General features: G+C 70.7%; 104 protein-coding genes (1 of these 104 running past the window's edge). 39 read left to right on the top strand and 65 right to left on the bottom strand.

Annotated elements, in window-relative coordinates; all coding sequences use genetic code 11:
• The 3 genes in view from ACFW16_RS00575 to ACFW16_RS00565 are tightly spaced (at most 2 nt apart) and all read right to left on the bottom strand, a layout consistent with a single transcriptional unit that may run on beyond the window.
• A protein-coding gene (locus ACFW16_RS00575) for a hypothetical protein (RefSeq protein ID WP_380300777.1) crosses the window boundary here: on the bottom strand, positions 1-253 show its 5' portion. It extends 401 nt beyond the left edge of the window; 253 of the gene's 654 nt are visible here — the first part of the coding sequence; its start codon is at positions 251-253; the stop codon falls past the left edge of the window.
• 2 nt (positions 254-255) lie between these two features.
• Positions 256-2,403, bottom strand: a complete 2,148-nt coding sequence (locus ACFW16_RS00570; RefSeq protein WP_380300775.1) for a molybdopterin cofactor-binding domain-containing protein — start codon at positions 2,401-2,403, stop codon at positions 256-258.
• A 1-nt stretch (position 2,404) separates the two neighbouring features.
• The gene (locus ACFW16_RS00565) at positions 2,405-2,881 is read right to left on the bottom strand and encodes a (2Fe-2S)-binding protein (RefSeq protein WP_380300773.1); all 477 of its coding nucleotides are present in this window, start codon (positions 2,879-2,881) and stop codon (positions 2,405-2,407) included.
• A gap of 366 nt (positions 2,882-3,247) precedes the next feature.
• Between ACFW16_RS00565 and ACFW16_RS00560 the strand changes: the two genes are divergently transcribed.
• Complete coding sequence (locus ACFW16_RS00560) at positions 3,248-4,090, top strand: helix-turn-helix domain-containing protein (RefSeq protein WP_380300771.1); 843 nt, start codon at positions 3,248-3,250, stop codon at positions 4,088-4,090.
• Positions 4,091-4,121: 31 nt separating this feature from the next.
• Here ACFW16_RS00560 and ACFW16_RS00555 read toward each other — a convergent pair whose 3' ends face one another.
• The 19 genes from ACFW16_RS00555 to ACFW16_RS00465 all read right to left on the bottom strand — a co-directional run bounded on the left by ACFW16_RS00555 (position 4,122) and on the right by ACFW16_RS00465 (position 23,901).
• Positions 4,122-5,168: a UDP-glucuronic acid decarboxylase family protein gene (locus tag ACFW16_RS00555; RefSeq protein WP_380300769.1), complete on the bottom strand. Its 1,047-nt coding sequence runs from the start codon at positions 5,166-5,168 to the stop codon at positions 4,122-4,124.
• Positions 5,169-5,170: 2 nt separating this feature from the next.
• The gene (locus ACFW16_RS00550) at positions 5,171-6,361 is read right to left on the bottom strand and encodes a glycosyltransferase (RefSeq protein WP_380300767.1); all 1,191 of its coding nucleotides are present in this window, start codon (positions 6,359-6,361) and stop codon (positions 5,171-5,173) included.
• Entirely contained in the window at positions 6,358-7,455 is a 1,098-nt protein-coding gene (locus ACFW16_RS00545) for a glycosyltransferase (protein WP_380300764.1), read from the bottom strand. The genes ACFW16_RS00550 and ACFW16_RS00545 overlap by 4 nt, the downstream gene beginning before the upstream one ends.
• Positions 7,452-8,564 (bottom strand): glycosyltransferase, encoded by a 1,113-nt coding sequence (locus ACFW16_RS00540; RefSeq protein ID WP_380300762.1) that lies wholly within the window; start codon positions 8,562-8,564, stop codon positions 7,452-7,454. The genes ACFW16_RS00545 and ACFW16_RS00540 overlap by 4 nt, the downstream gene beginning before the upstream one ends.
• Complete coding sequence (locus ACFW16_RS00535; protein WP_380300760.1) at positions 8,561-9,682, bottom strand: glycosyltransferase family 4 protein; 1,122 nt, start codon at positions 9,680-9,682, stop codon at positions 8,561-8,563. Before ACFW16_RS00535 ends, ACFW16_RS00540 begins: the two co-directional genes overlap by 4 nt.
• The gene (locus tag ACFW16_RS00530; protein WP_380300758.1) at positions 9,679-10,971 is read right to left on the bottom strand and encodes a TIGR04295 family B12-binding domain-containing radical SAM protein; all 1,293 of its coding nucleotides are present in this window, start codon (positions 10,969-10,971) and stop codon (positions 9,679-9,681) included. The genes ACFW16_RS00535 and ACFW16_RS00530 overlap by 4 nt, the downstream gene beginning before the upstream one ends.
• Complete coding sequence (locus ACFW16_RS00525) at positions 10,968-12,071, bottom strand: NAD-dependent epimerase/dehydratase family protein (RefSeq protein ID WP_380300756.1); 1,104 nt, start codon at positions 12,069-12,071, stop codon at positions 10,968-10,970. The genes ACFW16_RS00530 and ACFW16_RS00525 overlap by 4 nt, the downstream gene beginning before the upstream one ends.
• The gene (locus ACFW16_RS00520; protein WP_380300754.1) at positions 12,068-13,180 is read right to left on the bottom strand and encodes an NAD-dependent epimerase/dehydratase family protein; all 1,113 of its coding nucleotides are present in this window, start codon (positions 13,178-13,180) and stop codon (positions 12,068-12,070) included. The genes ACFW16_RS00525 and ACFW16_RS00520 overlap by 4 nt, the downstream gene beginning before the upstream one ends.
• 184 nt (positions 13,181-13,364) lie before the next feature.
• Complete coding sequence (locus ACFW16_RS00515; protein WP_380300752.1) at positions 13,365-15,128, bottom strand: hypothetical protein; 1,764 nt, start codon at positions 15,126-15,128, stop codon at positions 13,365-13,367.
• A gap of 7 nt (positions 15,129-15,135) precedes the next feature.
• Complete coding sequence (locus ACFW16_RS00510) at positions 15,136-16,446, bottom strand: Nramp family divalent metal transporter (protein ID WP_380300750.1); 1,311 nt, start codon at positions 16,444-16,446, stop codon at positions 15,136-15,138.
• Positions 16,447-16,550: 104 nt separating this feature from the next.
• On the bottom strand, positions 16,551-17,141 hold the full coding sequence (locus ACFW16_RS00505; RefSeq protein ID WP_380300748.1) for a hypothetical protein: 591 nt from the start codon (positions 17,139-17,141) through the stop codon (positions 16,551-16,553).
• A 30-nt stretch (positions 17,142-17,171) separates the two neighbouring features.
• Positions 17,172-17,480: a hypothetical protein gene (locus tag ACFW16_RS00500; protein ID WP_225769921.1), complete on the bottom strand. Its 309-nt coding sequence runs from the start codon at positions 17,478-17,480 to the stop codon at positions 17,172-17,174.
• Between the two features lie 69 nt (positions 17,481-17,549).
• On the bottom strand, positions 17,550-17,846 hold the full coding sequence (locus tag ACFW16_RS00495; RefSeq protein ID WP_380300745.1) for a hypothetical protein: 297 nt from the start codon (positions 17,844-17,846) through the stop codon (positions 17,550-17,552).
• Between the two features lie 26 nt (positions 17,847-17,872).
• Complete coding sequence (locus ACFW16_RS00490) at positions 17,873-18,283, bottom strand: PRC-barrel domain-containing protein (RefSeq protein WP_380300743.1); 411 nt, start codon at positions 18,281-18,283, stop codon at positions 17,873-17,875.
• Positions 18,284-18,295: 12 nt separating this feature from the next.
• Positions 18,296-19,165, bottom strand: coding sequence for an SDR family oxidoreductase (locus ACFW16_RS00485; RefSeq protein WP_380300741.1), 870 nt, complete (start codon positions 19,163-19,165; stop codon positions 18,296-18,298).
• Between the two features lie 97 nt (positions 19,166-19,262).
• A complete protein-coding gene (locus ACFW16_RS00480) occupies positions 19,263-20,366 on the bottom strand; it encodes an alcohol dehydrogenase family protein (RefSeq protein WP_380300739.1) in 1,104 nt (367 codons plus the stop codon).
• Positions 20,367-20,374: 8 nt separating this feature from the next.
• Positions 20,375-21,754: an aspartate aminotransferase family protein gene (locus ACFW16_RS00475; protein ID WP_380300737.1), complete on the bottom strand. Its 1,380-nt coding sequence runs from the start codon at positions 21,752-21,754 to the stop codon at positions 20,375-20,377.
• Positions 21,755-21,783: 29 nt separating this feature from the next.
• Entirely contained in the window at positions 21,784-23,277 is a 1,494-nt protein-coding gene (locus tag ACFW16_RS00470) for an NAD-dependent succinate-semialdehyde dehydrogenase (protein ID WP_380300735.1), read from the bottom strand.
• Between the two features lie 129 nt (positions 23,278-23,406).
• Complete coding sequence (locus ACFW16_RS00465) at positions 23,407-23,901, bottom strand: Lrp/AsnC family transcriptional regulator (RefSeq protein WP_380300733.1); 495 nt, start codon at positions 23,899-23,901, stop codon at positions 23,407-23,409.
• A gap of 67 nt (positions 23,902-23,968) precedes the next feature.
• On the opposite strand from ACFW16_RS00465, the gene ACFW16_RS00460 reads away from it, so the two are divergent.
• The 10 genes from ACFW16_RS00460 to doeB all read left to right on the top strand — a co-directional run bounded on the left by ACFW16_RS00460 (position 23,969) and on the right by doeB (position 33,603).
• A complete protein-coding gene (locus ACFW16_RS00460; protein WP_380300731.1) occupies positions 23,969-25,375 on the top strand; it encodes a PLP-dependent aminotransferase family protein in 1,407 nt (468 codons plus the stop codon).
• A gap of 134 nt (positions 25,376-25,509) precedes the next feature.
• The gene (gene ehuA / locus ACFW16_RS00455) at positions 25,510-26,307 is read left to right on the top strand and encodes an ectoine/hydroxyectoine ABC transporter ATP-binding protein EhuA (RefSeq protein WP_380300729.1); all 798 of its coding nucleotides are present in this window, start codon (positions 25,510-25,512) and stop codon (positions 26,305-26,307) included.
• 40 nt (positions 26,308-26,347) lie between these two features.
• Positions 26,348-27,199 carry an ectoine/hydroxyectoine ABC transporter substrate-binding protein EhuB gene (gene ehuB / locus ACFW16_RS00450; RefSeq protein WP_380300727.1) on the top strand — a complete coding sequence of 284 codons (852 nt, stop codon included), beginning with the start codon at positions 26,348-26,350 and terminating at the stop codon, positions 27,197-27,199.
• Between the two features lie 132 nt (positions 27,200-27,331).
• Positions 27,332-27,991 carry an ectoine/hydroxyectoine ABC transporter permease subunit EhuC gene (gene ehuC / locus ACFW16_RS00445; RefSeq protein WP_380300725.1) on the top strand — a complete coding sequence of 220 codons (660 nt, stop codon included), beginning with the start codon at positions 27,332-27,334 and terminating at the stop codon, positions 27,989-27,991.
• 3 nt (positions 27,992-27,994) lie between these two features.
• A complete protein-coding gene (ehuD, locus tag ACFW16_RS00440) occupies positions 27,995-28,651 on the top strand; it encodes an ectoine/hydroxyectoine ABC transporter permease subunit EhuD (protein WP_380300723.1) in 657 nt (218 codons plus the stop codon).
• 13 nt (positions 28,652-28,664) lie between these two features.
• The gene (gene eutA / locus ACFW16_RS00435) at positions 28,665-29,435 is read left to right on the top strand and encodes an ectoine utilization protein EutA (protein WP_380300721.1); all 771 of its coding nucleotides are present in this window, start codon (positions 28,665-28,667) and stop codon (positions 29,433-29,435) included.
• Between the two features lie 8 nt (positions 29,436-29,443).
• Positions 29,444-30,436, top strand: coding sequence for a hydroxyectoine utilization dehydratase EutB (eutB, locus tag ACFW16_RS00430; protein ID WP_380300720.1), 993 nt, complete (start codon positions 29,444-29,446; stop codon positions 30,434-30,436).
• Positions 30,433-31,416: an ectoine utilization protein EutC gene (eutC, locus tag ACFW16_RS00425; protein WP_380300718.1), complete on the top strand. Its 984-nt coding sequence runs from the start codon at positions 30,433-30,435 to the stop codon at positions 31,414-31,416. The genes eutB and eutC overlap by 4 nt, the downstream gene beginning before the upstream one ends.
• Before the next feature lie 10 nt (positions 31,417-31,426).
• Positions 31,427-32,605 (top strand): ectoine hydrolase DoeA, encoded by a 1,179-nt coding sequence (doeA, locus tag ACFW16_RS00420; RefSeq protein WP_380300716.1) that lies wholly within the window; start codon positions 31,427-31,429, stop codon positions 32,603-32,605.
• Positions 32,602-33,603 (top strand): N(2)-acetyl-L-2,4-diaminobutanoate deacetylase DoeB, encoded by a 1,002-nt coding sequence (gene doeB / locus ACFW16_RS00415; protein WP_380300714.1) that lies wholly within the window; start codon positions 32,602-32,604, stop codon positions 33,601-33,603. The genes doeA and doeB overlap by 4 nt, the downstream gene beginning before the upstream one ends.
• 17 nt (positions 33,604-33,620) lie before the next feature.
• Here doeB and ACFW16_RS00410 read toward each other — a convergent pair whose 3' ends face one another.
• The 10 genes from ACFW16_RS00410 to ACFW16_RS00365 all read right to left on the bottom strand — a co-directional run bounded on the left by ACFW16_RS00410 (position 33,621) and on the right by ACFW16_RS00365 (position 42,687).
• On the bottom strand, positions 33,621-34,706 hold the full coding sequence (locus ACFW16_RS00410) for an ABC transporter ATP-binding protein (protein WP_380300712.1): 1,086 nt from the start codon (positions 34,704-34,706) through the stop codon (positions 33,621-33,623).
• Positions 34,703-35,503 carry an ABC transporter permease gene (locus tag ACFW16_RS00405; protein WP_380300710.1) on the bottom strand — a complete coding sequence of 267 codons (801 nt, stop codon included), beginning with the start codon at positions 35,501-35,503 and terminating at the stop codon, positions 34,703-34,705. Before ACFW16_RS00405 ends, ACFW16_RS00410 begins: the two co-directional genes overlap by 4 nt.
• A gap of 10 nt (positions 35,504-35,513) precedes the next feature.
• Positions 35,514-36,377, bottom strand: coding sequence for an ABC transporter permease (locus ACFW16_RS00400; RefSeq protein ID WP_380300708.1), 864 nt, complete (start codon positions 36,375-36,377; stop codon positions 35,514-35,516).
• A gap of 61 nt (positions 36,378-36,438) precedes the next feature.
• Entirely contained in the window at positions 36,439-37,461 is a 1,023-nt protein-coding gene (locus ACFW16_RS00395) for an ABC transporter substrate-binding protein (RefSeq protein ID WP_380300706.1), read from the bottom strand.
• A gap of 55 nt (positions 37,462-37,516) precedes the next feature.
• Positions 37,517-37,831 carry an NIPSNAP family protein gene (locus ACFW16_RS00390; RefSeq protein WP_380300704.1) on the bottom strand — a complete coding sequence of 105 codons (315 nt, stop codon included), beginning with the start codon at positions 37,829-37,831 and terminating at the stop codon, positions 37,517-37,519.
• Positions 37,832-37,841: 10 nt separating this feature from the next.
• Complete coding sequence (locus ACFW16_RS00385; protein ID WP_380300702.1) at positions 37,842-39,311, bottom strand: aldehyde dehydrogenase; 1,470 nt, start codon at positions 39,309-39,311, stop codon at positions 37,842-37,844.
• Between the two features lie 20 nt (positions 39,312-39,331).
• Positions 39,332-40,369, bottom strand: a complete 1,038-nt coding sequence (locus ACFW16_RS00380; RefSeq protein ID WP_380300700.1) for an LLM class flavin-dependent oxidoreductase — start codon at positions 40,367-40,369, stop codon at positions 39,332-39,334.
• Positions 40,366-41,316, bottom strand: coding sequence for a flavin reductase (locus ACFW16_RS00375; RefSeq protein WP_380300698.1), 951 nt, complete (start codon positions 41,314-41,316; stop codon positions 40,366-40,368). Before ACFW16_RS00375 ends, ACFW16_RS00380 begins: the two co-directional genes overlap by 4 nt.
• A complete protein-coding gene (locus ACFW16_RS00370; RefSeq protein ID WP_380300696.1) occupies positions 41,313-42,107 on the bottom strand; it encodes an alpha/beta fold hydrolase in 795 nt (264 codons plus the stop codon). The genes ACFW16_RS00375 and ACFW16_RS00370 overlap by 4 nt, the downstream gene beginning before the upstream one ends.
• Positions 42,100-42,687 carry an amino acid synthesis family protein gene (locus tag ACFW16_RS00365; protein WP_380300694.1) on the bottom strand — a complete coding sequence of 196 codons (588 nt, stop codon included), beginning with the start codon at positions 42,685-42,687 and terminating at the stop codon, positions 42,100-42,102. The genes ACFW16_RS00370 and ACFW16_RS00365 overlap by 8 nt, the downstream gene beginning before the upstream one ends.
• 174 nt (positions 42,688-42,861) lie before the next feature.
• Between ACFW16_RS00365 and ACFW16_RS00360 the strand changes: the two genes are divergently transcribed.
• From ACFW16_RS00360 to ACFW16_RS00335, 6 genes are all read left to right on the top strand, one after another.
• On the top strand, positions 42,862-43,542 hold the full coding sequence (locus tag ACFW16_RS00360; RefSeq protein ID WP_380300692.1) for a GntR family transcriptional regulator: 681 nt from the start codon (positions 42,862-42,864) through the stop codon (positions 43,540-43,542).
• Positions 43,543-43,621: 79 nt separating this feature from the next.
• Positions 43,622-44,269: a TetR/AcrR family transcriptional regulator gene (locus tag ACFW16_RS00355; RefSeq protein WP_380300690.1), complete on the top strand. Its 648-nt coding sequence runs from the start codon at positions 43,622-43,624 to the stop codon at positions 44,267-44,269.
• 104 nt (positions 44,270-44,373) lie between these two features.
• On the top strand, positions 44,374-45,231 hold the full coding sequence (locus ACFW16_RS00350) for a TauD/TfdA dioxygenase family protein (protein ID WP_380300688.1): 858 nt from the start codon (positions 44,374-44,376) through the stop codon (positions 45,229-45,231).
• 79 nt (positions 45,232-45,310) lie between these two features.
• Positions 45,311-46,204 carry a carbohydrate ABC transporter permease gene (locus tag ACFW16_RS00345; RefSeq protein ID WP_380300686.1) on the top strand — a complete coding sequence of 298 codons (894 nt, stop codon included), beginning with the start codon at positions 45,311-45,313 and terminating at the stop codon, positions 46,202-46,204.
• Positions 46,194-47,027 (top strand): carbohydrate ABC transporter permease, encoded by an 834-nt coding sequence (locus ACFW16_RS00340; RefSeq protein WP_380300685.1) that lies wholly within the window; start codon positions 46,194-46,196, stop codon positions 47,025-47,027. Before ACFW16_RS00345 ends, ACFW16_RS00340 begins: the two co-directional genes overlap by 11 nt.
• A gap of 20 nt (positions 47,028-47,047) precedes the next feature.
• Positions 47,048-48,337 carry an ABC transporter substrate-binding protein gene (locus ACFW16_RS00335; RefSeq protein ID WP_380300684.1) on the top strand — a complete coding sequence of 430 codons (1,290 nt, stop codon included), beginning with the start codon at positions 47,048-47,050 and terminating at the stop codon, positions 48,335-48,337.
• Positions 48,338-48,349: 12 nt separating this feature from the next.
• Here ACFW16_RS00335 and ACFW16_RS00330 read toward each other — a convergent pair whose 3' ends face one another.
• The 8 genes from ACFW16_RS00330 to ACFW16_RS00295 form a co-directional block, all read right to left on the bottom strand.
• The gene (locus tag ACFW16_RS00330; protein ID WP_380300682.1) at positions 48,350-49,342 is read right to left on the bottom strand and encodes a Gfo/Idh/MocA family protein; all 993 of its coding nucleotides are present in this window, start codon (positions 49,340-49,342) and stop codon (positions 48,350-48,352) included.
• Positions 49,339-50,223: a sugar phosphate isomerase/epimerase family protein gene (locus ACFW16_RS00325; RefSeq protein ID WP_380300680.1), complete on the bottom strand. Its 885-nt coding sequence runs from the start codon at positions 50,221-50,223 to the stop codon at positions 49,339-49,341. Before ACFW16_RS00325 ends, ACFW16_RS00330 begins: the two co-directional genes overlap by 4 nt.
• A 29-nt stretch (positions 50,224-50,252) precedes the next feature.
• Positions 50,253-51,089 carry a carbohydrate ABC transporter permease gene (locus ACFW16_RS00320; protein ID WP_380300678.1) on the bottom strand — a complete coding sequence of 279 codons (837 nt, stop codon included), beginning with the start codon at positions 51,087-51,089 and terminating at the stop codon, positions 50,253-50,255.
• The gene (locus ACFW16_RS00315) at positions 51,089-52,015 is read right to left on the bottom strand and encodes a carbohydrate ABC transporter permease (protein WP_380300676.1); all 927 of its coding nucleotides are present in this window, start codon (positions 52,013-52,015) and stop codon (positions 51,089-51,091) included. The genes ACFW16_RS00320 and ACFW16_RS00315 overlap by 1 nt, the downstream gene beginning before the upstream one ends.
• Entirely contained in the window at positions 52,012-53,226 is a 1,215-nt protein-coding gene (locus ACFW16_RS00310) for an ABC transporter substrate-binding protein (RefSeq protein ID WP_380300674.1), read from the bottom strand. The genes ACFW16_RS00315 and ACFW16_RS00310 overlap by 4 nt, the downstream gene beginning before the upstream one ends.
• 17 nt (positions 53,227-53,243) lie before the next feature.
• Positions 53,244-54,206, bottom strand: coding sequence for an alpha/beta hydrolase fold domain-containing protein (locus ACFW16_RS00305; protein ID WP_380300672.1), 963 nt, complete (start codon positions 54,204-54,206; stop codon positions 53,244-53,246).
• The gene (locus tag ACFW16_RS00300; protein ID WP_380300670.1) at positions 54,203-54,886 is read right to left on the bottom strand and encodes a GntR family transcriptional regulator; all 684 of its coding nucleotides are present in this window, start codon (positions 54,884-54,886) and stop codon (positions 54,203-54,205) included. Before ACFW16_RS00300 ends, ACFW16_RS00305 begins: the two co-directional genes overlap by 4 nt.
• Before the next feature lie 153 nt (positions 54,887-55,039).
• Positions 55,040-55,336 (bottom strand): hypothetical protein, encoded by a 297-nt coding sequence (locus tag ACFW16_RS00295; protein ID WP_380300668.1) that lies wholly within the window; start codon positions 55,334-55,336, stop codon positions 55,040-55,042.
• A 511-nt stretch (positions 55,337-55,847) separates the two neighbouring features.
• Between ACFW16_RS00295 and ACFW16_RS00290 the strand changes: the two genes are divergently transcribed.
• The 5 genes from ACFW16_RS00290 to ACFW16_RS00270 all read left to right on the top strand — a co-directional run bounded on the left by ACFW16_RS00290 (position 55,848) and on the right by ACFW16_RS00270 (position 63,748).
• Entirely contained in the window at positions 55,848-57,002 is a 1,155-nt protein-coding gene (locus ACFW16_RS00290) for an efflux RND transporter periplasmic adaptor subunit (RefSeq protein WP_380300666.1), read from the top strand.
• A gap of 2 nt (positions 57,003-57,004) precedes the next feature.
• A complete protein-coding gene (locus ACFW16_RS00285; protein WP_380300664.1) occupies positions 57,005-60,139 on the top strand; it encodes a multidrug efflux RND transporter permease subunit in 3,135 nt (1,044 codons plus the stop codon).
• Between the two features lie 191 nt (positions 60,140-60,330).
• On the top strand, positions 60,331-61,902 hold the full coding sequence (locus tag ACFW16_RS00280) for a sensor histidine kinase (protein WP_380300662.1): 1,572 nt from the start codon (positions 60,331-60,333) through the stop codon (positions 61,900-61,902).
• Positions 61,899-62,537, top strand: coding sequence for a response regulator transcription factor (locus ACFW16_RS00275; RefSeq protein WP_380300660.1), 639 nt, complete (start codon positions 61,899-61,901; stop codon positions 62,535-62,537). The genes ACFW16_RS00280 and ACFW16_RS00275 overlap by 4 nt, the downstream gene beginning before the upstream one ends.
• A gap of 50 nt (positions 62,538-62,587) precedes the next feature.
• Positions 62,588-63,748: an epoxide hydrolase family protein gene (locus tag ACFW16_RS00270; RefSeq protein WP_380300658.1), complete on the top strand. Its 1,161-nt coding sequence runs from the start codon at positions 62,588-62,590 to the stop codon at positions 63,746-63,748.
• 58 nt (positions 63,749-63,806) lie between these two features.
• On the opposite strand, the gene ACFW16_RS00265 is transcribed toward ACFW16_RS00270, so the two are convergent.
• The 7 genes from ACFW16_RS00265 to ACFW16_RS00235 form a co-directional block, all read right to left on the bottom strand.
• Positions 63,807-64,625 (bottom strand): formate/nitrite transporter family protein, encoded by an 819-nt coding sequence (locus tag ACFW16_RS00265; RefSeq protein WP_380300656.1) that lies wholly within the window; start codon positions 64,623-64,625, stop codon positions 63,807-63,809.
• A 117-nt stretch (positions 64,626-64,742) separates the two neighbouring features.
• Positions 64,743-65,966 (bottom strand): oxalate decarboxylase family bicupin, encoded by a 1,224-nt coding sequence (locus tag ACFW16_RS00260; protein WP_380300654.1) that lies wholly within the window; start codon positions 65,964-65,966, stop codon positions 64,743-64,745.
• A gap of 370 nt (positions 65,967-66,336) precedes the next feature.
• A complete protein-coding gene (locus ACFW16_RS00255; protein WP_380300652.1) occupies positions 66,337-66,555 on the bottom strand; it encodes an acetyl-CoA carboxylase biotin carboxyl carrier protein subunit in 219 nt (72 codons plus the stop codon).
• 14 nt (positions 66,556-66,569) lie between these two features.
• Positions 66,570-67,544, bottom strand: a complete 975-nt coding sequence (locus tag ACFW16_RS00250) for a biotin-dependent carboxyltransferase family protein (RefSeq protein WP_380300650.1) — start codon at positions 67,542-67,544, stop codon at positions 66,570-66,572.
• A gap of 10 nt (positions 67,545-67,554) precedes the next feature.
• On the bottom strand, positions 67,555-68,424 hold the full coding sequence (locus ACFW16_RS00245; RefSeq protein WP_380300648.1) for an allophanate hydrolase subunit 1: 870 nt from the start codon (positions 68,422-68,424) through the stop codon (positions 67,555-67,557).
• A 28-nt stretch (positions 68,425-68,452) separates the two neighbouring features.
• Entirely contained in the window at positions 68,453-69,811 is a 1,359-nt protein-coding gene (locus ACFW16_RS00240; RefSeq protein WP_380300647.1) for an acetyl/propionyl/methylcrotonyl-CoA carboxylase subunit alpha, read from the bottom strand.
• 10 nt (positions 69,812-69,821) lie between these two features.
• Complete coding sequence (locus tag ACFW16_RS00235; protein WP_380300645.1) at positions 69,822-70,550, bottom strand: LamB/YcsF family protein; 729 nt, start codon at positions 70,548-70,550, stop codon at positions 69,822-69,824.
• A gap of 228 nt (positions 70,551-70,778) precedes the next feature.
• Between ACFW16_RS00235 and ACFW16_RS00230 the strand changes: the two genes are divergently transcribed.
• On the top strand, positions 70,779-71,687 hold the full coding sequence (locus tag ACFW16_RS00230; RefSeq protein WP_380300643.1) for a LysR family transcriptional regulator: 909 nt from the start codon (positions 70,779-70,781) through the stop codon (positions 71,685-71,687).
• 39 nt (positions 71,688-71,726) lie between these two features.
• Here ACFW16_RS00230 and ACFW16_RS00225 read toward each other — a convergent pair whose 3' ends face one another.
• The 3 genes from ACFW16_RS00225 to ACFW16_RS00215 are packed head-to-tail and all read right to left on the bottom strand — an operon-like array spanning position 71,727 to position 75,014.
• The gene (locus ACFW16_RS00225) at positions 71,727-72,617 is read right to left on the bottom strand and encodes a MucR family transcriptional regulator (protein WP_380300641.1); all 891 of its coding nucleotides are present in this window, start codon (positions 72,615-72,617) and stop codon (positions 71,727-71,729) included.
• 35 nt (positions 72,618-72,652) lie between these two features.
• Complete coding sequence (locus tag ACFW16_RS00220; protein ID WP_380300639.1) at positions 72,653-73,600, bottom strand: lysophospholipid acyltransferase family protein; 948 nt, start codon at positions 73,598-73,600, stop codon at positions 72,653-72,655.
• A complete protein-coding gene (locus tag ACFW16_RS00215; RefSeq protein WP_380300637.1) occupies positions 73,593-75,014 on the bottom strand; it encodes a cytochrome P450 in 1,422 nt (473 codons plus the stop codon). Before ACFW16_RS00215 ends, ACFW16_RS00220 begins: the two co-directional genes overlap by 8 nt.
• A gap of 763 nt (positions 75,015-75,777) precedes the next feature.
• Here ACFW16_RS00215 and ACFW16_RS00210 point away from each other — a divergent pair.
• Together ACFW16_RS00210 and ACFW16_RS00205 are read left to right on the top strand one after the other, a co-directional pair.
• Positions 75,778-76,491 carry a response regulator gene (locus tag ACFW16_RS00210; protein ID WP_380300635.1) on the top strand — a complete coding sequence of 238 codons (714 nt, stop codon included), beginning with the start codon at positions 75,778-75,780 and terminating at the stop codon, positions 76,489-76,491.
• On the top strand, positions 76,488-77,822 hold the full coding sequence (locus ACFW16_RS00205; protein WP_380300633.1) for an ATP-binding protein: 1,335 nt from the start codon (positions 76,488-76,490) through the stop codon (positions 77,820-77,822). The genes ACFW16_RS00210 and ACFW16_RS00205 overlap by 4 nt, the downstream gene beginning before the upstream one ends.
• 111 nt (positions 77,823-77,933) lie before the next feature.
• Here ACFW16_RS00205 and ACFW16_RS00200 read toward each other — a convergent pair whose 3' ends face one another.
• The 11 genes from ACFW16_RS00200 to ACFW16_RS00150 form a co-directional block, all read right to left on the bottom strand.
• On the bottom strand, positions 77,934-79,157 hold the full coding sequence (locus ACFW16_RS00200; protein ID WP_380300631.1) for a PotD/PotF family extracellular solute-binding protein: 1,224 nt from the start codon (positions 79,155-79,157) through the stop codon (positions 77,934-77,936).
• Positions 79,158-79,238: 81 nt separating this feature from the next.
• Positions 79,239-80,270 (bottom strand): CobW family GTP-binding protein, encoded by a 1,032-nt coding sequence (locus tag ACFW16_RS00195; RefSeq protein ID WP_380300629.1) that lies wholly within the window; start codon positions 80,268-80,270, stop codon positions 79,239-79,241.
• A complete protein-coding gene (locus ACFW16_RS00190) occupies positions 80,267-80,587 on the bottom strand; it encodes a hypothetical protein (RefSeq protein ID WP_380300627.1) in 321 nt (106 codons plus the stop codon). Before ACFW16_RS00190 ends, ACFW16_RS00195 begins: the two co-directional genes overlap by 4 nt.
• A 142-nt stretch (positions 80,588-80,729) precedes the next feature.
• Positions 80,730-81,611, bottom strand: coding sequence for a polysaccharide deacetylase (locus ACFW16_RS00185; protein WP_380300625.1), 882 nt, complete (start codon positions 81,609-81,611; stop codon positions 80,730-80,732).
• Positions 81,612-81,642: 31 nt separating this feature from the next.
• Positions 81,643-82,740: an ABC transporter ATP-binding protein gene (locus tag ACFW16_RS00180; protein WP_380300623.1), complete on the bottom strand. Its 1,098-nt coding sequence runs from the start codon at positions 82,738-82,740 to the stop codon at positions 81,643-81,645.
• A gap of 156 nt (positions 82,741-82,896) precedes the next feature.
• Positions 82,897-84,132, bottom strand: coding sequence for a PotD/PotF family extracellular solute-binding protein (locus ACFW16_RS00175; RefSeq protein ID WP_380300621.1), 1,236 nt, complete (start codon positions 84,130-84,132; stop codon positions 82,897-82,899).
• Positions 84,133-84,205: 73 nt separating this feature from the next.
• A complete protein-coding gene (locus ACFW16_RS00170; RefSeq protein WP_380300619.1) occupies positions 84,206-84,964 on the bottom strand; it encodes an SDR family NAD(P)-dependent oxidoreductase in 759 nt (252 codons plus the stop codon).
• A gap of 8 nt (positions 84,965-84,972) precedes the next feature.
• Positions 84,973-85,719, bottom strand: a complete 747-nt coding sequence (locus tag ACFW16_RS00165; protein WP_380300617.1) for an SDR family NAD(P)-dependent oxidoreductase — start codon at positions 85,717-85,719, stop codon at positions 84,973-84,975.
• Positions 85,716-86,567 carry an ABC transporter permease gene (locus ACFW16_RS00160; RefSeq protein ID WP_380300615.1) on the bottom strand — a complete coding sequence of 284 codons (852 nt, stop codon included), beginning with the start codon at positions 86,565-86,567 and terminating at the stop codon, positions 85,716-85,718. The genes ACFW16_RS00165 and ACFW16_RS00160 overlap by 4 nt, the downstream gene beginning before the upstream one ends.
• A 4-nt stretch (positions 86,568-86,571) precedes the next feature.
• Entirely contained in the window at positions 86,572-87,450 is an 879-nt protein-coding gene (locus tag ACFW16_RS00155) for an ABC transporter permease (RefSeq protein ID WP_380300613.1), read from the bottom strand.
• A 17-nt stretch (positions 87,451-87,467) separates the two neighbouring features.
• Positions 87,468-88,550, bottom strand: coding sequence for an ABC transporter ATP-binding protein (locus ACFW16_RS00150; RefSeq protein WP_380300611.1), 1,083 nt, complete (start codon positions 88,548-88,550; stop codon positions 87,468-87,470).
• Positions 88,551-88,918: 368 nt separating this feature from the next.
• Here ACFW16_RS00150 and ACFW16_RS00145 point away from each other — a divergent pair, with 368 nt between their 5' ends.
• Positions 88,919-89,929, top strand: coding sequence for a GntR family transcriptional regulator (locus ACFW16_RS00145; RefSeq protein ID WP_380300610.1), 1,011 nt, complete (start codon positions 88,919-88,921; stop codon positions 89,927-89,929).
• 12 nt (positions 89,930-89,941) lie between these two features.
• On the opposite strand, the gene ACFW16_RS00140 is transcribed toward ACFW16_RS00145, so the two are convergent.
• The 3 genes from ACFW16_RS00140 to ACFW16_RS00130 all read right to left on the bottom strand — a co-directional run bounded on the left by ACFW16_RS00140 (position 89,942) and on the right by ACFW16_RS00130 (position 96,798).
• A complete protein-coding gene (locus tag ACFW16_RS00140) occupies positions 89,942-90,823 on the bottom strand; it encodes a transglutaminase N-terminal domain-containing protein (RefSeq protein WP_380300609.1) in 882 nt (293 codons plus the stop codon).
• A 157-nt stretch (positions 90,824-90,980) separates the two neighbouring features.
• Positions 90,981-93,470, bottom strand: a complete 2,490-nt coding sequence (locus tag ACFW16_RS00135; protein ID WP_380300607.1) for a circularly permuted type 2 ATP-grasp protein — start codon at positions 93,468-93,470, stop codon at positions 90,981-90,983.
• Between the two features lie 28 nt (positions 93,471-93,498).
• Entirely contained in the window at positions 93,499-96,798 is a 3,300-nt protein-coding gene (locus tag ACFW16_RS00130; protein WP_380300605.1) for a DUF2126 domain-containing protein, read from the bottom strand.
• Between the two features lie 150 nt (positions 96,799-96,948).
• Here ACFW16_RS00130 and ACFW16_RS00125 point away from each other — a divergent pair, with 150 nt between their 5' ends.
• The 5 genes from ACFW16_RS00125 to ACFW16_RS00105 all read left to right on the top strand — a co-directional run bounded on the left by ACFW16_RS00125 (position 96,949) and on the right by ACFW16_RS00105 (position 103,053).
• Positions 96,949-97,893 (top strand): GlxA family transcriptional regulator, encoded by a 945-nt coding sequence (locus tag ACFW16_RS00125; RefSeq protein WP_380300603.1) that lies wholly within the window; start codon positions 96,949-96,951, stop codon positions 97,891-97,893.
• 95 nt (positions 97,894-97,988) lie between these two features.
• Positions 97,989-99,239 carry a sarcosine oxidase subunit beta family protein gene (locus tag ACFW16_RS00120; protein ID WP_380300601.1) on the top strand — a complete coding sequence of 417 codons (1,251 nt, stop codon included), beginning with the start codon at positions 97,989-97,991 and terminating at the stop codon, positions 99,237-99,239.
• A gap of 10 nt (positions 99,240-99,249) precedes the next feature.
• A complete protein-coding gene (locus ACFW16_RS00115) occupies positions 99,250-99,516 on the top strand; it encodes a sarcosine oxidase subunit delta (protein ID WP_380300600.1) in 267 nt (88 codons plus the stop codon).
• Complete coding sequence (locus ACFW16_RS00110) at positions 99,513-102,470, top strand: sarcosine oxidase subunit alpha family protein (RefSeq protein WP_380300598.1); 2,958 nt, start codon at positions 99,513-99,515, stop codon at positions 102,468-102,470. The genes ACFW16_RS00115 and ACFW16_RS00110 overlap by 4 nt, the downstream gene beginning before the upstream one ends.
• A complete protein-coding gene (locus tag ACFW16_RS00105) occupies positions 102,463-103,053 on the top strand; it encodes a sarcosine oxidase subunit gamma (protein ID WP_380300596.1) in 591 nt (196 codons plus the stop codon). Before ACFW16_RS00110 ends, ACFW16_RS00105 begins: the two co-directional genes overlap by 8 nt.
• Here ACFW16_RS00105 and ACFW16_RS00100 read toward each other — a convergent pair.
• Entirely contained in the window at positions 103,050-103,787 is a 738-nt protein-coding gene (locus tag ACFW16_RS00100) for an aspartate/glutamate racemase family protein (protein ID WP_380300594.1), read from the bottom strand. The two genes, ACFW16_RS00105 and ACFW16_RS00100, sit on opposite strands and share 4 nt — an antisense overlap.
• 185 nt (positions 103,788-103,972) lie before the next feature.
• Between ACFW16_RS00100 and ACFW16_RS00095 the strand changes: the two genes are divergently transcribed.
• From ACFW16_RS00095 to glnT, 8 genes are all read left to right on the top strand, one after another.
• Positions 103,973-104,965, top strand: a complete 993-nt coding sequence (locus tag ACFW16_RS00095; RefSeq protein WP_380300592.1) for a TRAP transporter substrate-binding protein — start codon at positions 103,973-103,975, stop codon at positions 104,963-104,965.
• The gene (locus ACFW16_RS00090) at positions 104,962-105,519 is read left to right on the top strand and encodes a TRAP transporter small permease (RefSeq protein WP_380300591.1); all 558 of its coding nucleotides are present in this window, start codon (positions 104,962-104,964) and stop codon (positions 105,517-105,519) included. The genes ACFW16_RS00095 and ACFW16_RS00090 overlap by 4 nt, the downstream gene beginning before the upstream one ends.
• 43 nt (positions 105,520-105,562) lie before the next feature.
• The gene (locus ACFW16_RS00085; protein WP_380300589.1) at positions 105,563-106,855 is read left to right on the top strand and encodes a TRAP transporter large permease; all 1,293 of its coding nucleotides are present in this window, start codon (positions 105,563-105,565) and stop codon (positions 106,853-106,855) included.
• Positions 106,856-106,932: 77 nt separating this feature from the next.
• A complete protein-coding gene (locus ACFW16_RS00080; protein WP_380300588.1) occupies positions 106,933-107,628 on the top strand; it encodes a helix-turn-helix domain-containing protein in 696 nt (231 codons plus the stop codon).
• A 98-nt stretch (positions 107,629-107,726) separates the two neighbouring features.
• The gene (locus tag ACFW16_RS00075) at positions 107,727-108,620 is read left to right on the top strand and encodes a glutamine amidotransferase family protein (RefSeq protein ID WP_380300586.1); all 894 of its coding nucleotides are present in this window, start codon (positions 107,727-107,729) and stop codon (positions 108,618-108,620) included.
• The gene (locus tag ACFW16_RS00070; protein WP_380300584.1) at positions 108,620-109,309 is read left to right on the top strand and encodes a protein glxC; all 690 of its coding nucleotides are present in this window, start codon (positions 108,620-108,622) and stop codon (positions 109,307-109,309) included. Before ACFW16_RS00075 ends, ACFW16_RS00070 begins: the two co-directional genes overlap by 1 nt.
• Positions 109,309-110,631: an FMN-binding glutamate synthase family protein gene (locus tag ACFW16_RS00065; RefSeq protein ID WP_380300582.1), complete on the top strand. Its 1,323-nt coding sequence runs from the start codon at positions 109,309-109,311 to the stop codon at positions 110,629-110,631. The genes ACFW16_RS00070 and ACFW16_RS00065 overlap by 1 nt, the downstream gene beginning before the upstream one ends.
• A 95-nt stretch (positions 110,632-110,726) precedes the next feature.
• The gene (gene glnT / locus ACFW16_RS00060) at positions 110,727-112,121 is read left to right on the top strand and encodes a type III glutamate--ammonia ligase (protein ID WP_380300580.1); all 1,395 of its coding nucleotides are present in this window, start codon (positions 110,727-110,729) and stop codon (positions 112,119-112,121) included.
• The last annotated feature ends 121 nt before the right edge of the window (positions 112,122-112,242 follow it).

Genomic DNA, 112,242 nt, shown 5'->3' with positions numbered 1-112,242 from the left:
GCGTCGGCCGGCCCGTGACCGGGTGGCAGTTCATGCAGCGCGGGTCGGTGATGACCTTCGCCGCCTCGGTGAAGAAGGCGCGGGACCGGTCGCCGGCATCCGTAATCGACTGGAACGCGGCGACATCCTTCAGTGTCCGGCTTGGATCCTGCTGTGCCGTGTCGGCGACGCCGGCCCCGATCCCGAGCGTGATGGCGGCGGAGGCGAGCGAGGCCAGGAGCACCAGCGCGATCCGGCGTGAGCGCGGCGGCATCCTCACGCCCTCCTCAGCTGGCGAGTGTCGATCGGCAGGTCCCGCAGGCGCTTGCCGGTCGCGGCGAAGATCGCGTTCATCAGGGCCGGCGCCACGCCCGGCGTGCCGAGCTCGCCGACGCCGCCCGGCGGCTCGGCGCTCGGGACGATATGGACCTCGATCGGGGGACACTCGTGGATGCGCAGGACCGGCGAATCGTCGAAATTGCCCTCGACGACGGCCCCGTCGGCGATGGTGAGGCGGCCGTAGAGCGCGGCGCTGAGGCCGTAGACGATGCCGCTCTCGACCTGCTGCCGCAGGATGCCGGGGTTGACGGCCTGCCCGCAATCGACGGCGCAGACCATGCGCTCGAGCTTCAGGGCGCCGTCCCGGCCGACATGCACCTGGGCGACCAGGGCGGCGAAGCTGCCGAAATCCGCCAGCACGGCCACGCCGCGGCCCCGGTCAGCACCGAGCGGCGCGCCCCAGCCGGAGCGCTCCGCGGCCAGGTCCAGCACGCCCCGCAGCCGCGGTGCCCCGCCCAGCAGCTGGCGGCGGTACTCCACCGGGTCGCGGCCGGCGAGATGCGCCGCCTCATCGATCCCGCCCTCGACCGCCGGGGCGTTGCGGGTCGGGCCGACGCCGCGCCAGTTGCCCGTCAGCATGCCCTCGGGCCCCTCGTGCCGGACGTATTCCACCCGCTTGTTCGGGATGCCGTACGGGCTCTCGGCGCCACCGGTGATGTCGAGGTCGATGCCGTCCTTGAACAGGATCGGCAGGAACCGCGCCATGATCGCCGGGCCGACCACGCGATGCCGCCAGGAGACCGGCATTCCGTCGGGGCCGAGCCTGACCACGAGCCGGCTCAGATTGAGATAGCGGTAGGAATCGTGGCGGATGTCCTCCTCGCGGCTCCAGACCACCTGCACCGGCCCGTCCACCTGCTGCGCCACCCGCGTGGCCATGACGACGCCATCGTGGTCGAGCCGCCGGCCGAAGCCGCCGCCCAGCAGGTGGTTGTGGACGACCACCTTCTCGACCGGCAGGCCGGTGACCTGCGCCGCGGCTTGGCGGGCGCGGCCCGCCACCTGCGTGCCGACCCAGACCTCGCAGGACTCCGGGCGGACATGGACCGTGCAGTTCATCGGCTCCATGGCCGTGTGGGCAAGGATCGGCATGCGGTAGACGGCCTCGATGACCGGGCGCCCGGCCTCGACATCGGCGACATTGCCGCTCTGATGCGCCACGAGCGCTGCGCCGCTTGCCATGGCGCCATCGATGCGACGCTCGAGCTCGGCCGTCGTCAGGCCGCCATTCGCCCCCGGATCCCAGGTGATGCGCAGCGCGGCGAGCCCCTTGCGGGCGGCCCCCGTGTTGTCGGCCACGACGGCGACCGCGTCGCTCAGCCGGACGACCTGGCGCACGCCCTTGACCCGCAGCGCGTCGCCGTCCTCCACCGCCTTCAGCGTTCCGCCGAAGGTCGGGCAGATGGCCAGCGCCGCGAAGCTGACGCCGGGTGGATGGGCGTCGAGGCCGAACAGCGCCCTGCCGTTCACCTTGTCCGGGGTGTCGAGACGCGGCGACGGCTTGCCGATCAGCCTGTATTCCGCCGCCGGCTTCAGCGCGACCTGCTGCGGTACCGGCTCCCGCGCGGCCTTGCCGGCGAGCGCGCCATAGGCGATGCGGCGGCCGCTCCCGGGATGGACCACCTCGCCGGCTTCGGCCCGGCAGGCCGAGGCGGGGACGCCCCAGTCCCGCGCGGCGGCGGCGACCAGCATCATCCGGGCCGCAGCCCCCGCACGGCGCATCGGCTCCCAGAAGCCGCGGATGGTGACCGAGCCGCCCGTCACCTGGTCGCCGAGCAGGGGGTGCGCATAGCGCGAGGGATCGGCGGGGGCGGCGATGGCCCGGACCTGGTCGAGCGCGACCTCCAGCTCCTCGGCGATCAGCGTGGCGATGCCGGTGTAGACGCCCTGGCCCATCTCGGCGGAGGGGATCACCAGCTCGATCGGGCCCGCCGGCGGAATCCGGATGAACGGGTCCGGGCTGAACGTCTCGGCGGCCTCGGCGAAGCGCGGCCCGATGACGAGGCTGCCGCCGGCCAGGGCCGCGGAGATCAGGAAGCCGCGGCGGGAGAGCTGGCCGGAGGCGGTTGCGGCGAGGATGCCCATGTCAGCGGCCCTCCTCGGTCAGCGTCAGGCCGGCGGCCCGCTTGATCGCCGCGCGGATGCGCGGATAGGTGCCGCAGCGGCAAATGTTGCCGGCCATCACCGCATCGATGTCCTCGTCGGTCGGCGCCGGATTGATCGCGAGCAGGGCCGTCGCCGACATGATCTGGCCGGACTGGCAGTAGCCGCATTGCACCACCTCTTCCGCCAGCCAGGCCCGCTGGATGCGGGCGCCCGCCTCAGTCTCGCCGACCGCCTCGATGGTGGTGATCGCGGATGACGCGGCGTCCTTGACAGGGGTGACGCAGGACCGCACCGCCTGCCCATCCAGATGGACCGTGCAGGCGCCGCACATGGCGATGCCGCAGCCGAACTTGGTCCCGGTCAGTCTGATGACGTCCCGCAGCACCCACAGCAGGGGGATGTCCCCATCGACATCGACCGGATGGGTCTCGCCATTGACGTTGAGCGCATAGGACATCCAGAGCTCCTTCCGGACGAGCGCGGCGTCCGGCCGGTCGAGGTGATCGACACCGGTCTGCCGAGGCGGAGAGGGGACTTCATAGGAGAATGCCGTCGCCACCGCCGTTCGCGGATTTCGATGATTGTCGCGAGATTTCGGCGGCATGAGCCTGCTCGGCCGCCCGGCTGCTCGCAGGAGACGCAGGTGGGGACTGGCGCCGGACCCGGGTTTCGGCGACATTTGAGATCTCGTCACGTCCAGCGAAGGTCGCCTCGATTGGCCCGGCCCCTTCAGAGCGCTGGAGATTCAGGGGATGCCGGCCAAGCCGGCAGCCCGCAGCCGACGGCGTTCGCGCCTCGCACCGCATTCGAGCTCTGCGCCGGCGTGATCGCCGGGCCGCTGCCGACCGTCACGGAAATTCCCGAGCGCGATACGCTGATCACCACCCGCTGGCTGCATCTGGAGATGCACGAGCCCATGCCGGGGCTGCCGGTGCACACGATCGGCACCTATTACGGCCCGCCGTCGCCCAGGGTCTGGCGGCGTGGGCGGATGCGCCTGGCCGGCGTTGGGCGCCCGGGCACCATCACGATCGTGCCGGCCGGCTGGGACGGGGATTGGGACATCGACGTCGCGTCGCCCCTGTCCTATGCGATGCTGAGCGATGCCCGGCTGCAGGCCTTCGCCACGCCGCTGACCCGTGGCCGTCGGGTGGAGCTGGCGCCCCGCCTCGGCGAAGCGGATCCGGTCGGCGCACACATCCTGCGCGCGCTCAGCCGCGAGGCGACCCATCCCGATCCGTCCCGGCGCCTGTTCGTCGAACAGGCGCTCGACCTGCTCTGCACGCATCTTCTGCGGACCCATTCCACCCTCGGCCAGACGCCGGCGCTGCTGCCGAGGCGAGGGTTGCCGCGATGGCAGGTCCGGCGAGTCACCGACTACATGTCAGGCCGCCTGGACCAGACCATCGGCCTCGACGAGCTCGCCGCGCTGACGTCCCTCAGCCGGTCGCATTTCTGCACGGCCTTCCGCCATGCCACGGGACGCACGCCGCATGAATGGCTGACCGGGCTGCGCATGGAGCAGTCCCGGCAGTTGCTGCGGGATCCCCGAAGCCGCATCACCGATGTCGCGCTGGCCGTCGGCTACCAGACGCCGTCGGCCTTCACCGCCGCCTTCCGCCGCCACACCGGCCTGACGCCGTCGGATTATCGCCACAGCCTCTAGCTCGCCTTTCTCACACTCCCTACGCCCTGCGTCAGGGCGTGACGGCTTCCGCCTTCGCCGGCAGCCCGGCGCCCTTCCGGAGGGCTCCGAAGCCGACCGCCGGAGCGTGACGCGGCGTCGTCGCCTCGGCGAAGTAGGCGATCGTCTTCTCCAGGCCCTCTTCCAGCGCGACCCGCGGCGCCCAGCCGAGCAGCGCCTTCGCCCGCGCGATGTCCGGCCGGCGCCGCTGCGGGTCGTCCACCGGCAGCGGCTTGCGCACGATGCGCGAGCGCGATCCGGTCAGCGCCAGGATTTGCGTCACCAGCTGCCGCACCGTCAGTTCCGCCGGATTGCCCAGGTTGATCGGGCCGCCCGGCGAGGTCCGGCAGGCCATCAGCCGCACCAGCCCGTCGACCAGGTCGTCGACATAGCAGAAGGAACGGGTCTGCCCGCCGGTGCCGTAGACGGTGATGTCGTCCCCCGCCAGCGCCTGGGTGACGACGTTCGACACCACCCGTCCGTCATCGGCCCGCATCCGCGGCCCGTAGGTGTTGAAGATCCGCGCCACCCGCACCTCGGCCCGGCCGGCGCGCGCGAAGTCGAAGGTCAGCGTCTCGGCCGCGCGCTTGCCCTCGTCGTAGCAGGCGCGCGGGCCGGTCGGGTTGACGTGGCCCCAATAGCTCTCGGCCTGCGGATGCACCTCCGGGTCGCCATAGACCTCGCTGGTCGAAGCCAGCAGGAAGCGCGCCGCCTTGCGCTCGGCCAGGGCCAGCAGGTTGCGGGTGCCCAGCACGCTGGTCAGCATCGTGTGCTCGGGGTCCGACTGGTACTGCGGCGGCGAGGCGGCGCAGGCGAGGTTGAACACGAGATCCACCGATCCCCGGGCCAGCGAGGCGGACGTCGGCGCGATCACGTCGGTCTCCATCAGGTCGAAACGCGGATCGGGTGCCAGATGCTGCAGATTCTCGCGCCGGCCGGTGCGGAGATTGTCGAGGCAGAGGACCCGGTATCCGTCCGCGAGCAGGGCGTCGCAGAGATGGGATCCGATGAAGCCGGCGCCCCCGGCGACGACGGCGGTGCGCTGTTTGCCGTTCCTCATGATCATCCTCTCTCGTTGACGTCCGCCTGCTTCACGACCCGGAGATGCGGCCGGGGCCCGCGGCTCCGGCCCTGTCCGCCTCTGGTCGCGGCGGCGCGGACCGGCCGTTGGCGCGCCAGCTCGTCGATCCGCCGCCGCAGCACCTCCTCCAGCCCCGCCGCACGGCGGTCGGAGGAATGCTCAGCCAGCACCCGTCGCCGGGCCGCCTCGCCGATGCCGCGGCGCAGCGGCTCGGGGCACCGGGTCAGCATCTCGATGACCTCGCCGCCGTCATGGGCGAGGCAGATCTCGGCCCCCGGCGTGAAGATCGATTCGAGGCCGTGCCAGCGGTCGGAGATGATCGGCGTGCCGCAGGCGGCCGCCTCGAACAGCCGCACGCTCGGGCTGTAGCCGGCGCGGACCATGTCGGCGCGGGTGACGTTCAGGGTGAAGCGGCAGGCGTTGTAGAAGCCGCGATGATCGCCGGGCGGGACATGCTCGATGCGGGTGACGTTGGACGGCCAGCGGATCTCGCGCGGGAACTGCGATCCGGCGACGACGAAGCGCTGGTCCGGCAGGGCCCGCGCCGGCTTCAGCAGCAAAGTCTCCAGGGTCGGCTGGCGGTCGGGGCTGTAGGTGCCGAGATAGCCGAGGTCGTAGCGCAGCGGCGCTGCCGGTTCGGGCCGGTAGGCGTCGGCGTCGACGGAGCAGTACAGCGGATGCGCCGCCGCGGCACCGTAGCGATGCACCAGATGCGCCAGCGTCGGGCCGCCGGTGAAGGACAGGTACAGGTCGAAGCCGGGGATCAGGTCGGGCGAGAGATACTCGAAGTCGCCGCGCTCCAGCTTCGCCAGGGTCACCGGCGTGTCGATGTCGTAGAAGGCGGTCACCCCGGCGGCAACGCTCTGCACCCAGGCGCAGACGGCGACGCCGTCGGCGACATAGGACCCGACGATCACGGCGTCGGCCTCGGCGACCTCCGCGCGATAGGCCGACAGCCCGGCCAGGCCGGAATACAGCGCCAGCCGGCAGAAATCCGGGTCCGGCAGGTCGCGGTTCTCGGCGTACCAGGGCTGGTCCTGCTCCAGGAACAGGATGTCGTGGCCGCGCCGGGCCAGGGCCCGCAGCAGCGCCCGATACGTGGTGGCGTGGCCGTTGCCCCAGGAGGAGGAGAGGCTGAGCCCGATGAAGACGAGGCGCAGGGGGCGGGTCATGCGGCGGTCCTCTCGCGCTTCGCCGCGGCGGTGTCGCGCAGCAGGGCGTCGACCTGGGCGCCGCGACGGGCATAGGTGTGCTCGGCCAGGACCCGGGCCCGGGCGGCCGCGCCGATGGCCTGGGACCGCTCGCGGTCCAGCGCCTGCAGATGCGCCGCCACCTCGGCGCCGTCGTGGGCGACCAGCACCTCGGCATCGGGCTTCAGGAACAGCTCGATGCCCTCCCAGGCGTCGGTGATCAGGCAGCCGCCGGCGCCCGCCGCCTCGAACACCCGGGTGGCGGGGGAGAAGCCGGTCGCCGCCATGCTGTCGCGGGCGATGTTCAGCACCGCCAGCGGCGTGGCGTTGAAGGCGTTGTGGTCGCCGGTGCCGACATGGCCGATCCAGCGCACGTTGCGGGGCATGGCGCGTCCCTCCCAGCCGGCGCCGCCGATCAGGAAGCGGCGGTCGGGCAGCCGCGCCGCCGGCGCCAGGAAGAAGGCGGCAACCCGGGCCTCGCGGTCCGGCAGCCGGTTGCCCAGGAAGGCCAGGTCGCAGGCGAAGCGCGGGTCGGGCGGCACCGGGACATGCGTCTCCGGGTCCAGCGCGTTGTAGATCGGCACGCAGCGCCGGGCGCCGAGCGCCTCATAGGCCGCGACCACCGGCGGGCCGCCGCCATAGGTCAGCACCATGTCCAGCCCCGGCAGGGCGCGGTGCAGCGGATGGTCCGGACCGCCGCGGCGCAGCTCGGCCAGCGTCGCCGGGGCGTCGACGTCCCAGAAGATGCGGACCGCCTCCGGCCGCGCCGCCGCCATCGTGCCCTCGATCAGCAGCTCGTCGAACACGCCGACGCCGCTGGCCTTCACCACCACATCGGCCAGCGCCGCCTCGGCGACCACGCCGCGCAGCGCCTCCTCGCTGGCCGGATAGACCCGGACCTCGGCCCAGTCCGGCGGGTCGATGTCGCGATGCGCCTGCCGGTCGAACGCGTCGGGCTCGTAGAAGGTGATGGCGTGGCCGCGGCCGGCGAGGTCGCGCAGCAGGCCGCGGTAATAGGTTGCGGCGCCGTTCCAGTAGGCGGACAGCAGGCTGGATCCGTAGAAGGCGATCCTCATGCGACGGACTCCATCGGGGTGGCGGTGCGCAACCGGGCCAGGATCGCCAGCAGCTCGCGCATGCGGTGGGCGCAGCTGTGCCGGGCGCGGATCGTCTCCAGGCCGCTGGCGGCCAGGCTGCGGCGCAGCTCCGGGTCATCGCGCAGGGCGGCCAGGTGGCGGGCCATCTCCGCCCCGTCCTGCGCGACCAGATAGTCCTGTCCTGGCCGGAACAGGCCCTCGGTGTCATGCCAGGGAGCGCAGGCCAGCGGGATGCCGCAGGCCAGGGCCTCGAACACCCGGATCGTCGGAATGCCCGGCAGCCGCTCGACATAGAAGCGGCGCGGCACATGGACCGTGGCGAGGTAGCGGGCGAAGGCGGCCGGCACCTCGGCATTGGCCAGCCAGCCATGATAGCGCGCGCCTTCGGCGGCCAGGCGGGCCAGCGCCTCCGGCGGGTAGCGCACGCCGTGGATGTCGAGCGGCAGGCCGGCGGCCCGGGCCGGCTGGAACAGGAAGGCGTCGAGCTCGGCGCTGCGTTCCTCGTCGCCCCAGTTGCCGACCCAGATCAGGCCGTCGCGGGGGGCCTCTTCGTCCGGCGGCCGGAACAGGCGGGTGTCGGCGGCTTCGTGCCAGGCGAAGGCGCGGCGGCCCCAGCCCCAGCGTCTATAGACCTCGGCCAGGGCGGCGCCGAAGGCCAGCACGCCGTCATAGCCGTCGAGGTCGAAGCGGTGGATCGCCCCGGGGTCGCTGACGGCGCGGTGATGCGTGTCGTGGAACAGGGCGGTGAAGCGCGCGCCCCGGCGGCGCAGGCGGCCGATCGCGGCCACCAGACCGGGATCGTTCCATTCATGCACGAGCACGGCATCGGCGCCGTCCAGCGCCTGCTCCAGGTCGAGATCCGGTCCGTATGCGGTCGAGGACAGCTCGGGATAGGCCCGCCGATAGGCAATCAGCGCCGCCTCGCCATGGTCGCGCAGCAGGTTCGCCAGGCTCCAGGCGCCGGCCGGCTCGTAGACCGCGACCTCATGCCCGGCCTGGATCAGCTCGCGCAGCACGCCGCGCAGGAAATGGGCGTTGCCGTGGTTCCAGCAGGAGCGCAGGGAATGGGTGAAGTAGGCGAGCTTCATTCCGCCGCCTCCCGCACAGGCCGCGCCGCCGTGGTTGCGAGGCCGCGATAGAGGCCGGCCATCCGGTCGGCCATGGCGGCGATGGTGTAGCGCGCCGCCCGCCGGCGCGCGGCGTCGCCCAGACGCTCCCGCAGGCCGCGGTCGGCCAGCACCCGGCCGAGGGCGGCGGCGATCGCCGCCTCGTCGCGCGGCGGCACGAAGACCGCGGCGTCGGCCCACAGCTCGCGGAAGGTCGGGATGTCGGAGAGCACCAGGGCGCAGCCGGCCTGGGCCGCTTCCAGCACCGCCAGGCCGAAGGGCTCGAACAGCGCGGTGGAGGCGAAGACCGGCCGGCGGGCCAGGCAGTCGCGCATCGCCTCGCCGCCGAGCGTGCCGAGGCACAGAGCGTGGCGCGGCGCCACGCTGGCGCCGTTCGGGCCAGTCAGCGGGCCGGCCAGCAGCAGCCGGGCGCCGAGCCGGGCCGCGGCGCCGTCCAGGGCCCGGACGTTCTTGCCCTCGTCCCACAGCCGGCCGGCGCCGAACACGAACTCCGCCGGCTCTGGTGCCGCTCCGGCCTCAAGCGGCGCCGTGCGGCCGTTCCAGACCGCGACAGGCAGGGACCCCAGCCCATACGCCGCCCGCGTGGCCCGGGCGAAGGCGCGGCTGGGCGCCACCACCGCGTCGGCCGCATGCAGGCCGCGGCGGACCAGCTTGGCCCGCCAGGCGAAGTCGTCGGGCAGCGGGCCCGTCCGCACGCCGGCCCACCAGGTGGCGACGCAGGAATGGTGCACGGCGACGGTCGGCACCGGGAACACGGCCTTGGCCGCCAGGGCGGGGCTGTTCAGCTGCACCATCCCGGCGCCGGTCTCGACCGCCAGCGCGGCGATGCGGCGGCCGGCGGCCTCGACCTCCTGCGGCCGCCCGGCCAGCCAGTCGAGCGGCAGCGCCGTCTCCACCAGCCGCAGCCCCGGCACCAGCCCGGCGGACCAGCGCTGGTCCTCGTCCGGCAGCGGGCCGAGCACCGCCAGCGTGGTCTCGACGCCGTGGCGGCGGGCCAGGGCCGCGGCGAGATCCAGCGCATAGGACCAGACCCCGCCGACCGCGTCCGCCGTCATCAGCAGCCGTCGGGGAATGCTCATGCCGGTCCGCACGCCGCCTCCAGCTCTCTCAGGGGCAGGGGCCGTTCGTCCTGGATGTCGCTGAAATGGTCGAACTGGCGCAGATAATGCTCATGCGCCCGCTCCCAGGCCCGGCTGTCCGGCTGGCCCCACAGGCGCTGGTAGTCGGGCGAGCTGGGATAGGGGTACAGCGGCACCGGGTCGTTGGCCCAGACGCCGTTCCGCTGCAGCTTGTCGCGCCAGGCGGCGATCATCTCCGCATCGTCGTCGGCGGTCTTGATCAGATTGGCCTGGACGAAGGGCACGCTGCGGCGGGCGTAGAGCAGCCGGTCGGCCAGCTCGTCGGTCGACAGCTTGCAGTTCTTGGTCAGGAGGTCGCGGCCCTCGCGGGTCAGGCTCTCGACCCCGGCCTCGATCGACACGCAGCCGGCCCGGCCGAGCAGGTCCAGCATCTCCGGCTTCCACAGGTCGATGCGCATCTGCACGCCGAACTCGACCGGGCGGTCGACCAGCGCCTCCAGCAAGGGCTTCTGCGGCAGGAAGATCTCGTCGACGAAATAGAGATAGGTCGCGCCCTGCGCGATCAGCCCGTCGATCTCGTCGAGCAGGATCGCCAGGTCGCGGCGGCGATAGGCGTCGCGGAACTCGTTCTTGGCGCAGAAGCTGCAGTGATAGGGGCAGCCGCGAGACGCCTCGACCTCGGCGCCCGGGCCATGCGCCTCGGTGCCGAAGCGGTGGTGGTGATGGTCGTGGCGCCGGACCCAGTCGTCGGGCCAGCGCAGCGCCGGCTGGTCGGTGAACCGGCTGGCGTTCAGCCCGCCGTTCACGATCACCTCGCCGCCGTCGCGGAAGGCGATCGACGGCACCTGCCGCAGATCCGGCCCGTCGGCCAGCGCCACCACCACTTCCTCGCATTCGCCGCGCACGACGATGTCGGCGCCGAGCTTGCGCAGCGTGGTCTCCGGCGTGACCGAGGCGTGCGGGCCGACCGCGACCGTGCGGCCGCCGCGACCGTTCAGCGCCACGATGAACTCGCGCGGGATGCGCAGCTCCGGCGGGGCGCAGCGCCAGAACAGGTAGGTCGGGGCCGTGGTGACGACCGTCATATCCGGCCCGAAGGCTGCGGTCTCGTCGGCCAGATCCTGCATCTCCGTGCCGCAGAGATGGCCGTCGAGCATCAGCACCTGGTGCCCGGCGGCTTCGAGCAGCGCCTTGGAATAGCCGAGCTCGAGCGGCAGATGCGGTTCCCGGCAGCCGAAATAGATGCTGTGGTCGTAGCGCCAGGGCGGGTTGATCAGGGCGATCTTCACGAGATGGCCTCCGCTCGCTGTTCGCGGGGATCGGGGATGGCGGGGATGTCGCCGACGGGGTTGCGGCGCAGCCAGTCGGCCAGCCGGCCCAGCCCGTCGCGCCAGGGCAGGGGCTCCGGCAGGCCCAGGGCTTGCCGGACGCGGCCGATATCCGAGACGTAGTAGCGCTGGTCGCCGGCCCGCCAGTCGCGGAACTCGACATTCACCGAACGCCCGGTCAGCGTTTCGATGTGGCGGATCAGCTGCCGCAGGCTGACGGCGTTGGCCGGGCCGCCGCCCAGGTTGAAGGCCTGGCCGCGCACCGCCGCGATGCGCCGCCAGGCCGCGACATAGGCCTCGACCGCGTCGTCGACGAACAGGATGTCGCGCACCTGCCGGCCGTCGCCGAAGATGGTGATCGGCCGGCCGTCCAGGGCGCGGATCAGGAAATGCGCGACCCAGCCCTGGTCCTCGGTGCCCATCTGGTGCGGGCCGTAGATGCAGCTCATGCGCAGCACCGCCGTCGGCATGCCGAAGCTGCGGGCGTGGTCCAGCACATACTGGTCGGCCGCGCCCTTGGAGCAGCCATAGGGCGTGTGGAAGTCCAGCCGGCGGTCCTCGCCAATGCCGCGGCCGCGCAGGGCCGCATCGACCGGCCGGTAGGCGTCGCCCGCCTGTTCCAGCCCGATATCGGCCAGGTCGCCATAGACCTTGTTGGTGCTGGCGAAGACCAGCGGCGCGCCGGGATTGTGCCGGCGCAGCGCCTCCAGCAGGCGCAGCGTGCCGGCGACATTGACCTCGAAATCGGTCCACGGGTCGTCCAGGCTGGTGGTCACCGCGACCTGGCCGGCCAGGTGGAACACCGCCTGCGCCTTCCGCGCCGCGGCGGACACGGCATCACCGTCGCGCAGGTCGTCGATGACGGCGGAGATCCGGCCGGGATGGGTCCGGCGCAGCCAGTCGAGATTCCGCTCCACCCCCGGCCGGGCCAGCGCATCCAGCACCAGCACGTGGTGGCCGTCGCGGGCCAGCCGGTCGGCCAGGTTGCAGCCGATGAAACCGGCCCCGCCGGTCACCAGGACGGGCCGCAGGCCGGTCACGGCAGGAGAGGGCCTGCTCATGCCACCAGCCCGCGGGATTCGAGCTCGCGCCGCGCCTCCGCCACCCGGTCCACCGCCTGCTGGGCGGCGACCCATTCGGCGAGCTCGGCCAGCCCCTCGCTGAAATCCTTGGCCGCGGCGAAGCCGAGCTCCGCCTGCGCCTTGCCGATATCGGCGAAGCAGTGGCGCACGTCGCCGATGCGGGCCTTGCCGACCAGCTCCGGCTCCAGCTCCGGCCGGCCCATGGCGTCGGCCAGGGCCTGCGCCGTCTCCAGCACCGTCCGCTCGCAGCCGCTGCCGACATTGAACACGCCGCCCGGCGCCTTCGGATGCTCCAGCGCCAGGGCAAAGGCCTCGGCGACGTCGGAGACATGCACCAGGTCGCGGCGCTGCTGCCCGTCCTCGAACACCAGCGGCCGCTGGCGGTTCAGGATGCGCGAGGCGAAGATCGCCAGCACGCCGGTATAGGGGTTCGACAGCGCCTGGCCGGGGCCGTAGACATTGAACATGCGCAGCGCCGCGGCCTCCATGCCGTAGGCGCCGGCGACGGTCAGGACCAGCCGCTCCTGGCAGTATTTGGTCAGGGCGTAGACCGAGGCCAGCATCGGCCGCTTCCATTCCGGCGTCGGCGCCGGGACCAGCGGCCGGCCCTGCCGGTCCAGCGGGTCCCAGGAGTCGCCGGCCCGGCGCTCCGGCCGCATCACGTCCTCGACCGGATCGCCGTCGGCGGTGCGGTACAGGCCCTCGCCATAGATGCTCATCGAGGAGGCGACGACGACACGGCGCACCGGGTTGGCGATCAGCCGCTGCATCAGGGTGGCGGTGCCCAGGTCGTTGACCGAGACGTAGCGGTCCACCGCATACATGCTCTGGCCGACGCCGACCTCGGCGGCGAGGTGGATCACGGAATCGACGCCCTTCAGCGCCCGGGCCACGGCGACCTCGTCGCGCACGTCGCCGACCTGCAGCTCGACATCGCCCGGCGGCGCGGCGGAACCGCCGGCGCTGCCGTGCACCTGCTCGAGCAGGCTGTCGAGAACGCGCACCCGATGGCCGCGCCGCAGCAGGGCACCGGCCACATGGCTGCCGATGAAGCCCTTTCCGCCGGTGATCAGGATGGTCTCTGCCATGGATCGGCTTCCCCTTCGGATGACGGGCGCGGATGGTCTGCCGAGGCTGGTGCGCGACGGCGCATCCGGACCCGTTGATGGTGCTGTCGCTGTGGCGTTTCGAGCGCGTGAGGGGCGCTCACCTAGGGGGGCAACGGGATGGGTACTTACCCGGTTCCACTTCCGCGTTCGGGCCCGCGCCGCTTTACGGATAGGACAGGAAACGGCGCAGATGCCGCGTGTAGCGCGACACCTCCCGATCCAGCCGCGCCGCCTCGTCCGGGTCGTCCGCCGCGGCATCCCGGGCCATGGTGAACGCCCCGAGCTGGAAGGCGGCGTAGCAAGGGCCAAGGACCCTCGACAGCTCCGGATCGACCGGTTGCCGGGCCTCGTGCCCGACCAGGCGTCCCAGCTCGCCCGCCTCCTCCGGGGCCAGGTCGAACTCGACCGCCGCGCCGGCGACGTCCCAGGCGATGTCCTGGCAGCCGACCAGGTCGTGCGCCGCGCAATGGTCGAGCGCGTCGGTCTTCAGCAGCGTGCCGTCGCGGTCCAGCAGCCACTCCCAGCGGTGCAGCCGATTGTCGGTCTCGACCCGGCGGACCCGTCCTTCCAGGCGCCTGGCCGCGCGGGCGAGGCTGTCGAAGGCCCGGCCGGCCTCACGGCCCAGGGCCTCGCCCGTATTGTGGCAGAGCATTTCGGCCAGGGCCGAAAGCGTGGCGCCGCTCTCCGGCGCGGCCGGGAAGCAGCGGGCGCGGAAGCCGAGATACGCCGCGAGCCGCCGCAGCAGGGCAGGGCGGTCACCGGCTTGGGGGTCGAACGGCCGGGCGCCCTCGATCCAGCGCTCGACCAGGAAGCCGCGGCGATAGCCGACCGGCTCGGCGCCGAAGCCGGCAACGTGCAGCGCCCGTGCCCGCCGCAGCTTGTCGCGGCCGTGCCGGCCCAGCCCGGCGAACTTCACCAGGAAGCGGCGGCGGCCCGTGTCCAGGCGGAACTTGCGGCGCTCCTGCTGCCGATGCGCCGGCGGCCAGCGGTCGAGCGGCAAGGCGAGGCATTCCCGCCAGGCGCCGCCGGACAGGTCATCCAGGCGTCCCGGGCCGCCGACGAGATCCTCGATCCAGCCGCCCAGCCCGTGCCAGGGCTGGCGCGGCCGCAGCGCCAGCGCGTCGAAATCGACCACGTGCCGGGCGGCGCTGCGCCAGCGCTCGCGATGCGCGGGCGAAGCCTGCGGTCCCGGCTCGCCGCCATGGCCGGGGAAGAACCGGATGCGGCTGCGGTCGACGCCATGGGCTTCCAGCCAGTCGGCGACCGCGCCGAAGGAGCTGCCGGACAGGCCCGGCCCCTCGTCGACCACGGCATAGGTCGCCGCGGGATCGCCCAGCAGGCCGGCAGCAAGGCCGGGATCGAGGGACAACTGCCGCTGGAACGGGTGGCCGACCGGCCGCACCGAAGCCAGCCCGTGCGCGCCGCAGGCCTCCGCCACCACGGCGCCCAGCGTCAGGCCGATGCTGCGGATGCCGATCACCCGCGGCGGCCGGAGTCCCGCCAGCACGGCGGCCTCCAGATAGGCCTCCGGATACAGGGCATAGAAGGCGAAGCCTTCGGCCAGGCGGCAGCGGATCGCGCCGGGCAAGGCCCGCCGGGCCAGACCATCGATCGTCCGGCGCGGCGTCGGATCCTCCGGTCCCATGGCAAAGCCCGCGGCCCAGGACCGGCGCATCGCCGCGGCGAGGTCCATCAGCAGCGCCGTCGCTGCGTCGCGGAGCGGGGAGGGGGCATCCCGGCCGGCGGCCTCGAACTCGGCGTCGATCGTGCCCTGGGCGAACGCCCCGGTTTCGATCAGCGCCTCGACCAGCCGGTCGTGACGATCCAGACCGGTGGCGGCGTCGCGGGCGCGGTCGAGCGCTGCGGCGACGCGGCCGAGCTGCCGCCCCGGCTCCTCCACCCGCACCGCGTCGCCATAGACGAGCATGACGGGCTCAGAGGAACCAGGTCGCCACCAGCCCTGCGCTGGCGGCGAAGATGATCGCGGTCGTGGCCCAGCCGAGGATGGCGATGCCGGGGCTGTTCACCTGGTCGCCCATGATCCGCCGGCTGCCGGTCATCAGCATGATCAGCAGCATCAGGGGCGGGGTCGAGAAACCCTGGACGATGCCGGACCAGACCAGCGCCTTCATCGGATTGAAGCCGAGGAAGTTCAGCCCCATCGCCACCAGGGTGAAGCCGGTGATCGCCAGGTAGAACGCCTTCGCCTCCGACGGGCGGGCATGCAGGCTGTGCCTCCAGCCGAAGGTCTGGGCCAGGTCGTAGGCGGCGCCCGTGGTCATCACCGGCACCGCCAGGAAGCCGACACCGATGACGCCGGCGGCGAACAGGATGCCGGCGGCATCGCCGGCCAGGGGCTGCAGCGCCTCCGCGGCCTGGGCGGCGGTGCTGATCTCGGTCTGGCCGGCGGCGTGCAGCGTCGATCCGGTCGACAGGATGATGAAGTACATGATCAGGTTCGAGAAGACCATGCCGACCAGGACATCGGTGCGGGTGCGGCGCAGCTCGGCGTCGGTCGCGCCGCGGCGCTGCGCCAGCGTGCGGCGGCCCATCTGGATCTCCTCCTCGACCTCCTCGTTCGACTGCCAGGTGTAGAGATAGGCGGACAGCGTGGTGCCGATCACCGCGACCAGCATCGACAGGAACTCGGCATCGAAGCGGATCCGCGGCACCAGCGTGCCGGCCAGGGTCGCCGCCAGGTCCGGCTTCGCCAGCACCGCGGCGCCGACATAGGCGAGGAGGGCGAGGGCCAGCCAGCGGAACACGTTGCGGATCAGCGCGTAGGACCCCCAGACCTGCAGGGCAAGGATCGCGGCGGTGACCGTGACCACGATCCCGGTGAACGGAACCGGCAGCAGCAGGCCGATCGCCGCCGCCATGCCGCCGATATCGGCCGCGGCCTCGATGGTGTTGCCGATCAGCACGCCAATCAGCGCCGGAACCAGCACCCAGCGCGGGAAATGGTCGCGGATCACGTGGAACAGGCCGCGGCCGGACACCTGGCCGAGCTTGGCGGACAGGTAGACCACCGCGAACATCATCGGCAGCGTCGCCGGGGCGGTCCACAGGAAGGATGGGCCCAGCGCGGCGCCGGCGCTGGCGTAGGTGCCGATCGCCGAGGGGTCGTCGTCCGCCGCCCCGGTGATCAGCCCCAGGCCGAGCACCCGGAGTGTGCCCTGACGGGGCGGGGAGGAAGCAGGGTCGGCGCCGGGCTCATGGGACAGGCGGCGGTCGGCGTCTGGCATCGGCTGGGCCGCATGGCTGTGGCGAGACCCGGCGCATCGCCAGCGCCGGCCGTGGTGACAACAGGCGGCAGCCGAAATCCATTCCGGAGGGGAGATCGAACCGCCTATCCCCGGCGGGGGTTCTCGGTCTCGCCTCGAAGCGGGACCAGGCGGCCGCGGGCGGTCCGTAGCCCGCGCCACAGCTCCTCCAGATAGGGCAGCAGCTCGAACAGCAGCGCTGCGACCAGCACGGCGGCGATATAGGCCACCGGCAGCGGCTCCTGCTTCCAGGTCAGGTCGAAGCGCGCCGGCTCCGGCCCCAGCCCGAACAGCGCCAGGAACTGCGGCCAGTGCAGAACGGCGACGAAGGCCGTCGCCATCAGCGGCAGCATCTCGAGGAAGCTGTGGACATGCTGCTCGAACGGCGTCACCTCGCGCCGGGTGACGGCGTAGCTGACGTCCCACAGCGCGGTCGCCTCATGCGCCAGGAAGGCCACGATCATCAGGGCGATGATCAGGGCGTTGATCTCGAGGAACAGGGCGGCCAGCAGGGGCACGGCCACCTCGGCGAACATCAGCAGGTGGATCAGGGACTCCTTCGCCCCCGTCGTCGCCTCGATGCTCGTGGCGCGATGGCACAGCCAGTCGGCGAGGCCGGCGACGAACCACAGCGGCAGGATGAAATACAGCAGGACCGCCAACGCCGGGTCCGTCATGCCCGCCTCCCGCCGTCGCCGGCCGCCGGTTCAGTGGCGCACGAACTTGTTGAAGCGGCTCACATGGCCGTCGGCGGTGCGGTCCTGGTACAGGAAGGTCAGCTTGGCCTCGTCGAACTTCTCGAAGAACTCGTCCCAGGAGATCTCTTCGAGCGCCTCTTCGCGCTTCTGGCCGTCGCCGACGAAATCGAAGCGGAGGATGCCGGCCTCGTCGCCGCCGCGCGCGGTACCGCGCACGGTGGCGGGGACGGCCTTGCGCTCCTCGGCCCAGCGCCGGATCGTGTCGTGGTCCCTGGTCTCGTGGGCTTCGCTCTGGCCGCTATGATGCTGCGTGGCCATGGGAAAACCTCCATGCGTGTCGCGTCCTACCAGCGGCAATGGGGCCGGCCGGACGCCGGTTCCGGAGGGTCAGAAGAACACGGCCCGGCCGGTGTCCGGGGCGATCTCGCCCGGCGCGGCGTCGATCAGCAGGCGGCCCTGCTGTTCGGTGCCGGCGCGCAGGCCGGTCAGGATCACCTCGACCGCGCCGTTGCCGTCCAGCAGGTCCTGGTCCCAGTGCATCCAGGCGGTCTCGACCGCTTCGACCCCACCGGGGAAGGCGAGCGCCAGCAGCGCCTCGCGGTGCCGGGACATCGCGCTGACCAAGTCCTCGCCCTGGATCGCCACGGGCGGTCCGGACGGGTTGGTGACGAGCCAGGTCTGCATCGGATCGCTCCTTTCTGCCGGATTGCCTAGGGCTCCGCATCGGCCGCCGGCAGGGCCTTCAGGTCCTGCTCGGACAGGTCGGTCGCGACCTCGCGGCCGGCGGCGTCCGCCAGCCGCAGCTTGTCGCTCGGGATCTTCACCTGCTTGAGCGACAGGCCGAGGATCTGGTCGACGCCGACCACGACGTAGCGGATGGCGCCGCCCTGCCGGTCGAAGGCGAAGTCCGTGATCGTGCCGATGCCGCGCCCTGCGGTGTCGGTCACCTTGGCGCCGATCAGGCTGGTGCCCAGCATCCCGGGCGGCGGGTGGGAGACCGGCCCCTGCGGGGTCGAGGACGGAAAGCCGGGCTCGACCGGCTGCGGCTGGGCCGACGCCGCCGAGGCGAGGCAGATGGCGATGGAGCAGGCCATGCCGGCCGTTCGGAGAAGGTGCGTCATGCCATGTCCGCCTCAGAGCATCGGCCGGCCGCCCGTGACCGCCAGGACGGCGCCGGTGATGTAGCTCGCTTCCGGCGAGGCCAGCAGCACATAGGCCGGCGCCAGCTCGGCCGGCTGCGCCGGCCGTCCCAGCGGCGTGTTGGCGCCGAAATTCTCCACCTTCTGCTCCGGCATGGTCGACGGGATCAGCGGCGTCCAGACCGGCCCCGGGGCGACGCAGTTCACGCGGATGCCCTTGTCGGCCAGCAGCTGCGCCAGCCCGGCGGTGAAGTTGGCGATGGCGCCTTTGGTGGTGGCATAGGGCAGCAGCGAGGGCGACGGGTCCTTGGCGTTGATCGAGGACGTGTTGACGATGGCGCTGCCCGGCTTCAGATGCGGCACCGCGGCCTTGGACAGGTAGAACTGGCTGTGGATGTTGGTGCGGAACGTCTTGTCCCATTCCTCGGCGCTGATCTGGTCGATGCCGTCGAAGGTCATCTGGTAGGCGGCGTTGTTGACCAGGATGTCGATGCCGCCGAGGTCCCGGACCGCCCGGTCCACCAGCGCCCGGCAATGCGCCTCGTCGGCGACGTCGCCGGGGACCGCGATCGCGCGGCGGCCGGCCTGCTCCACCCAGCGGACGGTCTCGCGGGCATCCTCGTGCTCGTCGAGATAGGAGACCAGGACGTCGGCGCCTTCGCGGGCGAAGGCGATGGCGACGGCGCGGCCGATGCCGGAATCGCCGCCCGTGATCAGCGCGACCTTGCCTTCCAGCCGGCCGCTGCCGCGGTAGCTGTGCTCGCCATGGTCGGGCTCCGGCCTCATCCGCCCGGTCTGTCCGGGCGGTTCCTGCTGCTGCTTCGGCAGAGGCGGGGTTGGATGGGAGGTGTTCGGATCCGCCATCGTGGTCTCCACCTCGAACGGCTGTGTTCCAATGTCCTCCGGTCAACGGGATGCGAGGGGCCGCGGTTCCGGCATCGGCCCCTCTCCGTGGCGTGCGTCAGGCCGTGCCGCCCCACTTCGAATCCGGCACCACCACCAGCTTGCCGACGAAGCCCTTGGCCATGAAGTCGACCTGGGCGCGGTGGAAGTCGGACAGGCGGTAGACGCCGCCGACCAGCGGCTTCAGCTTGCCCTCCTCGATGTACCGCACCAGCCGCCGGAAGGCGCCGCGCGTGCCCTGCGACGAGCCATGCAACTCCAGGTGCTTCAGGTACATGGTCCGCAGGTCCAGCTGCACCACCGGCCCGGCGATGGCGCCGGCGGTGGTGTAGCGACCCTCCGGCCGCAGGATGCGCAGCAGGTCGTTGAACATCGCCCCGCCGACCAGGTCGGCGACCACGTCGATCGGCCGCCCTTTCGTCGCCCGTTCCACCGCCGAGACCAAGTCGCCGGCATCGCGGGTGACCACCGCCTCGGCACCGGCCGCCAGCACCGCCTCCTCCTTGCCCCGCCCGACCACGGCATAGGGGATGGCGCCGCGGGCGCGGCACAGCTGGACGATGCCGGAGCCGACTCCGCCCGAAGCGCCGGTGACCAGCACCCGCTCGCCCGCCGCCACCCGGGCGCGGTCCAGCATGTGCTCGCCGGTCAGGTAGGCGCAGCAGAAGGTGGCAAGCTCGACGTCGCTCATCGGCGTGTCGACGCGATGGGCATGGTCGGCCGGCAGCGCCATGTATTCGGCATAGCCGCCGTCGCGGCCATGGCCCATGTAGTCGATGTCGGCCAGGCTGTCGTCGTCGCGGTTGTAGATGCTGAAATCGACCATCACCCGCTCGCCGATCCGCGCCGCCGGCACGCCGGCGCCGACCGCGACGATGCGGCCGATCGTGTCGGTGCCCTGGATGCGCGGGAAGGTCAGGGTCGACCGGTCGCCGCGGCCGCGCCAGCTCGACACCGCCTCCGGGTCCGCCTCGGTGCCGTAGGCGCCCTCGCGGACCCAGACATCGGTGTTGTTCATGCCGCAGGCGGTGACCTCGATCAGCACCTCGCCGGCCGCCGGCTTCGGCACCGGCACGTCGTCGCGATAGACCAGCTTCTCGGGCCCGCCATGGCCGGTCAGGACCACGGCGCGCATGGTGACGGGGATGGTCTCGGCGATCATGGCGTCGCTCACAGCTCCTTTGCCACCGACTCGACCGCCCCGGCCACGGCCTTGACCACGATGTCGGCCTCGTCGCGGGTCAGGCACAGCGGCGGGGCGAAACCCAGGATGTCGCCTTGCGGCAGGGCGCGGGTGATGACGCCGCGGGCCAGCGTGGCGGCGTAGATCCGCGGGCCGACCTTCAGCGCGGGGTCGAAATACACCCGGTCGTCCTTGTCGGCCACGAACTCGACCGCTGCAGCCAGGCCCTCGCCGCGCACCTCGCCGACGATGCGGTGGCCGGCCAGCGCGTCGGCCAGCGCCTGCCTGAAATAGGCGCCGGTCTCGCGCGCGTTCTCGACCAGCCCCAGGCTGTCGACCAGCTCGAGATTGGCGATCGCCGCGGCGGTGCACAGCGGGTGCGAGGAATAGGTCCAGCCATGGCCGATGGCGCCGAGCGCGTCGGACCCCTTCTCCAGGATCTTCCACACCTTCTCCGACACGATCACGCCGGACAGGGGCGCATAGGCCGAGGTCAGGCCCTTGGCGATGGTGATCAGGTCCGGCTTGATGCCGTAGTGGTCGGAGCCGAACATCGACCCCAGCCGGCCGAAGCCGGTGATGACCTCGTCGGCGATCAGCAGCACGTCGTATTTGGCCAGGACGGCCTGGATCTTCTCCCAATAGCCGGCCGGCGGCGGCACCAACCCGCCGGTGCCCAGGATCGGCTCGCCGATGAAGGCGGCCACCGTCTCCGGCCCCTCGGCCAGGATCAACTCCTCCAGCCGGTCGGCGCAGGCTTGCGAGAACTGCTCCTCGCTCAGCGACCGGTCCTCGCGCCGGTAGTAGTAGGGCGCCTCGGTGTGCAGCACCTGGGCCAGCGGCAGGTCGAAGGCCTTGTGGAACAGCTCCAGCCCGGTCAGGCTGCCGGTCATCAGGCCGGAACCGTGATAGCCGCGCCAGCGCGAGATGATCTTCTTCTTCTCCGGCCGGCCCAGGATGTTGTTGATGTACCAGACCAGCTTGACGTTGGTCTCGTTGGCGTCGGACCCGCCGAGGCCGAAGAACACCCGCGACATGCCGGCCGGCGCCCGGTCGATGATCATCTTGGCCAGGCGGATCGACGGCTCGCTGCCGTGCCCGACATAGGCGTGGTAATAGGCCAGCTCATGCGCCTGGGCGGCGATCGCGTCGGCGATCTCGCGCCTTCCGTAGCCGACATTGACGCAGTACAGGCCGGCGAAGGCGTCCAGGCTGCGCTTGCCGTCGCGGTCGGTGATGTAGACGCCCTCGCCGCCGGTGATGATCCGGTTCGGCGTCTCGCCCCGCGCATGGGCCGCCATATGGGTCGACGGATGGAAGAAATGGTCGCGATCCCAGGCGTCGAGTTCGTTGCCGCGAAGGGCCATCGGAAATCTCCTTGAACGAAAGGGCGGGCTTACGCCGCGTCGAGGCAGAGGTACTTCAGCTCGGTGAAGGCTTCGATGCCGTGGCGCGAGCCTTCGCGGCCGAGGCCGGACTGCTTGGTGCCGCCGAACGGGATCGGCGCGCCGGTGATCTTCACCCGGTTGACCGCGACCATGCCGTAGTCGAGGGCACGGCCCAGCCGCAGCATGCGGGCACCGTCGCGGGTGACGACATAGGCGACCAGCCCGTATTCGGTATCGTTGGCGCGGGCGACCACCTCGTCCTCGCTGTCGAAGGCCGTCACGGCGGCGACCGGGGCGAAGGTCTCCTCGCGCATGATCGCGGCGTCGTCCGGCACGTCGGCCAGCACGGTCGGGACGAAGAACAGCGGCCCAGCGGGATGAACATCGCCGCCGGCCAGGCAGCGGGCGCCGCGGGCCACGGCGTCCTGGACATGCTCCGCCGCCTTGGCCACGGCGCGATCATGCATCAGCGGCCCGATCTCGGTCCCGGCATCGAGGCCGTTGCCGACCTTCAGCGCCGCCACCCGCCTGGCGAAGGCCTTGCAGAAGGCGGCATAAGCCGGCCGTTCGACATAGATCCGGTTGGCCGCCAGGCAGTCCTGGCCCGAGGTGGCGAATTTGGCGTCGATCGCGATCGACACGGCGCGGTCGAGATCGGCATCGGCGAAGACGATCAGCGGCGCATGGCCGCCCAGCTCGAGCTGCAGCCGCTTGATCGTCGGGGCGCAGCGCTCGGCGATCAGCCGGCCGATCTCGGTCGACCCGGTGAAGCTGACCGCCCGCACCCGCCGGTCGGCGCAGATCCGGCTGACGATCGGCTCCGGGTCGCCGGTGACGATGTTCAGCACCCCGGCCGGGATGCCGGCGCGCTCCGCCAGCTCGGCCAGGGCCAGGGCCGACAGCGGGGTCTGCGACGACGGATGCGCCACCACCGTGCAGCCGGCGGCCAGCGCGGCCGCGGCCTTGCGGGTCAGCATGGCGCAGGGGAAATTCCAGGGCGTGGCGACGCCGACGACGCCCAGCGGCTCGCGCCGCACCATCATCTCGGCGCCGGGCAGGTGGCTGGTGCCGGATTCGACGTTCAGGCGCTTGGCCTCCTCGGCGAACCATTCGACGAAGCCGGCGCCGTAATCGATCTCGCCGCGGGATTCGGCCAGCGGCTTGCCCTGCTCCAGCGTCATCAAGAGGGCCAGGTCCTCCTTGGCCGCCAGGATCCGATCGAACCAGTTGCGCAGCCTGGCCGCCCGCTCCTGCGGCAGCAGCGCCCGCCAGGCCGGGAAGGCGGCCTCGGCGGCGGCGATGGCGCGGTCCGCCTCGGCCGCGCCCAGCCGCGCCACCCGGGCGACGGTGACGCCGGTGGCCGGGTCGGCGACCTCGAACACCGCGCCGTTGGCGGCGGCTGTCCAGCGGCCGTCGACATAGGCCAGCTCGCGCAGCAGCCGGCGGTCGGTCAGACGGCCCAGCGCGTCGTGCTGGCTGGGCCGGGTGGCGAGGGCGGTCATTGGCTGAGCCTCCGTCGAAAGCGAGGCCGCCAGGGTAGGGGGAGAGCGGGGGAGAAGGAGGCTGTTTGCGGGGCGGCAGGGAGACCAAGTCTCTCGGAGCGAAGGGGGGTGGAGAGAGAGTCTCTCCGACTATGTCCCGTCCGCCCCCGCCAGCACTTCCACCGGCACCGTCACGTCATCCTTCACCGTCCGGGTGACGATGTAGGTGAAGTAGCGGTCGATGCCGATCTCGTCCTCCAGCAGCCGGTCGATCAGCCGCTGATAGCCGTCGATGTCGCGCGCCACCACCTTCAGCAGGTAGTCGATGCCGCCGCCCAGCGACCAGCAGGCCACCACCTCCGTCACCGCCTTCACCGCCCGCTCGAACCGGTCGAAATCGGCCTGGCGATGGGCGCCCAGCGTGATCTCGACGAACACCATGGCGAAGGGGGCGATGCGGCGCAGCGCCACCCGGGCGTGATAGCCGGCGACCACGCCCTCGCGCTCCAGCCGGTGCAGCCGGGTCCAGCACGGCGTCGGCGACAGCCCGACCTTCTCGGCCAGGGCCAGCTTGGTGATGCGCCCGTCGCGCTGGATCTCGGCCAGGATGCGCAGGTCGATCGGGTCGAGCTTGACGGATGTCATGGTTGCGAACCATGCCGGTGCGCAATTCGGGTTGTCAATTGAACTGATCCTGGATCACAGTCCAATCATGACAATCTGGCAGCCCGATCCCGCCGCCCTGCGGCGTCCCGCCTATCTCTCCCTGGCCGACCAGATCGCGCGGGCGATCTCGGACGGGCGGCTGCAGCCCGGGGAACGGCTGTCGACGCACCGGGCGATGGCCGAGACGCTGGACCTGTCGGTGCAGACCGTCAGCCGCGCCTATGAGGAGCTGATCCGCCGCGGCCTGATCTCCGGCGAGACCGGGCGCGGCACCTTCATCCGTGCGCCGCAGCGCGAGCCGGTTCCGCCCTTCATCCCGGAGCGGCTGAGCGAGGTCATCGATCTCTCGATCCTGAAGCCGGTGGTGTGCGAGACCCGGCACATCGAGGCGATGAAGGCGGCGCTGCATGCGCTGGCCGACGACCTGCCCCATTCCGCCGTGCTGTCCTTCCGCCCGAACATGCTGTTCGCCCGCCACCGCCGGGTGGCGCAGGCCTGGCTGCGCGAGCATTGCGGGGTCGAGGCCACGCCCGGCACCATCCACCTGACCAACGGCGCCACCTCCGGCATGACCATCGCCCTGATGGCCGCGGCCCCGCCGGGATCGACCGTGGTGACCGAGGCGGTCGGCCACCACACGCTGGTGCCGCTGGCCGCCTATCTCGGCCTCAGGCTGCGCGGCGTGGCGATCGATGCCGAGGGCGTGGTCCCCGAGGCGCTGGACGAGGCCTGCCGCGAGGGCGATGTGCGCGCCCTGTTCGTCATGCCGAACCCGATCAACGCCACCGCCAGCCTGATGGGCGCGGCGCGGCGGGCGGAGATCGTCGAGGTGGCGCGCCGCCACGGGCTGCAGATCATCGAGAACGACGTGCTGGCGCCGCTGCTGACCGAGCGCCTGCCGCCGCTGGCGGCCCTGGCGCCGGAGCGCACGCTCTACGTCACCACCTTCACCAAATGCGTGATGCCGGGGCTGCGCGCCGGCTATCTGGTGGTGCCGGACCGGCTGTGCCCGGGGGTCGCCAACCGCAGCCTGGTGACCAGCTGGATGGCGACCGGGCTGGTCGCCGAGCTGGCCGCCCGCTGGGTCGAGACCGGCACGGCGGCGGAGCTGGTGCGCTGGCAGAACGCGGCGATCCGCGGCCGCCAGGCGATCGCGGCGGAGCTTCTGGCCGGCATCCCGCACAAGGCCCACCCGGAGGGGCTGCATGTCTGGCTGCCGCTGGGCGAGGGGCGGTCGGAGGAGGAATTCGTGTCGCATGCCCGGCTGCAGGGCGTGGCGATCGCGCCCGGCGCCTCCTTTGCGATCGGGGGCGCCGCCGAGGGCGGCATGGACCGGCAGCCGGCGGTGCGCATCTCGGTCGGCTCGACCACGCCCGAGCAGCTGCGCGACGGGCTGAAGATCGTGGTCAACCTGCTGCAGGGCGAGCCGGAGCCGGTGCTGCTGGCGATGTAAAAACAGGCAAGCCGGCGCCTAAGGAATTATCACGTCCGGCTAAATTGTACTGATTTGTTTTTCCGTTTGACATGATTTTGTCTCCCTTCCATCGTTGGCGGCAACAGAGGCCCGTCGCCAACAGGGAGAGCGACTTGGCGAACTCCGCATCCGATCCGTGTATCAGCGTCGAGGGCGTGACCAAGCGCTTCGGGCCGCTGACCGTCCTCAACGACCTGAATTTCACCGTGAAGCCGGGCGAGAAGCTGGCCCTGATCGGCCCGTCCGGCTCCGGCAAGACCACCATCCTGCGCATCCTGATGACGCTGGAGGAGATCAACGGCGGCGTCATCCGGATCGAGGGCGAGCCGCTGTTCCACATGCCGCGGAACGGCGGGCTGGTGCCGGCGGACGAGCGCCACCTGCACAGGATGCGCGCCAAGATCGGCATGGTGTTCCAGCTGTTCAACCTGTTCCCGCACAAATGCGTGCTGGACAACGTCACGCTGGCGCCGATCCTGACCAACGGCGTCGACCGCAAGACCGCCGAGGCCCGGGCGATGGAGCTGCTTGAGCTGGTCGGCATGGCCGAGAAGGCCAAGGCCATGCCGGCGCAGCTGTCCGGCGGCCAGAAGCAGCGCGTGGCGATCGCCCGCGCCCTGGCGCTGAAGCCGAAGATCATGCTGTTCGACGAGGTCACCTCGGCGCTCGACCCCGAGCTGGTCGAGGAGGTGCTGAACGTCATGCGCCGCCTGGCCGCCGAGACCGACATGACCATGCTGCTGGTCACCCACGAGATGAGCTTCGCCCACGACTTCGCCGACCGGGTCCTGTTCTTCGACCGCGGCCGGATCGTCGAGGAGGGGCCGCCGGACGAGATCTTCCGGCACCCGCGCGAGGAGCGGACCCAGACCTTCCTCAAGAAGATCATCGCCGCCGGCCACCGGGTCTGACCGCGGCAGCACCGCAAACCAGAGAACAGGAGAGGCAGAAATGAACAAGGGATTTTGCGCGCGTCTGATCCTGGCCGCCGCATCGGCCGCCGCCTTGGCTGCCTTCGCGCAGCCGGCCGCGGCCGACACGCTGGACAACCTGAAGGAGCAGGGCTTCGCCCGCATCGCCATCGCCAACGAGCCGCCCTTCACCGCCGTGGCGGCGGACGGCAAGGTCTCCGGCGCCGGGCCGGACGTGGCGCGCGAGGTGTTCAAGCGCATGGGCGTGCCCGACGTCGTCGCCTCGATCTCGGAATACGGCGCCATGATCCCCGGGCTGCAGGCGCGCCGCTTCGACGCGGTCACCGCCGGCCTGTTCATGAAGCCGGAGCGCTGCCGCGCCGTGTCCTATTCCCAGCCGATCCTGTGCGACGGCGAGGCCTTCGCGGTGAAGAAGGGCAACCCGTCGAACTTCCAGAGCTATGCCGACATCGCCGCCAATGCGGACGCCAAGATCGGCGCGCCGGGCGGCGGCACCGAGGAGCGGCTGGCGCTGGAGGCCGGGGTGCCGCGCGACCGGGTGATCGTGGTGCCGGACGGGCAGAGCGGCATCAAGATGCTGCAGGACGGCCGCATCGACGCCTATTCGCTGCCGATCCTGTCGATCCAGGACCTGCTGAAGAAGGCGAACGACCCGAACATCGAGATGGTCGGGCCGGTGAAGAACGCGCCGGTCTATTGCGACGGCGCCGCCTTCCGCAAGCAGGACACGGCGCTGCGCGACGCCTTCGACAAGGAGCTGGCGGCGCTGAAGCAGTCCGGCGAGTTCGCCAAGATCGTCGAGCCCTACGGCTTCTCGGCCAAGGCCGCGCTCGAGACCAACCGCGACGCGATGTGCGGCGGACCGAACTGACGTGGTCACAATCCTCGTAGGTTGGGTTCGCCCTGGCGAACCCAACACGGAGCGGCTGGATCTTCGGCATGTTGGGTTCGCGGGAGCGAACCCAACCTACGACGCCGCGCTCTTTCCTCATCGGATTGCCGCATGACCGACTGGGAAGGCTATCTCGGGCTGATCCTGCAGGGCGCCTGGGTGACGATCGAGCTGACCGTGCTGGGCTGCGCCCTGGCGCTGGTGGTCGCCTTCCTGGCCGGGCTGGGGCGGCTGTCGTCGAACCTCGCCGTCCGGGCGCTGGCCACGACCTATGTCGAGTTCTTCCGCGGCACCTCGATCTTCGTGCAGCTGTTCTGGGTCTATTTCGTGCTGCCGCTGGCAGGGTTCGAGCTCAGCCCGCTGCAGGCCGGCGTGCTGGCCCTCGGCCTCAATGTCGGGGCCTATGGCGCGGAGGTGGTGCGCGGCGCCGTGCAGTCGATCGGGCGCGAGCAGCGCGAGGCCTGCGTGGCGCTCAACCTCACCAAGCGGCAGAGCCTGTGGCACGTCATCCTGCCCCAGGCCTTCGTGCTGATGCTGCCGACCTTCGGCAACAACGCCATCGAGCTGTTGAAGGCCACCGCCGTGGTGTCGCTGATCTCGCTGGCCGACCTGACCTTCCAGGCCCAGATCGTGCGGGCCCAGACCGGCAGCACCGCCTTCCCGTTCCTCACCATCCTGGTGATCTATTTCGTGCTGGCGGTGCTGATCTCGACCGGGGTGCGGGCGCTGGAGCGCCGCCTGGCCCGTGGCCTCGACGGCGTGCGGAGCTGAGCCATGGATTGGGACTGGGCCTTCGTCGCCGAGATCCTCCCGACCCTGGTCGAGGGCGTGAAGATCACCATCCTGGCCACGATCCTGGGCTACGCCCTGGCGGTGGTGCTGGGCCTCGGTCTCGCCTTGCTGCGGCGGACCCGGCAGCGCTGGCTGGCGCGGGTCGTGGGCTTCCTGATCGAGTTCATCCGCGGCACGCCGCTGCTGGTGCAGCTGTACTTCCTGTTCTACATCATGCCGGATATCGGGCTGACGCTGTCGCCGCTGACCGCCGGCGTGATCGGGCTCGGCCTGCACTACGCTACCTACACCGCGGAAGTGTACCGCGCCGGCATCGACAACACCCCGCGCGGCCAGTGGGAGGCGGCGAAGGCCTGCAACCTGACCGCGGGGCAGAGCTGGCGCCACGTGATCCTGCCGCAGGCGATCCCGCCGATGCTCCCGGCCCTGGCCAACTACTTCATCGCCATGTTCAAGGAGACGCCGCTGCTCTCCGCCATCACGGTGCTGGAGCTGATGAACCAGGCCCGCAGCGTCGCCAACTTCAACTACCGCTACCTGGAGCCGATGACGCTCGTCGGCGCCTTCTTCCTCGTCATCAGCCTGATCGCCGTGATCGGCCTCCGCTTCCTGGAGCGCCGCTTCCGGCCCCTGCGCTGAGCCGGAGCCCCCGATGACTCAGATCGCGCTGCCCGAGATCGAACGGTCCACCCTGCCGCTCGGCTTCGACGACCGTCCGCTGCCGAAGCGGATCGGCCTCGTCATCCTGGCGACCGACCACACCACCGAGCCGGATTTCCGCCGCATGGTCGCCAGCGACCGGATCGGCGTCTATGTCGCCCGCATCGCCTATGCCAACCCGACCACGCCGGAGAACCTGCGCCGGATGCAGCCGCGCCTCGGCGAAGGCGCCGGCCTGATCCTGCCGGAGGAGTCGCTGGACCTGGTCTGCTACTCCTGCACCTCGGCCTCGGTGGTGATGGGCGACGACGCGGTCGAGGAGGCGATCCGCGAGGCCAAGCCGGGCGTCACCGTGGTGACCCCGCCGCTGGCCGCCCGCCGCGCCCTCGACGCGCTCGGCGCCCGCCGGATCGCGGTGCTGACCCCCTACACGGTCGAGACCAGCCGGCCGATGGCGGCCTATTTCGCCGGCCACGGCACCGATATCGCCCGCTTCACCTGCCTCGGCCTCGACGACGACCGCCAGATGGCGCGGATCAGCCCGGATTCGATCGTCGCTGCGGCCGAGGCGGCGATGGCGCCGGATGCCGAGGCGCTGTTCATCTCCTGCACCGCTTTGCGCGCCGCCGGGGTGGTGGCGGAGATCGAACGGCGGATCGGCCGGCCGGTCGTGTCCAGCAATCTCGCCACCGCCTGGATGGCGCTGCGCCTGTGCGGCGACGACCGCCCCCGGCCGGATCTCGGCCGGCTGATGGCGCTGTGAGGGGCCCGATGAGCCACGCCGTCACCCTCGACACCATCCGCGCGGCCGCCGACCGCATCGCCGGAGAGGTGGTGCGGACGCCGCTGGTCCGCTCCGCGTCTCTGTCCGATCTTGCCGGCGCGCCCGTGTTCCTGAAGCTGGAGACCCGGCAGACCACCGGCAGCTTCAAGCTGCGCGGCGCCACCAACGCCGTGCTGTCGCTGCCGTCCGAGGCGAGGAAGGTCGGCATCGCGGCGGCCTCCACCGGCAATCACGGCCGCGGCCTGGCCCATGCCGCCGCCCGCCAGGGCCTGCGCTGCGTCGTCTGCATGTCCGCCCTGGTGCCGGAGAACAAGGTCGCCGCGATCCGCGCCCTGGGGGCGGAGATCCGCATCGTCGGCCGGTCCCAGGACGACGCTCAAGGTGAGGTCGACCGGCTGGTGGCGGAGGAGGGCTTCACCGCCATCCCGCCCTTCGACCATCCCGACGTGATCTCCGGCCAGGGCACGATCGGACTCGAGATCGTGGCCGACCTGCCGGAGGTGGCGCAGGTGGTGGTGCCGCTGTCCGGCGGCGGCCTGTTCGGCGGCATCGCCGCCGCGGTCAAGGCGCTGCGGCCGCAGGCCCGGATGGTCGGCGTGTCGATGGAACGCGGCCCGGCGATGCGCGACAGCCTCGCCGCCGGCCGTCCGGTCGCGGTCGAGGAGCTGCCGACGCTGGCGGATTCGCTGGGCGGCGGCATCGGCCTGGACAACCGCCATACCTTCGCCTTGGCCCGCGACCTGCTGGACGAGGCGGTGCTGCTGACCGAGGCCGAGATCGCCGCGGCGATCGACCACGCCTATGCGGCGGAGCAGGAGATCGTCGAGGGCGGCGGCGCCGTCGGCATCGGCGCGCTCCTGGCCGGCAAGCTCGCCGTTCCCGGCCCGACCGTGCTCGTGGTCTCGGGCCGCAACATCGACATGGCGCTGCACCGGCGGATCGTCAGCGGCGCCTGGGAGGAGACATCGTGCCCCGCATGACCATCGTGACGGAGGCGGAGCTGCGCCGCGCCGTCCCGCTCGACCGCGACGCCGTCGCCTGCGTCGAGCAGGCTTTCCTGGCGCTGGCCACCAAGGATGTGGCGATGCCGCCGATCCTGCGCCTCGACATCCCCGAGCATCGCGGCGAGGTCGACGTCAAGACCGCCTATGTCCCCGGCCTCGACGGCTTCGCCATCAAGATCAGCCCCGGCTTCTTCGACAACCCGAAGCTGGGCCTGCCCAGCACCAACGGGCTGATGGTGCTGTTCAGCGCCCGCACCGGGCTGGTCGACGCCGTGTTCCTGGACAATGGCTACCTGACCGATGTCCGCACCGCCGCCGCCGGCGCGGTGGCGGCCAAGCATCTGTCGCGCCCGGACTCCCGGGTGGCGGCGATCTTCGGCGCCGGGGTGCAGGCGCGGCTGCAGCTCAAGGCCCTGACCCTGGTGCGGCCGATCGTCGAGGCGCGGATCTGGGCGCGCGACCACGACCGGGCGCAGGCCCTGGCGGCGCGGCTGTCGGACGAGATGGGCATCGCCGTCCATGCCGAGGCGGCGCCGCAGGCCGCGGTCGACGGCGCCGACATCGTCGTCACCACCACCCCGGCGGCCGAGCCGATCCTGCGCGCCGAGTGGCTGGCGCCGGGCCAGCATGTCACCGCCATGGGCTCGGACGCGGAGCACAAGAACGAGCTGGACCCAGCGATCCTCACAAAGGCGGATCTCTATGTCGCCGACAGCCTGGCCCAGACGCGCCGGCTGGGCGAGCTGCACCACGCCATCGCGGCCGGCGCCGTGGCCGCCGACGCGGCCTTCCCGGAACTCGGCGCCGTCATCGCCGGCCGGGCGGCGGGGCGGTCTTCCGCCGCCGCCATCACCGTCGCGGACCTGACCGGCACCGGCGTCCAGGACACCGCCATCGCCACCCTGGCCCGCGGCCGCGTCGCCGCCGCCGGGGTTGGCACGCAATTCGAAAGCTGAAAGGCACAGCATGTCCGTAGAGCTCAACTTCAGCCGCGAGGAATATGCCGCGCGGCTCGCCAAGACCCGTGCCGCCATGGCCCGCCGTGGCATCGACCTGCTGTGGGTCAGCGACCCGTCGAACATGGCCTGGCTGACCGGCTATGACGGCTGGTCCTTCTACGTCCACCAGGGCGTGCTGGTGCCGCCGGAGGGCGAGCCGATCTGGTACGGCCGCGGCCAGGACGCCAACGGCGCCAAGCGCACCGCCTATCTGGCGCATGACAACATCATCGGCTACCCCGACCACTACGTGCAGTCGACCGAGCGGCACCCGATGGACCGGCTGGCCGAGATCATCGACTCGCGCGGCTGGGGCCGCCTGTCGATCGGCGTCGAGATGGACAATTACTGGTTCTCGGCCGCCGCCTTCGCCTCGCTGCAGCGCCACCTGCCCAATGCCCGCTTCGCCGACGCCACGGCGCTGGTGAACTGGCAGCGCGCGGTGAAGAGCCCGCAGGAGCTGGACTACATGCGCAAGGCCGCCCGCATCGTCGAGGCGATGCACAGGCGGATCGTCGAGAAGGTCGAGCCCGGCCTGCGCAAGAACGACCTGGTGGCCGAGATCTACGACGCCGGCACCCGCGGGGTGGAGGGCTTCGGCGGCGACTATCCGGCGATCGTGCCGCTGTTGCCCTCGGGCGCCGACGCCTCGGCCCCGCACCTGACCTGGGACGACAAGCCGATGCAGTCGGGGGAGGGCACCTTCTTCGAGATCGCCGGCTGCTACAAGCGCTACCACTGCCCGCTGTCGCGCACCGTATTCCTGGGCAAGCCGACCCAGGCCTTCGTGGATGCCGAGAAGGCGGTGCTGGAGGGGATGGAGGCTGGGCTCGGCGCCGCGCGGCCCGGCAACACCTGCGAGGATATCGCCAACGCCTTCTTCGCTGTCCTCAAGAAGTACGGGATCATCAAGGACAACCGCACCGGCTACCCGATCGGCCTCAGCTACCCGCCCGACTGGGGCGAGCGCACCATGAGCCTGCGCCCCGGCGACCGCACCGTGCTGGAGCCCGGCATGACCTTCCATTTCATGACCGGGCTGTGGCTGGAGGATATGGGGCTGGAGATCACCGAGAGCATCGCCATCACCGACAGCGGCGTCGAGATCCTGGCCGACGTGCCGCGCCAGCTCTTCGTCAAGCCATGAGCGATCTGCCGCCCTCGCCGATCGTCCCCTCGGTCGATTTCGCCCGTGACGGGGTGCAGCACGGCGCGCTGCGCCTGCCCTACAGCCGGGACGATTCCGCCTGGGGCTCGGTGATGATCCCGGTCGCCGTGATCAAGAACGGGGAGGGGCCGACCGCGCTCCTCACCGGCGCCAATCACGGCGACGAGTACGAGGGGCCGATCGCCCTGTTCGATCTGGCGCGGACGCTGGACCCGGCGCAGGTCCGCGGCCGGGTGATCATCGTCCCGGCGATGAACTATCCGGCCTTCCGCGCCGGCACCCGTACCTCGCCGATCGACAGGGGCAACCTGAACCGCAGCTTCCCCGGCCGGCCGGACGGCACGGTGACGCAGAAGATCGCCGACTATTTCCAGCGCCATCTGCTGCCGCTGGCCGACATCGTGCTCGACTTCCACTCCGGCGGCCGGACGCTCGACTTCGTGCCCTTCGCCGCCGCCCATATCCTGCCCGACAAGGACCAGGAGGCGCGTTGCTTCGCGGCGGTGGCGGCGTTCTCCGCCCCCTGGTCGATGCGGATGCTGGAGATCGACGCCGTCGGCATGTACGACACCGCGGCCGAGGCGGCGGGCAAGGTCTTCGTGACGACGGAGCTGGGCGGCGGCGGCAGCGCCACCGCGCGCACGGCGGGGATCGCGAAGCGCGGCGTGCGCAACCTGCTGCGCCATGCCGGGATTCTCTCGGGCGAGGTCGAGCGCGCCCCGAGCCGCTGGCTCGACATGCCGTCCGCCGACTGCTTCCGCTTCGCCGAGCAGGACGGCATGGCCGAGACCTGCGTCGACCTGGGCGACCCGGTGCGCAAGGGTGAAATCATCGCCCGTATCCACCCGGTCGACCGCACCGGCCAGGCGCCGGCGGAATACCGCGCGGCGCTGGACGGCATCCTGGCGGCGCGGCATTTCCCGGGGCTGGTGAAGGCCGGCGACTGCCTGGCAGTGATCGGGACGGTGGAGGGCTGAGGGGGCCCGGGGCGGCGTCAGCCCTCCGGGAACAGCCTGGTCTGCTCGGCATCCCAGGCGACGTGCACGGCGTCGCCGAAGCCGAACTCCGCGTCGTCCGCCCGGGCCAGCGGGCTGCGCACCGCCAGCTCCTGATGCCACTGTGTCCGCACCGTGTAGTGCATGGTGTCGCCGAGGAAGGTCCGGTCGACGACCACCCCCGGCAGCCCGACCCGGCCTGGGGCCGCACGCTCCAGCCGCATCCGCTCCGGCCGCACCATCAGCATAGCCTCACCGCCGCCGGCCTCCAGCCCCTGCAGCGGCACGCCCTCGATCCGCGACCCGTCCGGGCAGACGAGGGTCGCCTGGCCGTCGGCGCCGGCCGCGATCCGGCCCGGCAGGAAGTTGGAGTTGCCGATGAAGCCGGCGGCGAAGCGGGTGCGCGAGGCGTCGTAGAGGTCGCGGCCGCTGCCGACCTGCTCGATCCGCCCATGGTTGAACAGGGCGATCCGGTCGGACAGGCGCAGCGCCTCCTCCTGGTCGTGGGTGACGTAGAGGATGGTCACCCCGGTCTCGCGGTGGATGCGGCGGATCTCGACCTGGATCTCCTCGCGCAGCGTCTTGTCCAGCGCCGACAGCGGCTCGTCCATCAGGAGCAGCGGCGGGTCGTAGGCCAGCGCCCGGGCCAGGGCGACGCGCTGCTGCTGGCCGCCGGACAGCTTCGCCGGCAGCCGGTCGCGATACGGCTCCAGCCGCACCAGCTCCAGCATCGCCCGGACCTTGGCCTGGACCTCCGCCTCCGGCCGGCGGCGGACGCGCAGGGGAAAGGCCACGTTCTCCGCCACTGTCAGGTGCGGGAACAGCGTGTAGCGCTGGAACACCATGCCGATGTTGCGGCGGTGCGACGGCACCGCCAGCAGCGAGCGGCCGTCGAGCAGCACGTCGCCGGCGCTCGGCTCCAGCAAGCCGGCGATGACGTAGAGCGTGGTGCTCTTGCCCGAGCCGGAGGGGCCGAGGAAGGTGACGAACTCGCCGCGGGCGATGTCCAGCGAGACCGCCTCGACCGCCACCGCCTCGCCATAGGCCTTGCGGATGCCGCGGATGCTCAGGAAGGGCGGGGTCATGGCTCTCTGCTCCTGCGAAACAGCGCCGCCAGCAGCATCAGGGCGGCGGTAAAGGCGACCAGCAGCGCCGAGGCGGCGGCGATCACCGGCGACAGGTCCTGGCGCAACGCGCCCCAGACCCGCACCGGCAGGGTCTGGAGGTCGGGGCTGGCCATGAAGATCGCCAGCACCACCTCGTCCCAGGAGGCGAGGAAGGAGAAGATCGCCGCCGCGAACAGGCCCAGGCGGATGCCCGGCAGGGTGACGCGCAGCCGCGCCTCCCACGGGCCGGCGCCGCACAGCACCGCCGCATCCTCGATCGCCTTGTCGAAGCGCTCCAGCGCATTGCCGATCGACAGCACGGCGAAGGGCAGGGCGATCACCAGATGGGCGATGACGAAGCCGGCCAGCGTGCCGTTCAGATGCAGCCGCAGGAACAGGGCGTAGAGCGCGACCGCCAGCACCACCACCGGCAGCACCATCGGCGTCAGGAACAGGGCGCGCAGCGCCTCGCGGCCGCGGAACCGGCCGCGCACCAGCCCGAAGGCGGCGAACAGGCCCAGCAGCACCGACAGCACCGTGACGATCGACGCGACCTTCAGGCTGGCCAGCACGGCGTCGAGCCAGCCCGGATCGGCGAAGAGATCGCGGTACCAGCGCAGCGTCCAGCCGGGCGGCGGGAACTGCAGCCATTGCGACGACCCGAAGGACAGCGCCACGATCAGCAGGATCGGCAGCAGCAGGAACAACGCCACCGCCAGGCTGATGCCGCCGAGCAGCCAGCGCAGGGCGCCGAGGCGGTCGTAGTCGAGCAGCATCCGGCGCCTCCTACCCGGCGGTCCGGCCGAAGCCGAACCAGCGGATCTGCACGGCGTAGAGCGCGAGGGTGACGACCAGCAGCACCAGCGCCGCGGCGCCGGCCAGGCCCCAGTTCAAGAGCGACTGGACCAGCTGGGCGATCAGCTCCGCCAGCATCATGTTGGCGGTGCCGCCCAGCAGCGACGGCGTCACGAAATAGCCGAGCGACATGACGAAGACCATCAGCGCGCCGGCGGCGATGCCGGGCGCCACCAGCGGCAGGAACACCCGCCGCAGCGCCTGGCCGCGGCTGGCGCCGCACAGCGCCGCCGCCTGGAAGATCGCCGGGTCGATGGTGCGGATCGCGGCATGCAGCGGCAGGATCATGAAGGGCAGCATGATGTAGGTCATGCCGATGGTGACGCCGACCAGGTTGTTGGTCAGCGCCAGCGGCTCGGAGATGATGCCGAGGTTGATCAGCGTCCGGTTGATCAGGCCAGTGCGCTGCAGCAGCACCATCCAGGCATAGGTGCGGGCCAGCAGGTTGGTCCACATCGACAGCACGACGATGCCGAACAGCAGCGCCGACCAGCGCCTCGGCGCCACCGCCAGGAACCAGGCCACCGGGAAGCCCAGCGCCAGGGTCACGGCGGTGACCAGCCCGGCGACGGTGAAGGTGTTCAGGAACACCTTCAGATAGGTGGTCGACCCGAAGAACTCGGCGTAGTTGCCGAGGCCCGGCTGCGGCTCCAGCACGCTGCGCAGCAGCAGGGCCAGCACCGGCAGCATGAAGAACAGCAGCAGCAGGCCCAGCCCCGGCACCACCAGGCCGAACCCGGCCAGGGGGCGCCGGATCCGCGGCGGGATCGGGATCGTGGTGTCGGATCGGGCCATGACCATCGCCCTGCCTCCCCGGCTCATGGGCGGCGCGGCGACCCCGCCGCGCCGCGTCAGGTCACTGCGTCTGCCAGGCGTACCAGCGCTTGGCGATGGCATCGCGGTTGGCGGCCCAATAGGCCATGTCGAGATTGATCTGCCCGGCGGCGTGCCGGTCCGGCAGGGTCTCGACGGTCGCGGCGTCCATCAGGTCCTTGGACTTGACGTTGACCGGCGCGTAGGCCGTCTGCGCCGCCATGTCCGCCTGGCCCTTGGCGCTGGTGGCCTGCGCCAGGAACTTCATCGCCGCGTCCTTGTTCGGCGCGCCCTTCGGCACCACCAGCATGTCGGCTGCCGTGAGGTTCTGCTCCCACGACACGCCGACCTTGGTGCCGGACTGCTCCAGCGCGTGCAGGCGGCCGTTCCAGAACATGCCGAGCGCCGCCTCGCCCGAGGCCAGCAACTGCTGCGACTGCGCGCCGCCGCCCCACCAGACGATGTCGCCCTTGATGCTGTCGAGCTTGCGGAAGGCGCGGTCGAGGTCCAGCGGGTACAGCTCGTCCGGCGCCACCCCGTCGGCCAGCAGCGCGATCTCCAGCACGCCCGGCGCCGACCATTTGTAGAAGGTGCGCTTGCCGGGGAAGGCCGTGGTGTCGAACAGGTCAGCCCAGCTCTTCGGCGCCTTGTCGCCGAGCACGTCCGGGTTGTAGCCCAGCACGAAGGAGTAATAGAAGCTGCCGACGGCGTGGTCGGTGACGAAGCGCGGGTCGATCTCGTCGCGCTTCACCACCGAGAAGTCGACCGGCTCGACCAGCCCGTCCTGGGCCGCCCTGACCGCGAAATCGTATTCGACGTCGACCACGTCCCAGGCGACGTTGCCGCTCTCCACCATGGCCTTGAACTTGCCGTAGTCGGTCGGCCCGTCCTGCTGCACCTTGATGCCGGTGGCGGCGGTGAAGGGCTCTGCCCAGGCCGCCTTCTGGGCGTCCTGCGTGGTGCCGCCCCAGCTCGTGAACACCATGCTCTGCGCCTGCGCCCCGGCCGCTCCCAGTCCGATGCACAGGCTGGCGGCACCGGCCGCCAGGAATTTCAGCGTCTTCATTCATGCCTCCCGTTATTGGTTCGCAACGCGTCGCACTTCTTTGGCCGCTTCCGGCTCATGGTGGCGGCGAGAACGGCGCCGCCTTCAGGATCCTGCTGTCCATGGTCTCGATCAGCGCCTGGATCTTCGGCAGGAACTCCTGCCACCGGGCATCCGCCGCCAGCGCCGCGCGGCGCCGCTCGCGGTCGGCGAGATCGTCATAGGCCCAGAGATGGACGATCTCGTTCAAGGGCCCGATCTCGGTGGCGAAATAGCCGACCAGCGTGCCGAGATGGGGCCGCTGGATCGCGATGCCTTCCTCCGTGACCAGCCGCAGGTAGCGCGGCACGGTGCCGGTCTTCAGCCGATAGGTGCGCAGCTCGTAGATCATCGTCCGGCCCTCAGCGCATCACGAAGGGGTCTGGGATCGGGTCGTCCGAGGTCCGGATCCACACCGCCTTGGTGCGCATGTACTCGCGCACCGAGTCCTGCCCGCCCTCGCGGCCCAGCCCGCTGAGGCCGTAGCCGCCGAACGGCGCCATCGGCGAGATCGCCCGGTAGGTGTTGACCCAGACCACGCCGGCCCGGATGCGCCGGACCAGCCGGTGGGCGCGGGCCAGGTCGCGGGTGAACACGCCGGCGGCCAGGCCGAACTCGCTGTCGTTCGCGGCCGCGACCGCCTCCGCCTCGCCGTCGAAGGACAGGACGCTCAGCACCGGTCCGAACAGCTCCTCCCGCACGCTGGGCACGGCCTGGCTGTCGCAGTCGAGGATGGTGGGCGGGTAGTAGAAGCCGGCCCCGGAGGGCGGGTGGCCACCGGCGACCAGCCGGGCGCCGGCGGCGAGGCTGCGCTCCACCACCTCGGCGATGCGGTCGCGCTGGCGCCGGGTGGCCAGCGGCCCCATCTCGGTCGCCGGGTTCTGCGGGTCGCCGATGCGGATCGCGGCGGCCTTGCGCGCCAGGATCCCGAGCAGCCGGTCGCGGATGCCGCGCTCGACCAGAAGGCGCGAGCCGGCGACGCAGCTCTGCCCGCTGGCGGCGAAGATGCCGGCGATCACGGCGTTGGCGGCGCTGTCGAGATCGGCATCGGCGAACACCAGCACCGGCGACTTGCCGCCCAGCTCCAGCGTCGTGTGGGCCAGGTTCTCGGCGGTGTTGCGGATCACGTGGCGGGCCGTCGCCGGGCCGCCGGTGAAGGCGACGCGGGCGACCAGCGGGTGGCTGGTCAGCGCCCGGCCGCAATCCTCGCCGAAGCCGGTGACGATGTTGACCACGCCCTTGGGGAAGCCGGCCCGGTCGACCAGCCGCGCGAACTCCAGCAGCGGGGCGGGGCCGTCCTCCGACGCCTTCAGCACCACGGTGCAGCCGGCGGCGAGCGCCGGCCCCAGCTTCACCGCCGACAGGAACAGCTGCGAGTTCCAGGGCACGATCGCGGCGACGACGCCGATCGGCTCGCGCCGCAGCGTGACCTCCATGTCCGGCTTGTCGATCGGCAGATGCGCGCCTTCGATCTTGTCGGCCAGGCCGCCGAAATAGCGGTAGTACTCGGCGACATAGCCGATCTGGGCCCGGGTCTCGCGGATGATCTTGCCGGTGTCGCGGGTCTCGATCGCGGCCAGCTGCGGCGCCTCCTCGGCCAGCAGGTCGCCCAGCCGGTGCAGCAGCCGGCCGCGCTGGGTCGCGGTCATCCGCGACCAGTCGGAGTCCAGGAAGGTGCGATGCGCCGCCCGCATGGCGCGGTCGACATCCGCGGCATCGGCCGCGGGCATCAGCGCCCAGGCCTCGCCGGTTGCCGGGTCGACGCTCTCGAAGGTCGCGGCGCCGTCCGCGAAGGCACCGTCGATATAGTGCTGGAACCGGGGCAGGGACATCGGACCCTCTCGCTTCCGCCTCAGGTGAAGGCGGGCATCACCTTGTCGATGAACAGCTCCAGCGACCGCTTCTTGCGCGCGAAGGACAGGCCGCTGTCGATCCACAGGCTGTACTGGTCGTAGCCCAGCGCCTCATAGGCCTTGAGCCGGGCGATCACGTCCTCGGGCTCGCCGATCACCAGATTGCGGCGCATCAGATCGGGCGCGTATTGCGGCATCGCCGCCATCTCCGCCTCGCTCAGCGGTTCCAGGAAGCCCTGGTTGACCGGCCGCTCGTTCTTGAACCAGGCGCCGAAGGTGCAATAGAAGCGGCTCAGCTCGCGCGCCGTCTCCGCCACCTCCGCCTCCGAGCCGCAGACGAAGCTGTGCATCAGCAGCATGATCTGCGGCCGCGGCCGCTCCGGATGCGCGGCGCAGGCGGTGTTGAACCGGTCCATCAGGCCGGCGACCTCGGCGTCGCCCGAGGCCAGCGGCGTGACCTGGACGTTGCAGCCATTGGTGACCGCGAATTCGTGCGAGTTCGGGTCCCGCGCCGCGACCCAGATCGGCGGGTGCGGCTCCTGCACCGGGCGGGGCATGCAGGTGGTGGCGGGGAAGGACCAGAACTCGCCCTGATGGGCATAGTCGCCCTGCCACAGCCGCTGTACCGCCGGGATCAGCTCGCGCAGCCGCTGCCCGGCGCCCCAGGCGTCCAGCCCCGGCAGCAGCCGCTCATACTCGAAGGAATAGGCGCCGCGGGCGATGCCGATGTCGAGCCGGCCGCGGCTGGCGACATCGGTCAGCGCCGCCTCGCCGGCCAGCTTGATCGGGTGCCAGAACGGCGCGATCACGGTGCCGGTGCCGAGGCGGATCCGCTCGGTCCTGGCCGCTAGATAGGCCAGGTTGATGAAGGGGTTCGGCGCGATCGTGAACTCCATGCCGTGGTGTTCACCGACCCAGGCCGCCTCGAAGCCGCCGCTTTCCGCCAGCTGCACCAGCTCGGTCAGCTGGTCGAACAGCTCGGCATGGGACGGGCCGGGGGCCAGCCGCTCCATATGGACGAAGAGGGAGAATTTCATCGCAATCCAGCCTCGTTCTGGGCTTGCAGGGCGCGGACGGTGCCGGCCGCGGCGTTGCCGACATAGATGCCGAAACTGTCCTCGCCGCGCTCATTGACGAAGCGCTGCAGCATGGACCGCACGGCGTCGTCGGCGAGAAGCGGCCAGGGGATGTCGTCGAGCGGGACCAGCCGCAGCGCCGGGTCCTGCGGCGGGCCGCCGGCCAGGGTGCCGCGGTAGTAGATTGACACCGTGCCGCGGTCGGTCGCGGCGTCCTCGAACACGGCGAACAGGAAGCTGAGGCGGGCGTCGAGCCCGTGCCGCGCCAGCACGCCCTTCAGGCTGCGCGGGTCGGCGGCCGGGTCCAGGCCAGCACCGGCGGGCAGGTCGAGCCAGCCGTCGGCATCGGCCAGCAGCAGCACCGCGCCGTCCTGCTCCAGGATCGCGCCGACCCGGGTGCGACGATCGGCAGCCGCCAGCGCCTCCTGCGACAAACCGAAGGCGACATAGGCGCCGCGGCAATAGGCGAGGGGGGTGGCCGGGGATTGGCCGAAGCCGGCGACCCGGCCGATCAGGACCAGATGGTCGCCGGCATCGACGACCTGGTGCGTGGTGCAGTCGAACCAGGCGGCCGCCCCGGCGATCAGCGGGCTGCCGGCCGGCCCGGCCGACCAGGCGGTGGCGGCGAATTTGTCCGGACTCTTGGAGGCGAACAGGCCGGAGACCGCCTGCTGGTGCTCGGCCAGGATGTTCACCGCGAAATGGCCGCTGCCCTCGAAGACCGGGCAGCTCGCGGCGGTCTTGGCGATGCAGATCAGGACCAGCGGCGGATCGAGCGACACCGAGGTGAAGGAGTTGGCGGTGAAGCCGCGCGGCCCGCCATCGGGCTCGACGGTGGTCACCACGGTGACGCCGGTGACGAAGCTGCCCAGCGCCTTGCGGAACTCGCGCGCGTCGAACGCGGTCATGGCACCTCCTCGGCGAAGGCCCGCAGCCTGGCATTCACCAGCGCCGGGGCGGTGAGGCTCATCATGTGGCGCTCGCCCGGCAGGATCTCGGCGCGGCCCCGCGGGACGGCCGCCGCCATGGCGCGGGACATCTCCGGGCTCGAATTCGGGTCCTCTTCGCCGGTCAGGAACAGGGCCGGCACGGCCAGGCCGCCCAGCCGTTCGGCATGGGCCGCATCCGCGCTGGCGAACAGGCGATAGGTACGGGCGTAGCCGACCGGATCGGCCGATTCCAGGAAGGCGCGGGTCTTGTCCGCCACCTCGGCCAGCGCCGCCGGCACCGGGTTGCCGAACCAGCGGGCGATGGTGCCGTCGACGGCGCCGCCGGGCCCCTCCGCCTCGATCCGGCGGGCCCGGTCCAGCACCGCCTCGCGCTGCGCCGGCGTGCGGCGGTAGACCGCGTTCAGCGCGGCCACGCCGAGGGTCCGGTCCGGATGGTTCAGCGCGAATTCCAGCGCCACCAGCGCACCCATGGAATGGCCGACGACCACGGCGCGGCCGAGGTCGAGTTCGTCCAAAAGGGACCGCAACTGGTCGCTGTAGTCCTTCAGGCCCGGCCGCTCCGGCGGCAGGGCGCTGCCGCCATGGCCGAGCATGTCGTAGGCGATGGCGGTGTGGGTGAGGGCGAAGGCCTCGATCTGCGGCGCCCAGACCGAAGAGGCCATGCCGACGCCGTGGATGAAGACGATCGGGCGGCCCGTGCCGGCGCGGCGCCAGCGCGTCTCCCCGGCGCCGAGGGCGGCCTCAGGCATCGGTGCCGCCGAGATCGCGCAGGTCCTGGTAGCGGTCGCCGATGCGGTGATGCGGCCGGCCGCCGATCGAGGCGCCGAGCGCGACCACGATCTCGTCCGGCGCCGGCGCGTCGACGATCGAGAACTGGACGGTCAGGTAATGCGACCGCCGGCCCTCGTCGTTCTTGTCCATCAGCGGGATGGTCACCGGGGTGGCCGGGCCGCCGCGCAGATTGGTGAAGGACAGGTAGCTCTTGGCGCCGACGGCGCGGCGGTAGTGGTTGCCGAAGCGCAGGGTGTGGATCAGCGCCGAGGCGTGCTCGATCTCGCCCGAGGTGCCGACGATCGCCGCCTTGCCATAGGCCTCGACCGCCTCGCCGGACCCGGCCACCCGTAGGATCTCGGCCGTGAGCATCTCGCCCAGCACCGGGGCCTGGGCGTGGATCTCCGGCTTCAGATCCTCGACGAAGCCGCGCCCGGCCCAGGGGTTGGTCAGCACCGCCGCGGCGGCGAACAGCTTCAGCGGCTGAGGCGCCTTTCGGCCGCCTTCGATTCGGGTGTCCTCGACATAGGTCACGAGCTTGCGCAGCACCAGCGTCATTCCTTGCCCCTGTGTCCCCGAGCGCTCCATTCGGGCGCTATGTGATCTTCTCGTAAGATGGTATACCATCGGACAATAGAGTCAACGGCCAGGATTCTTCTCCCGGTCCTCCGGGCCGGATGGTCTGGTGGCGCATGCCGCGATGGGCTAGGAGGAACGGGTCGGGAGAGGGCGATGAACGACGAGGACACGCTGCTGAAGGTCGACCGCAGCGCGCGGACCCTGCGGGAGTTGGCGCTGGAGAAGCTGCGCGACGCGATCCTGGGGCTGCGCTTCCAGCCGGGCGACCGGCTGGTCGAGCGGGACCTGTGCGACCAGCTCGGCGTCAGCCGGTCGATCGTGCGCGAGGTGCTGCGCCATCTCGAGGCCGAGGGGCTGGTGGAGAACGTGCCCTATCGGGGTCCGATCGTGGTGCGGCCGACGCCGGAGCAGGCGAAGGAGGTCTACGAGATCCGCGCCATGCTCGAGGCGCTGGCGGCCCGGACCTGCGCCGAGACGGCGCCGCGGGAGATCGCGGACAAGCTGCAGGCGGCGATGGGGCGGATCGAGCAGGCCTATGCCCGGAAGGCGCCGACCGCCGTGCTGGCGGCGACCCATGATTTCTACAAGATCCTGTTCCAGGGCGCGGGCAAGAGCGTGGCCTGGACCATCGTCAACTCTCTGAACGCCCGGATCACCCATCTGCGGGCGATGACGATCTCGACCGCCGGCCGCTCCGAAGACGGCCCGGCCGAGATGCGGCGGATCGTCGAGGCGATCCGCCGGGGCGACGGGGCGGCGGCCGCCCAGGCCTGCCTCGACCATGTTGGCCACGCCTCGGCGATCGCGCAGGGGCTGCTGTCCAAGGGCGCGTGAAGGGGTGGCTTGCCGGCTGTGCAAATCCATGGTGTCTGGCTGACAACGTCCCGGGGCAGCCGAACAGCGAGCGCACGACATGGCACGTCAGGACAGCGGGCCGTCCGAACCCGATGCCGCGGGCGGCACGCGCGACCGCATCAAGGCGGTCGCCGCCGAGCTCTATGTCCTGCGGGGGCATGAGGGCTTCAGCTTCGGTGACATCGCCGCCGCGATCGGGACGACGCGGGCCAACATCCACCATCACTTCGGCAGCAAGCAGCAGCTGATGCGGGAGCTGATCGAGGACATCGCCGCGAACGCCGAAGCCCGCATCGAGCGCCACTGGCGGGCGGGCGGCGCCCCCTTCGCCGAGCGGCTGGCGATGCAGCTGGACGATCTGCGCCGTTTCTACGACCGTTTCAACAAGAGCGATGGGGACCGCCATGTCTGGAGCCCGCTGTCGCGGCTGCGCCACGACCTGCCGACACTCGGCGACGAGGCGGTGGCGGCGCTGGAGCGCGTCAACCGGACCTACGACCTCTGCCTCCGCCACGCGGTCGGGGAGGCGGTCGCGGCGGGCCAGCTGCGGCCGGGGACCGATGTGGAGGACGTCGTCCGGGTGCTGCGCGTCACCCTTCTGTCCTGCCCGCCGATGACCCAGGATTCCGGCCGGTTCGAGGAGATCGAGCTGCTGTTCCGGGCGCTCGGCCGCCTGATCAGCGCTGCGGGAGAGCCCCAGCGCTGACATTCGAGACCCGTTGACGACGCTTTCGTCACCGTGTACTTACTTACATGTAAGTCAGTGTTGCGCCAGCGATAGAGCGCGGCCATCGAGGGAGGCGGGCAGGGATGCGGGACGAGCGCTTCACGCAATTCGAGCTTCGGCCGTTCACCGGCGCGCTGGGGGCGGAGATCATCGGCGTCGACCTGAGGACGGCGGCCGAGGGCGTCTTCGCCGAGGTGCTGCATGCCCTGCACGAATACCACGTGCTGGCGGTGCGCGATCAGGACCTGGTGCCGGCCACGCTGCAGCAGGTGGCCCGCCGCTTCGGGCCGTTCAGCGGCAATCCGGTGCACACCCCGATGGACGGGTTCGAGGACATCGTCCGCTTCGTGCGCGAGCGCGACGACACCGGCAAGGTGATCGGCGAGGACTGGCACATGGACCTGGCCTGGCTGGCGAAGCCGCCCGGGGTCACCATGCTGTACGGCGAGGAGGTGCCGCCGGTCGGCGGCGATACCTGCTTCAGCAGCCTGGAGAAGGCCTACCAGTCGCTGTCGCCGCGGCTGGTCTCGATCCTCGAAGGCCTGACCGGCATCCACAGCGGGCGCGGCGTGTTCGCGATCAACGCGATGCAGAAGCGGCTCGGCGTCACCGCGGATGTCGAGGCGATCGAGAACGCGGCGGTCGAGCACCCGGTGATCTGCGCCCATCCGGTGACCGGGCGGCGCTACGTCTTCGTCAGCAGCGTCCTGACCCATTTCAAGGGCATGACCGAGGAGGAGAGCAAGCCGCTGATCGACTTCCTGATGGCCAGGGCGACCCGGCCGGAGTTCCACTGCCGCCTGCGTTGGGCGCCGCGCACGCTGGGCATGTGGAACAACCCCTTCGTGCTGCACACCGCGATCAACGACTATCCCGGCTACCGCCGGGTGATGTATCGCACCACCGTCGAAGGCCGCGTGCCGCTCGCCGCGGCAGCCTGACGGCCAGCCACCGAAGATCGCCGCCGCCCAGGGCCAGGGGCAGGCGGCGTCCGTGACGAAGAACGGCCCGGGAGGCGGAATGCAAGCAGGCTGGAAGCGTCTGCGACAGGGGCTGGCGGGGGCGCTGCCGTTGGTCGCGCCCGTGCATGTCCTGGTGCTGGGCGTCATCGTGATTCCGTCGGTCTTCGTGTTCTGGCTCAGCTTCCAGGCCTCCAGCTTCGGCCAGGCGGCGAGCTTCGTCGGCTTCGACAACTATCTCCGCGTGCTGGGCGACGCCTATTTCTGGCGGTCGCTGCTGAACACCGTCGCGGTGGTGGCGGTGGCCGTGCATCTCGAGCTGCTGCTCGGCCTCGGCATCGCCCTGCTGTTCGCCAGCGGCCTGCCGGCACGGCGCCTGCTGCTGGTGATCGTGCTGGCGCCCTATGCGATCAGCGAGGTGACCGCGGCGGCGATGTGGCGCTTCCTGTTCGACCCCGATGTCGGCCCGGTGACCAACGCGCTGCTCGACCTCGGGCTGCCGACGCTGGACTGGACCTTCGTGCCGTCGCACGGGCTGGTCCTGGTCGGGCTGCTGACCATCTGGCTGCACCTGCCCTTCACCTTCGTCATCCTCTACGCCGCGCGGCTGGCGATCCCGAAGGACCTGTACGAGGCCGGGCGGGCGGACGGCGCCTCGCCGCTGCAGCTGTTCCGCACCATCACCCTGCCGCTGCTGGCGCCGGCGATCCTGATCGCCATGCTGTTTCGCTACATCTTCGCCTTCCGGCTGTTCTCCGAGATCTGGCTGATGACGCAGGGCGGGCCGGCCCGGAGCACCGAGGTGGTGGCCGTCTACCTCTATCTCGAGGCGTTTCGCTACAACTCCTTCGGCACCGCCGCCGCCACCGCCTGGATCATGGTCGTGGTCTCGCTGCTGCTGGCGACCGCCTATATCCTGCGGCTGCGCAAGGGGATGGCGGCCGATGCGCGCTGACCGCCTCCTGGTCGCGATCGGCAAGGCCGTCGCCGTCGCCGCGGTGGTCGCCTGGTCGATCGTCCCGATCGCCTTCATCGTGCTGTCGTCGTTCAAGCCGGGGCGCGACATCTTCGCGGTGCCGCCGAAGCTGCTGTTCGAGCCGAAGCTGCTGCACTACGAGCATCTCTGGCAGCGCTGGGGCAGCTTCTTCGACGGGCTGGTCAACAGCCTGATCGTCACCGCCGGCTCCGCCGTCCTGGCCGTCGCCGTCAGCTCCCTCGCCGGCTATGCCTATTCGCGGCACCGGGGCCGGTTTCTCGCCGGCTCGGTCTATCTCCTGATCGGCGTGCGCCTGGTCCCGCCGATCGTGGTCACCCTGCCGCTGTTCCCGATCGTCAACCTGCTGGGGCTGAACGACACCCATCTGGTCCTGATCCTGCTGTACACGACCTTCTTCGTGTCGCTGGGCACGATCCTGATGCGCACCTTCATCGACCAGGTCCCGCGCGAGCTGGACGAGGCGGCGATCATCGACGGGGCAAGCCGGCTCACCGTGCTGCGCCGGATCGTCCTGCCGCTGGCGGCGCCGGGCATGCTGGCAGTTGCCGTCTTCGTCGTCGTCTTCGCCTGGAACGAGTTCCTGTTCGCCTTCATCTTCACCGCCACCCGGGCCAAGACCGCGCCCTTCGTGCTGTCGGAGATGATCAGCTCGGTCGACGGGGTCGACTGGGGTGTGCTGTTCGCCGCGGCCACGATCCAGCTGCTGCCGGTGCTGCTGTTCGTGATCGCCATGAACCGGTTCCTGGTGGCCGGCCTCACCGCCGGCGCGACCAAGGGATGAACAAAAAGGGGAGGAAAACCATGACGACGCAACTGACGAGACGAAGCCTGCTCGCCGGCACCGTGGCCGGCGCCGCGACCATGGCGCTGGGACGGACCGCCTCGGCCCAGGCCAAGACGCTGAACGTGCTGTCGCATCTGGTGCATCAGAACGTGCTGACCAAGGGCGCGGCCGGCGACGTCATCGCCCCCTGGCGCCAGGCGGCGGGGGCGGAGATCGCCTGGACCACCCTCGACAGCAACCCGCTGCAGGACCGGCTGTTCCGGGAGGCGAGCCTCGGCCAGACTGGCTTCAACGTCGGCTATGTCATCGACAACCGGATGACGCCGCAGATCGCCGGGCTGTTCGAGCCGCTCGACGGCTACCAGGCGTCCGACCCGATCGAGGATATCGATGACATCGCGCCCGGCCTGCGCCGCGCCGTGACCGTCGACGGCAAGCTGGCCGGCATCCCGGTGCGGCACGCCACCCAGGCCCTGTTCTACAACGAGGCGCTGCTGGAGGAGGCCGGCTTCAGCGCCCCGCCCGCGACGCTGGAGGAGCTGGTCGAGCAGGCGAAGAAGCTGACCTTCACCTCCGCCGCCGGAAACCGGGTGGTCGGGATGATCCTGGCCAGCGACCTCGCGGTGTTCCCGGTGATGTTCGCCCGCGCCTTCGGCGGCGACTTCATCGGCACCGACCGCAAGTTGCTGCCCGACCCGGCGGCGATGGAGAAGGGGCTGGCGGTGCTGGCCGACCTGTTCCAGGCCGGCGCGCTGCCGCGCAGCTACGCCAACACCCGCAACGACGACATGGTGACCTGGCTGCAGCAGGGCCGCGCGGCCTTCGGCGTGCTGCCCTTCGCCCGCTTCGCCCAGCTCAACAACCCCGAGCAGTCCTCGGTCCCGGGCAAGATCAAGGCGGTGGCGTTCCCCGGATCGTCGACGCTCCCCGCCGGCACCGGCATGGCGGCGGTGGTCGAATCCTGGGCCATGGCGATCCCGGCGAACTCGACCGACAAGCAGCTGTCCTGGAGCTTCATCAAGGCGGTCTCCAGCAAGGCGGTCACGCTGGGCGCGGCGCGCAACGGCAACGGCCCGGTGCGCGTGTCGACCTATGCCGATGCCGGCTTCGCCGCGGCGCAGCCCCTGGCGAAGATCGAGGCGGCGGTCCTGGCCAAGGCGCGGCCGGCCTTCCCGGCCTTCCCCGAGGCGGTGCGCGCCCAGGCGACCTTCCTCGAGGAGGTCCAGCTGGCGGTGCTCGGCCGCAAATCGCCGCAGGAGGCGGTGGCGGCGATCCGGGACCGGGTCGGCCCGTTGCTGCCGGCCTGAGGCGAGGGGACGCTATCCGCCCACCTGCCGCCGCAGCGTCTCCAGATGCCGCATGGCGGTGACGCCGTCGCGGATGGTCGGCGCGTCGGCCGGCTCGCCGCGGAAGGCCTTCAGCGTCACCTCCAGCAGGGCGTGGTAGCCCTTCACGTCCTCGTTGGCGGCGGCGGTGAAATTCGGCGACCAGGTCAGCGCGTCCTCGGCGCCGGACAGGGTGGCGCCGAGGTCCTGGGTCTTGAAGGCGGGGTCGCGGTAATAGGTCACGTCGATCACGTTGCGCACCTCCAGCCGGCGGTGGTCGCCCATGACCTGGACGAACTCCATCGGCGTGCCGCGCGACTGCACCGTGCCCATGACCACGGTGCCGATGGCACCGCTGTCGAAGCCCAGCGCGATGTGCATCAGCAGGCGGCCGGGTCCGTTCTCGACCTTGCGGGCGGAGATCTCGCGGATCGGGGACGCCGCCAGGAAGGCCGGCAGGTCCATGTAGTGGACGCAGTGATGCAGGAAGAATCCCGAATAGTCGACCGCGCCGCGGAAATAGGTCGGCGCCGTCATGTAGGAGCCGTAGAAGCCCAGCACCGGGCCGAACTCGCCGCCGCGGACGATGGTGCCGGCGATGCGGTTGCCGATCGAAAAGCGCTTCATGAAGCCCAGCACCAGCGGCTTGCCGGCGCGCTCCGACGCCGCCAGCAGCTCCTCGGCCTGGGCGACGTTGCCGCCGGGCGGCTTCTCCATGAACACCGGCAGGCCGCGGGCCAAAGCGGCGAGGCCGATGGCGTGATGCGCCGCGGGGCCGACCGCCATGCCGACCGCGTCCAGCCCGGGATGGGCCAGCAGGTCGCGATGGTCGGCATAGGTCGCGCCAACGCCGAACTGGCGGGCGGCGCGGGCCAGGGCGGCGCCGTCGACATCGCACAGCGCCACCAGCTCGACGTCGTGCCGCGTCAGCTGCGGCAGCAGCATCTGGCTCGCATGGGTGCCGCAGCCGATCCAGCCGATCTTCATCGCCGATGCCCTCCCATCGCCAGCGCGCCACGCAGCAGGGCCAGGCTCTGCGTCAGCTTCTCCGTCTCGTCCTCATGCGGCGGCCGCCATTGCGCAATCGGCACGCCGAAGCGGTCGTCGTCGCGGCGGAACGGCTCGACCGAGATCGGCCCCTGATAGCCGACATCGGCCAGGGCCCGCGCCACCGCCACCCAGTCGGTGGCGCCGGTGCCGACGAAGCCGCGATGGTTCTCGTTGGCCTGGAAATGGACGAAGCGGTCGCCGGCCAGGCGGATGGCCTCGGCGATGTCCGCCTCCTCCATATGCATGTGGAAGGTGTCGAGCATCAGCCGCACCTCCGGCCGGCCGACCCGGTCGATCAGCTCCAGCCCCTGGCGGGTGGTGCACAGGATGTCGGTCTCGAACCGGTTCAGCGGCTCGACCGCCAGCACCACGCCGTGGTCGCGGGCGGCGTCGGCGGCCCGGCGCAGCCCGTCGACGCACCAGTCCTGCCGGCGCAGGCGCAGATCCTCCGGCACCGGCGCCGGCGGCCGGCCGGCGAAGACCAGCGGGTTGCCGTAGAGCGGGCCGCCGATGATGCAGGCGCCGAGCGCCTCGGCACAGTCGGCGGCATATCGCAGATACTCGACCCCGGCCTCTCGCGCGCCGGCATCGTCGCCGGTTAGGTTGCGCTGCAGGTTGACCCGGGCGGCCAGCACGACGGACAGGCCGGCCCCGGCCAGCGCCCGGCGGGTCTCGACGAGGTCCAGCTCGTCCGGCTCCGGCACCAGCAGCTCGATGAAGTCGTAGCCCATGGCGCGGATCCGCTCGAACCAGCCGAAATGCTCGGCGGTGAAGGGGCGCGCGACCTGCATGGAGATCAGGCCGATCGGGTTCGGCATTGTCGGGATCACTTTCGGTCGAGAGATGGTCATCCCTTCACGGCGCCCTGGGTCAGGCCGCCGATCAGGCGTTTCTGGACGAGCAGGAACAGGATGGTGGCAGGCAGGGCGCCGACCACGCCGCCGGCGGTCAGGAGACCCCATTCGATCTGGTACTCGCCGATCAGGGTCTGGATCGCGACGGTCATGGTGCGGACGCTGCGGCCGCCCAGCGTCAGGGCGTAGAGGTATTCGTTCCAGGCGGTGATGAAGATGTAGATGCCGGTCGCCACCAGGCCGGGGCCACACAGCGGCAGGATCACCCGCCACAGCGCGCCGAGGCGGGAGCAGCCATCGGTCATCGCCGCTTCATCGAGGCTCTTCGGGATGGCGTCGATGTAGCTCGTCATCATCCAGATGGCGAAGGGGATGGCCACGGTGGCGTTGGCGACGATCAGCGCGATGTGGGTGTCGAGCAGCCCCAGCCGCCGCATCAGCACGAACAGCGGCAGGATCAGCAGCACGACCGGGAACATGTTGATGACCAGGAACTGGACCATCAGCAGCCGGCGCCCGGCGAAGCGGAAGCGCGAGAAGGCATAGGCCGCGGTGACGCTGAGGGTCAGCCCGACCGCGACCGTGCCCAGCGCCACGATCAGGCTGTGGCCCATGTTCAGGAGGAAGCTGGTGCGGCCGAACAGCCGCTCGTAGCTGGCGCTGGTCCAGGCCGACGGGTCTACGGCGACGCCGCGGCCGACGATGTCGTCCGGCGGCGTCAGCGAGGTCAGCGCCATCCACAGATAAGGGCCCAGCGCGAAGCCCGCGATCAGCAGCATCGGCAGGTGGATCAGGGCGAAGCGCTGCCAGGGGGAGCTGCGGGTGACCATCAGTCCATGGCCCTCGTGGTGCGCCGCAGATAGACCAGGACGAAGCCGGCCAGCAGCAGGGTGAAGATCACCGCCAGCGCCGAGCCGTAGCCGAAGTCGAGATTGGTCCTGGCCTTGATGAAGGCATAGAGCGGCAGGGTGTGGGTGGCGTAGCCCGGGCCGCCGCCGGTCATGACGAAGATCACGTCGATCGAGTTGGCGACCCAGATCAGCCGCAGCAGCGCCGCGGTCGCGATCACCCCGGCGATCGAGGGCAGGGTGATCCGCCAGAACTGCTGCCAGGGCGTGGCCCCGTCGATCGCCGCCGCCTCGTACAGGTCGCGCGGCACCGCCTGGAGGCCGGCCAGGATCATCACCGCGAAGAACGGGAAGCCCTGCCAGGTCAGGGTCAGGATGATGGCATAGAGCGAGGTGCCGGGATCGGCCAGCCAGGGGAAGGCGCCCTGCAGCATGCCCAGGCGCACCAGCACGTCGTTCAGCACCCCGGCGTTGGGGTCGTAGATCCAGCGCCACATCAGGGCGATGACGACGCTGGGCAGGGCCCAGGGGATGATGACCACGGCCCGCGCCAGCGGCCGCCACCAGAAGCGCTGGTTCAGCAGCAGCGCGGTGACGAGGCCGAGCAGCAGCTGGGCCGGGACCGTGATCCCGACCCAGAGCGCGGTGTGCTCCAGCGAGGTCCAGAACACCGGGTCGGCCAGCGCCTTGGCGAAGTTGCCGAGCCCGGCGAAGGGCATCCGGTTCGGCCGGAACAGCACGAATTCGTGCAGGCTCAGCACCAGCGCCTGCACCATCGGCAGGAACACGATCAAGAGCGTGACCAGCACCGCAGGGCTCAGCAGCACATAGGGCAGGATCCGGGTCCGCGCCTTGCCGCGGGCCGGGGCCGCCTGTGCCGACGCCAGGGTCATCGAGGTGGACTTCATGGGGCGTAGAGCTGCTCGATCTCCTGCATCATCTGCTCCGGCGTGATCTCGCCGGTCAGGGCCCGCTGCATCGCCGCCGGCCACACCGTGTTGACGAAATCCGCGGTCTGGGAGACGGCCGGCAGGCTGTGGGCGAAGGGCAGGGACTGCACCGTGGCGTCGACGAAGCGCTTCTCGTGCAGCGTCCACTTCGCCGCGCCGCTCTTGGTCACCGGCAGCTGGCCGGTCGCCTTGTTGAACTCGACATTGGCGTCGCCGCTGGCCAGGAAGGCGATCCACTTCCAGGCGGCGTCCTTGTCCTCGGCCGAGGACAGCACGGCCAGGGATTCGTCGCCATAGGAGGTCCAGCGGCCGCCGTTGCACTCCGGCACCGGCACGGCGGAAACCTTGTCGCCCAGCGCCTTCACCATGCCGGCGGAGGAGCCGATGTGATGGATCGTCATCGCCGTGCGGCCCTGCTGGAAGGCGGCGATGATCTCCTGGAACCCGTCATTCGGGGCCGAGGGCGGGAACAGCTTCTGGTTGCGGTAGAGGTCGACCAGCCAATTGTTGGCGGCGATCACCTGCTGGCTGGTCAGCCCGCCCTTCTCGAACGTGGCGCCGGCCGACAGCACGAAGGGACCCCAATGGTCGTAGCCGCCCTTGCCGCCGCGGAAGCCGAAGCCCCAGATGTCCGGCTGGCCGTCGCCATTGGTGTCGCGGGTCAGCGCCTTGGCCGCCTTGGCGAAGTCGTCGCAGGTCTTCGGCGGCTGCAGCCCGGCCTCGGCGAACAGGTCGGCGCGGTAGTAGAGGTAGGAGACGACGTACTGCACCGGCAGGTAATACTGCTTCCCGTCCGGTCCGCCGTTGATCTTCAGCAGGTCGTCCTGCAGGTCGGCCTTGCCCTCCCAGCCGGCGATCCGGTCGTCCAGCGGCTCCAGCGCCTCCATCTCCACCAGCCGCGGCTGGGCGAACAGCTTCACCATCGCCGCGTCCGGCGCGTTGCCGCCGGCGATCGCGGTGTAGAGATTGTCGTAGTAGCTGTTCCAGGGGATGTTCTCGGCCTCGACCTTGATCCCCGGATTGGCCGCCTCGAACCTGGCGACCAGATCGGCCACCGGATTGTCCGGATTGTCGAAATGGTACCAGAAGCGGACCGTGCTCTCGGCCTGCGCCGTCCCGGCGGCCAGCGCCAGCAGCGCAGCCAGGGCCGCGCCCTGCATCGTCCTCATGACGTTTCCTCCTCCCTCTATGCGTTTTCGTTGAACCGCCGGGTCCAGGCCCCGGTTTCGGCGAAGGCCGTTCGGGCCTCCGCCAGCGCGCTCGTCATCTGCATGAAGCCGTGGATGACCCCGCGATGGACCCGCACCGGGTCGGCCCGCCCCAGCGCCCGCAGCCGCTCGCCGAGCATCAGCGTGTCGCTGAGCAGCGGATCGAGCCCGGCGGCGTTGAGGTAGAGCGGCGGCAGCGCCCGCAGCGCCGGGTTCGATGCCGTCAGCGGCGAGACCGGCGGCTCTCCCCAGGTGGCGGGGTCGGGCGCGTACCAGTCCCGGTAGCGGATCATCTTCGCGGTGGTCAGGCCGTAACCGCCGGGGCCGAAGCGCCGGTGGGACTCGGTGTCGTGATCGACGGCATAGACGCCGTAGAACAGCAGCCCGAACTCCGGCAGCGTCCGCCCGGCGTCCCGTTCCCGCAGCATCAGCGCCAGCGCCAGGTTGGCGCCGGCGGAATCGCCCGAGACGCCGACCGGACCGGAGAGGCCGTGCCGCGCCAGCATCTCCGGCAGCGCCCGCCAGGCCGCCACGGAATCGTCCAGCCCGGCGGGGTAGGGATGCTCCGGCGCCAGGCGGTAGTCGATGCCGATCACGGCCATGCCCGTCGCCTCGGCCAGGCAGCGCATCGCCCGGTCGTGGGTGTCGAGGCTGCAGAAGGCCCAGCCGCCGCCATGGATGTACAGGATCGCGCCGCGCGCCGATGCCGGCCGGAACAGCCGGGCCGGGCGGAGACCATCGCCGCCGGGCAGCGTCAGCTCGGCCGTCTCCATCGGCGGCAGGTCGCGGTTCCAGCGAGCGTTGCCCGCCTCGGCCTGCGCCCGGCCTTCGGCGGCCGGCAGCGTCATCGGGTCCGGCAGGTGCCCGTCCTCGGCGGCCAGCCGCGCCATGATCGCCGCCATCTCGGGGTTCGGCGCGTCGTTCGGGTCGAAGCCGGTCATGCCTTGGCCCTCTCGGGTGCGGCGCCGAAGATCGACGGGCCGACATCGACGATGGTCTCGATGTGGTGGCCGATGGCGGCGACCGCCGCGGCCTCGTCGCGCGCCGCCAGCGCTTCGACGATGCTCCAATGCCGTTTGGCCGTGGCCGTCAGGTCGCGCCGCTCGCCGCTGCGGGTGATCTTGAAGCGGTGGTTGTGCAGGATGCAGCGGTGCAGCAGCGGCTCCACCGCCGGCAGGCCGGCGGCCCGGAACAGCCGCCGGTGGAAGGCGCGGTCCAGCTCGGTCTGGCCGTATTCGTCGCCGGCCAGCGCCTTCGCCTCCATGCCCTCGATCAGGGCGGTCAGGTCCGGCAGCAAAGTGGGGTCGGGGCGACGCAGGGCGCGGACGATGCCGCGGGTCTCGATGCCGTGGCGCAGCCGGAACATCTCCACGGCCTCGTCCTCGGTGCAGTCGGCGACCCGCGTGCCCTTGTGCGGCAGGCGATGCACCAGCCCTTCCTCCTGCAGCGCCAGCAGCGCCTCGCGCACCGTGCCCTGGCTGCACTGGAAGCGCTGTGCCAGCTCCAGCTCCAGCAGGGCGATGCCGGGCGCGACCTCGCCCAGCATGATCATGCGTTTGAGGCCGTCGAAGACCTCCGCGCTCTTGCCGGGCCGCATGCCGTCCTGGACGAGGGTGAGCATCCGATCTCCATTATCGTTATCGATAATGATATCGATAACGGATCTGGCGGGCAAGCCGCATCGTCCGGGAAGGGGACCCAGGCCGGGCCGGGCGGCCGGCCTGGGTCGCCGAAGCCGGCGGCGATCGCCGCCGGCTCTGCGTCGATGGTCGTCCTACCGACCCCGCCCTCCGCCATGGTCGCCGCCGTGGCCGCCGTCATGGCCGCGGGCTCCACGGTCATGGCCGATATCGGCCCTATGGCTGCCGCGGTCGGCGGCGTTCTCGCCGTGATCGAAGGACGGACCGGAGTCGATCTGGGCGTCGGTCGAATCCGCCTGTGCCGTCTGCGGCAGGAGCGGAGTGTGCTCGGATTGCAGACCGGTGCGGGCGAAGGCGGGCCCGGCGGCGGCGAGTCCGAGCATGAGCAGGGCCGCGAGCCCCGCGGGGCGGGGATGCCTGAGCAGAGACATGATGGTTCCTCTTCAACCTGGTCCGGGAGCGGCCTTCGGGGCGGGTCCCGGCGTTGCGTGGTCTTCGAGAGTGCAGCGGGATGCCGGCCGTCCGGGCCGCGGGCCTTGCCGCGATCGCCGTGGCGTCGAGCGATTCCGCACTGCAACATATGGGCGGGGACGGTGCGGGTGGAGCTCTTCTTACGGGAATTTAATAAAGCGATCATCCAGAACCAATATTGCAAAGAATTCATGAAAACAGATCGCTGCGTCATCCTGTCTCCTGATGAACTTATGCCATTGACTTCCCAGCTCTGGCGAAGTCACCTTTCGCCATTCGCTCAGCACCAAGAGGCAGGTGTCGGCGCCGCGCTGGCGTCGGCGCCGGTCCACGCCCCGTCCCGGCAACCCGCCGGGGCGGAGCGCATCGGGCCAGCCGAGGACCGGGAGGAGACGTCGATCGCGGGCGTCGCGGCCGTCATGGCTGCGGCGCCCGCGCCTCTCTCGATTGCCTGCCGCTGGAGAGATGCAGATGCCCCTTGTCGCCCGCCGGACGGTGCTGCGGATCGGCACCCCGATCGCCCTCGTGTTGGTCTGCGCCGCCGTTCTGGTCGGTCGCGAGCTGCGCGGCAGTGCCGCCTCGGCCGCGCCCGAGGCGCCGCCTCTGGCGGTGCCGGTCGAGGCGGCGGCGGCGCAGCGCCGCGACGTGCCGGTCTATCTCACCGGGCTCGGCACCGTGCAGGCGCTGAACACGGTGACGGTGAAGTCCCGGGTCGACGGCCAGCTGCAGACCGTCTCCTTCCAGGAAGGCCAGCACGTCACCGCCGGCCAGACCCTGGCGCAGATCGATCCGCGGCCGTTCCAGGCGGCGCTGGACCAGGCCAAGGCGACCAAGGCCAAGGACGAGGCGCAGCTGGCCAACGCCCAGCTCGACCTGCAGCGCTTCCAGAACCTGCACCAGTATGCGACGGCGCAGAGCGTCGACACGCAGAAGGCGCTGATCGCGCAGCTGCAGGCCCAGATCGAGGGCGACCAGGCGGCGATCGACAACGCCGCGACGCAGCTCGGCTACACCACCATCACCTCGCCCTTGAACGGCCGAACCGGCATCCGCCTGGTCGACCAGGGCAACATCGTCCACGCCACCGACACCGGCGGCCTCGTGGTGATCACCCAGCTGCACCCGATCACGGCGATCTTCACCCTGCCGGAGGAGGATCTGCCGCAGATCTCGGCGGCGATGGCCAAGGGGCCGCTGACGGTGTTTGCCGACACCCGCGGCGACGACAAGCCGCTGGACCAGGGCACGCTGCAGCTGGTCGACAACCAGATCGACCAGGCCAGCGGCACGATCCGGCTGAAGGCGACCTTCCCGAACAAGGCCAACCAGCTGTGGCCCGGCCAGTTCGTCGATGTCCGGCTGCTGCTGCGCACCGAGCAGAACGTGGTCACCGTGCCCTCCGCCGCGATCCAGCGCGGGCCCGACGGCCTCTACGTCTATGCGGTGAAGCCGGACGCCACGGTCGAGCTGCGGCCGGTGGGCATCGGCCAGATCACCGACGGCGCGGCCGTGGTCGAGACCGGCCTCGACGCCGGCGCCAGCGTCGTCACCGCCGGCCAGTACCGGCTGCAGCCGGGCACGAGGGTGCAGACCCGCCAGGCCGCCGCCAGCCAGCCGAGCGCCTGACCATGAGCATCTCGGCCCCCTTCATCCGCAAGCCGATCGCCACCTCGCTGATCATGGCCGGGGTGCTGCTGGTCGGCCTCGTCGCCTATCCGCTGCTGCCGGTGGCGCCGCTGCCGCAGGTCGACTTCCCGACCATCCAGGTCTCGGCCCAGCTGCCCGGCGCCGACCCGACCACCATGGCCTCGTCGGTGACGGCGCCCCTGGAGCGGCAATTCGCCGAGATCCCCGGCGTGTCGCAGATGACCTCCAGCAGCACGCTCGGCAACAGTTCGATCACGCTGCAGTTCGACCTCGACCGCAACATCGACGCCGCGGCCGGCGACGTGCAGACCGCGATCAACGCCGCCGGCGGCCAGCTGCCGAAGAACCTTCCCTCGCCGCCGACCTACCGCAAGGTCAACCCGGCCGACGCGCCGATCCTGGTGTTCGCGGTGCATTCCGACACGCTGCCGCTGACCACGGTCGACGACTATGCCGAGAACGTGCTGAGCCAGAACATCAGCCAGGTGCCGGGCGTCGCCCAGGTCAGCATCGGCGGCCAGCAGAAGCCGGCGGTGCGGGTGCAGGTCGACCCGCAGAAGCTGGCGGCGCTGGGCATCGGGCTGGAGGATGTGCGCGGCGTCATCGCCGACGCCACCACCGACAGCCCCAAGGGCAGCATCGACGGCGCGACCCGGACCTTCACCATCTACGACAACGACCAGGAGCTGAAGGCCGACCCCTGGAACGACATCATCATCGCCTACAAGAACGGCGCGCCGGTGCGCATCCGCGACATCGGCCAGGCGGTGGAGGGGCCGGAGAACACCAAGCTCGCGGCCTGGGCCGGCGGCCAGCGCGCGGTGCTGCTGATCGTGTTCAAGCAGCCGGGCGCCAACGTCATCGAGGTGGTCGACCACGTCAAGTCGCTGCTGCCGCAGCTGCAGGCGGCGATGCCGCCGGCGGTCAAGGTCGACATCCTCAGCGACCGCACCACCACCATCCGCGCCTCGGTCGCCGACGTGCAGTTCACCCTGGCTCTGACCATCGCCCTGGTGGTGATGGTGATCTTCGTGTTCCTGCGCAGCTTCTGGGCCACGGCGATCCCCAGCGTGACCGTGCCGCTGGCGCTGGTCGGCACCCTGGCGCTGATGTACGTCTTCGGCTACAGCCTCGACAACCTCTCGCTGATGGGCCTCAGCATCGCCGTCGGCTTCGTCGTCGACGACGCCATCGTCATGCTGGAGAACATCCACCGCCATATCGAGGCAGGGTTGTCGCCGGTGCAGGCGGCGCTGAAGGGCGCGGGCGAGATCGGCTTCACCATCTTCTCGATCAGCCTGTCGCTGGTCGCCGTGTTCATTCCGCTGCTGCTGATGGGCGGCATCGTCGGCCGGGTGTTCCGCGAATTCGCCGTCACCGTGACCATGACCATCCTGGTCTCGGCGATCGTGTCCCTGACCCTGACCCCGGTGATGTGCTCGAAGTTCATGAAGCACGACACCGGCCGGCACGGTCGCCTGTACCGGCTGTCGGAGCGCGGCTTCGACCTGATGCTGACGGGCTACCGCCGGTCGCTCGACACGGCACTCCGGCACAGCCGCATCACGCTGATGGTGTTCCTGGCGACCATCGCCGCCACCGGCTATCTCTTCGTCGTCATCCCCAAGGGCTTCTTCCCGCAGCAGGACACCGGCCTGATCCTCGGCACCTCGGAGGCGGCGCAGGACATCTCCTTCGCCGAGATGAGCCGCAAGCAGGTCGAGCTCGGCAAGATCGTCGCCGCCGACCCGGATGTCGCCACCGTCGGCATGGCGCTCGGCTCCAGCGGCGGCCAGACGCTGAACAACGGCCGCCTGTTCATCACCCTGAAGCCACGCGACGAGCGCCAGGCCTCGGCCAGCCAGGTCATCGACCGGCTGCGGCCGCTTCTGGCCCAGGTCGAGGGCGCGGCCCTGTTCCTGCAGCCGGCCCAGGACATCAACATCGGCGGCCGGCCGACCCGGACCCTGTACCAGTACACGCTGCAGGACGCGAATATCGACGAGTTGAACCAGTGGGCGCCCAGGGTCTACGCCAAGCTGAAGGCCCTGCCGCAGCTGCGCGACGTCGCCACCGACGAGCAGACCGGCGGCACCACCCTGACGCTCGACATCGACCGCGACGCCGCCGCCCGCTACGGCATCCAGCCGCAGCTGATCGACGACACCCTCTACGACGCCTTCGGCCAGCGCCAGGCGGCGCAGTACTTCACCCAGGTCAACAGCTACCACGTGGTGATGGAGGTGCTGCCCCAGCTGCAGGACAAGCCTTCGGCGATCGACCGGATCTACATCAAGTCGCCGCTGACCGGCGAGCAGGTGCCGATCAGCGCCCTGGCGCATTGGACCACCCGGCCGACGGCTTTCCTGTCGATCAACCACCAGGGCCAGTTCCCGGCGGTGACGCTCAGCTTCAACCTGGCCCCGGGCGTGGCGCTGGGCGACGCGGTGACGGCGATCCAGCAGGCCGAGCAGGAGATAGGCGTGCCGGCCTCTCTGACCGGCACCTTCCAGGGCAACGCCCAGGCCTTCCAGTCCTCGCTGGCCAGCGAGCCCTATCTGGTCGCCGCGGCGCTGATCGTGATCTACATCATCCTCGGCGTGCTGTATGAGAGCTACATCCACCCGCTGACGATCCTGTCGACCCTGCCCTCGGCCGGCGCCGGCGCCCTGGTCATGCTGATGCTGTTCGGCTTCGACTTCAGCGTCATCGCGCTGATCGGCGTGATCCTGCTGATCGGCATCGTCAAGAAGAACGGCATCATGATGGTCGACTTCGCCATCCAGGCGGAGCGCGACCAGGGGCTCACCCCGTTCGACGCGATCCGCCAGGCCTGCCTGATGCGCTTCCGCCCGATCATGATGACGACGATGGCGGCGCTTTTGGGCGGCCTGCCGCTGATGCTGGGCTCCGGCACCGGGTCGGAGCTGCGGCAGCCGCTGGGCTACGCCATGGTCGGCGGCCTGATCCTGAGCCAGGCGCTGACCCTGTACACGACGCCGGTCGTCTACCTGTATCTCGACAAGCTGCGGGTCCGGCTCGCCGGCCGCCGCCGGCAGGACAGTGCGATGCCGCCGCACCTGGCTGCCGAAGGCGCACCCTCGGCGGGCGAGTGACGCCGGCGCCGCATGCGACCCCTGCGCATCGCGCACGCCAGGGGCCGGGACCGGGGTGTTGCCGCCGGGCGCGTGGATGATCATGTCTCCGCCAGCACAGCGAACCGGGCCGGCCGGACCGGCACCCGGCCGAGGAGACATGGCGCCATGATGCCGATCGCTTCCGCCCCCGTCCGCCGGTGGCGGCGCCGGTGACTGCCATTCCGGCCGAAGGGACCGGGGGCCGCGCGGCCTTCGCGCCGCGGGCCCGGCCCGGGCATGGCCGGCTGCTGCCGCTGCTGACCGCGGCGCTGGCCCTCGCCATCTTCCTGTTCGACACCTTCAGCCCGATGAAGATCGCGGTGGCGGTGCTCTACGCCATCGTTATCCTGATGTCGGTGGGCTTCCTCGACCGCCGGGGCATCCTGCTGGTGGCGCTCGCCTGCGGCGGGCTGACGGTCGTGGGATTCCTGGTCGGGCTGCGCCAGACCGGCTTCGAGGCCCATCTGCTGCGCGGCATCGTCAGCCTGTCCTCGATCGCCATCGCCACGGCGCTGGCCCGGCGCAGCCAGGCGGCGACGGCGGTGCTGCGCGACAGCGAGCGGCGCTGGCGTGGCATCTTCCAGTCGGTCGGCGTGGCGATCTGGGAGGAGGATTTCACCCGAATCCACGGCCTGTTCGAGGATCTCTCGCGGCAGAGCGTCCCCGACCTGCGCCGCCGGCTGGAGGACGACCACCGCCTGGTCGAGCGCTGCATCGCCCTGATGCGGACGGTCGGTGCCAACGACGCCGCGGTACGGCTGGTCGGCGCCGCGGACGCGGCCGAGGCGATCGCCATGCGTCAGCACATCTTCCTGCCCGAGACCGTCCGGACCTGGCGCGACCTGCTGATCGCCCTGGCGGAAGGCCGGCCGTCCTTCACCGGCGAGACCGTGCTGCGGACGATCGGCGGCGAGCGCCGCTCGGTCCTCGTCACCGCGACCTTTCCGGTCGACGGCGTGCGGTCCACCGGCCTGCTGAGTGTCGTCGACATCACCGAGCGCAGCCGGGCCGAACGGGCGCTGGCCGAGGCCCGGGCCGAGCTGGCGCATGTCTCGCGCATCGCCACCCTGGGCGAGCTGACGACGTCGATCGCGCATGAGGTGAAGCAGCCGCTGGCCGCGATCATGACCGACGCCCAGGCCTGCCTGCGCTGGCTCGACCGGCCGGTGCCGGCGCTCGACGAGGCCCGGGCCTGCGCCGGCCGGATCACCGGCCAGGCCAGCCGCGCCGATCACGTCGTGCAGCGGCTGCGCGACCTGACCCGGAAGGCGGCGCCCGAGCGGGTCGCCGCGGACCTCGATACCGTGGTCGACGAGGTGGTCGAGCTGATGCGGCGGGAGATCGCCGACCATGGCGTGGCGCTGCACCTCAGGCCCGGGCCCGGGGTGCCGCCCGTGCTGGCCGACCGGATCCAGCTGCAGCAGGTGCTGATCAATCTCGTGGTCAACGCCGTCCAGGCGATGGAGACTGCCCCCCGCCGCGAGCTCGCGATCGAGACCGGCGTCGGCCCGGCGGGCGAGGGACTGATCCTGGTCGCCGACAGCGGCATCGGGCTGGAGCCGGAGGAGATGGCGCGCCTGTTCACCCCGTTCCGCACCACCAAGCCCGGCGGCATGGGTCTCGGCCTGTCGATCTGCCGCTCGATCGTCGAAGCCCATGGCGGGCGGATCTGGGCCTCGCGCAACGCCGATGCCGGGCTGACCTTCCATGTCGCCCTGCCGGCGGCCGGGAGGGCGGCATGACCGGCATGGCGGCCGAGGCGCCGCTGGTGCTGGTGGTGGACGACGAGGCCGCGGTCCGCACCGCGCTGGACAGCCTGCTGCGCTCGGTCGGCTTCCGCGTCGCCTGCTTCGCGTCGCCGGAGGAATTCCTGGACAGCGGCCTGGCGCCGTCGGCCGGGTGCCTGGTGCTGGACGTCCGGCTGCAGATGGCCAGCGGCCTGGACGTCCAGGCCCAGCTGGCCCGGGCCGGCTGCCGGATTCCGGTCGTGTTCATGACCGGCCACGGCGACATCCCGATGAGCGTGCGGGCGATGAAGGCCGGGGCGGTCGACTTTCTGGCCAAGCCGTTCCGGGACCAGGACATGCTCGACGCCGTCGCCGCGGCGATCGAGCGCGACCGCGACCGGCGGGCGGCGGCGCGGCGCATGGCGGAGGTCGTGGGGCGGTACGAGACCCTGACCCCGCGCGAGCGGCAGATCATGGCCCTGGTCGCGGCCGGGCTGATGAACAAGGAGATCGCGGCGCAGCTCGGGGTCGCCGAGATCACGATCAAGATCCATCGCGGCCAGGTGATGCGGAAGATGGCGGCACGGTCCGTCGCCGACCTCGTCCGCATCGCCGACGCGCTGGAGGCACAGCGCGCCGCTCCTCCATAGCCTGGAAGCCTGGGCGCTCCGTTCAACGCATCCGACCAAGGAAGCCACAGTTGGAAATACGCCCCTTCCAGATCCACGTCGCCGAGGAGCGGCTTGCGGATCTGCAGCGCCGTCTCCGCGCGACCCGGCTGCCGGCCAGCCTCGCGCGCGACGCGTGGGACGACGGCGCGAGCCTGTCGTTCATCGAGCGGCTGGCGGACCACTGGCAAGATCGATTCGACTGGCGCTCGCAAGAGGCCCGGCTCAACCGGCTGCCGCAGTACAAGGCCGCAATCGACGGGCTGGACATCCATTTCGTGCATCAGCCGGGCACGGGCCCGGCGCCGTTGCCTCTCGTGCTCACGCACGGCTGGCCGGGCTCCTTCATCGAGATGGAGCATATCATTCCAATGCTGGCGGATCCGGCGGCCCATGGCGGCGATCCGGCGGACGCCTTCCATGTCGTCGTGCCCTCTCTGCCGGGATTCGGCTTTTCGCAGGCTCCGGCGCGTCCGGGTACGAGCTCCAGGCAGATCGCCGAATTGTGGCTGGGCTTGATGCGTGGCCTTGGCTATGAGCGCTTCGGGATGCAGGGCGGCGATATCGGCGCCGGGGTTTCGACATGGCTGGCGCGGATGTTCCCCGGCAACGTCGTGGGCGTCCACCTCAACTTCATTCCCGGAAGCTACCGGCCCCCGACCGGTGCGGGTTTCCCTGCCGTCACGGCGGAGGAACAGGCCTTCCTGGACAGGGCGGCATCCTGGGCCGGATCCGAGGGCGCCTATGCTCTGATGCAGGGCACGAAGCCGCTGACGCTCGCCTACGCCCTCACGGATTCGCCGGTCGGGCTGGCGGCGTGGATCGCCGAGAAGTTTCGCGCGTGGAGCGATTGCGACGGGGAGGTCGAACGCGTCTTCACGATGGACGCGCTTCTCACCGATATCTCCCTCTACTGGTTCAGCGACGCCATCGCCGCCTCCCTGCGGCTCTACAAGGAGAACCGCCTTCGTCCCCTGACCTTCGAAGGCGGCGAGCGCATCGCTCCGCCGCTCGGGGTCGCTCTGTTCCCGCGCGAGCTGCCGATGCCGCCCCGCTCATGGGTCGAGCGCGTCTTCGAGGTCGGCCGATGGACGATCATGCCCAAGGGCGGCCATTTCGCCGCCATGGAGCAGCCGGCGCTGCTGGCCGACGATATCCGCGCCTTCTTCCGCCCTCTGCGGTCTCCATCCTGATATCGCTTGGAGGGCTGTCGCGCAGACATGGTTTTCCTCTTCGCCCCTCGCAGCGAGGTCAGGCGCGGGGCAGGGCGCCGGACGGCTGGACGGCCGGGGCCGCGGCCTTCCGCTCGGCGCCGCGCTCCTGCAGCCAGTAGCCCAGCCCGACCATGAGCCCGCCTCCGGCGAGGTTGCCCAGCGTCACCCAGACCAGGTTGTGCAGGGCGCCGCCGAGCGTGACCGTCTCCGGATGTTCGCCCAGGAGGGCCAGCGCGAAGACGAACATGTTGGCGACCGAATGCTCGAAGCCGCAGGCGACGAAGATCGCGATCGGCCAGAAGATCAGCGCGATCTTGGCGGCGTCGTTCTCGGTGCGGCCGCACATCCAGATCGCCAGGCAGACCAGCCAGTTGCACAAGAGGCCGCGGGCGAACAGCTCGTATCCGGGCGCCGCGATCTTGGCGGCGACGACGGCGAAGAACTCGCTGCTGCCGTCGGTCAGCAGCACGCCGCCGCCGGCCATGTGCAGCAGCGCCGCCAGCACCACCGCGCCGGCCAGGTTGCCGACCCAGCAGGCGATCCAGACCCGCACCATGTCGCCCAGGCCGCTGTCGCCGCGCAGCACGGCGAAGGGCATGGTCATGGCGGTTCCCGTGAACAGCTCCGACCCCGCAAAGACCACGATGGTCAGGGCCGAGGCGAAGACCGCGCCCATCACCAGATGCGACCAGGACGGGTCGGCATGGGCGCCGACGGTGAACATGAAGATGTCGCCGAAGCCGATATAGGCGCCGGCCAGGGCCGAGCCGATCAGGAAGCTCAGCAGATGGGCCCTGACCATCCCGGCCTTGTGCGCGCCGGACTCAGCGTATTTGGCAATCGTGTCGCGGTACATTGCCGATCATCTCCTCTGCGGCGCCGGGGGCCCGGCCGCCGGGGCGGCAGTCTGGGCCCGTCCTCCGCCAAGCCCCTGTCACCGGTGGCGCAGGGGCCTGGCGGCGGGGCCGCCGGCTCAGCCGGCGACGACCGGGGTCTTGTCCTTGCGCAGCGCGTCCATCACCGCCTTGTCGAGGTTGAGATGGCCCTGCACCAGCTCCGGCGGGGTCAGCGCCAGCCACTGGTTCAGCGAGACGTCGGCGTAGTAGCTGCTCTTGAACATCTCGAGGAAGCGCAGCGTCGTGGTGCCGGTGTTCTCGATGTAGTGGCCCATGGCGAAGGGCACGTAACCGACATCGCCGGCCGTGAAGTCGATGGTGCGGGCGGAACCGACGGCGCCGAACACACCCATGCGGGCCTGGCCCTCGATGTAGTACTGCCACTCGTCGGCATTGGGGTGCCAGTGCAGCTCGCGCATGCCGCCGGGCTCGATCTCCACCAGCGCCGCGGCGATGGTCTTCGACACGTTGAAGTTCGAGGAGTCGGTGATGCGGACGGTGCCGCCCTTGGTCTTGATCGGGTCCTGCGCCAGCATCCGGTGGCTGAAGGTCTGCGGCACCGGCTTGGCCCCGGCGATCTTGTCGCCGGCCAGCGGGCCCGGGACCGGCAGGTTGAAGATGTAGCGCTCGCGCGGGTCCGGCGTGTGGCCGAAATATTTCGGATCGATACCGAAATTCTTGCCCAGCACGTCGGTCGGCACATGCTTGAACCAATCGCTCAGCAGGAAGGTGCCATCCTCGTCGAATTCACCGTCGTCGAAGACGAGCAGGAATTCGCAGCCGTCCTTGCCCAGGCCCTGGATCGAATGCGGGATGCCCGAGGGGAAGTACCAGAGGTCGCCGACGCCGACATCGTCGACGAAGTTGTTGCCCATGGCGTCGACGGCGGAGATCCGCGCCTCGCCATAGAGCATGTAGGCCCATTCCGCCTGCTTGTGCCAATGCAGCTCACGTGTGCCGCCGGCGTTCAGGCGCATGTTCACGCCCGCGATGGTCTTGGAGACGCTGAGCTCGCGGATCGTGACCTGACGGGTCCAGCCGCCCTCCTCCTGGCGCACATGCGCGTCGGAGAACGAATAGCGCAGGTTCTGGAACGTGCCGCTGTCGGTCCGCGGCGGGTTCAGGAAGCTCGGATTCTCCTGGTCGCGCAGCAGGTCGCGCGGACCGGGATCGGTGCCGCCGCGGCCCGGGGTCATCGGCTGCGGCACGGTGGCGCCCTGGGCGTTCGCGCCGGTGGCGGCGACGGCGAGGCCGCCCGCGGCCATGGTGCCGAGGGCGGCGCGGCGGGTGAACAGGGTCATGTGTTCCTCCAGTCCTTCGTGGTCCCGGCTTTTCAGGAGCCGGACCGCACGCCGCGGGGCAGGGGCCGACGCGGCGGCGTCATCTGATCCACGCGTCGATCGTCTTCCCGGGAGGCTGCGAGGTGGAGGTCGGGACGGTCGTCGGGGCCTCGCCCGCACCTTCGGCCAAGGCCGATTGGCACGCTGGCTCGGCGGCCGGGAGGCGGGGCCGGAGGTTTCGGTTGCAACCCGAGAGGGCGCCGCCCCGGCCATCGCGGCCCCGGCCGTCGATGCCCCGGAAGCAAACGCCCTTTGCGCGGACCGCACCATCATCTTGACGTTTAAGGCCGCAACCGCGGGGACTAGGGGATTATACCCGCGTATAGGGCGGTCAGCCGATCACCACCACGGTCTGGTCGGCATCCAGCCCCTCGGCCCCTTCGGCGACCTCAACAGCGGTGACGGTGCCGGCCACCGGCGCCTCGTGCGGCACCTCCATCTTCATCACCTCCATGATGAACAGCGTGTCGCCGGCCGCCACCGCGTCGCCGGGCTTGACCAGCACCTTCCACATGTTGCCCGCGGTCTGGGTCTTCACTTCGGTCGCCATGGTCTTCCCTGTCGTCAGATGGTTTCGATGGAGGCTTCGCCGCACAGCTCGCGCAGCCGGCGGGCCATGGCCTGGGCCTCGTCGACCGAGACCGCCTTGAAGTTGTAGATCTCGCCGGGCCGCGACTGGCCCAGCTTCCAGAATGCGGCCTGCGGCACGGTGTAGGGGTTGATGAAGCCGCCCATCGACGGGCCGTCATTGACCAGGATGATCGGCGTCTGCCCGGCCAGGTTGATGGCGCCCAGCGGGTAGCCCTGGTCGATGATGTTGGACGGCAGCGACCCGTGCTCCGGCGCCTTGTCCGTCGCCTTGTCGGTGAAGCTCCATTGCGGCCCGTCCAGGCGGAAGCCGGTGCGGTCGGACTTGGCCGACAGCTTCCAGTCGGCGGACAGGAAGCGCTCATGCCCTGCGGCGTCGATCCAGTCGTCGTTCGGCCCGGCCACCACCTCGACGGTCCAGCGCTTCTCCCTGGCGAAGTCCGGCCGCGCCTCCGCCTTCACCCGGCGCCCGGGCTTTCCCGCGGCCTTGGCCGCCGGCACCGACTGGCCCTCCTTGATCGCCCGGCCGCCCATGCCGCCGACGCCCGCCTTGTGGAAGGTGGCGCGGGCGCCCAGCCAGGGCTCGGTCTCGATGCCGCCGGCCAAGGCGATGTAGGTGCGCGCGCCGGTGCGGGCGAAGGCCATGGCCAGCGTCTGGCCGGCCTTGACCGCCACCGACTGCCACATCGGCAAGGGCTCGCCGTCCAGCGCCGCCTGCATGTCGGCGCCGGTCACGGCGATCACGCCGTCCCTCTGGAACCTCAGCGTCGGGCCCAGGAACTGGCATTCGAGGCCGGCCGCGCCGGGCGCGTTGCCGACCAGCACATTGGCCAGGCGGAAGGACCAGGAATCCATCGGGCCGGAGGGCGGGAAGCCCTGGTTCCAGAAGCCGATCCGGCCCGGCCAGTCCTGCACCGAGGTCTCGAGCCCCGGCTTGATCACGTCGAGCATGCGGGCCTCCTCAGAATCGGCGGGCGAGGTCGAGCGACCCGACCCAGCGCTTGTACTGGCGGACGGAGAACTTCTGGTACTCGACCACATTGTAGACGTAGCTGCCGTCGGCGACGCGCCGCTCCGCCTCCTCGAACTCCTCGACCGTGCAGGGCACGAACTTCACCCGGTCGCCGGGGCGGAACAGGCAGATCGACTCCGCGAACACGTCGAAGCGCTGTTCCGGGTCCCAGATCGGCACCGGGATGCGGCCGAAGATCTGGTAGCCGCCGGGCAGGCGCTCCGGGTAGATCGCGGTCGAGGCGCCGCCCATCCCGACCGTGCCCTTCGGCGTCCAGGTCCGTGGCGGGTTGTATTTTGGCGCGGTCAGCTTGCAGCGCGGGTCCAGCGCCATCATGAAGGGCAGGCCGGGCCAGAAGCCCAGCGACGCCACCCAGTATTCGGTGCCGGAATGGACGCGGACAAACTGGGCCACGTCCGACAGGCCGTTCAGCTCGGCCACGAATTCCGGGTCGGGCTGCTTCGGCACGATCTTGGCGATGTAGTCCTGCACGCAATCCCGCGTCCAGGGGTCGAGATAGACCGTCGGGAAGTAGAAGATCCGGCTCTCCAGCTCGATGTCGTCGGACGGGCCCAGGGCTGCGATCAGCCGCTCCAGCTCGCGCGACAGGTCGGCGTAGGAGATCTCGTCCGGCTCGTAATGGATCAGCATCGAGGCGAAGCAGGGCGCGGTCTCGATCACGCCCCTGGTCTTCTGCTCGGCGATGGCGGTGGCCAGGCCCTGGGCCATGAAGTTCAGCTCGAGATTCATCTCGTTGCCGAACTCGATCAGCATGTACCGGTCGCCCCCGGGCCGGAATGCCGGCGTCTCGTAGATCATCCCTGTCTCCCTGCCTGCCCTGTCCTGGTCAGCCGATCAGCGCGGCCTTGTGGGTGTCGACGAAGCTCGTGGTGGTGCGGCCTTCGCGGAAGGCGGGGTGGCCGACCGTGCGCGCCAGGAACGGCGCATTGGCCACCAGCCCCTCCACCTCGACCCGCTCCAGCGCCGCCAGCATCCGGTCGATGGCGGCGGCGCGGTCCGGGCCGTGGGCGATGATCTTGGCGATCATCGGGTCGTAGAACGGCGTCACCGCATCGCCCTGGCGCACGCCGGTGTCGACGCGGATGCCCGCCATCCCCTCTGGCAAAACGAGGCGCGCCAGCGTGCCGGGCTGCGGCAGGAACATCTTGGCCGGATTCTCGGCATAGAGCCGGCATTCGATGGCGTGGCCCTGCTGGCGGATGTCCTCCTGCCGCAGGGAAAGCTCCTCGCCGGCGGCCAGGCGCAGCTGCAGCGCCACCAGGTCGAGGCCGGTCACCGCCTCGGTCACCGGATGCTCGACCTGGATTCGGGTGTTCATCTCCAGGAAGAAGAAATCCTCGCTGTCGGCGTCGACCACGAACTCCATGGTGCCGGCGCCGCGATAGCGCACAGCCTCGGCCAGGGCCGTCGCCGCCGCCGTCATCCGGGCGCGGGTGGCGGCGGAGATGCCGGGGGAGGGGCTCTCCTCCACGATCTTCTGGAACCGGCGCTGCACCGAGCATTCGCGCTCGAACAGATGCATCGCCCGTCCGTCGCCGAAGCCGAAGACCTGGACCTCGACATGCCGGGCGTTGCGGACATAGCGCTCCAGGAACAATGCGCCGTCGCCGAAGCTGCGCGCCGCCATGCCCTGGGTCGAGTCCGCCACCTTGCGCAGGTCGGCGGGAGCGTCGACCACGCGCATGCCGATGCCGCCGCCCCCGGCCGAAGCCTTGACCAGCAGCGGGTAGCCGACCGCGTCGCCGGCCGCCTCGATGCCCTCCAGCTCGCCCTCGGCGAAGCGCCGGCTGCCGGGCAGCACCGGCACCCCGGCGGCCTCGGCCAGCGTGCGGGCGCGGGCCTTGTCGCCCATCGCCTCGATCGAGTCCGGCGTCGGCCCGACCCAGGTGAGGCCGGCCTCAGCCACGGCCCGGGCGAAGCCCTCATTCTCGGCCAGGAAGCCGTAGCCGGGATGGACCGCATCGGCCCCGCCCGTCCGGGCCGCGTCGAGGATCGCGCCGATCTTCAGGTAGCTCTCGGCCGGCTTGGACGGGCCGATATGCACCGCCCGGTCCGCCAGCGCGACATGCAGCGCGCGGGCATCGGCGTCGGAATGCACCGCGACGGTGGCCAGGCCCATGGCCTTGGCGCTGCGGATGATGCGGCAGGCGATCTCGCCGCGATTGGCGATCAGGAGCGTCTTCACCAGCCGGTCCTTATGCCGCGCGCAGAAAAGGGCCGATGGCGTCGCGCACGGCGCGCGCCACCTCGACCGCGTTCGGCGTGTCGGAATGGATGCAGACCGAATCCGGCGTCACCGCGATGTCCTTGCCGCCCTGGGACGCCACCTTGCCCTCGGTCAGGGCCCGCAGCGACCGCTCTGCCGCCCGCTTCGGGTCGATGCTGCCGCGCGACCGCACGATGATCAGGTGGCCGTCGTCGCCATAGTCGAGATCGGCATAGAACTCCGACACCATGCGGTGGCCGCGGCTCTGATACACCGTCTCGTGCAGCGTCCCGGCCATGCCCAGGATCGGCACCCGGAACACGTCGGCGGCGTCGCAGATGGCGTGCGCGATCGGCTCCTGCTGCGCCGCCATGCCGTACAGCGCGCCATGCGGCTTGATGTGGTTCAGGCGCATGCCCTCGGCGTCCAGGAACCCCTTCAGCGCGCCGATCTGGTAGATGATGCAGTTGGCCAGCTCGTCGCGGCCGATCTTCATCTCGCGCCGGCCGAAGCCCTGCAGGTCCGGCAGCGACGGGTGGGCGCCGACCCGCACCCCGTGCCTGCTGGCCAGCTGCACCGTGCGGCGCATGTGGTTGAAGTCCGAGGCATGGAAGCCGCAGGCGACGTTGGCGACCGAGATCAGCGGCATCAGCGCGTCGTCGTCAGCGATCCGGTACAGGCCGAAGCCCTCGCCCATGTCGCAGTTGATCTCGGTCATGCGTCGGAGCCTTTCAAACCAGGGCGGGCACGGCGGTGCCGGGGCGCGGAGCGCGCATGGCGGCCTCTCTGTCTGGATCCGGCCGCTTGGCCGAAGGGCGATGCCGTTCGGGTCCGGGCCGGTTGTCGGACCCATCATTGCGCTGCGCCGCGCCCCTGTGAAATAGTATCTTCTTCAGACCGATATCTGATTTTCCGATATCGCTCGACCTCGGGTTGCAGGTGCCGGTTGGGGTTCTCCTTCCGCCAGGTCCGCTACTTCATCGCCGCGGCGGAGCTCGGCCAGATCAGCCAGGCGGCGGTGGAGCTGAACGTGTCGCAATCGGCGGTCACGGCGGCGATCCGGCAGCTCGAGGACCTGCTCGGCACCCGTCTCCTGTTCCGCCACGCCAGCGGCGTGTCGCTGACCCATGAGGGCGGGCGCTTCCTGCCGCAGGCCCGGGCGATCGCGGCGGCGGTGGCCGAGGCGATGCGCGTCTCCGGCGACGCCGTGCCGGTCGAGGGGCGTGTGCGGGTCGGCGTCACCTACACCGTGGCCGGCTATTTCCTGCCGCCCTACCTGGCCCGGTTCCGCCGCGCCTATCCGCAGGTGACGGTCGAGCTGCGCGAGGCGCACCGCACCGCGATTGAGGACGGGCTGGTGCGCGACGAGCTGGACCTCGCGGTGATGCTGACCTCGAACCTGGAGAACACCGACCAGATCGCGGCGGAGACGCTGTTCCGCTCCGCCCGCCATCTCTGGCTGCCGGTCGACCATCCGCTGCAGAAGGCCGAGCGGGTGTCGCTGGCCGATGTGGCGCGCGAACCCTACGTCATGCTGACGGTGGACGAGGCCGCCTTCACCGCCAAGCGCTACTGGGACCGCACGCCGCACCAGCCGAACGTGATCTTCCAGACCTCCTCGGTCGAGGCGGTCCGCTCGATGGTCGCGGCCGGGATGGGGGTGACGATCCTGTCCGACATGGTCTACCGGCCCTGGTCGCTGGACGGGCAGCGGATCGAGAAGCGCGCTTTGGCCGAGCCGGTGCCGACCATGGATGCCGGCCTGGCCTGGAAGCGCGACCTGGCGATGACCCCGGCGGTGCGCGCCTTCCGCGACCATCTCGGGCTGGCGTTCCGTGCGGCGGCGGGCGGCTGACCCGAGGCGCCCGGGGCCAGGGCTCACCGCCATCTTCGTTCAAGTGCCCGACCGCCTCTTCCCGAGCTTCTGGACCTTGGCCCGCTCGGAACACTGCCGGGCATAGTTGGGCGCGATCATCGGATAGCTTTCCGGCAAACCCCACTTGTCCCTGTATTCCTCCGGCGTGAGGTTGTAGGTCGCCTTCAGGTGCCTCTTCATGGATTTGAAGCGCCGGCCGTCCTCCAGGCAGATGATGTAGTCGGGCGTCACCGATTTGGCGATCGGAACTGCCGGCCGGCTTCCGTCCTTCGACGGGACATCCTTCTCGGAAATCTGCCAGAGGGTCTTGTTCAGGTCGGAAACCAGCCTGGGCAGATCGATGGGGTCGATGGTGTTCTTGGCCAGATAGGCCAGGACGATCTCGACCGTCCACCCCGCCAGGCCCTCGCTCGGTCCCGCCGTCGCGGTCGCGAACTCATGGGATGCCGGGCGGCTCGCCGACAGCGTGGCGGCGCCTGCCCCGAGGGTCGCGGGTGCCGGTCTGGCCGACTCGCGGACGTCGGGATCGTCGAGGCTCCCGGATCGTCCCGCCGGGTCGGTGCGGGCCGGGCCGAAGGGCAGGTGGCCGTCCAGCTCTTCCGGAGAAAGCCCGTCGAGGGCGCGGAACCTGTAGCTCGATGTCACGATCAAGACCTCACCTGTGGGTTGGACGATTGCCTCGCGCTGCCGGCCGGTCGGCCGGTCGATCCTTTGCGGCGATGGGCGCCGCCGCCCGTGCGGGACCGGCGGCAAGCGACCCGCGGCCCGCTCGATGCCGCAGGTGATCCGCGCCATGATCCTCTGCTTCAATCCGGCCACGCGGCCTTCCCAGGACTCGGGAACGGGGGCGTCGTCGTTCGCCGCATCCGAACGGCACGCGCTCCCGTCCAGCGTCTCGGCTGCAGTCATTGGCGTTCCTCCTTCCGGCCGTTGCGCATGGCCGGTCACGTCTCGTCCAGCACCAGGTCGTGCAGCATGAACCACTGCTCGATGTGGCGGCGGACGACCGCGGCGATGATCGAATCCAGCTGCGCCACGCCCTGGGCGATGGCCGACCGGTCGGTCCGCGGGCCGAGCCGGACCGGCGGCAGGATGTGCACGCAGAACCGGCCGTGCCCCTCGCGCAGGCAATAGGCCGGGATGACGACGGCGTCGGCCATCAGCGCCAGGCGCACGACGCGCGCGAGATTGCCGTCGAGCCGCAGCGGCCGCCCGAAGAAAGGCGCGTGGACGCGCCGGTCCTGGAACTCGTCGACGTAGAGCACGACGCCGCGCTTCTCTTCGGCCAGAGCCCGATACAGGCGCCGTGCCGTGTCCCGCCCGGGGGGCAGCAGATGGTCGGCGAAGCGGCGGCGCACGCGGTCGGCGATGCGGCGCTCGAAGCGGTTGCGCGGCGGCTGGTAGACGTCGAGGCCATTCTCGCCGAGCGCCAGGAGGGTCGGGCCGACGATCTCCCAGTTGCCGAGATGCAGGGCGGCGGCGATCCGCGGCCGTCCCGTCGCCCGCGCCGCCTCCAGATGGCCGAGCCCTTCGACGGCGACGCGGTCGGAGCCCCAGATCCGCGGCAGGACGGAGAACTCCGCCATGGTGCTGCCGATATGGCCCCACATCCGGCGGATCGCGCGGGCGGCCGCGGCGTCGTCCAGATCCGGCCGCAGCCGCCGGAGGTTGTGCAGGGCCCGCGTCTGCCAGGTGCGATGGCGAGTGCCGAACCGCTGGCCCAGCCACCAGCCGAGCACCGAGCACGACCCGACCGGCAGCGCCCTCAGGGCGCAATGCAGGGCGGTGTCGGACAGGCCGGAGATCGTGTCGCGCAGCCAGTAGCGCCGCCACGCCGCGCGGGCGTCGGCCCCGCCCCAGACGGCGGAGAGCGGGGGCGGCGCCTCAACCATGGGCGACCGGGCAGCGCGGCATCGTCGCCGCGGCGGCGGCGGCCTCCACGGCCGGGCGGGCGTTCCGGGCCGACACGGTCATCGGCAGGCGGTCGCCCGGACGCAGCGTCAGGTGGCACACCGGCTCGACCACGGCGCCGGGCGCCAGCCGCAGCCGCACCATGCGGGTCAGGGTGGCGAGGCAGACGATCGCTTCGGTCAGGCCGAAGGACAGGCCCGCGCAGGTCCGCGGCCCGACGCTGAACGGCACGTAGCTGTATTTCAGGGGGGCGTCCGGGTGTCCGGGCAGGAAGCGCTCGGGCCTGAAATGATCGGGCTCGCGCCAGAACAGGCGATGCCGGTGCAGCAGCCAGGGCACGACGATGACAAGGGCGCCGGCCTTCACCCGGCGGCCGCGGATGGTGTCCTCGCGCGCCGCCTCCCGCGCCAGCAGCGGCACCGGCGGATAGAGCCGCAGGGTCTCCTCGATGATCGCACGGGTGTAGACCAGGCGCGGCACGTCGGCGAGGGCGGGCGGCCGCCCGCCGAGCACGGTGTCGAGCTCCCGGTGCAGGCGGTCCTCCACCTCCGGCGCCTGGGACAGCAGATACCAGGCCCAGGCCAGGCAGTTGGCCGTGGTCTCGTGCCCGGCCATGAACAGCACCGCCGCCTCGTTGCGCAGCGCCGTGGCATCGAGGGCTCCGCCCCGATCTTCCCGCATCAGCATTCGGACCACCGAGCCTGCGTCGTTCTCGTCCCGAAGATCGGCGATCACCTCATCCAGGATGGCGTGGATACTGGCCGCGGACCGGGTGGTCTTGGCGCCGCGCCAGCGCGGGACGGACAGCGGCAGGCCGAGGAGGGAGAGGAGGTCGCGCTGGTCGGCATGCCTCTGGTACTCGCTGAAGGCCTCGACCACCTCCCGCGTGCGGTCGGCGCCGAGCGTGCGGCCGAAGATCGTCCGGCCGATGATCTCCGCCGTCAGCTGGGCCATCGCCTTGAGCGCGTCGACGGTCGCACCCGGGGGCAGCGCCGCCCACTGGCCGCCGAGCTCGGCGGCGGCCTCCACCATGATCGAGGCGAACTGCCCGAGGCGTCCGCTGTGCAGGACCGGTGCGATCATGCGGCGCCGGCGCCGCCAGGTCTCGCCGTCGCTGACGAAGAGCCCGTCGCCCAGGAGCGGGGACAGGGCGTTGCGCATCTGCGGGCTCTTGCGCTGGAAGTTCTCGGCCCGGGCCACGAAGGCGTGGTGGACCGAATCCGGGCTGTTGCAGATGAAGATCTGCCGTGCCAGCAGCTGCATGGACATCGTCTGGTATTCGAATGCTTTCTCTTCCCAGATGCTCAAGAAATCGAGCGTCCTCAGCCGCAACAGCTCAAGGATCGATGGCGATGTCTTCGGACGCGGCGGGAATGGAGGGACGAATTCCGGCATGGCTCGGGATTCCGGTGGATCTCGCCTGGACGTGGCGGAGGTTTCATCGAGACGAGCGCTCCGCGACCCGATCTCGCAGATCCGGCTGCGCGACGCGGGCGACGGCGGCCGCTTCAGGGCGGCCGAAGCAGGGTGCCGGCCAGCAGGCCAAGGGAAGGACCGACGATGGCCCAGATGATCAGAAAGGTTGTCATCACCCCTCCAGTGCAGGCGCCGCTTGTCCGCGACGATTCGCGGGCATGCAGCCGGGCTCTGCCCAACGCAGCTGTTGTGGATCCGTCTATTCAGCAACCAAAAGTGGAGTGAAGTGGACGTATTGGCCCGCATCTGATCTGGGCCGCAGCACAAAAATGCGAAGGGTACGAAAAGGAAGGGGCGTTTCCCTCCTCCTTATCTGAAGTAGTTCTTGGCATGTATCGGGAATAGCGGAGTATTTCTCCGACGATCTATTCGCTGATCCATATGTTGGATTTTATGATGGAGCCGCGATGGCGTCGAACAGAAATTTATTTAAATGTTGATATAGAGTTTCTAGATTTTGGCCATAACCTGATATGAACAAGATACGATTCAATGGGTTTCGGAGATTTAGAATTTTGTGGGTGTATAAATTCCTATAAAAATTTGACATTAAAGGAGATATTTCATGCTATACAGGCGGTCAATTCGGGTCGAAGAGAGTAGAACTAGAGTTTTCTGTTTCTAGAAAATTAAATATTAGTATTAAATCATAGAGGGGGAGGAAGATTCAGAGGAAAGCGGAATGGCTTTGGCTCATATATTGATTGTTGAAGATGATGCGGAAATCAGAGATCCGCTCGAGCGCTTCCTGAAGACCAATGGTCTTGCGACGACCGCGATCGCGAGCGCCGAAGATGCAGCCGCGGTGCTGGCAGGCGGCCAAATCGACCTCGTCCTGCTTGACCTGATGCTGCCGGGCGAGGATGGACTCGCGCTGTGCCGTCGGTTGTCCGCCGCGAACGGACCCCGCATCATCATGCTGACCGCCCTGTCCGAGCCGACCGATCGCGTTGTCGGGCTGGAACTCGGCGCCGACGACTACATCTGCAAGCCGTTCGATCTGCGCGAGCTTCTCGCCCGCATCCGGGCGGTGCTGCGCCGACCGTTCCCGGCGCAGGGGCGGCCGCGCCAGGCGGAAGCGGTGTACCGATTCTCCGGCTTCGCCTTCTTCCCGCAGCGGCGCTTCCTGCGGTCGCCGGCCGGGCTGCGCGTCCCGCTGACGGGGGCCGAGGCGGATCTGCTGCTCGCCTTCTGCCAGCACCCGCGCAAGGTGCTGTCGCGCGACACGCTGATCAACCTGACCCGCGGCGAAGGATTCGCCATCGCCGTCAGGTCCGTCGATATCCTGGTGAGCCGGCTGCGACGCAAGCTCGCCAATGACGATCTCGCCGCGGAGATCATCCGGACCGTGCGATCGGATGGGTACGTCTTCCAGCCGCGCGTCCTGGCCGAATGATCCGGCGCCTGATCGGCACGATGCTCGGCCAGATCCTCGCGATCAATGCGGGGGCGTCGGCGCTGACCTTCCTGCTGTTCCTGGCCCTGCTGCTGACGCACGATCCGCCCGTCCCGCCGCCGCCGCCATGGCCATGGCCGGACGCGTTCCGGATCGCCGCCTTGATCGAAAGCATCCACGCTGTTCCCCGGGCGGACCGGGCGTTGATCGCCGCCGCGGCGACGGAGCGCGGCCTGTCGGTCCGGCTGACCCCCGCCGTGGTTCCTTGCACCGGACTCCGGCTCGAGGCGAAGGGCATGCGGGCGGTGCTGGATGCCGAGCTTCGCAGCCTCATGGCCGACACGATGGTGCACTCCTGCGATGTCGCCGGAACCGACCGGTCCGAGGGCATCCAGGTCCTGGCCGTGATCGACGATCAGATCCTGGAGATCCGGACCGAGAGCGTCTCGCCGCGGCCTCCCCCGCGGTTCTCGCCGGTCACCTTGCCCTTCATCGGCACCCTGCTGTTCCTCAGCGTCGCCGTCGCGTCGATGTCGGCCTGGGCCCTGTCGCGGGTGATCGGCCCGCTCCGCCGCCTGGCGGAGAAGGCCGACAGCTTCTGCGGCGAGATCGCTGTCGCGCCGATTCGCGAGGAAGGGCCCCACGAGATCAGGCTGGCGACCCGCGCCTTCAATCTGATGCAGGAGCGGATCGCCCGCTCGATCCGGGATCGCACGCGCATGCTGGCGGCGATCAGCCACGACCTGCGTACGCCGCTGACCCGGATGCGGCTGCAGCTCCAAACCGGGCGGGCGGAGATCGCGCGCGGCAAGCTGATCCGGGATGTCGACCTGATGCAATCGATGGTCACCTCCGCACTGGCCTTCCTGAGCGGCAATTTCGAGCGGGAGGAGAAGGAGTGGCTCGATCTCGGAGCGCTGCTGTCGACCCTCTGCGACGAGTTCGAGGAGGGCGGCGTCGCCATACGCTATGACGGCCCACGGCAGATCCAGGCCTTCTGCCGGCCGAACGCCATCACCCGGGCGGTGACCAACCTGATCGAGAACGGCTCTCATTTCGGCAAGGAGGTGACGGTCGGCGCGGCCGTCCGGCATGACGGCACGATCGTGATCGAGGTGACGGACGACGGCCCCGGCATTCCCGGCCAGCACCTGCAGGATGTGATCGAGCCCTTCGTCCGGCTCGATCCGACCCGGTCCGGCCGTGCGGGCAGCGTCGGCCTCGGCCTGTCGATCGTGAAGGAGATCGTGCAGGCGCATTCCGGAGGCCTGGAGCTGATCAACCGGCGGCCGAACGGCCTGACGGCGCGGCTGACGCTGCCGCGGGAATAGGCCGCCGGGCGGCCTCTATGGAGAGCGTCCGCCACCGCGATCACATTCCCTCTTGGGCCGCAAGGCGGCTGACCCGTCGCCCCGGGAAGGGCTCCGACGACGTCGCCAGCTTCACCCCGCCGTCAGCTCCGACCAGCGGCGGGCGAGGTAATTGTGCTCGTCCATCACCGTGTTCCACACGGCGATGCGGCTGGCGCGGCGCCAGTAGGAGCCGCCGGAGCGCACCGCGCCGGCCTTCACCGCCACCCGGCCGTCGGTGCCTTCCAGGTCCTTGGCCGCCGGCTTGCCTTCGTACCAGTAGTCCCACTCCGCCGGGTCCAGGAACGGGCGCACCCGCTTCGGGATCGACATGTAATAGCCCTGCCGGGCCATCACCGCGCCGGGCCAGCCGGACAGCCACCAGTTCAGATAGGCGTAGGCCACGTCCAGCGCCCGGCCGGACAGGGGCGCGGCGATGCACAGGCCGCCATGCCAGGCGCGATAGCCCTCGCGCGGCGCCGCCTCGCGCACCGGCACGCCCAGGCCGGACAGGGCGACCGCGGCCGGCGCCCAGCTGCTCTGGATCGCCGCGCGGTGGTCGACCATCAGCCGCTTGGCGTCGGCCATGGTCTGCCAGAAGCCGCAGAAATGGCCCTGCCGCTTGCGTGCGACCAGCAGGTCGATCAGCCGGTCGATCTCCGCCAGCGTCATGTTGCCGATATCGGCGAAGCTGGCCTCGCCGCGGGCCTGCGCCGCCAGCGCCGCGTCGAACACGCCGATCGCCGGCTCGTCGACCAGGGCGACCCGGCCGCGCCAGCGCTCGTCCAGCAGCCAGCCCCAGCTCTCGGTCTCATAGGCCACGCCCGGCGGCACCACGGTGGGGTCGTAGGCGAAGGCGTCGACATTGTGCACCGCCGGCAGCATGCTGATGTGGCGCGACGGCTGGGCCCCGAGCGACCGGTCGGGCTGGACATACAGCTTCTTCACCGGCGCGTCGCCGCGGCCGATCATGGCGTCGGCGCTGAGGCGCCCGGTCTTGGTCAGGTCGTTGACCTCGCCCCAGTGCTGGATCCGGCCGGTGTCGATCGGCTGGATCGCCTTCCAGAACCAGACGATGTCGAGGTTGTGGAAGCACTGGTCGTAGATGTCGAAGGCGCCGGGCTGGGTCGCCGCCTTCTGCTGCGCGCCCAGGAAATCCAGCGTCTCGTAGCTGACGGTGATGCCCAGATCGGCCTCGGCCCGTTCGCGGATGCTGTCCAGCAGCGTGATCTCGGTGCCGAGCACGCGCAGATGCGGCCGGCCCTCGGTGTGCACCGCCGGCTTGCTCAACAGGATGTCGGCTGCGTCCGCGGCCATGGTCCGTCCCCCGGGCGAAGTCGTATTAGAAGCGGATTTGCCGGCGGCTGACCAGTGCGGCGGAAGGGCCGTTTTCGCGGGTCATGCGACGACGGGGGCGGTCTCGGCGAAGGCGGCCTGGAAGGCGGCGAAGGAGCGCTCGATCCCGGCCCGGCCGATGCCGCGGGTGATGAACACCAGCCGCGACCGCCGGTCCGCGTCCGGCCAAGCATCGAGATGGCTCGGCGCATGCACGATGTGCTGCGCCCCCTGGACCACCACCGGCGTGTCGACCCCGGCGACGCGCAGCAGCCCCTTGACCCGCAGCACGTCGTCGCCGCGGCTGTGCAGCAGCAAAGTCAGCCACAGGCCGAACACGGTCCAGTCGACCCGGTCCTCGACCTCCAGCACGAAGGCGCCGATGTCCGGGCCGTGGCGGTTGACGTCGTGCCCGTGGTGGTGGCCGGCGTCCGTTTCGCGCGCCAGGTCGAACCAGCGGCGGATCTCGGCCGGCTTGGTGGCGGGGTCGAAGGCGTCGCTTCCGACCAGTTCCTCCGCCGGCGGCGGGGCGTTGGCGGAGCGCCACAGCGGCACCGCCGGGTTGATCGCCCGGAGCCGCGCCTCCAGCGCCGCCACCGCCTCGGGCGCCGCCAGGTCGGTCTTGGTCACCAGGATGCGGTCGGCCACTGCCGCCTGCTTCGCCGCTTCGGGCTGGCGGTCCAGCTGCGCCAGGCCGTTCACCGCATCGACCGTGGCGATCACGTTGCCCAGGCGGAAATGGTGGCGGATCACCGGCTCGCTCATCACCGTCGCCAGCACCGGGATCGGGTCGGCCAGGCCGGTGGTCTCGACGATCAGCCGGCCGAAGGCGGGGATGATGCCGGCCTCGCGCCGGTCGTACAGGCCGCGGATGGCGCGGCCCAGATCGCCGCGGATGGTGCAGCAGATGCAGCCGCTCTGCATCAGCACCACATCCTCGTCCACCGCCTGCAGCAGGTGGTGGTCGAGGCCGACCTCGCCGAACTCGTTGATCAGCACGGCGCAGCCGGCGAAGGCCGGGTCGGCCAGGATGTGGCGCAGCAGCGTGGTCTTGCCGCTGCCCAGAAAGCCGGTCAGGACGTTGACGGGGGTCATCGCCCGTTCCCCGCGATGCGGTCGAGGAGGGCAGGGTCGAGCGGGTCGATCCTGCGGCCCAGCAGGCGCGACGCCGCCTCCCACACCGCCGGCAGCGCGTCGACGATCTCGCGCTTGCCGGTCGGGCCGCTCAGGACGAAGGCGGTGCCCTGCCAGTCGTCCAGCCGCAGCCCGAACAGGGTGAGGATCCGGTTCGCCGTGGCGGCGCGGTGCAGCCGCTCGGCCCGGCGGGTGCGGCCGGCGCCGAACACCTCCGGCCGCCCGGCTTCCGCCGTCCAGTGCTCCTCGCCGCCGAGCACGCCGCACACGCCGCACATGGTGACTTGCTCCTCATGGTCGACAGAACGCCCAATCCCAAGGCTGTCATGCCCGGGCTTGACCCGGGCATCCAGAAGGTCTCGACACCCTCTGGATTGCCGGGTCAAGCCCGGCAATGACAATAGAGGGAAATTCTCCTGGTTACTTCTTCCGTGGCGACCTTTTGGCGAAGTCGTCGGCCATCTCGTCCATGGTGACGAAGCGCACGCCGGGGTGGCGGATCATGTGGTTGTACAGCCGCTCCAGCATCAGCAGCACCTGGGGCCGCCCGGCGACGTCCGGGTGGATGGTGATCGGGAACACGGCGTAGTCGTACTCACGGTAGACCCAGTCGAACTGGTCGCGCCACATCTCCTCGATGTGCCGCGGATTGACGAAGCCGTGGCTGTTCGGCGACTTCTTGATGAACATCATCGGCGGCAGGTCGTCGAGGTACCAGCTGGCCGGGATCTCGATCAGGTCGGTCTCGACGCCGCGCTTCAGCGGCACCATCCATTCGCTCGGCTTCTTGGCGAAGTCGATCTTGGTCCAGCTGTCGCCGACGCGGACATAATAGGGCTCGAAGTCCTTGTGCATCAGCGAGTGGTCGTACTTGATGCCCTTCTTCAGCAAGAGCTCGTTGCTGACCTGGCTGAACTCCCACCACGGCGCGACATAGCCGGTCGGCCGGCGGCCGGACAGCTTGGTCACCAGCTCGATGCACTTGTCGAGGACCTCCTCCTCCTGCGCCGGGGTCATGGCGATCGGGTTCTCGTGGCTGTAGCCATGGATGCCGATCTCGTGCCCGGCCTCGGCCACCGCCTTCATCTGCTCCGGAAAGGTCTCGATCGAATGGCCGGGGATGAACCAGGTGGTCTTGATCCCCAGCCTGTCGAACAGCTTCAGCAGGCGCGGGCTGCCGACCTCGCCGGAGAACAGGCCGCGCGAGATGTCGTCCGGCGAATCCTCGCCACCGTACGAGCCGAGCCACCCGGCCACCGCGTCGACATCGACGCCGAAGCCGCACAGGATCTCTTTCGCCATCAGGAATTCCTCCTCTTGCTGGGCTGCGCCGTCACGCGGCCGCCCGGATCACGGTCGCCTCGCCGGGCTGCCAGCCGAGCACGACCTCCTCGCCCGACCAGCCGGCGGCGTATTTGTCGACATGGCTCTCGACCCCGATCTCGCGCCCGTCCGACAGACCGATGGTCAGGTGCAGCGCATGGCCGGTGACGGCCTGGCCGATCAGCCGGCCGGGCAGGGTGTCGCCGCGCCCCGCCAGCGCCGCGCCCTGGGCGGCGCCGACCACGTCGATCGCCTCGGACGGCACCACCACCGCGGCGGCGTCCCCGACCTTCAGCGTCGGGTCGTTCAGCGTGCCGTGCAGCGGACCGAAGCCGGTCACCACCCGGGCCACGGCGCCGTCGCGCGCCTCCAGCCGGCCCGCCAGCACGGTGTTGCGGCCGATGAAGCGGGCCACGAACTCGGTCTGCGGCCGGCGGTAGATCTCCTCCGGCGGGCTGATCTGCTCCACCCGGCCGCGGTTCATCACCACGATGCGGTCCGACAGCGCCAGCGCCTCGGACTGGGCATGGGTGACGAAGACGAAGGTGATGCCGATGTTGCGCTGCAGCAGTTTCAGCTCGGCCTGGATCGACTTGCGCAGATTGGCGTCGAGCGCGCCCAGCGGCTCGTCCAGCAGCAGGATGTCGGGCTCGACCACCAAGCCGCGGGCCAGGGCGGTGCGCTGGCGCTGGCCGCCGGACAGGCCGCCGCTGCGGCGGTCGGTGATGTCCGTCAGGTCCAGCACCTGCATCATCCGGTCGGCCTTGGCCCGTCGCTCCGCCGCCGGCAGGCCCTTCACCCGGAGGCCGTATTCGATGTTCTGGCGCACGGTCATGTGCGGGAACAGGGCGAAGTTCTGGAAGATGGTCGAGGTCGGGCGGCGTTCGGGCGGCAGATCGTTGATCCGCCGCCCGCGCACCAGGACGTCGCCGGCGCTGATGTCCTCGAAGCCGGCGATCATCCGAAGCGTCGTGGTCTTGCCGCAGCCCGAGGGGCCGACGAAGGAGATGAACTCCCCCTTCGCCGCGCGCAGGTCGAAATCGATCACCGCCGGCGTGCCGTCCGGATAGGTCTTGCCGACGCCGGCGAGCTCGAGATCAGGAGTCACAATGCGTCCCTTCGGTCCAGTGCCAGCGAGCCTATGAAAAACTCGTCATTGCGAGCGCAGCGAAGCAATCCAGGGCCGCTCGCACCGGCCCCTGGATTGCTTCGTCGGCTTCGCCTCCTCGCAATGACGGTTCTCATAGCGTCGTCGGTCTCGATGTCACGCGCTCAGGAACTCGTCCCATTTCTGGGTGACGTAGTCGTACTCGTCCGGCCACTGGTGCCAGTAGGCGACATGGGCGGCGCGGGTGGCCAGCGAGCCGCCGTCGCGCAGGTCGCCCTCCTTGATGCCGCGGTCGGGCGCGCCGACCCAGGGCTTGCCCTCGTACCAGAAGCCGTATTTCTCCGGCGCCATCACTGACTTTATGTTGGTGGTGGGGGAGTAGTAGCCCTGCTCCGACACCGTGATCGCCGGCGGGCCGGACAGCCAGTAATCGGCATAGGCCGTCACCGCCGCCTGGTTCGGTGAGCTGGCGATCAGCGACACGCCGATGGCCCAGGCGCGGTAGCCCTCCTTCGGCACGGCGTAGCGGCACGGCTTGCCCTGGGCCTTCACCGCCATCACCGCCGGCTGCCAGGCGTCGCACACCACCATCTCGCCCGACGCCATCAGGTTCACCAGCTCGCCGAAATCGCCCCACAGAGCGCGGAACTGCCCTTCCTTCTTCTTCGACACCAGGAACTTCATCGCCTCGTCGATCTCGGCCTGGCTCGGGTTGCCGGGATTGGCGACCTGCGACAGGCCGAGCGAGTTCATCGCCAGGATGGCCTGGCCCAGCGCGATCAGCGGGTCGGTGTTCAGCCCGGACCGGCCCTTGAACTTCGGGTCGAAGATCGCGGTCCAGGTGTTGGCCTCCTCGTCGGACAGCACCGACGGGTTGAAGCCGATCGAATCGTAGTTGTAGACCGCCGGCACCATCCACAGCTCGGTCTGCGCCTCGTCCTTCCAGATCTGGCCGACGATCTGGGCGCCGCGCGGCCATTTCGGGTCCGGCTTGGTGAAGGTGTCGCGGATGTTGGCCCAGTTCTTGAGGCCCGAGGCGGGGATGGCGGTGACGTTGTTCGTCTGCACCACCGAGGGCAGCCGCTCGCCGATCACTTCCCAGCAGTCGTAATCGGTGGCGCCGGACAGGATCTTGGTCTGGGCGTCGGGGAAGGTCGCCGCCGTGCCCTGGGTGCTGCCGACGCCCGACGCCTTCTGGAAATCGGCCAGGATGCGATCCTGCACCGTGACCGACAGGCCGATGGTGCGCAGCTGCTCCTTGGCCAGGGCGCCGGCCTGGGCATAGGCGCGGCGCGAGTTCAGGAAGGGCGTGCCGCCGCCCATCGCCAGGGCGGTGGCGCCGATCGTGCCCTGCAGGATCTGCCTGCGGCTCAGGCGTGGAAACTGTGCCATGCGAAGTCTCCCGTTATCGTGAAAAACCACCCGAAAACCGGCCCTTCTCAGCGGGGCCGCCAAGATTCGTTTGTCAGTACCGTCCGACCAGCAGGCCGCCATCGACGACGATGGTCTGGCCGGTGATGTAGCGGGCCGCCGGCGAGGCCAGGAACAGCGCCACGTCGGCGATGTCGTCGGGCTCGCCGACCCGGCCCATGGGGATGAACGAAGCCGCCTTCTCCAGCCCCTCCGGTCCCAGCGAATGCTCGCGCGACAGGGCCTGGGCGGTGCGGATGTAGCCGGGGGCGATGCCGTTGACGCGGATGCCGCTGCGCGCCAGCTCCACCGCCAGGCCGCGCACCAGCCCGACCACGCCGGATTTGGCGGCGGAATAGTGGACGTGCTCGTCCCAGCCATAGGCCACGCCCATGATCGAGGACAGGGCGACGATGGCGCCCTGGCCGCGGGTGCGCATCCCGGGCAGGGCGGCGCGGACGACGCGGAAGATGCCCTTCAGGTCGACATCGAAGGTGTGGTCCCACTTCGCGTCGGTCATCTGCGACAGCGGCACGCGATGGGCGATGCCGGCATTGGCGACCAGCGCGTCCAGCGCGCCGTGCCGCGCCTCGACATCGGCGACAACGGCGTTGACCCGCTCGGTGTCGGTGACGTCGAGCGGCTGGAACTCGCCGCTGCCGCCGGCATCGCCGATCGCCTTGGCGGTGGCGCGGCCATCGGCCTCCAGCACATCGGTCACGACCACATGGTGGCCGGCGCCGGCGAAGGCCAGGGCCGTGGCCCGGCCGATGCCGATGCCGGCTCCCGTGATCAGGGCAACCTTGCGGCTCATCATTCCTCCTACAGCATCACGTCGCCGGAATTGGGCCCCAGCGTCTGGCCGACATAGATCCCGGCGGCGGGGGAGGCGAGGAAGGCCACGGTCTCGGCCACATCCTCCGGCGCGCCGAAGCGGCCGAGCGGCAGCTGCGCCTTCTTCGACGCCCGCCACTCCTCGGATAGGGCGCGCACCAGCTCGGTCTCGATCGGCCCGGGCGCCACCGCATTGACCCGCACGCCGCGGGCGCTGACCTCGCGCGCCAGCGCCTTGGTCAGGCCGATGATCCCGGCCTTGGCGGCGCTGTAATGCACCAGGTCGACGCCGCCGATCTGGCCCAGCTGCGAGGCGATGTTGACGATCACCCCGTCGCCGGCCGCCAGCATCGCCGGCAGGGCGGCGCGGCAGCACAGGAAGGTGCCGCGCAGATGCACCGCGATCATCCGGTCCCAGTCGGCCACCGCCAGCGCCTCGAAAGGCGACTGGTGGACATGGCCGGCATTGTTGACCAGCAGCGTGCAGTCGCCGAACGCATCGCGACCGGCGGCGAAGATGCGCTCCACGACATCGGCGTCCGAGACATCGGCTCCGACCGCCTCGGCCCGGCCGCCGGCGGCGCGGAGGGTCGCCGCGACGGCCTCGGCCCGGTCGGCGTGCAAATCGGCGATCAGCACTGCGGCCCCGGCGCCCGACAGCCGCTCGGCGATCGCCTTGCCGATGCCGCTGGCGGCGCCGGTGACGATCGCGATGTGGTCGGCCAGCGGCCTCATCGCAGCTCCTCCTGGATCGCCATGCGCTTGGCCCGGCGGACCGACAGGGCCATCAGCACCCCGTAGACGGCGAGCAGGGCGAAGGAGAACAGGGTGGTCAGCACCCCGAAGGCGAAGATGTTCGGATGGATCTCGACCGAGAAGGTGCCGTAGATCGTCAGCGGCAGGGTCTGGCCGCCGCCGGCGGTGAACAGGGTGCGCGGGAACTCGTCGTAGCTCAGGGTGAAGGCGAACAGCATCGCGCTCAGCACGCCCGGGAAGATCAGCGGGAAGGTGATCTTGCGGAAGGTGCGGATCGGGCTGACGCCCAGGCTCCACGACGCCTCCTCGATCGACCGGTCGAAGCGGTTGAAGATCGCCAGCATGACCAGGAAGGCGAAGGGGAAGGTGTAGACCACATGGGTGACGAAGGACGTCCCCCACCAGGCCCGCGGGATGCCCAGCTCGTTGGCCACCAGGGCGACGCCGAGCCCGACCAGCACCCCCGGCACCATCATGCCCAGCACGATCAGGTAGAAGACGATGCCGGAGCCGCGGAAGCGCGACCGGAAGGCCTGGGCCGACAGGGTGCCCAGCACCGTGGCCACCACCATGGTCATGAAGGCGAGGGTCAGGGACCGGACCAGCGCGTCGCCGATCGCCAGCGGCGCCACGCGCGACGGCGGCGCCCAGCCGAACAGGTGCTGGTACCAGTAGGTTGACCATTCGATGATCGGGAATTGCGGCCCGCCCTCGGGCCCCGACTGGAAGCTCAGCGTCGCCAGCACCGCCAGCGGGCCGTACAGGAACACGATGAACAGCGCCGTGAACGCCATCAGCGCGGTGCGGAGAAGCGGCTGCCCCTGCATGGCCTCAGAGCTCCTTCCGCAGGTCGACCAGGCGCAGCAGCCCGGCGACGACGATGCCCATCACCACGGTGAGGATCACCCCGACCACCGCGGCGAAGGCCCATTTCAGCGAGCCGACCTGGGTGACGATGATGTTGCCCAGCATGTTGACCTTGCGGCCGGACAGGGCGGCGGCGGTGGCGAACTCGCCCAGCACCATGACCGAGACGAAGATCGCGCCGACGATCACGCCGGGCAGGCTCAAGGGCAGAATCACGGTGCGGAAGATGCGGCCGGTGCCGGCGCCCAGGTCGCGCGCGGCCTCGATCAGGCTCGGCTCGATCCGCGACAGCATGAAGGCGATCGGCCCGACCATGAACACGACGTAGATCTGGGTCATGCCGATGACGACGCTGAGCTCGGTGAACAGCAGGCCGGCCACCGGCTCCGACACCACGCCCAGCTTCATCAAGAGGATGTTGACCGCGCCCTCGGTGCCCAGCATCGGGCGCCAAGCCAGCACCCGGATCAGGAACGAGGTCCAGAACGGCACGACGCAGACCACCAGCAGGATGGTCTGGACCGTCTTGTTGCGGACGAACAGGCCGATATACAGCGCGACCGGATAGCCCAGCGCCAGGGTCGTCGCCAGCACGATCAGCCAGATCCGGACCGTGGTCCAAAGCGCCGACAGATAGGTCGAGGTGCCGAAGAAGGTGGCCCAGTTCTTCAGGGTCAGCGTCGGCTCGATGGTGAAGGTCTTCTGGGTCCAGAAGCTGACATAGACCATCATCGCGATCGGGACGATCAGGAAGGCGGTCATCCACAAGGCGCCCGGCGCCGCCAGCAGCGCCGCCACCCGCTGCCCGGTGCGCCGCCGTGGGATCGGGGCCGGTGCGGTCATGATCTCCGCTCCGGCGCTCATCGCCGCCCCTCGCGGAACACGAGGGCGTCCGCCGCCGGCCAGCGCAGCGCATAGCGGCGTCCGGGGTCGAAGCTCCCCGGCCGGCGGTGGCTCAGATGGTATTCGACCTCGACCGGCCGGCTGCCGGCGACGTCGAACAGATAGGTCACCCGGGCGCCGGAATATTCGCTGGCGATGAAGCGGCCGGGCAGGGCGGCCTCGCCCGGCGCCGCCGGATCCGTCTCCTCCGCCACCGTCACCTTGTCGGCGCGGATGCAGTAGGCGGCGGCGCCCGCGGCGACCTCGCCCGGCAGCGGCAGGGCGGCCTCGGCGAAGCGGAAGGCGCCGTCGCCGACCGTGCCCTCGAAGATGTTGTAGCAGTTCAGGAAGCGCGCGACCCGGACCGAGCCGGGCCGGTTGTACAGCGTCTGCGGCGGGCTGATCTCGGCGATCCGGCCGCGGTCCAGCACGGCGGTGCGGTGGCCCATCGCCAGCGCCTCCTGCTCGTTGCCGGTGACATGCAGGAAGGTGCCGCCGAGCTGGGCCTGGATGCGCTTCAGCTCGATCATCATCCGCTCGCGCAGATTGGCGTCGAGCGCGCCCAGCGGTTCGTCCAGCAGCACGATCTTCGGATCGGTGACCAGGGTGCGGGCCAAGGCCACGCGCTGCTTCTGGCCGCCGGAGATCTGGCTGACGGCTCGGCCGGCCAGGCCGGTCAGGCCCAGCAGTTCCAGCGCCTCGCTGACCCGGCGGCGCACCTCCGCCTCGTCCGTCACCGGCCCGCGGCTGCGGTGGCGCAGGCCGTAGGCGACGTTGTCGAAGACGGTCATGTGCGGGAACAGGGCGAAGCCCTGGAACACGAAGCCGATGCCGCGCTCATGCGCCGGCGTGGACAGGATCGAGCGCCCCTCCAGCCGCACGTCGCCGTCATCCGGCGTCTCGAAGCCGGCGACGACCCGCAGCATGGTCGACTTGCCCGAGCCGCTGGGGCCCAGGATCGACAGGTACTCGCCCGCGCCGATCGCCAGCGACAGGTCGCTCAACGCCGGCGCGCCGCCATAGGCCTTGGCGATGCCGCTCAGTTCCAGGAGCAGAGTCATGCGTCCCCGAATCTCCCAAGCCGTGCCCTGAGCCCCGCCATCCCGTCCGCGTCGTTCGGTGTGCCGCTGCGCGGATGTCGATGCGAGGCTCGGGAAGCCTAGTCAAAAATGATTTTGGTATGCAATAGTCTTTTTGTGGTGATCGAAAGCTTCGCCATGTTGCGCGATTTGGTTCCTATCGGCCTCGAAAAGCCCGTCTGCCCAGGCTTCGGGCAGGTTCTGCGAGCGTGTGTGATCATCTGGGTATGCGATAGCCATTTTTGCGGCGCCGTTGCCCGCACAATGGGCAGCGGGCTCTTGCGCCGGGGCGCTCCGGAGGCCATCAGAGGACCAGGATCACCGGGACGGGCGGGACGCTGCTGCAGGACATGACCGACACGGCGACGAACGCGTCCCCGCCGCGGCTCTACGAGATCGTCGAGCGTGCGCTGCGGTCGTCGATCGGCGCCGGGCGGCTGCCGGCCGGGCTGGTGCTGCTGGAAGGCCCGATCGCCGAGATCTTCCAGACCAGCCGCGCTCCGGTGCAGCGGGCGCTGGCGCGGCTGGAGGCGGACGGGCTGATCCACCGCTTCGAGGGCCGCGGCTTCCTGGTCGGACCGGCCGGCGTGGCGCCGCTGCGCGCCGACATCCGCGGCTTCGGCCTGGACGCGGCGGAGGAGATCGACGAGGCGCAGCAGTCCCGTGCTTCCTGGGAGCGGATCTACGCCACCGCCGAGCGCCAGATCGCTTCCTGCCTGGTGTTCGGCCGCTATCGCATCGTCGAGGCCGAGATGGCCGACCATTTCGGCGTCAGCCGCACTGTGGTGCGCGACGTGCTGGGCCGGCTGCAGGAGCGCGGGCTGATCGAGAAGAACGCCAGCTCGCACTGGATCGCCGGGCCGTTGACGGCGCGCGCGATCCGCGAGCTCTACGAGATGCGCCGGCTGCTGGAACCGCCGGCCCTGGTCAGCGCCGCGCCGTCGCTGCCGCATGGCGAGGTCGAGGCGATGCTGGACCGGCTGCGCCGGGCCGAGGCGGCCGGCCCGAAGCCGCCGCCCGAGACCATGGATGCGATCGAGGAGGACCTGCATGTCCGCTGCGTGCTGGCGACGCCGAACGCCCGGCTGGCCGACGCGCTGCGCCACAACCAGCTGCCGCTCTTGGCCACCCACGCCTTCACCCGCTCGCTCGGCGTCGCCGACGACCAGCCGATCCTGACCGAGCACCGCCTGGTGCTGGAGCTCCTGGCGCAGGAGGCCTGGCCGGCCGCGGCGGCGGTGCTGGAGACGCATCTGCAGGCGGCGGAACGCCGCGCCGTCGCCCGGCTGAAGACCCTCGCGGTGATCCCGGTGCCGGCCAACCTCGCGCCCTATCTCACCAAAACCTCCGAGCACCCGTAGGGCCGCGGGGCCTCAGGCCACCGGCACGACGTCCACCTTCACGCTCAGCGCCTGCGATCCGGCGCCGAGGATGACGCCATCGATCGGCGACACGTCGGCGTAGTCCCGGCCGTTCGCCAGCACGATGTGGTCGTTCTCCACCAGCATCGCGTTGGTCGGGTCGAAGCCGAGCCAGCCGAACTCCTCGCCGCACCAGGCCGTCACCCAGGCATGGGTGGCGTCGGCGCCCTCCAGCCGCGGCTTGCCGGGTGGCGGCAGGGTGCGCAGATAGCCGCTGACATAGGCGGCGGGCAGGCCGACGCCGCGCAGGCAGGCGATCATGATGTGGGCAAAGTCCTGGCACACGCCGCGGCGGGTCTCGAAGGCCTCGATCAGCGGCGTCGAGACCGCCGTCGCCTTCGGGTCGTAGGTGAAGTCGGCCTTGATCCGCTGCATCAGCTCGGTGGCCGCCTCCAGGATCGGGCGGCCCGGTGGGAAGCTGACATGGGCGTAGGCCGACAGCGGGCCGAGGATCGGCACCAGCCGGCTCGGATACAGGTGATGGGCGGGGGATGAGGGGGCCAGGGTCGCGGCGGCGAAGGCGCGCTCCCGCACCTCATCCCAGGGCCGGCTGGCCTGGCGCAGCAGGTCGCCGGCGTCGCGCGCCACCTCGACCCGCGACCGCGCATCGACCTTGAGCTCACGATGCGCCGCCTCGATGGTGACCGCGACCACGTCGTTGCCGAAGAAGCTCCGCCGCACCGCCGACGCGGCCGGCACCGGCTTCACCTCGATCGACCGCGACAGCACCCGCTGTTCCGCCCGGTCGCTGGGCAGGAGGCGCAGCACGCAGCGGGCGAAGCTGACCGGCGTCTCGTAGGTGTAGGTCGAGAGGTGACGGATGTCGTAGATCATGGCGGAGAGTCCCAAGTTCGACCCACTCGCCTGTTCTTATTGTCATGCCCGGGCTTGACCCGGGCATCCAGAAATTGTCGACATCCTCTGGATTGCCGGGTCAAGCCCGGCAACGACAGGAAATTGAAGGGCAGTTCATTCTCTTCACTCAATTGCATCAATACAGCCCCGCCAGCTTCTCGGGCCGCACGGCGTTCCTGCCCTGCAGGAAATAGCGGTCGGCGATCGCCTCGGACAGCTGCATCAGCTTCTGCTCGAGGCCCAGGACCTGGACGTTGTCCAGGGCTTCGGCCTGGGCCGCCGACAGGGTGCCGGCGATGATGGTGGCCAGCCGCAGCGGCGCCTCCGGCATGCCGTCCTCGCGCAGGGACGGCAGGGCCTTCAGGTGCTCCAGCAGCCGCTCGGCCTGGAAGGCGACCGCCCGCGGGTTGTAGGGGTCCAGCACCACCATATCGCGCACCGGCGCCGGGGCCGGCCCGATGACGTAGCGCGACCGGTAGCTGATCTGGGAATCCACCAGGTCCAGCAGCGCGTCGAGATCGTCGATGGTGGTGTCGGCGTCGGCCAGGCAGCGGGCGAAGCGGCAGGTGTTGATGCCGCGCTCGATCCGCCGGCCCATGTCGAGGAAGCGCCAGCCGGCGACCTGGTTCATGTTCTCCTGCGCCAGGCCGGACAGGGCGGCGATCACATGCAGCGCCCGGTCGGCGCGGTGGAAGGTCTCGCCCTCCGGCAGCTCGGCCTCGCCGGGCTGGCCCAGCCGCTCCTCCAGCTCGGCCAGGAGCGGCCAGGAATCGGCCGACAGCCGCTCGCGGATGCCGGAGGAGGCGCGGCGGGCGGAGCGCACCAGCGAGATCGCGGCGCCGTAATTCTCGGCCTGGTTCAGGGCCGCGGCGGCGACGGCGCTGGCGCTGTCGCCCGGCTTCGGCCGCGGCACGGCGCCCCAGGCCACCAGCAGCTTCTGCAGCCGGTCGAGCGTCTGGCCGCTGCCATGGATGGCGGGATCGGCCTCGACCAGGCTTGAGCACAGCCGCCGCACCAGCCGCAGCGTCGCCTCGGCGCGCTCGAGATAGCGGCCGAACCAGAACAGGTTGTCGGCGGCGTGGCTCGGCAGGTTGCCGGCGATCCGGCGGATCGGCACGCGGTCCTGCCGCGGCAGCAGCGAGGTGGCCTCGACCGGCCGGTCGGCCAGGATCCAGACATCCGCCGTCTGCACTCCCTGACCCATCGACACCGCGCGCGCGTCCAACTGGTTGGAGATGCGGCAGAACCCGCCCGGCATCACCTTCCAGCCATCCGGCGTCGCGGCGGCGAAGACGCGCAGCACGAAGGGCCGCGGCACCAGCCTGCCGTCCTGCCAGGCCGGCGTGGTCGACAGCCGCGCCACCTCCTGCCCGACATAATCGACCGGCCGGGTCCGGATCGCCGCCTCCAGCCGCGCCCGCTGCGGCGTCTCGGCGCCGAGCACCGAGGGCTGCCCCGGGAAGCCGGGGACATTGGCGGCGAAGGCGGCCGCGACCGCCAGCTCGGGCAGGGCGGCCAGCACCGTCTCGCGCTCCTGCGGCTGGCCGCACCACCAGGTGGCGACGTTCGGAAGCCGCAGATCCTCGCCGCGCAGGCGGCGGCACAGCGCCGGCAGGAAGCTCAGCAGGATCCGCGCTTCGGCCAGCCCGGTGCCGGGCATGTTGGCGACCACCACCTGGCCGCCGCGGATCGCCTCCAGGAGGCCCGGCACGCCCAGCCGCGAGGATGTGTTGAGCTCCAGCGGGTCGCAGAAATCGGCATCAACCCGGCGCCACAGCACGTCGGCGCGCTTCAGCCCGGCGATGGTGCGGACATGGATCCGCCCCTCATGCAGCACCAGGTCGTCGCCCTCGACCAGCATCAGGCCGAGATAGCGGGCCAGGTGCGCCTGCTCGAAATAGGTCTCGCTGTAGCGGCCGGAGCTCAGCAGGCAGATGCGGGGATCGGACCGGTCCGCCACCGCCGCCAGCCCGGCGCGCAGCGCGCCGAAGAACGGGGCCAGCCGCTCGACATTCATCTCGTGGTACAGCGCCGGCAGCGCGCGCGACAGGATCAGCCGGTTCTCCAGCGCGTAGCCGGCGCCGGACGGCGCCTGGGTGCGGTCGTTCAGCACCCACCAGCGTCCGTCCGGGCCGCGACCCAGATCGGCGGCATAGAGGTGCATGAACCGTCCGCCCGGCGGCGCCACGCCGTGCAGCGGCCGCAGGAAGTCCGGGCTGCCGGCGACCGCCGCGGCGGGCAGGGCGCCCTCCGCCACCAGCCTTCCGTCGCCGTAGAGGTCGCGCAGCACGGTCTCCAGCAGCTCGGCCCGCTGGATCACGCCGGCCTCGATCTCGCGCCACTCCGCCGCCGAGACCAGGAGCGGCACGCGGCTCAGCGGCCAGGACCGCTCGCTGGCCTCGCCATGCACGCGATAGGACACGCCGGTGTCGCGGATGTGCCGGTCCGCCGCGGCGAAGCGGCGCTCGGCCTCCTCCGGCGCCAGCCTGGCCATGACGTCGAGGAAGTCCCGCCAATAGGCGCGCGGCGTCCCGTCCGGGCCGATCAGCTCGTCCGGCACGCCGGGCAGGGGGGTGTAGCCGGCGATCCAGCCCTGCAGGCGCCGGGCCGCGGTCCGGGCCGTCATCATATCCTCCCCGGCGCGCAGCGAAGCTTCACCGGCCAATGGGTGTCCTGAGATCGAGGGTCAACGGGAATTCGCTCGTTCGTTCTTCGGGCGGCAATGCCATCGGCCCCGGAGTATGCCCGTGATCCTGGAAGCGCGCGAGCCGTCGCGCTTCGGCTTCGTACGAATTTATCGGAAATGTGTCGTAACTCCGGCCGCCGGGATGGGCGGCATGGTAGACGAAGCCGCCCAGAGACCGGCCGTTCCAGGCATCGATCACGTCGAAGGTCAGCGGGGCGTGGACCGGGATCGTCGGGTGCAGCCCGCTGGCCGGCTGCCAGGCCTTGAAGCGGAGTCCCGCCACCGCCTCGCCCGATGTGCCGGTGCCCGTCATCGGCAGGCGTCGGCCGTTGCAGGCGACGATGTGGCGGCCGGGGACAACGCCCCGGGCCTGGATCTGAAGCCGTTCGACCGAGCTGTCGACGTAACGGACGGTGCCGCCGGCCGACCCTTCCTCGCCCAGCACGTGCCATGGCTCCAGCGCCTGGCGCAGCTCCAGCGCCACGCCGCCGCGCTCGACCCGGCCGAGGATCGGGAAGCGGAACTCGCGCTGGGCCTCGAACCAGTCCGGATCGAAGCCATAGCCGGCACGCCGCAGGTCGGACAGCACGCCGAGCATGTCCTGCCAGACGAAGTGCGGCAGCATGAAGCGGTCGTGCAGCGCGGTGCCCCAGCGCACCAGCCCGCCCTGCTGCGGCTCGCGCCAGAACCAGGCGATCAGGGCCCGCAGCAGCAGCTGTTGGGCCAGGCTCATGCGGGCGTCCGGCGGCATCTCGAAGGATCGGAACTCGACCAGGCCGAGGCGGCCGGTCGGCCCGTCCGGCGAATACAGCTTGTCGATGCAGATCTCGGTGCGGTGGGTGTTGCCGGTGACGTCGACCAGGAGGTTGCGGAACAGCCGGTCGACCAGCCACAGCGGCAGGGGGCCGGCCTCGGGCGGCGGCACCTGGGCCAGGGCGATCTCGAGTTCGTACAGCGAATCGTGCCGGGCCTCGTCCACCCGCGGCGCCTGGCTGGTCGGGCCGATGAACAGGCCGGAGAACAGGGTGGACAGGGCCGGGTGGCGCTGCCAGTACAGCACCAGGCTCTTCAGCAGGTCGGGGCGGCGCAGGAAGGGTGAATCCGCCGGGGTGACGCCGCCGAGCACGACATGGTTGCCGCCGCCGGTGCCGATGTGGCGGCCGTCGGTCATGAACCTGTCGGTGCCCAGCCGCGTCTGCCGCGCGTCCTCGTACAGGCCGGCGGTGATCTCGACCGCCTCACGCCAGGAGGCGGCGGGGTGGACGTTGACCTCGATCACGCCGGGATCGGGCGTCACCTTGATCACCTGCAGCCGCGGGTCGTTCGGCGGCGGGTAGCCCTCGATCTGGACCGGAAGGCCCGTCGCCTCGGCCGTCGCCTCGATCTCGGCCAGCAACTCGAGATAGTCCTCCAGCCGCTCGACCGGCGGCATGAACACGAACAGCACGCCGTCCCTGGGCTCGATGCTCAGCGCGGTGCGGACCACGCCCTCGACCGCCGTTTCGCGCTGGGGGACGGTGTCCGGTGGCGCCGCGTCGCCGCCCGCGGCCGCCGCCCGGCGCGGCTGGTGGAAATTCGGCAGCGGCGGGCGCTCGTCGAACGGGTCCTGCGGCACGACGGTCGGATAGGCCGACTGCGGCACCCAGGGCAGCGCGTTCAGCGGCAGGCGGAGCCCGACCGGGGAGTCGCCCGGGACCAGGAATAGCCGGCCGCGGCGCAGGGCCCAGCGCTCGCTGATCCAGCGTCCGCCGGCCTTGGCGTTCCAGCGCTGCACCGGCAGGACGTAGCCGGTGGGGGTGGCGAGGCCGCGGTCGAAGGTGCGGACCATCCGGGCGCGCTCCTCCGGATCCGCGATCTTCGGGTCCCGCAGGTCGACATTGGCCGGCAGGCCGCTCTCCTTCAGCAGCCAATGCGCCGGGTCCTCATAGGCCGGCACGACGTAGCCGGCGAGGCCGAGCCGTTCGGCGACGCCCTCGGCCAGGCGCTCCGCCTCGGCGGCGCCGGCTGCCTCCGCGGGCGGAGCCTCGGCCGCGATCAGATCCGGGTCGCGCCAGACCGGCTTGCCGTCGCGCCGCCAATAGAGGGCGAAGGCCCAGCGCGGCAGGCTTTCGCCCGGATACCATTTGCCCTGGCCGTAATGCAGCATCCCGCCCGGGGCGAAGCGGGTGCGCAGCCGCCGGATCAGGTCGTCGGCGAAGCCGCGCTTGGTCGGGCCGACCGCGGCGGTGTTCCATTCCGGCGACTCGAAGTCGTCGATCGAGACGAAGGTCGGCTCGCCGCCCATGGTCAGGCGGACATCCTGCGCCGCGAGGTCGGAATCGACCTGCTCGCCCAGCCGGTCCAGGGCCTGCCAGGCTTCGTCCGAGAAGGGCTTGGTGATGCGGATCGGCTCGACGATGCGCGACACCTCCATCGCGAAATCGAAGCTCACCTCCGCCGGCTCGACCACGCCGCTGATCGGCGCGGCGGAGCGGTAATGCGGCGTCGCCGCCAGCGGGATGTGGCCCTCGCCGCACAACAGGCCGGAGGTCGGGTCGAGGCCGATCCAGCCGGCACCGGGAATGTACACCTCGGCCCAGGCGTGCAGGTCGGTGAAGTCCTTGTCGGTACCCTTCGGACCGTCCAGCGGGTCGATGTCGGCCTTGAGCTGGATCAGGTAGCCGGAGACGAAGCGGGCGGCCAGCCCGATCCGGCGCAGCACCTGCACCAGCAGCCAGGCGGAATCGCGGCAGGAGCCGGAGGCCAGCGCCAGCGTCTCCTCCGGCTCCTGCACTCCGGGCTCCATCCGGACCAGATAGCGGATGTCGCGCTGCAGCCGGGCGTTGAGCTCGACCAGGAAGTCGATGGTGCGTGCCTCTTCCTGAGGCAGCGCCGCCACGAAATCGGCCAGGCGCGGCCCCGCGGGCTCCGTCTCCAGATAGGGCGCCAGCTCGGCCCGCAGCCCCTCCGGATAGGCGAAGGGGATGGTCTCGGCGTATGGCTCGATGAAGAAGTCGAAGGGGTTGATGACGGTCATCTCGGCCGTCAGGTCGACCTCGACCGCGAACTCCGCCGCCTTCTCCGGGAACACCAGCCGGGCCAGCCAGTTGCCGTGCGGGTCCTGCTGCCAGTTCACGAAATGCTTCGCCGGCGTGACCTTCAGCGAGTAGCTCGGGATCCGGGTGCGGGAATGCGGCGCCGGGCGCAGCCGGACCACCTGGGGGCCGAGCGCCACCGGGCGGTCGTAGCGGTAGCGGGTGACGTGGTGAAGGGCGGCGACGATGGACACGGGCGCTCCTGCCTCGGCTGGACCACGGGACGTCCCGCTGTCGGAGAGTGAGACGGCGCGGCTCGCCTAGCAAGAAGCATGCAAGCCGAGGCTTGACCCGGAGCAGTTGATCGCGTCCCCTCGCGCGGGCGGCCAGGAAGAGGAATGCGGATGGAGCGGGCGTACACGGTCGGCTTCCTGCTGATCCCGAACTTCCCGCTGATGCCCTATGCCGCGGCGATCGAGCCGCTGCGCGCCGCCAACCTGCTGGGCGGGCAGGACCGCTACCGCTGGCTGCATTTCAGCCCGGACGGGCAGCCGGTGCGCGCCTCCAACGGCATCGCCATCGCGCCGGACCGGCCGCCGGAGGCGGTGGCCGAGGCCGACCTGCTGATGGTCTGCGCCGGCACCGGGGTCGAGGGCTTCGACCATCCGCCGACCCTGGCGCGGCTGCGCGACCTGGCGCGGCACGGCACGGCCCTGGGCGCGGTCTCCGGCGGCCCCTACCTGCTGGCCCGGGCCGGGGTGCTGGACGGCCACCGCTTCACCCTGCACTGGGACCATCACGCCGCCTTCGCCGAAAACTTCCCGGAGCTGGAGCCGAGCGGCCATCTGTTCGAGATCGACCGCGGCCGGCTGACCTGCTCCGGCGGCATCGCGGCACTCGATTTGATGCATGCCCTGATCGGCCGGCGCGACGGCCCGGCGCTGGCCGCCGCCGTAGCCGACTGGTTCATGCACACCCAGCTGCGCCATGGCGACGACCCGCAGCGGCTGGACCCGCGCCGGCGCTTCGGCGTCAGCCATCCCGGCCTCCTGGCCGCGCTGTCGACGATGGAGCAGCGGATCGAGGAGCCGCTGTCGCGGCCGGAGCTGGCGGAGATCGCCGGCCTGTCGCTGCGGCAGCTCGAACGGCTGTTCCGCGCCCGGCTCGGCCGCAGCCTGGCGGAGCATTACCTCGACCTGCGGCTGCGGGCGGCGCGGCGGCATCTGCGCCAGACCACGCTGTCGGTGACCGAGGTGGCGCTGGCCTGCGGTTTCGTCAGCGCCAGCCATTTCTCGCGCAGCTACCGCACCCGCTTCGGCCATCCTCCGGCGAAGGAGCGGGAAGGCTGAGCCGCTTGTCCCGTTGGGACATGCCGATGGCGCGCTGAGGCAAAACGCGATTCGAGCCTGCCGGATACTGCAGGCGATCCAAAGCCGGAGGCCGCGTGCGCTATTCGATCTTCTCGGTGCTGGGCCAGGCCCTCAGGGGCCAGAAGGGCTGGACGCCGGCCTGGCGCGACGCCGCGCCGAAGCCGGACTACGACGTCATCATCGTCGGCGGCGGCGGGCACGGCCTGGCCACGGCCCATTACCTGGCCAAGGAGCACGGCATCACCCGCGTCGCGGTGCTGGAGAAGGGCTGGATCGGCGGCGGCAATGTCGGCCGCAACACCACCATCATCCGCTCCAACTACCTGCTGCCCGGCAACATCCCGTTCTACGAATGGTCGATGAAGCTGTGGGAGGGGCTGGAGCAGGACCTGAACTACAACGCCATGGTCAGCCAGCGCGGCGTGTTGAACCTGTTCCATTCCGACGCCCAGCGCGACGCCTATGCCCGGCGCGGCAACGCCATGCGGCTGCACGGCGTCGATGCCGAGCTGCTCGACCGCGAGCAGGTGCGGGCGCTGGTGCCGCTGCTCGACTTCGACAATGCCCGCTTCCCGATCCAGGGCGGCCTGCTGCAGCGCCGCGGCGGCACGGTGCGGCACGATGCCGTCGCCTGGGGCTATGCCCGCGCCGCCGATGCCCACGGCGTCGACATCATCCAGAACTGCGAGGTCACCGGCATTGCGGTCGAGGACGGCGCCGTGGTCGGGGTCGAGACCAGTCGCGGCCGCATCCGCGCCGGCAAGGTCGGGCTGGCCTGCGCCGGCAACTCCTCCCGCGTCGCGGCCCTCGCCGGGCTCAAGCTGCCGATCGAGAGCCATGTGCTGCAGGCCTTCGTGTCGGAAGGGCTGAAGCCGCTGGTCGACGGCGTCATCACCTTCGGCGCCGGGCATTTCTACGTCAGCCAGTCCGACAAGGGCGGCCTCGTCTTCGGCGGCGACATCGACGGCTACAACTCCTACGCCCAGCGCGGCAACCTCCCCGTGGTCGAGGACGTGGTCGAAGGCGGCCTCGCGATCCTGCCGGCGCTCGGCCGGCTGCGCCTCTTGCGGCAATGGGGCGGGCTGATGGACATGTCGATGGACGGCAGCCCGATCATCGACAAGACGCCGGTCCGCGGCCTCTACCTCAACGCCGGCTGGTGCTATGGCGGGTTCAAGGCGACGCCGGCCTCCGGCTGGTGCTTCGCCCACACCATCGCCCATGACGCGCCGCATGCGCTGAACGCGGCCTATCGGCTGGACCGCTTCGCCACCGGCCACCTGATCGACGAGAAGGGTGTCGGCGCCCAGCCGAACCTGCACTGAGGACACGAGCATGCGGATCCCCTGTCCCCATTGCGGCGAGCGCGCGGCGGAGGAGTTCAGCTATCTCGGCGACGCCACGGTGCAGCGGCCGGCGCCCGACGCCGGCATCGATGCCTTCGTCGACTACGCCTATCGCCGCGACAACCCGGCCGGGGCGCTGGCCGAATACTGGTATCACGGCGGCGGCTGCCGCTCCTGGCTGGTGGTGACCCGCGACACCCGCGACCACCGCATCCTCGGCGCCGTCGACGCCCGGAGCCGGGGAGGGCAGGTATGAGCGGTTTCCGCCTCCCTTCCGGCGGGCTGATCGACCGCTCGGCGACGCTGCACTTCCGCTTCGACGGGCGCGAGCTCGCGGGCCATCCGGGCGATACCCTGGCTTCGGCCCTGCTGGCCAACGGCGTCGGATTGACCGGACGGTCGTTCAAGTATCACCGCCCGCGCGGCATCCTCTCGGCCGGGTCGGAGGAGCCGAACGCGCTGGTCGAGCTGCGCCGCGGCGCGCGGCGGGAGCCGAACAGCCGCGCCACCATGGTCGAGCTGTTCGACGGGCTGGAGGCGGACAGCCAGAACCGCTGGCCGTCGCTCGGCTTCGACCTGATGGCGGTGAACGGGTGGCTGGCCCCGGTCTTCGCCGCCGGCTTCTACTACAAGACCTTCATGTGGCCGGCCCGGTTCTGGGAAAAGGTATACGAGCCGCTGATCCGCCGCGCCGCCGGCCTCGGCCGCGCCGCCACCGCGCCGGACCCGGACCATTACGAGAAGGCGACGATCCACTGCGACGTGCTGGTGGTCGGCGCCGGCCCGGCCGGGCTGGCGGCGGCGCTGGCCGCGGGCCGGTCCGGCGCGCGGGTGATCCTGTGCGACGAGGGCGCCCGGCTCGGCGGCAGCCTGCTGTCCGAACGCCGCACGGTGGGCGACCAGGCGGCGCCGGATTGGGCCGTCGCAGCGGAGGCGGGGCTGGCGAACCTGCCGGAGGTTCAGGTCCTGCGCCGGACCACGGTGTTCTGCGTGTTCGACCACGGCACCTATGGCGCGGTCGAGCGGGTCGGCGACCACCTGCCGGTGCCCGAGCCGCATGCGTCGCGCCAGCGCCTGTGGCGCATCGTGGCGAAGCGCTGCGTGCTGGCGGCGGGCAGCCTGGAGCGGCCGCTGGTGTTCGGCGACAACGACCGGCCGGGCGTGATGCTGGCCGGCGCGGTCCGGACCTATCTCAACCGCTACGCCGTGGCACCGGGCCGCCGCGCCGTGGTCTTCGCCAACAACGACACCGCCGGTGCCGTGGCCGCCGACCTCGCCGCCGCCGGGGTGGCGGTGGAGGCGATCGTCGACGCAAGGCCGGGATCGACGCTGGCGCAGGCCGGCACGCGGCTCCTGGCCGGCGCGGTGGTGACGCGGGCGATCGGCGGCGCGCGCGGCCTGCACGCGGTCGAGGTCCGCGATGCGGCGGGCCGGCCTTCGACGCTGCCCTGCGACCTGCTGGCGATGTCCGGCGGCTTCAGCCCCAACGTCCACCTGACCTCGCATCTCGGCGGCCGTCCCGCCTGGAACGCCGATCTCGCCGCCTTCGTCCCGGGCGACCTCCCCGTTGGCATGACCGTGATCGGCAGCGCCGCCGGGATGTTCGATCTGGCCGGCTGCCTCGCCGGCGGCGGCCGGGCCGGGGCCGAGGCGGCGCGAGATAGCGGCTTCGATGGCGGCACTTTCGACCCACCCGAAACAGCGCCGGAGCCGACCGGCGTCAGCCCCCTCTGGCGGGTCAAGGGCGGCGGCAAGCGCTTCGTCGACCTGCAGAACGACGTCACCGACAAGGACATCGAGCTGGCCGAGCGCGAGGGCTTCCGCGCGGTCGAGCATCTCAAGCGCTACACCACCCTCGGCATGGCGACCGACCAGGGCAAGACCTCGAACGTCAACGCCATCGGCATCATGGCCGAGATCACCGCCCGCGACGTCGAGGCGGTCGGCACCACCCGCTTCCGCCCGCCCTATACCCCGGTGTCGCTGGGCGCCTTCGCCGGCCATGCCCGCGGCCGCGACTTCCGCCCGACAAGGCTGACGCCGTCGCACGACTGGGCGGCGGAGCAGGGGGCGGTGTTCGTCGAGGCCGGGGCCTGGCTGCGCGCCCAGTACTTCCCAAAGCCCGGCGAAAAGGACTGGCTGGAGACGGTCAGCCGCGAGGTGCGGCAGGTCCGCTCCGCCGTCGGCTTCTGCGACGTCTCCACCCTCGGCAAGATCGACCTGCAGGGCGCCGATGCGGCGGAGTTCCTGAACCGGCTGTACATCAACACCTGGACCACCCTGCCGGTCGGCAAGGCGCGCTACGGGCTGATGCTGCGCGAGGACGGCATCGTCATGGATGACGGCACCACCTCGCGGCTGGCCGACGACCGGTTCCTGGTCACCACCACCACGGCCAATGCCGCGAAGGTGTTTCAGCACATGGAGTTCTGCCACCAATGCCTGTGGCCGGAGCTCGACGTGCAGTTCGCCTCGGTCAGCGACCAATGGGCACAATTCTCGGTGGCCGGACCCCAGGCCCGCGCGCTGCTGGCCCGGATCGTCGATGCGCCCTTCGACATCGGCAACGAGGCCTTCCCCTATCTCGCCGCGGCGGAGCTGACGGTCTGCGGCGGCGTCGCCGCGCGGCTGTTCCGCATCTCCTTCTCCGGCGAGCTGGCCTATGAGGTCGCGGTGCCGGCGCGCTACGGCGACGCGCTGGTGCGCCGGCTGATGCAGGCGGGCGCCGATCTCGACGTCGTCCCCTACGGCACCGAGGCGCTGGGCGTGATGCGGATCGAGAAGGGCCATGCCGCCGGCAACGAGCTGAACGGCCAGACCACCGCCGCCGATCTCGGCCTCGGCCGGATGATGTCGACGAAGAAGGACTATATCGGCCGGGTCCTGGCCGGGCGGCCGGGGCTGGCGGACCCGTCGCGGCCGGCCCTGGTCGGCTTCCGCCCGGTCGACCGGGCGCGGCGGCTCAGGGCCGGGGCGCATTTCATCCCGGACGGCGCGGCGGCCACCGCCGCCAACGACCAGGGCCACATGACCTCGGTCGCCTTCTCGCCGGCCCTGGGCCACTGGATCGGGCTCGGCCTGCTGTCCGGCGGCCCGGCGCGGATCGGCGAGACCCTCCGCGCCTGCGACCCGGTGCGCGGCGAGGAGGTGGCGGTCGAGGTGGTGTCGCCCGTGTTCCACGACCCGGAAGGGGAGCGCCTGCGTGCCTGACCTCACCCCCCGCTCCGCCTTCATCGGCCTCCCCGGCCGGTCCGGCCGCACCGAGGGCGAGCCCGGCGTCATTGTTCGCCCGCGCGACGATTTCACGATGGCGAAGCTGATCGCCCGCAAGAGCCGGGCCGGTGATCTCGCCGCCGCGATCCGCGCCCGTTATGGCCTGGATTTGCCGACAACGCCGAAGCGGGTGGCGCAGGGCGGCCTCGCCGTCATCTGGTCCGGCCCCGGCCAATGGCTGGCGGTGGCCGAGGACGGCCGCGACCTTGCGCGCGAGCTTTCGGACGCCATCGGCGCCTTCGCGGCCGTGAGCGACCAGAGCGACGGCCTCGCCGTGCTGCGCGTTTCCGGCCCGCGCGCCCGCGACGCGCTGATCAAGGGCGTCGGCCTCGACCTGCATCCGCGCGCCTTCGCCCCGGGCGACGCCGCGGTGACCATGATCGCCCATATCGGCGCCCAGCTCTGGCAGCTCGACGACCGGCCGAGCTACGAGGTCGCAATCTATCGCAGCTTCGCCGGCAGCCTCTGGCGCTGGCTCGAAGCCTCGGCGGCGGAGTTCGGCTGCACGGTCGAAACCTAAGGCCGCACGTCGTCCAGCCGGGTATCGAAGCGGCGCGGCAGGACCGCGGCGTGGAGCCAGGAGACCAGGGTGTGGATCGAGAACACCGGCAGCCCCGTGGCGCGGCGGATATCGGCGGCGTAGGGGATCATGTTGGTGCATTCGAGCACGATGGCGCCGAGATCCGGATGCGCCGCGGCCAAGGCGAGCGCCGCCTCGACATTGTCGGCCCGTGCCGCCTCGACATCCAGCTCCGGCTCGTTGCCGAGGATGGCGCGGGTGAATTCGCGCCCGCCCTCGGTGCCCATCACCGGCGTCGACGGATCGACGCCCGCGGCCCGCAGATGGTCCTCGGTCAGGGCCGCGCGCGAGATGGTCAGGATGCCGACGCGGCGCGACGGCGGCAGGGTCCGCTGTATCAGCGGCACCTGCATCAGCGAGGAGGTGGCGACCGGCACGCCGACCGCGGCGGCGATCTCGTCCTGGAACAGGGACAGGAAACCGCAATTGGTGGTGATGGCGTCGGCGCCGTGGCGAACCAGGTCATGCGCCGCGGCAATGAAGGCGGGCAGCAGACCCTCGGCCCGCCGGCGCACCACCCGGTCGGGCGAGGCGTCGGGCACGACCCGGTACTGCACCGGGAACGGCCAGGTCAGGCCGTTGCCCATGTCGCCCGGCACGCGCGGGAAGCGCGCCTCGAGCATCAGGATGCCGATGCAGGCGCCGTACACCGCCTTGCCGCCCCGCTCCGTCATTCCGCCGTCTCCGTCGTCGCCACGCCGCCTCGCACGCCGAGGACGCGATCGTTTCGAGTAGGAACGAATTTGCTTCCGTTCGAAACCTGAATCACCGCTAAGGTTTCAATAGGACGTCCGACCATCGGCGACCTCGTCATCGAGCGGGGCGGCGGACCGTCAACAAACCGGACAGGGGGACGAGAATGGGGGCGCATCGTCGCGGATTCGGGATTCGGCTTGCGGCCTTCGGCGCCGCCGTCGTGCTGACGGCCGGCCCGGCCATGGCCGAGACCTGGGACATGCCCACGGCCTATACCGAGAGCAACTTCCACACCGGCACGGCGCAGGCCTTCGCCGCCTGCGTCAAGGAGGCGACGGCCGGGGCGATCGACATCGTCGTCCACCCCTCCGGCTCGCTGTTCAAGGGCAACGACATCAAGCGCGCGGTGCAGACCGGCCAGGCGCCGATCGGCGAAAGGCTGATCTCCGCCCATCAGAACGAGAACCCGATCTTCGGCGTCGACTCGATCCCGTTCCTCGTCGGCTCCTTCGCGGATTCGACGAAGCTCTGGCGGGTGACCAAGCCGGTGGTCGAGAAGATCCTGGACGGCGAGAACCTGGTGCTCCTCTATTCCGTGCCCTGGCCGCCGCAGGGGCTCTATTTCAAGAAGGCGGTCACGTCGAACGCCGACATCAAGGGCCTGAAGTTCCGCGCCTACAACGCCGCCACCGCCCGCTTCGCCGAGCTGGCCGGCCTGAACCCGGTGCAGATCGAGGAGGCGGAGCTGCCGCAGGCGCTGGCCACCGGCGTGGTCGAATCCTTCCTGTCCTCCGGCGCAACCGGCTATGACCGCAAGGTGTGGGAGCAGCTGTCGAACTTCTACACGGTCGATGCCTGGCTGCCCCGCAACTATGTCTTCGCCAATAAGGACACTTGGGACGGGCTGGACGACGCCACCCGCGCCGGCATCCGCGGCTGCGCCTCCCTCGCCGAATATGCGGGCTACTGGCGGGCGGTGCAGTACACCGACTTCACCGTCGGGCAGCTCGCCGCCAACGGCATGAAAGTCGAGAAGCCGGGGGATTCCTGGCGGGCCGAGCTCTTGAAGATCGGCGACACCATGACCCAGGAATGGCTGGCCAAGGCCGGTCCGGAGGGCCAGGCGATCGTCGACGCCTACAAGGCCGCGAAGTGACGGCGCAGCCGACGGCCGCCCGGCCGGCCTCGGCGGGCCGCATCCTCCGGCGCCTGCTCGACGCGCTGTATCTCGCGGCGGGGATGCTGGCCGCGCTGTCCCTGCTGGCGCTGCTGGTGGTCATCGTCGCGGTGATGGCGGCGCGCTGGCTCGGGCTGCAGTTCGGCGGCGGCACCGAATACGCCTCCTATCTGCTGGCGTCGTCGTCGTTCCTGGCGCTGGCCCTGGCGCTGCGGCGCGGCGCCCATATCCGGGTCGGGCTGCTGCTCGCCGCGCTCGGGTCCCGGCGGCGCTGGGGCGAGCTCTGGTGCTGGGCCATCGGCTCGGCGCTCGGCTGCTACTTCGCCTGGTATTCGGTCGCGATGGTGCGCTGGTCCTACAAGCTGCACGACGTCAGCCAGGGCCAGGATGCGACGCCGTTGTGGATCCCGCAGCTGGCCATGGCGGCCGGCGCCGTGATCTTCGCGATCGCGATGCTCGACGGGCTGGTCTCCCTGCTCCTCACCGGCAGCGCCGGGGTCCAGGAGGGCGAGGAAAGCCAGCGCGAGATCTGATCGTCCGACTGAGACCATCACCTCCGGAGACCGGGCCGAGGCCATGGACCAAATCACCGCCACCGCCATCCTGCTCCTCGCGCTGTTCCTGCTGCTCGGCTCCGGCGTCTGGATCGGCCTCGGGCTGCTCGGCGTCGCCTATATCGGCATGGAGCTGTTCACCAGCCGCGCGGCCGGGCCCGCGCTCGCGACCACGATCTGGAGCTCGGCCGCCAGCTGGTCGCTGACCGCCCTGCCGCTGTTCATCTGGATGGGCGAGATCCTGTTCCGCACCCGGCTGTCGGAAAGCCTGTTCCGCGGCCTGTCGCCCTGGCTGGCGCGGCTGCCGGGGCGGCTTCTGCACACCAACATCGTCGGCTGCACCGTCTTCGCCGCGGTCTCCGGTTCCTCCGCCGCCACGCTGATGACGGTCGGCCGCATGTCGATCCCGGAGCTGCGACGCCGCGGCTATCCCGAGCGGATGATCATCGGCACCCTGGCCGGCGCGGCCACGCTGGGGCTGATGATCCCGCCGTCGCTGACGCTGATCGTCTACGGCGTCTCGATCAACGAATCGATCTCCAAGCTGTTCATCGCCGGCGTGATCCCGGGCCTCGTCCTGGCCGGCATGTTCACGCTCTACGTCGTCGGCTGGGGGCTCTTGCGCCCCGGCGAGGTGCCGGCCGAGCCGCGCACCAGCTTCGTCGAGAAGATCCGCGAGGGGCGGCACCTGCTGCCGGTCGTCCTCCTCGTCCTCCTGGTCATCGGGTCGATGTACTCCGGCGCCGCGACCGCGACCGAGGCCGCGGCCTTCGGCGTGCTCGGCGCGCTCGGCGTCGCCGCCTGGCAGAAGACGCTGAGCTGGCGCAGCTTCATCGAGGGGCTGGAGAGCGCGACCGTGATCTCCGCCATGATCGCCCTGATCCTGGCGGGGTCGGCCTGCCTGTCGCTGGCCATGGGCTTCACCGGCCTGCCGCGCAATCTGGCCGTCTGGATCCAGGGCCTGGGCCTGTCGCCGACCGAGCTGATCCTGGCGCTGCTGGTGTTCTACATCATTCTCGGCTGCTTCCTGGACGGCATCTCCTCCGTCGTCCTGACCATGGCGATCGTCGAGCCGATGATCCGCCAGGCCGGGATCGACGTGATCTGGTTCGGCATCTTCGTCGTCGTCGTGGTCGAGATGGCGCAGATCACACCGCCGGTCGGGTTCAACCTGTTCGTGCTGCAGGGCATGACCCGGCACGGGCTGGGGACGATCGCGCGCGCGGCGCTGCCGATGTTCTTCATCATGGTGCTGATGGTGTTCGTGCTGATGGGCTTCCCCGGCCTCGCCACCTATCTGCCGTCGCATATGTGACCGGCTGGACGCGGCGCGGTCCGCTTGCGATGCTGTAACGCCATGGCGGACCAAGGTCCCGCGTAGAGAGAGCGAACATGGCGAAGACAGCGACGCGGGCCAGGGCGCCCCGGGCGGACGGCAAGCCCCGCGCCATTCCCGGGACGGCGACACCGGCCGAGGACGCGCCGCTGGCCACCGGCTCGAACGCGCCGGCGACGCAGCCGCTGTCGCTCGAAGCGGCGATCGGGCGCAAGATCCGCACCCTGCGCCAGCGGCTGCAGATCACCGCCGCCGAGCTCGCCGCCGAGGCCGGGCTGTCGCCGGGCATGCTGTCGAAGATCGAGAACGGGGGCATCTCGCCCTCGCTGTCGACGCTGCAGGCGCTGGCGCGGGCGCTGAACGCCCCGCTGACCAGCTTCTTCGCCGATTTCGAGGAGCGGCGCGACTGCTCCTACGTCCGGGCCGGGCAGGGGGTGGCGATCGAGCGCCGCGGCACCAAGGCCGGGCATCGATACGAGCTGCTGGGCCATTCGCTGTCGGGCGACATCGTCTGCGAGCCGTACCTGATCACCCTGTCGGAGACGGCCGAGCCCTACGCGATGTTCCAGCACGAGGGCATCGAGTTCATCTACATGCTCAGCGGCCGGCTGACCTACCGCCACGCCGACAAGGTCTATCCGATGGGGCCGGGCGACGCCCTGTTCTTCGACGCCGCGGCCCCGCACGGGCCGGAGGAGCTGATCGAGCGGCCGATGACCTATCTCTCGATCATCATCTATCCGCGGGAATGAGTTTCCTGTCAGGAAAATTGATTTCTTCGTAGTTGACGGCCAGGAGGCCGGCGCCGTAGCATCCGTTCATCGGATATGACGGATGAAGGGTGCGGCCCATGTGCGGCATCGTCGGACTGTTCCTGAAGGACCGGACGCTGGAGCCCGCCTTGGGCGAGCTGACCGCCGGCATGCTCGCCACCATGTGCGACCGCGGCCCGGACAGCGCCGGCTTCGCCGTCTATGGCGACGCCGCGCCGGGCCGGATCAAGCTGACCCTGCGCGGTCCGGCCGGCACCGACTTCGAGGACGTCGGCCGCCGGCTTGGAGATGCCGTCCCGGGCGGGGCCGCGATCGAGATCCGCGACACCCATGCCGTCGTCGGCGTCGAGGCGGGGCAGGCCGATGCGGCAATCGCCTGGCTCGGCCGCGAAGCGCCGGAGATCGACCTGGTCGGCCGCGGCCGCCGCATGGAGCTGTACAAGGAGGTCGGCTGGCCGGAGCGGGTGGCGGAGCGCTTCGGCCTCGCCGCCATGCGCGGCAGCCACGCCATCGGCCACACCCGCATGGCCACGGAATCGGCGGTGACCACCGACGGCGCCCATCCTTATTCCACCGGCGCCGATCAATGCCTGGTGCACAACGGCTCGCTGTCCAACCACAACGGCGTCCGCCGCAACCTGCGGCGCGAGGGCATCGGCTTCGAGACCGAGAACGACACCGAGGTCGCCGCCGGCTACCTGACCTGGCGGATGCGCACCGGCATGTCGCTGGGCGAGGCGCTGCAGGCCGGCCTGGCCGATCTCGACGGCTTCTACACCTTCGTGGTCGGCACCGAGACCGGCTTCGGCGTGCTGCGCGACGGCATCGCCTGCAAGCCGGCGATCATGGCCGAGACCGACCGCTACGTCGCCTTCGGCTCGGAGTACCGGGCGCTGGCCGACCTGCCCGGCATCGGCGCCGCAAGGCTGTGGGAGCCGGAACCCGCCACCGTCTATTTCTGGGAGCGCTGATGCCCGTCATCGATCTCCGGGCCACGCCGCTGCGCGAGCTGAACGCCGCCCTGCACCGGCTGTCGCCCGACACCAACGAGACCCATTGGACGGTGACCAACCCGGACGGGCGGCACGCCGTCGCGGTCGGGCTGGACGCACCGGTGACGGTCGAGGTGCAGGGGCCGGTCGGCTACTACTGCGCCGGCATGAACAGCCGAGCGACGGTGCTGGTGCACGGCAATGCCGGCACCGGCGTGGCCGAAAACATCATGTCCGGCCTGGTCCATGTCCGCGGTGACGCCAGCCAGTCGGCCGGCGCCACCGGCCGCGGCGGCCTGCTGCGCATCGACGGCAACGCCTCGGCACGCTGCGGCATCTCGATGAAGGGCGTCGACATCGTGGTCGGCGGCTCGGTCGGGCACATGAGCGCCTTCATGGCCCAGGCCGGCACGCTGGTGGTGTTCGGCGACGCCGGCGAGGCGCTGGGGGATTCGATCTACGAGGCCAGGCTCTATGTCCGCGGCAGCGTGAAGAGCCTGGGCGCCGACTGCGTCGAGAAGCCGGTCGAGGACCGCCACCGGCAGCAGCTGCACGCGCTGCTGCGCCGTGCCGGTTTCGACGGCGAGGTCGACCCGTCGGAGTTCCGGCGCTACGGCTCGGCCCGGCAGCTCTATCATTTCCACACCGACAATGCGGGGGCCTATTGATGGACCAGCACCGGCCCCGCACCGTGCCGCGGCCCTCCGCGACCTTCGACGACTACACCCTGTCGGAGATCCGCCGCGCCGCCGCCACCGGCATCTACGACATCCGCGGCTTCGGCGCCAAGCGGCGGCTGCCGCATTTCGACGACCTGCTGTTCCTCGGCGCCTCGATCAGCCGATACCCGCTCGAAGGCTACCGCGAGAGATGCGGCACCGATGTCTGGCTCGGCACCCGCCATGCCCAGAAGCCGATCCATCTGAAGATCCCGGTGACGATCGCGGGGATGAGCTTCGGCGCGCTGTCCGGACCGGCCAAGGAGGCGCTGGGTCGCGGCGCCACGATCATGGGCACCTCCACCACCACCGGCGACGGCGGCATGACGCGGGAGGAGCGGGGCCATTCCGAGACCCTGGTCTATCAGCTGCTGCCGTCGCGCTACGGCATGAACCCGGACGACCTGCGGGCGGCGGATGCGGTCGAGATCGTGATCGGCCAGGGCGCCAAGCCGGGCGGCGGCGGCATGCTCCTGGGCCAGAAGATCTCCGAGCGCGTCGCCGGCATGCGCACCCTGCCGGCCGGGATCGACCAGCGCTCCGCCTGCCGGCACCCGGACTGGACCGGGCCGGACGACCTGGAGATCAAGATCGAGGAGATCCGCGAGATCACCGACTGGCAGAAGCCGATCTACGTCAAGGTCGGTGCCTCGCGGCCGTATTACGACACGGCGCTGGCGGTGAAGTCCGGGGCCGACGTCGTGGTGCTGGACGGCATGCAGGGCGGGACCGCGGCGACGCAGGAGGTGTTCATCGAGAATGTCGGCCTGCCGATCCTGGCGGCGATCCGGCCGGCGGTGAAGGCGCTGCAGGACCTCGGGCTGCACCGCAAGGTGCAGCTGATCGTCTCCGGCGGCATCCGCAACGGCGCCGACGTCGCCAAGGCGCTGGCGCTGGGCGCCGATGCGGTCGCCATCGGCACCGCCGCCCTGATCGCGCTGGGCGACAACGACCCGGCCTTCGCCGCGGAGTATGCGGCGCTGGGCACGGTCCCCGGCTGCTACGACGACTGGCAGGACGGGCGCGACCCGGCCGGCATCACCACCCAGGACCCCGATCTGGCGGCGCGGTTCGACCCGGTGCTGGGCGGCCGCCGCCTGGCCAACTACCTGTCGGTGCTGACGCTGGAGGCCCAGACCATCGCCCGGGCCTGCGGCAAGTCGCATCTGCACAATCTGGAGCCCGAGGACCTGGTCGCGCTGACGGTCGAGGCGGCGGCGATGGCGCAGGTGCCGCTGGCGGGCACCAGCTGGATCCCCGGCAGCGGCTGAGGCCCGGCCCGACGGCGCGGGACAGGGAGGAGCAACATCGATTTCCCCGCAAGACCGGCCCGGCCGGCACCGGGGCACCAAACGGGAGCAGCAGCATGTCGGATCTGGTTCTGGAGGCGCGGCAGGGTGACGGGACGGAGGGCGCGCGGCCCCGGCGCGGGCGGCGCAGGGCGGAGGAGGCGGGGCCGGCGGTCGACCTGCTGGCCGAGGCGCGGAAGCGGGGCATCCGCTACTTCCTGATCTCCTATGTCGACCTGTTCGGCGTCATGCGCGCCAAGCTGGTGCCGGCCGAGGCGATCACGGCGATGGCGAAGAACGGCGCCGGCTTCGCCGGTTTCGCCAGCTGGCTCGACCTCACCCCGGCCGATCCGGACCTGTTCGCCGTCCCCGATCCGACGAGCCTGATCCAGATGCCGTGGAAGAAGGAGGTCGGCTGGCTGGCGGCGGACCTGTACATGCATGGCAAGCCGCTGGAGCAGGCGCCGCGCGCCGTGCTGAAGCGCGTGGTCGCCGCCGCGGCCGGGCAGGGCTACGCGATGAAGACCGGCGTCGAATGCGAGTTCTTCCTGCTGACGGCGGACGGTGGTGCGATCGGCGACGGCGCCGACACCGCGGCCAAGCCCTGCTACGACCAGCTCGCCTTGATGCGGCGCTACGAGGTCATCACCGAGATCTGCGACGGCATGCTCGAGCTCGGCTGGCTGCCCTACCAGAACGACCACGAGGACGGGAACGGCCAGTTCGAGATGAACTGGAGCTATGACGACGTCCTGGTCACGGCCGACCGGCACGCCTTCTTCAAATACATGGTCAGGACCATCGCCGAGAAGCACGGGCTGCGCGCCACCTTCATGCCGAAGCCGTTCCTGAACCTGACCGGCAGCGGCTGCCACGCCCATGTCTCGCTGTGGAAGGACGGGCGCAACCTGTTCGAGGATGCGACGGACGGGCTCGGCATCTCCAGGATCGCCTACCAGTTCATCGGCGGCGTGATCCATTCGGCCGAGGCGCTGTGCGCCATCACCAACCCGACCGTGAACTCCTACAAGCGGATCAACGCCCCGGTCACCGTCTCCGGCGCCACCTGGTCGCCGAACACCGTCACCTATGCCGGCAACAACCGCACCCATCTGATCCGGGTGCCGGAGGGCGGGCGCTTCGAGTTCCGCCTCGCCGACGGTGCCGCCAACCCCTACCTGATGCCGGCGGCGCTGCTGGCCGCCGGGCTCGACGGCATCGCGGCGGCGCGCGACCCGGGCAGGCCGCTGGATATCGACATGTACCGGGACGGCCACAAGGCGCCGAAGACCGCCAAGCGCCTGCCGCTCAACCTGCTCGATGCCCTGCGCGGGCTGGACCGGTCGAAGGTCCTGCGCGCCGGCCTCGGCGACGCCCTGGTCGACTCCTATGTCAAGCTGCGGACCAGGGACTGGAACGAGTACAGCCGCCACCTGACGGAGTGGGAGCGGACCAACACTCTCGACTGCTGAGATTCCAGACGTAGGTTGGGTTCGCGACAGCGAACCCAACATCCCGCAGCTCACGCCATCGTTGGGTTCGCATGCGCGGACCCCACCAAACAACCGGCCGGGGGGGCGGCCCCCGGGGGGA

It is taken from the genome of Inquilinus sp. NPDC058860 (genome assembly GCF_042743185.1).
Lineage (GTDB): Bacteria > Pseudomonadota > Alphaproteobacteria > DSM-16000 > Inquilinaceae > Inquilinus.
The sequence above is the reverse complement of the archived record's forward strand: the minus strand, read 5'-3'. Positions and strand labels throughout refer to the sequence as shown.

Excerpts from the sequence above, each read along its gene's own strand:
- ACFW16_RS00145 (WP_380300610.1), top strand. The coding sequence starts at position 88,919 with ATGACCGACACGGCGACGAACGCGTCCCCGCCGCGGCTCTACGAGATC.
- ACFW16_RS00210 (WP_380300635.1), top strand. The coding sequence starts at position 75,778 with ATGGCTTTGGCTCATATATTGATTGTTGAAGATGATGCGGAAATCAGA.
- ACFW16_RS00470 (WP_380300735.1), bottom strand. The coding sequence starts at position 23,277 with ATGACCGCCCTCGCCACCCGGCCCAGCCAGCACGACGCGCTGGGCCGT.
- ACFW16_RS00500 (WP_225769921.1), bottom strand. The coding sequence starts at position 17,480 with ATGGCCACGCAGCATCATAGCGGCCAGAGCGAAGCCCACGAGACCAGG.
- eutA (WP_380300721.1), top strand. The coding sequence starts at position 28,665 with ATGACTCAGATCGCGCTGCCCGAGATCGAACGGTCCACCCTGCCGCTC.
- ACFW16_RS00225 (WP_380300641.1), bottom strand. The coding sequence starts at position 72,617 with ATGACTGCAGCCGAGACGCTGGACGGGAGCGCGTGCCGTTCGGATGCG.
- ACFW16_RS00380 (WP_380300700.1), bottom strand. The coding sequence starts at position 40,369 with ATGAAATTCTCCCTCTTCGTCCATATGGAGCGGCTGGCCCCCGGCCCG.
- ehuD (WP_380300723.1), top strand. The coding sequence starts at position 27,995 with ATGGATTGGGACTGGGCCTTCGTCGCCGAGATCCTCCCGACCCTGGTC.
- ACFW16_RS00395 (WP_380300706.1), bottom strand. The coding sequence starts at position 37,461 with ATGAAGACGCTGAAATTCCTGGCGGCCGGTGCCGCCAGCCTGTGCATC.
- ACFW16_RS00140 (WP_380300609.1), bottom strand. The coding sequence starts at position 90,823 with ATGATCTACGACATCCGTCACCTCTCGACCTACACCTACGAGACGCCG.
- ACFW16_RS00220 (WP_380300639.1), bottom strand. The coding sequence starts at position 73,600 with ATGGTTGAGGCGCCGCCCCCGCTCTCCGCCGTCTGGGGCGGGGCCGAC.
- ACFW16_RS00355 (WP_380300690.1), top strand. The coding sequence starts at position 43,622 with ATGGCACGTCAGGACAGCGGGCCGTCCGAACCCGATGCCGCGGGCGGC.
- ACFW16_RS00320 (WP_380300678.1), bottom strand. The coding sequence starts at position 51,089 with ATGGTCACCCGCAGCTCCCCCTGGCAGCGCTTCGCCCTGATCCACCTG.
- ehuC (WP_380300725.1), top strand. The coding sequence starts at position 27,332 with ATGACCGACTGGGAAGGCTATCTCGGGCTGATCCTGCAGGGCGCCTGG.
- ACFW16_RS00190 (WP_380300627.1), bottom strand. The coding sequence starts at position 80,587 with ATGTGCGGCGTGTGCGGCGTGCTCGGCGGCGAGGAGCACTGGACGGCG.
- ACFW16_RS00205 (WP_380300633.1), top strand. The coding sequence starts at position 76,488 with ATGATCCGGCGCCTGATCGGCACGATGCTCGGCCAGATCCTCGCGATC.
- ACFW16_RS00075 (WP_380300586.1), top strand. The coding sequence starts at position 107,727 with ATGTGCGGCATCGTCGGACTGTTCCTGAAGGACCGGACGCTGGAGCCC.
- ACFW16_RS00305 (WP_380300672.1), bottom strand. The coding sequence starts at position 54,206 with ATGACCGGCTTCGACCCGAACGACGCGCCGAACCCCGAGATGGCGGCG.
- ACFW16_RS00405 (WP_380300710.1), bottom strand. The coding sequence starts at position 35,503 with ATGCTGCTCGACTACGACCGCCTCGGCGCCCTGCGCTGGCTGCTCGGC.
- ACFW16_RS00070 (WP_380300584.1), top strand. The coding sequence starts at position 108,620 with ATGCCCGTCATCGATCTCCGGGCCACGCCGCTGCGCGAGCTGAACGCC.
- ACFW16_RS00495 (WP_380300745.1), bottom strand. The coding sequence starts at position 17,846 with ATGCAGACCTGGCTCGTCACCAACCCGTCCGGACCGCCCGTGGCGATC.
- glnT (WP_380300580.1), top strand. The coding sequence starts at position 110,727 with ATGTCGGATCTGGTTCTGGAGGCGCGGCAGGGTGACGGGACGGAGGGC.
- ACFW16_RS00550 (WP_380300767.1), bottom strand. The coding sequence starts at position 6,361 with ATGACCCGCCCCCTGCGCCTCGTCTTCATCGGGCTCAGCCTCTCCTCC.
- ACFW16_RS00540 (WP_380300762.1), bottom strand. The coding sequence starts at position 8,564 with ATGAAGCTCGCCTACTTCACCCATTCCCTGCGCTCCTGCTGGAACCAC.
- ACFW16_RS00255 (WP_380300652.1), bottom strand. The coding sequence starts at position 66,555 with ATGGCGACCGAAGTGAAGACCCAGACCGCGGGCAACATGTGGAAGGTG.
- ACFW16_RS00155 (WP_380300613.1), bottom strand. The coding sequence starts at position 87,450 with ATGACCGCACCGGCCCCGATCCCACGGCGGCGCACCGGGCAGCGGGTG.
- ACFW16_RS00525 (WP_380300756.1), bottom strand. The coding sequence starts at position 12,071 with ATGAGCAGGCCCTCTCCTGCCGTGACCGGCCTGCGGCCCGTCCTGGTG.
- ACFW16_RS00115 (WP_380300600.1), top strand. The coding sequence starts at position 99,250 with ATGCGGATCCCCTGTCCCCATTGCGGCGAGCGCGCGGCGGAGGAGTTC.
- ACFW16_RS00350 (WP_380300688.1), top strand. The coding sequence starts at position 44,374 with ATGCGGGACGAGCGCTTCACGCAATTCGAGCTTCGGCCGTTCACCGGC.
- ACFW16_RS00365 (WP_380300694.1), bottom strand. The coding sequence starts at position 42,687 with ATGACGCTGGTGCTGCGCAAGCTCGTGACCTATGTCGAGGACACCCGA.
- ACFW16_RS00285 (WP_380300664.1), top strand. The coding sequence starts at position 57,005 with ATGAGCATCTCGGCCCCCTTCATCCGCAAGCCGATCGCCACCTCGCTG.
- ACFW16_RS00370 (WP_380300696.1), bottom strand. The coding sequence starts at position 42,107 with ATGCCTGAGGCCGCCCTCGGCGCCGGGGAGACGCGCTGGCGCCGCGCC.
- doeB (WP_380300714.1), top strand. The coding sequence starts at position 32,602 with ATGAGCGATCTGCCGCCCTCGCCGATCGTCCCCTCGGTCGATTTCGCC.
- ehuB (WP_380300727.1), top strand. The coding sequence starts at position 26,348 with ATGAACAAGGGATTTTGCGCGCGTCTGATCCTGGCCGCCGCATCGGCC.
- doeA (WP_380300716.1), top strand. The coding sequence starts at position 31,427 with ATGTCCGTAGAGCTCAACTTCAGCCGCGAGGAATATGCCGCGCGGCTC.
- ACFW16_RS00135 (WP_380300607.1), bottom strand. The coding sequence starts at position 93,470 with ATGACGGCCCGGACCGCGGCCCGGCGCCTGCAGGGCTGGATCGCCGGC.
- ACFW16_RS00490 (WP_380300743.1), bottom strand. The coding sequence starts at position 18,283 with ATGACGCACCTTCTCCGAACGGCCGGCATGGCCTGCTCCATCGCCATC.
- ACFW16_RS00150 (WP_380300611.1), bottom strand. The coding sequence starts at position 88,550 with ATGACTCTGCTCCTGGAACTGAGCGGCATCGCCAAGGCCTATGGCGGC.
- ACFW16_RS00110 (WP_380300598.1), top strand. The coding sequence starts at position 99,513 with ATGAGCGGTTTCCGCCTCCCTTCCGGCGGGCTGATCGACCGCTCGGCG.
- ACFW16_RS00065 (WP_380300582.1), top strand. The coding sequence starts at position 109,309 with ATGGACCAGCACCGGCCCCGCACCGTGCCGCGGCCCTCCGCGACCTTC.
- ACFW16_RS00300 (WP_380300670.1), bottom strand. The coding sequence starts at position 54,886 with ATGCTCACCCTCGTCCAGGACGGCATGCGGCCCGGCAAGAGCGCGGAG.
- ACFW16_RS00545 (WP_380300764.1), bottom strand. The coding sequence starts at position 7,455 with ATGAGGATCGCCTTCTACGGATCCAGCCTGCTGTCCGCCTACTGGAAC.
- ACFW16_RS00485 (WP_380300741.1), bottom strand. The coding sequence starts at position 19,165 with ATGGCGGATCCGAACACCTCCCATCCAACCCCGCCTCTGCCGAAGCAG.
- ACFW16_RS00100 (WP_380300594.1), bottom strand. The coding sequence starts at position 103,787 with ATGACGGAGCGGGGCGGCAAGGCGGTGTACGGCGCCTGCATCGGCATC.
- ACFW16_RS00245 (WP_380300648.1), bottom strand. The coding sequence starts at position 68,424 with ATGATCTACGAGACGCCGGCATTCCGGCCCGGGGGCGACCGGTACATG.
- ACFW16_RS00260 (WP_380300654.1), bottom strand. The coding sequence starts at position 65,966 with ATGACCCTGTTCACCCGCCGCGCCGCCCTCGGCACCATGGCCGCGGGC.
- ACFW16_RS00565 (WP_380300773.1), bottom strand. The coding sequence starts at position 2,881 with ATGTCCTATGCGCTCAACGTCAATGGCGAGACCCATCCGGTCGATGTC.
- ACFW16_RS00400 (WP_380300708.1), bottom strand. The coding sequence starts at position 36,377 with ATGGCCCGATCCGACACCACGATCCCGATCCCGCCGCGGATCCGGCGC.
- ACFW16_RS00465 (WP_380300733.1), bottom strand. The coding sequence starts at position 23,901 with ATGACATCCGTCAAGCTCGACCCGATCGACCTGCGCATCCTGGCCGAG.
- ACFW16_RS00095 (WP_380300592.1), top strand. The coding sequence starts at position 103,973 with ATGGGGGCGCATCGTCGCGGATTCGGGATTCGGCTTGCGGCCTTCGGC.
- ACFW16_RS00475 (WP_380300737.1), bottom strand. The coding sequence starts at position 21,754 with ATGGCCCTTCGCGGCAACGAACTCGACGCCTGGGATCGCGACCATTTC.
- ACFW16_RS00335 (WP_380300684.1), top strand. The coding sequence starts at position 47,048 with ATGACGACGCAACTGACGAGACGAAGCCTGCTCGCCGGCACCGTGGCC.
- ACFW16_RS00275 (WP_380300660.1), top strand. The coding sequence starts at position 61,899 with ATGACCGGCATGGCGGCCGAGGCGCCGCTGGTGCTGGTGGTGGACGAC.
- eutC (WP_380300718.1), top strand. The coding sequence starts at position 30,433 with ATGACCATCGTGACGGAGGCGGAGCTGCGCCGCGCCGTCCCGCTCGAC.
- ACFW16_RS00315 (WP_380300676.1), bottom strand. The coding sequence starts at position 52,015 with ATGAAGTCCACCTCGATGACCCTGGCGTCGGCACAGGCGGCCCCGGCC.
- ACFW16_RS00265 (WP_380300656.1), bottom strand. The coding sequence starts at position 64,625 with ATGTACCGCGACACGATTGCCAAATACGCTGAGTCCGGCGCGCACAAG.
- ACFW16_RS00085 (WP_380300589.1), top strand. The coding sequence starts at position 105,563 with ATGGACCAAATCACCGCCACCGCCATCCTGCTCCTCGCGCTGTTCCTG.
- ACFW16_RS00375 (WP_380300698.1), bottom strand. The coding sequence starts at position 41,316 with ATGACCGCGTTCGACGCGCGCGAGTTCCGCAAGGCGCTGGGCAGCTTC.
- eutB (WP_380300720.1), top strand. The coding sequence starts at position 29,444 with ATGAGCCACGCCGTCACCCTCGACACCATCCGCGCGGCCGCCGACCGC.
- ACFW16_RS00080 (WP_380300588.1), top strand. The coding sequence starts at position 106,933 with ATGGCGAAGACAGCGACGCGGGCCAGGGCGCCCCGGGCGGACGGCAAG.
- ACFW16_RS00520 (WP_380300754.1), bottom strand. The coding sequence starts at position 13,180 with ATGGCAGAGACCATCCTGATCACCGGCGGAAAGGGCTTCATCGGCAGC.
- ACFW16_RS00510 (WP_380300750.1), bottom strand. The coding sequence starts at position 16,446 with ATGCCAGACGCCGACCGCCGCCTGTCCCATGAGCCCGGCGCCGACCCT.
- ACFW16_RS00185 (WP_380300625.1), bottom strand. The coding sequence starts at position 81,611 with ATGGCGAAAGAGATCCTGTGCGGCTTCGGCGTCGATGTCGACGCGGTG.
- ACFW16_RS00515 (WP_380300752.1), bottom strand. The coding sequence starts at position 15,128 with ATGCTCGTCTATGGCGACGCGGTGCGGGTGGAGGAGCCGGGGCGGCAG.
- ACFW16_RS00215 (WP_380300637.1), bottom strand. The coding sequence starts at position 75,014 with ATGCCGGAATTCGTCCCTCCATTCCCGCCGCGTCCGAAGACATCGCCA.
- ACFW16_RS00125 (WP_380300603.1), top strand. The coding sequence starts at position 96,949 with ATGGAGCGGGCGTACACGGTCGGCTTCCTGCTGATCCCGAACTTCCCG.
- ACFW16_RS00295 (WP_380300668.1), bottom strand. The coding sequence starts at position 55,336 with ATGTCTCTGCTCAGGCATCCCCGCCCCGCGGGGCTCGCGGCCCTGCTC.
- ACFW16_RS00310 (WP_380300674.1), bottom strand. The coding sequence starts at position 53,226 with ATGAGGACGATGCAGGGCGCGGCCCTGGCTGCGCTGCTGGCGCTGGCC.
- ACFW16_RS00200 (WP_380300631.1), bottom strand. The coding sequence starts at position 79,157 with ATGGCCGCGGACGCAGCCGACATCCTGTTGAGCAAGCCGGCGGTGCAC.
- ACFW16_RS00325 (WP_380300680.1), bottom strand. The coding sequence starts at position 50,223 with ATGCCGAACCCGATCGGCCTGATCTCCATGCAGGTCGCGCGCCCCTTC.
- ACFW16_RS00385 (WP_380300702.1), bottom strand. The coding sequence starts at position 39,311 with ATGTCCCTGCCCCGGTTCCAGCACTATATCGACGGTGCCTTCGCGGAC.
- ACFW16_RS00170 (WP_380300619.1), bottom strand. The coding sequence starts at position 84,964 with ATGAGCCGCAAGGTTGCCCTGATCACGGGAGCCGGCATCGGCATCGGC.
- ACFW16_RS00160 (WP_380300615.1), bottom strand. The coding sequence starts at position 86,567 with ATGCAGGGGCAGCCGCTTCTCCGCACCGCGCTGATGGCGTTCACGGCG.
- ACFW16_RS00345 (WP_380300686.1), top strand. The coding sequence starts at position 45,311 with ATGCAAGCAGGCTGGAAGCGTCTGCGACAGGGGCTGGCGGGGGCGCTG.
- ACFW16_RS00235 (WP_380300645.1), bottom strand. The coding sequence starts at position 70,550 with ATGACCGAGATCAACTGCGACATGGGCGAGGGCTTCGGCCTGTACCGG.
- ACFW16_RS00410 (WP_380300712.1), bottom strand. The coding sequence starts at position 34,706 with ATGACCCCGCCCTTCCTGAGCATCCGCGGCATCCGCAAGGCCTATGGC.
- ACFW16_RS00555 (WP_380300769.1), bottom strand. The coding sequence starts at position 5,168 with ATGAGGAACGGCAAACAGCGCACCGCCGTCGTCGCCGGGGGCGCCGGC.
- ACFW16_RS00165 (WP_380300617.1), bottom strand. The coding sequence starts at position 85,719 with ATGAGGCCGCTGGCCGACCACATCGCGATCGTCACCGGCGCCGCCAGC.
- ACFW16_RS00535 (WP_380300760.1), bottom strand. The coding sequence starts at position 9,682 with ATGAGCATTCCCCGACGGCTGCTGATGACGGCGGACGCGGTCGGCGGG.
- ACFW16_RS00460 (WP_380300731.1), top strand. The coding sequence starts at position 23,969 with ATGACAATCTGGCAGCCCGATCCCGCCGCCCTGCGGCGTCCCGCCTAT.
- ACFW16_RS00505 (WP_380300748.1), bottom strand. The coding sequence starts at position 17,141 with ATGACGGACCCGGCGTTGGCGGTCCTGCTGTATTTCATCCTGCCGCTG.
- ACFW16_RS00195 (WP_380300629.1), bottom strand. The coding sequence starts at position 80,270 with ATGACCCCCGTCAACGTCCTGACCGGCTTTCTGGGCAGCGGCAAGACC.
- ACFW16_RS00250 (WP_380300650.1), bottom strand. The coding sequence starts at position 67,544 with ATGCTCGACGTGATCAAGCCGGGGCTCGAGACCTCGGTGCAGGACTGG.
- ACFW16_RS00175 (WP_380300621.1), bottom strand. The coding sequence starts at position 84,132 with ATGGCACAGTTTCCACGCCTGAGCCGCAGGCAGATCCTGCAGGGCACG.
- ACFW16_RS00290 (WP_380300666.1), top strand. The coding sequence starts at position 55,848 with ATGCCCCTTGTCGCCCGCCGGACGGTGCTGCGGATCGGCACCCCGATC.
- ACFW16_RS00340 (WP_380300685.1), top strand. The coding sequence starts at position 46,194 with ATGCGCGCTGACCGCCTCCTGGTCGCGATCGGCAAGGCCGTCGCCGTC.
- ACFW16_RS00360 (WP_380300692.1), top strand. The coding sequence starts at position 42,862 with ATGAACGACGAGGACACGCTGCTGAAGGTCGACCGCAGCGCGCGGACC.
- ACFW16_RS00330 (WP_380300682.1), bottom strand. The coding sequence starts at position 49,342 with ATGAAGATCGGCTGGATCGGCTGCGGCACCCATGCGAGCCAGATGCTG.
- ACFW16_RS00390 (WP_380300704.1), bottom strand. The coding sequence starts at position 37,831 with ATGATCTACGAGCTGCGCACCTATCGGCTGAAGACCGGCACCGTGCCG.
- ACFW16_RS00570 (WP_380300775.1), bottom strand. The coding sequence starts at position 2,403 with ATGGGCATCCTCGCCGCAACCGCCTCCGGCCAGCTCTCCCGCCGCGGC.
- ACFW16_RS00480 (WP_380300739.1), bottom strand. The coding sequence starts at position 20,366 with ATGATCGCCGAGACCATCCCCGTCACCATGCGCGCCGTGGTCCTGACC.